General features: G+C 51.4%; 96 protein-coding genes and 1 tRNA gene (2 of these 97 cut by a window edge). 49 read left to right on the forward strand and 48 right to left on the reverse strand.

Annotated elements, in window-relative coordinates; all coding sequences use genetic code 11:
• Together SH449x_RS08225 and SH449x_RS08230 are read left to right on the forward strand one after the other, a co-directional pair.
• Nucleotides 1-1,249, forward strand: partial view of an outer membrane protein assembly factor BamB family protein gene (locus SH449x_RS08225; RefSeq protein ID WP_482380854.1) — the 3' end only. The gene continues 2,060 nt to the left of window position 1, outside the view; only the last 1,249 of its 3,309 coding nucleotides appear in the window; its start codon lies off the left edge, out of view; its stop codon occupies nucleotides 1,247-1,249.
• 133 nt (nucleotides 1,250-1,382) lie between these two features.
• A complete protein-coding gene (locus tag SH449x_RS08230; RefSeq protein ID WP_482380855.1) occupies nucleotides 1,383-2,732 on the forward strand; it encodes an outer membrane protein assembly factor BamB family protein in 1,350 nt (449 codons plus the stop codon).
• 29 nt (nucleotides 2,733-2,761) lie between these two features.
• Here the strand turns inward: SH449x_RS08230 and fliM are convergent, their stop codons facing one another.
• The 6 genes from fliM to SH449x_RS08260 all read right to left on the reverse strand — a co-directional run bounded on the left by fliM (nucleotide 2,762) and on the right by SH449x_RS08260 (nucleotide 14,348).
• Entirely contained in the window at nucleotides 2,762-3,772 is a 1,011-nt protein-coding gene (gene fliM / locus SH449x_RS08235) for a flagellar motor switch protein FliM (protein WP_482380856.1), read from the reverse strand.
• A 32-nt stretch (nucleotides 3,773-3,804) separates the two neighbouring features.
• The gene (locus SH449x_RS08240; RefSeq protein WP_482380857.1) at nucleotides 3,805-5,097 is read right to left on the reverse strand and encodes a glutamate-5-semialdehyde dehydrogenase; all 1,293 of its coding nucleotides are present in this window, start codon (nucleotides 5,095-5,097) and stop codon (nucleotides 3,805-3,807) included.
• A gap of 32 nt (nucleotides 5,098-5,129) precedes the next feature.
• Nucleotides 5,130-6,158 carry an ROK family protein gene (locus tag SH449x_RS08245; protein WP_482380858.1) on the reverse strand — a complete coding sequence of 343 codons (1,029 nt, stop codon included), beginning with the start codon at nucleotides 6,156-6,158 and terminating at the stop codon, nucleotides 5,130-5,132.
• A gap of 203 nt (nucleotides 6,159-6,361) precedes the next feature.
• Nucleotides 6,362-8,863 (reverse strand): ribonuclease R family protein, encoded by a 2,502-nt coding sequence (locus SH449x_RS08250; RefSeq protein ID WP_482380859.1) that lies wholly within the window; start codon nucleotides 8,861-8,863, stop codon nucleotides 6,362-6,364.
• A 60-nt stretch (nucleotides 8,864-8,923) separates the two neighbouring features.
• Nucleotides 8,924-12,265 (reverse strand): PSD1 and planctomycete cytochrome C domain-containing protein, encoded by a 3,342-nt coding sequence (locus SH449x_RS08255; RefSeq protein WP_482380860.1) that lies wholly within the window; start codon nucleotides 12,263-12,265, stop codon nucleotides 8,924-8,926.
• Between the two features lie 685 nt (nucleotides 12,266-12,950).
• Nucleotides 12,951-14,348, reverse strand: a complete 1,398-nt coding sequence (locus tag SH449x_RS08260; RefSeq protein WP_482380861.1) for a TlpA family protein disulfide reductase — start codon at nucleotides 14,346-14,348, stop codon at nucleotides 12,951-12,953.
• Between the two features lie 371 nt (nucleotides 14,349-14,719).
• Between SH449x_RS08260 and SH449x_RS08265 the strand changes: the two genes are divergently transcribed.
• From SH449x_RS08265 to SH449x_RS08285, 5 genes are all read left to right on the forward strand, one after another.
• A complete protein-coding gene (locus SH449x_RS08265) occupies nucleotides 14,720-15,304 on the forward strand; it encodes a sigma-70 family RNA polymerase sigma factor (protein ID WP_482380862.1) in 585 nt (194 codons plus the stop codon).
• A gap of 2 nt (nucleotides 15,305-15,306) precedes the next feature.
• Nucleotides 15,307-17,478: a serine/threonine protein kinase gene (locus tag SH449x_RS08270; protein WP_482380863.1), complete on the forward strand. Its 2,172-nt coding sequence runs from the start codon at nucleotides 15,307-15,309 to the stop codon at nucleotides 17,476-17,478.
• 325 nt (nucleotides 17,479-17,803) lie between these two features.
• Nucleotides 17,804-19,975: a family 43 glycosylhydrolase gene (locus SH449x_RS08275; RefSeq protein WP_482380864.1), complete on the forward strand. Its 2,172-nt coding sequence runs from the start codon at nucleotides 17,804-17,806 to the stop codon at nucleotides 19,973-19,975.
• A gap of 28 nt (nucleotides 19,976-20,003) precedes the next feature.
• Nucleotides 20,004-20,192, forward strand: coding sequence for a DUF1553 domain-containing protein (locus SH449x_RS08280; protein ID WP_482380865.1), 189 nt, complete (start codon nucleotides 20,004-20,006; stop codon nucleotides 20,190-20,192).
• Between the two features lie 34 nt (nucleotides 20,193-20,226).
• Entirely contained in the window at nucleotides 20,227-21,672 is a 1,446-nt protein-coding gene (locus tag SH449x_RS08285) for a DUF1501 domain-containing protein (RefSeq protein WP_482380866.1), read from the forward strand.
• Nucleotides 21,673-21,743: 71 nt separating this feature from the next.
• Here SH449x_RS08285 and SH449x_RS08290 read toward each other — a convergent pair whose 3' ends face one another.
• Complete coding sequence (locus SH449x_RS08290; RefSeq protein WP_482380867.1) at nucleotides 21,744-22,352, reverse strand: RNA polymerase sigma factor; 609 nt, start codon at nucleotides 22,350-22,352, stop codon at nucleotides 21,744-21,746.
• A gap of 43 nt (nucleotides 22,353-22,395) precedes the next feature.
• On the opposite strand from SH449x_RS08290, the gene SH449x_RS08295 reads away from it, so the two are divergent.
• Nucleotides 22,396-23,127 (forward strand): hypothetical protein, encoded by a 732-nt coding sequence (locus SH449x_RS08295; protein ID WP_482380868.1) that lies wholly within the window; start codon nucleotides 22,396-22,398, stop codon nucleotides 23,125-23,127.
• Between the two features lie 41 nt (nucleotides 23,128-23,168).
• Here the strand turns inward: SH449x_RS08295 and SH449x_RS08300 are convergent, their stop codons facing one another.
• The 7 genes from SH449x_RS08300 to SH449x_RS08330 all read right to left on the reverse strand — a co-directional run bounded on the left by SH449x_RS08300 (nucleotide 23,169) and on the right by SH449x_RS08330 (nucleotide 31,485).
• Entirely contained in the window at nucleotides 23,169-27,356 is a 4,188-nt protein-coding gene (locus SH449x_RS08300; RefSeq protein ID WP_482380869.1) for a protein kinase domain-containing protein, read from the reverse strand.
• Between the two features lie 296 nt (nucleotides 27,357-27,652).
• A complete protein-coding gene (locus SH449x_RS08305) occupies nucleotides 27,653-27,823 on the reverse strand; it encodes a hypothetical protein (RefSeq protein WP_482380870.1) in 171 nt (56 codons plus the stop codon).
• A 94-nt stretch (nucleotides 27,824-27,917) separates the two neighbouring features.
• A complete protein-coding gene (locus SH449x_RS08310; protein WP_482380871.1) occupies nucleotides 27,918-29,063 on the reverse strand; it encodes a UvrD-helicase domain-containing protein in 1,146 nt (381 codons plus the stop codon).
• Between the two features lie 199 nt (nucleotides 29,064-29,262).
• On the reverse strand, nucleotides 29,263-29,424 hold the full coding sequence (locus SH449x_RS08315) for a hypothetical protein (RefSeq protein ID WP_482380872.1): 162 nt from the start codon (nucleotides 29,422-29,424) through the stop codon (nucleotides 29,263-29,265).
• 134 nt (nucleotides 29,425-29,558) lie between these two features.
• Nucleotides 29,559-29,828: a hypothetical protein gene (locus tag SH449x_RS08320; RefSeq protein ID WP_482380873.1), complete on the reverse strand. Its 270-nt coding sequence runs from the start codon at nucleotides 29,826-29,828 to the stop codon at nucleotides 29,559-29,561.
• 226 nt (nucleotides 29,829-30,054) lie between these two features.
• A complete protein-coding gene (locus SH449x_RS08325; RefSeq protein ID WP_482380874.1) occupies nucleotides 30,055-31,014 on the reverse strand; it encodes a restriction endonuclease in 960 nt (319 codons plus the stop codon).
• Nucleotides 31,015-31,164: 150 nt separating this feature from the next.
• Nucleotides 31,165-31,485 (reverse strand): helix-turn-helix domain-containing protein, encoded by a 321-nt coding sequence (locus tag SH449x_RS08330; RefSeq protein WP_482380875.1) that lies wholly within the window; start codon nucleotides 31,483-31,485, stop codon nucleotides 31,165-31,167.
• Between the two features lie 147 nt (nucleotides 31,486-31,632).
• On the opposite strand from SH449x_RS08330, the gene SH449x_RS08335 reads away from it, so the two are divergent.
• The 6 genes from SH449x_RS08335 (at nucleotide 31,633) to SH449x_RS08360 (ending at nucleotide 36,990) form a co-directional block, all read left to right on the forward strand.
• The gene (locus SH449x_RS08335; protein WP_482380876.1) at nucleotides 31,633-32,820 is read left to right on the forward strand and encodes a DNA cytosine methyltransferase; all 1,188 of its coding nucleotides are present in this window, start codon (nucleotides 31,633-31,635) and stop codon (nucleotides 32,818-32,820) included.
• Nucleotides 32,813-33,526: an Eco29kI family restriction endonuclease gene (locus tag SH449x_RS08340; protein ID WP_482380877.1), complete on the forward strand. Its 714-nt coding sequence runs from the start codon at nucleotides 32,813-32,815 to the stop codon at nucleotides 33,524-33,526. The genes SH449x_RS08335 and SH449x_RS08340 overlap by 8 nt, the downstream gene beginning before the upstream one ends.
• 57 nt (nucleotides 33,527-33,583) lie before the next feature.
• Nucleotides 33,584-34,627, forward strand: a complete 1,044-nt coding sequence (locus tag SH449x_RS08345) for a DNA cytosine methyltransferase (protein ID WP_482380878.1) — start codon at nucleotides 33,584-33,586, stop codon at nucleotides 34,625-34,627.
• A gap of 1 nt (nucleotide 34,628) precedes the next feature.
• Entirely contained in the window at nucleotides 34,629-35,726 is a 1,098-nt protein-coding gene (locus tag SH449x_RS08350; RefSeq protein ID WP_482380879.1) for a DUF262 domain-containing protein, read from the forward strand.
• Nucleotides 35,723-36,385, forward strand: a complete 663-nt coding sequence (locus SH449x_RS08355) for an MAE_28990/MAE_18760 family HEPN-like nuclease (RefSeq protein ID WP_482380880.1) — start codon at nucleotides 35,723-35,725, stop codon at nucleotides 36,383-36,385. Before SH449x_RS08350 ends, SH449x_RS08355 begins: the two co-directional genes overlap by 4 nt.
• Before the next feature lie 215 nt (nucleotides 36,386-36,600).
• The gene (locus SH449x_RS08360) at nucleotides 36,601-36,990 is read left to right on the forward strand and encodes a hypothetical protein (protein WP_482380881.1); all 390 of its coding nucleotides are present in this window, start codon (nucleotides 36,601-36,603) and stop codon (nucleotides 36,988-36,990) included.
• A 109-nt stretch (nucleotides 36,991-37,099) separates the two neighbouring features.
• Here SH449x_RS08360 and SH449x_RS08365 read toward each other — a convergent pair whose 3' ends face one another.
• The 3 genes from SH449x_RS08365 to SH449x_RS08375 form a co-directional block, all read right to left on the reverse strand.
• Entirely contained in the window at nucleotides 37,100-37,372 is a 273-nt protein-coding gene (locus SH449x_RS08365) for a DUF5615 family PIN-like protein (protein WP_482380882.1), read from the reverse strand.
• Nucleotides 37,373-37,464: 92 nt separating this feature from the next.
• The gene (locus SH449x_RS08370; RefSeq protein WP_482380883.1) at nucleotides 37,465-37,701 is read right to left on the reverse strand and encodes a DUF433 domain-containing protein; all 237 of its coding nucleotides are present in this window, start codon (nucleotides 37,699-37,701) and stop codon (nucleotides 37,465-37,467) included.
• Nucleotides 37,702-38,061: 360 nt separating this feature from the next.
• Nucleotides 38,062-38,307 (reverse strand): hypothetical protein, encoded by a 246-nt coding sequence (locus SH449x_RS08375; RefSeq protein WP_482380884.1) that lies wholly within the window; start codon nucleotides 38,305-38,307, stop codon nucleotides 38,062-38,064.
• A gap of 296 nt (nucleotides 38,308-38,603) precedes the next feature.
• Between SH449x_RS08375 and SH449x_RS08380 the strand changes: the two genes are divergently transcribed.
• On the forward strand, nucleotides 38,604-39,653 hold the full coding sequence (locus tag SH449x_RS08380; RefSeq protein WP_482380885.1) for an alpha/beta hydrolase family protein: 1,050 nt from the start codon (nucleotides 38,604-38,606) through the stop codon (nucleotides 39,651-39,653).
• A gap of 346 nt (nucleotides 39,654-39,999) precedes the next feature.
• Here SH449x_RS08380 and SH449x_RS08385 read toward each other — a convergent pair whose 3' ends face one another.
• Both SH449x_RS08385 and SH449x_RS08390 read right to left on the reverse strand, forming a co-directional pair.
• On the reverse strand, nucleotides 40,000-40,605 hold the full coding sequence (locus tag SH449x_RS08385) for an ATP-dependent Clp protease proteolytic subunit (RefSeq protein WP_482380886.1): 606 nt from the start codon (nucleotides 40,603-40,605) through the stop codon (nucleotides 40,000-40,002).
• Nucleotides 40,606-40,641: 36 nt separating this feature from the next.
• Nucleotides 40,642-41,253 (reverse strand): ClpP family protease, encoded by a 612-nt coding sequence (locus SH449x_RS08390; RefSeq protein ID WP_482381815.1) that lies wholly within the window; start codon nucleotides 41,251-41,253, stop codon nucleotides 40,642-40,644.
• A 357-nt stretch (nucleotides 41,254-41,610) separates the two neighbouring features.
• Here SH449x_RS08390 and SH449x_RS08395 point away from each other — a divergent pair, with 357 nt between their 5' ends.
• A complete protein-coding gene (locus SH449x_RS08395) occupies nucleotides 41,611-43,431 on the forward strand; it encodes a phospho-sugar mutase (protein ID WP_482380887.1) in 1,821 nt (606 codons plus the stop codon).
• Nucleotides 43,432-43,581: 150 nt separating this feature from the next.
• Nucleotides 43,582-44,766, forward strand: a complete 1,185-nt coding sequence (locus SH449x_RS08400; protein ID WP_482380888.1) for a 3-dehydroquinate synthase — start codon at nucleotides 43,582-43,584, stop codon at nucleotides 44,764-44,766.
• On the opposite strand, the gene SH449x_RS08405 is transcribed toward SH449x_RS08400, so the two are convergent.
• On the reverse strand, nucleotides 44,741-45,664 hold the full coding sequence (locus SH449x_RS08405; protein ID WP_482380889.1) for a sigma-70 family RNA polymerase sigma factor: 924 nt from the start codon (nucleotides 45,662-45,664) through the stop codon (nucleotides 44,741-44,743). The genes SH449x_RS08400 and SH449x_RS08405 overlap by 26 nt on opposite strands.
• 278 nt (nucleotides 45,665-45,942) lie before the next feature.
• On the opposite strand from SH449x_RS08405, the gene bioB reads away from it, so the two are divergent.
• The 3 genes from bioB (at nucleotide 45,943) to SH449x_RS08420 (ending at nucleotide 50,994) form a co-directional block, all read left to right on the forward strand.
• The gene (bioB, locus tag SH449x_RS08410) at nucleotides 45,943-46,983 is read left to right on the forward strand and encodes a biotin synthase BioB (RefSeq protein ID WP_482380890.1); all 1,041 of its coding nucleotides are present in this window, start codon (nucleotides 45,943-45,945) and stop codon (nucleotides 46,981-46,983) included.
• A gap of 202 nt (nucleotides 46,984-47,185) precedes the next feature.
• Nucleotides 47,186-49,270 carry a glycogen debranching protein GlgX gene (glgX, locus tag SH449x_RS08415; protein ID WP_482380891.1) on the forward strand — a complete coding sequence of 695 codons (2,085 nt, stop codon included), beginning with the start codon at nucleotides 47,186-47,188 and terminating at the stop codon, nucleotides 49,268-49,270.
• A 641-nt stretch (nucleotides 49,271-49,911) separates the two neighbouring features.
• The gene (locus SH449x_RS08420; RefSeq protein ID WP_482380892.1) at nucleotides 49,912-50,994 is read left to right on the forward strand and encodes a DUF1573 domain-containing protein; all 1,083 of its coding nucleotides are present in this window, start codon (nucleotides 49,912-49,914) and stop codon (nucleotides 50,992-50,994) included.
• A 302-nt stretch (nucleotides 50,995-51,296) separates the two neighbouring features.
• Here SH449x_RS08420 and SH449x_RS08425 read toward each other — a convergent pair whose 3' ends face one another.
• Nucleotides 51,297-52,277, reverse strand: coding sequence for a PP2C family protein-serine/threonine phosphatase (locus SH449x_RS08425; RefSeq protein ID WP_482380893.1), 981 nt, complete (start codon nucleotides 52,275-52,277; stop codon nucleotides 51,297-51,299).
• Between the two features lie 112 nt (nucleotides 52,278-52,389).
• Nucleotides 52,390-53,328 carry a lysophospholipid acyltransferase family protein gene (locus SH449x_RS08430; protein WP_482380894.1) on the reverse strand — a complete coding sequence of 313 codons (939 nt, stop codon included), beginning with the start codon at nucleotides 53,326-53,328 and terminating at the stop codon, nucleotides 52,390-52,392.
• A 72-nt stretch (nucleotides 53,329-53,400) separates the two neighbouring features.
• Between SH449x_RS08430 and SH449x_RS08435 the strand changes: the two genes are divergently transcribed.
• The 3 genes from SH449x_RS08435 to SH449x_RS08445 all read left to right on the forward strand — a co-directional run bounded on the left by SH449x_RS08435 (nucleotide 53,401) and on the right by SH449x_RS08445 (nucleotide 58,139).
• Nucleotides 53,401-53,658: a hypothetical protein gene (locus SH449x_RS08435; RefSeq protein WP_482380895.1), complete on the forward strand. Its 258-nt coding sequence runs from the start codon at nucleotides 53,401-53,403 to the stop codon at nucleotides 53,656-53,658.
• Nucleotides 53,659-53,771: 113 nt separating this feature from the next.
• A complete protein-coding gene (locus SH449x_RS08440; RefSeq protein WP_482380896.1) occupies nucleotides 53,772-56,627 on the forward strand; it encodes a PSD1 and planctomycete cytochrome C domain-containing protein in 2,856 nt (951 codons plus the stop codon).
• A gap of 18 nt (nucleotides 56,628-56,645) precedes the next feature.
• Nucleotides 56,646-58,139: a DUF1501 domain-containing protein gene (locus SH449x_RS08445; RefSeq protein WP_482381816.1), complete on the forward strand. Its 1,494-nt coding sequence runs from the start codon at nucleotides 56,646-56,648 to the stop codon at nucleotides 58,137-58,139.
• A 383-nt stretch (nucleotides 58,140-58,522) separates the two neighbouring features.
• Here the strand turns inward: SH449x_RS08445 and fae are convergent, their stop codons facing one another.
• A complete protein-coding gene (gene fae, locus SH449x_RS08450; protein WP_482380897.1) occupies nucleotides 58,523-59,020 on the reverse strand; it encodes a formaldehyde-activating enzyme in 498 nt (165 codons plus the stop codon).
• A gap of 408 nt (nucleotides 59,021-59,428) precedes the next feature.
• Between fae and SH449x_RS08455 the strand changes: the two genes are divergently transcribed.
• From SH449x_RS08455 to SH449x_RS08465, 3 genes are all read left to right on the forward strand, one after another.
• Nucleotides 59,429-60,385, forward strand: a complete 957-nt coding sequence (locus SH449x_RS08455; protein ID WP_482380898.1) for a hypothetical protein — start codon at nucleotides 59,429-59,431, stop codon at nucleotides 60,383-60,385.
• A gap of 357 nt (nucleotides 60,386-60,742) precedes the next feature.
• Nucleotides 60,743-61,678: a hypothetical protein gene (locus SH449x_RS08460; RefSeq protein ID WP_482380899.1), complete on the forward strand. Its 936-nt coding sequence runs from the start codon at nucleotides 60,743-60,745 to the stop codon at nucleotides 61,676-61,678.
• Nucleotides 61,679-61,723: 45 nt separating this feature from the next.
• Nucleotides 61,724-62,299 (forward strand): methylated-DNA--[protein]-cysteine S-methyltransferase, encoded by a 576-nt coding sequence (locus tag SH449x_RS08465; protein WP_482380900.1) that lies wholly within the window; start codon nucleotides 61,724-61,726, stop codon nucleotides 62,297-62,299.
• On the opposite strand, the gene SH449x_RS08470 is transcribed toward SH449x_RS08465, so the two are convergent.
• Together SH449x_RS08470 and SH449x_RS08475 are read right to left on the reverse strand one after the other, a co-directional pair.
• Complete coding sequence (locus tag SH449x_RS08470) at nucleotides 62,276-63,214, reverse strand: proline racemase family protein (protein ID WP_482380901.1); 939 nt, start codon at nucleotides 63,212-63,214, stop codon at nucleotides 62,276-62,278. The two genes, SH449x_RS08465 and SH449x_RS08470, sit on opposite strands and share 24 nt — an antisense overlap.
• A 15-nt stretch (nucleotides 63,215-63,229) precedes the next feature.
• On the reverse strand, nucleotides 63,230-64,555 hold the full coding sequence (locus SH449x_RS08475; protein WP_482380902.1) for a metal ABC transporter permease: 1,326 nt from the start codon (nucleotides 64,553-64,555) through the stop codon (nucleotides 63,230-63,232).
• 51 nt (nucleotides 64,556-64,606) lie between these two features.
• Here SH449x_RS08475 and SH449x_RS08480 point away from each other — a divergent pair, with 51 nt between their 5' ends.
• The gene (locus SH449x_RS08480) at nucleotides 64,607-66,169 is read left to right on the forward strand and encodes a GMC family oxidoreductase (protein WP_482380903.1); all 1,563 of its coding nucleotides are present in this window, start codon (nucleotides 64,607-64,609) and stop codon (nucleotides 66,167-66,169) included.
• A 47-nt stretch (nucleotides 66,170-66,216) separates the two neighbouring features.
• Here the strand turns inward: SH449x_RS08480 and SH449x_RS08485 are convergent, their stop codons facing one another.
• The 5 genes from SH449x_RS08485 to SH449x_RS08505 form a co-directional block, all read right to left on the reverse strand.
• Nucleotides 66,217-66,639, reverse strand: a complete 423-nt coding sequence (locus SH449x_RS08485) for a hypothetical protein (RefSeq protein WP_482380904.1) — start codon at nucleotides 66,637-66,639, stop codon at nucleotides 66,217-66,219.
• Nucleotides 66,640-66,716: 77 nt separating this feature from the next.
• The gene (locus SH449x_RS08490; protein ID WP_482380905.1) at nucleotides 66,717-67,004 is read right to left on the reverse strand and encodes a hypothetical protein; all 288 of its coding nucleotides are present in this window, start codon (nucleotides 67,002-67,004) and stop codon (nucleotides 66,717-66,719) included.
• Between the two features lie 114 nt (nucleotides 67,005-67,118).
• A complete protein-coding gene (locus tag SH449x_RS08495) occupies nucleotides 67,119-67,661 on the reverse strand; it encodes a signal peptidase II (RefSeq protein ID WP_482380906.1) in 543 nt (180 codons plus the stop codon).
• A gap of 91 nt (nucleotides 67,662-67,752) precedes the next feature.
• Nucleotides 67,753-70,032 carry an SH3 domain-containing protein gene (locus SH449x_RS08500; RefSeq protein ID WP_482380907.1) on the reverse strand — a complete coding sequence of 760 codons (2,280 nt, stop codon included), beginning with the start codon at nucleotides 70,030-70,032 and terminating at the stop codon, nucleotides 67,753-67,755.
• Between the two features lie 49 nt (nucleotides 70,033-70,081).
• A complete protein-coding gene (locus SH449x_RS08505; RefSeq protein ID WP_482380908.1) occupies nucleotides 70,082-71,101 on the reverse strand; it encodes a HEAT repeat domain-containing protein in 1,020 nt (339 codons plus the stop codon).
• Between the two features lie 737 nt (nucleotides 71,102-71,838).
• Here SH449x_RS08505 and SH449x_RS08510 point away from each other — a divergent pair.
• The 19 genes from SH449x_RS08510 to SH449x_RS08600 all read left to right on the forward strand — a co-directional run bounded on the left by SH449x_RS08510 (nucleotide 71,839) and on the right by SH449x_RS08600 (nucleotide 91,530).
• Nucleotides 71,839-73,602 carry an ATP-dependent nuclease gene (locus SH449x_RS08510; RefSeq protein WP_482380909.1) on the forward strand — a complete coding sequence of 588 codons (1,764 nt, stop codon included), beginning with the start codon at nucleotides 71,839-71,841 and terminating at the stop codon, nucleotides 73,600-73,602.
• A gap of 192 nt (nucleotides 73,603-73,794) precedes the next feature.
• The gene (locus tag SH449x_RS08515; RefSeq protein ID WP_482380910.1) at nucleotides 73,795-73,992 is read left to right on the forward strand and encodes a MerR family transcriptional regulator; all 198 of its coding nucleotides are present in this window, start codon (nucleotides 73,795-73,797) and stop codon (nucleotides 73,990-73,992) included.
• Nucleotides 73,993-74,024: 32 nt separating this feature from the next.
• Nucleotides 74,025-76,361, forward strand: coding sequence for a type I restriction-modification system subunit M (locus tag SH449x_RS08520; protein WP_482380911.1), 2,337 nt, complete (start codon nucleotides 74,025-74,027; stop codon nucleotides 76,359-76,361).
• Nucleotides 76,358-76,603, forward strand: coding sequence for a hypothetical protein (locus tag SH449x_RS08525; protein ID WP_482380912.1), 246 nt, complete (start codon nucleotides 76,358-76,360; stop codon nucleotides 76,601-76,603). Before SH449x_RS08520 ends, SH449x_RS08525 begins: the two co-directional genes overlap by 4 nt.
• A complete protein-coding gene (locus SH449x_RS08530; RefSeq protein ID WP_482380913.1) occupies nucleotides 76,600-77,988 on the forward strand; it encodes a restriction endonuclease subunit S in 1,389 nt (462 codons plus the stop codon). The genes SH449x_RS08525 and SH449x_RS08530 overlap by 4 nt, the downstream gene beginning before the upstream one ends.
• A complete protein-coding gene (locus SH449x_RS08535) occupies nucleotides 77,985-78,593 on the forward strand; it encodes a hypothetical protein (RefSeq protein WP_482380914.1) in 609 nt (202 codons plus the stop codon). The genes SH449x_RS08530 and SH449x_RS08535 overlap by 4 nt, the downstream gene beginning before the upstream one ends.
• Nucleotides 78,594-78,599: 6 nt before the next feature.
• The gene (locus tag SH449x_RS08540) at nucleotides 78,600-81,578 is read left to right on the forward strand and encodes a type I restriction endonuclease subunit R (protein ID WP_482380915.1); all 2,979 of its coding nucleotides are present in this window, start codon (nucleotides 78,600-78,602) and stop codon (nucleotides 81,576-81,578) included.
• 558 nt (nucleotides 81,579-82,136) lie between these two features.
• On the forward strand, nucleotides 82,137-82,961 hold the full coding sequence (locus tag SH449x_RS08545) for a hypothetical protein (RefSeq protein WP_482380916.1): 825 nt from the start codon (nucleotides 82,137-82,139) through the stop codon (nucleotides 82,959-82,961).
• An 89-nt stretch (nucleotides 82,962-83,050) separates the two neighbouring features.
• Complete coding sequence (locus tag SH449x_RS08550; RefSeq protein WP_482380917.1) at nucleotides 83,051-83,221, forward strand: hypothetical protein; 171 nt, start codon at nucleotides 83,051-83,053, stop codon at nucleotides 83,219-83,221.
• Complete coding sequence (locus SH449x_RS08555; protein WP_482380918.1) at nucleotides 83,196-83,408, forward strand: helix-turn-helix domain-containing protein; 213 nt, start codon at nucleotides 83,196-83,198, stop codon at nucleotides 83,406-83,408. The genes SH449x_RS08550 and SH449x_RS08555 overlap by 26 nt, the downstream gene beginning before the upstream one ends.
• Nucleotides 83,405-83,761: a hypothetical protein gene (locus SH449x_RS08560; RefSeq protein ID WP_482380919.1), complete on the forward strand. Its 357-nt coding sequence runs from the start codon at nucleotides 83,405-83,407 to the stop codon at nucleotides 83,759-83,761. Before SH449x_RS08555 ends, SH449x_RS08560 begins: the two co-directional genes overlap by 4 nt.
• Nucleotides 83,761-84,636 carry a hypothetical protein gene (locus SH449x_RS08565; RefSeq protein ID WP_482380920.1) on the forward strand — a complete coding sequence of 292 codons (876 nt, stop codon included), beginning with the start codon at nucleotides 83,761-83,763 and terminating at the stop codon, nucleotides 84,634-84,636. Before SH449x_RS08560 ends, SH449x_RS08565 begins: the two co-directional genes overlap by 1 nt.
• Complete coding sequence (locus SH449x_RS08570; RefSeq protein ID WP_482380921.1) at nucleotides 84,626-85,492, forward strand: ATP-binding protein; 867 nt, start codon at nucleotides 84,626-84,628, stop codon at nucleotides 85,490-85,492. The genes SH449x_RS08565 and SH449x_RS08570 overlap by 11 nt, the downstream gene beginning before the upstream one ends.
• Nucleotides 85,489-86,892: a replicative DNA helicase gene (locus SH449x_RS08575; protein ID WP_482380922.1), complete on the forward strand. Its 1,404-nt coding sequence runs from the start codon at nucleotides 85,489-85,491 to the stop codon at nucleotides 86,890-86,892. The genes SH449x_RS08570 and SH449x_RS08575 overlap by 4 nt, the downstream gene beginning before the upstream one ends.
• 185 nt (nucleotides 86,893-87,077) lie before the next feature.
• Entirely contained in the window at nucleotides 87,078-87,668 is a 591-nt protein-coding gene (locus tag SH449x_RS08580; protein ID WP_482380923.1) for a hypothetical protein, read from the forward strand.
• 139 nt (nucleotides 87,669-87,807) lie between these two features.
• Entirely contained in the window at nucleotides 87,808-88,488 is a 681-nt protein-coding gene (locus tag SH449x_RS08585) for a recombinase family protein (RefSeq protein WP_482380924.1), read from the forward strand.
• A 93-nt stretch (nucleotides 88,489-88,581) separates the two neighbouring features.
• Nucleotides 88,582-88,803 (forward strand): helix-turn-helix domain-containing protein, encoded by a 222-nt coding sequence (locus SH449x_RS08590; RefSeq protein ID WP_482380925.1) that lies wholly within the window; start codon nucleotides 88,582-88,584, stop codon nucleotides 88,801-88,803.
• Between the two features lie 187 nt (nucleotides 88,804-88,990).
• Complete coding sequence (locus tag SH449x_RS08595) at nucleotides 88,991-89,935, forward strand: hypothetical protein (RefSeq protein ID WP_482380926.1); 945 nt, start codon at nucleotides 88,991-88,993, stop codon at nucleotides 89,933-89,935.
• 35 nt (nucleotides 89,936-89,970) lie between these two features.
• Nucleotides 89,971-91,530, forward strand: a complete 1,560-nt coding sequence (locus SH449x_RS08600) for a tyrosine-type recombinase/integrase (protein ID WP_482380927.1) — start codon at nucleotides 89,971-89,973, stop codon at nucleotides 91,528-91,530.
• A gap of 251 nt (nucleotides 91,531-91,781) precedes the next feature.
• Here SH449x_RS08600 and SH449x_RS08605 read toward each other — a convergent pair whose 3' ends face one another.
• Both SH449x_RS08605 and SH449x_RS08610 read right to left on the reverse strand, forming a co-directional pair.
• Nucleotides 91,782-91,988: a hypothetical protein gene (locus SH449x_RS08605; RefSeq protein ID WP_482380928.1), complete on the reverse strand. Its 207-nt coding sequence runs from the start codon at nucleotides 91,986-91,988 to the stop codon at nucleotides 91,782-91,784.
• A gap of 95 nt (nucleotides 91,989-92,083) precedes the next feature.
• The gene (locus SH449x_RS08610; RefSeq protein ID WP_482380929.1) at nucleotides 92,084-94,927 is read right to left on the reverse strand and encodes a hypothetical protein; all 2,844 of its coding nucleotides are present in this window, start codon (nucleotides 94,925-94,927) and stop codon (nucleotides 92,084-92,086) included.
• Between the two features lie 74 nt (nucleotides 94,928-95,001).
• Between SH449x_RS08610 and SH449x_RS08615 the strand changes: the two genes are divergently transcribed.
• Nucleotides 95,002-95,886, forward strand: a complete 885-nt coding sequence (locus SH449x_RS08615; protein ID WP_482380930.1) for a hypothetical protein — start codon at nucleotides 95,002-95,004, stop codon at nucleotides 95,884-95,886.
• 24 nt (nucleotides 95,887-95,910) lie between these two features.
• Here SH449x_RS08615 and SH449x_RS08620 read toward each other — a convergent pair whose 3' ends face one another.
• From SH449x_RS08620 to SH449x_RS08675, 12 genes are all read right to left on the reverse strand, one after another.
• Nucleotides 95,911-96,417, reverse strand: a complete 507-nt coding sequence (locus SH449x_RS08620; protein ID WP_482380931.1) for a hypothetical protein — start codon at nucleotides 96,415-96,417, stop codon at nucleotides 95,911-95,913.
• 139 nt (nucleotides 96,418-96,556) lie between these two features.
• Nucleotides 96,557-96,844, reverse strand: coding sequence for a hypothetical protein (locus SH449x_RS08625; RefSeq protein ID WP_482380932.1), 288 nt, complete (start codon nucleotides 96,842-96,844; stop codon nucleotides 96,557-96,559).
• Between the two features lie 232 nt (nucleotides 96,845-97,076).
• Nucleotides 97,077-97,676 carry a hypothetical protein gene (locus SH449x_RS08630; RefSeq protein ID WP_482380933.1) on the reverse strand — a complete coding sequence of 200 codons (600 nt, stop codon included), beginning with the start codon at nucleotides 97,674-97,676 and terminating at the stop codon, nucleotides 97,077-97,079.
• A 96-nt stretch (nucleotides 97,677-97,772) separates the two neighbouring features.
• Nucleotides 97,773-98,003 (reverse strand): hypothetical protein, encoded by a 231-nt coding sequence (locus SH449x_RS08635; RefSeq protein ID WP_482380934.1) that lies wholly within the window; start codon nucleotides 98,001-98,003, stop codon nucleotides 97,773-97,775.
• Nucleotides 97,987-98,643: a hypothetical protein gene (locus SH449x_RS08640; RefSeq protein ID WP_482380935.1), complete on the reverse strand. Its 657-nt coding sequence runs from the start codon at nucleotides 98,641-98,643 to the stop codon at nucleotides 97,987-97,989. Before SH449x_RS08640 ends, SH449x_RS08635 begins: the two co-directional genes overlap by 17 nt.
• Nucleotides 98,644-99,189: 546 nt before the next feature.
• Nucleotides 99,190-99,903 carry a hypothetical protein gene (locus SH449x_RS08645; protein WP_482380936.1) on the reverse strand — a complete coding sequence of 238 codons (714 nt, stop codon included), beginning with the start codon at nucleotides 99,901-99,903 and terminating at the stop codon, nucleotides 99,190-99,192.
• Nucleotides 99,904-100,015: 112 nt separating this feature from the next.
• Nucleotides 100,016-100,324: a hypothetical protein gene (locus SH449x_RS08650; protein ID WP_482380937.1), complete on the reverse strand. Its 309-nt coding sequence runs from the start codon at nucleotides 100,322-100,324 to the stop codon at nucleotides 100,016-100,018.
• A 183-nt stretch (nucleotides 100,325-100,507) separates the two neighbouring features.
• Nucleotides 100,508-101,047, reverse strand: coding sequence for an RNA polymerase sigma factor (locus SH449x_RS08655; protein ID WP_482380938.1), 540 nt, complete (start codon nucleotides 101,045-101,047; stop codon nucleotides 100,508-100,510).
• Nucleotides 101,037-101,486, reverse strand: a complete 450-nt coding sequence (locus SH449x_RS08660; RefSeq protein WP_482380939.1) for a hypothetical protein — start codon at nucleotides 101,484-101,486, stop codon at nucleotides 101,037-101,039. The genes SH449x_RS08655 and SH449x_RS08660 overlap by 11 nt, the downstream gene beginning before the upstream one ends.
• A 145-nt stretch (nucleotides 101,487-101,631) precedes the next feature.
• Nucleotides 101,632-102,867 (reverse strand): tyrosine-type recombinase/integrase, encoded by a 1,236-nt coding sequence (locus SH449x_RS08665; RefSeq protein WP_482380940.1) that lies wholly within the window; start codon nucleotides 102,865-102,867, stop codon nucleotides 101,632-101,634.
• Nucleotides 102,864-104,087, reverse strand: a complete 1,224-nt coding sequence (locus SH449x_RS08670; RefSeq protein WP_482380941.1) for a tyrosine-type recombinase/integrase — start codon at nucleotides 104,085-104,087, stop codon at nucleotides 102,864-102,866. Before SH449x_RS08670 ends, SH449x_RS08665 begins: the two co-directional genes overlap by 4 nt.
• A gap of 121 nt (nucleotides 104,088-104,208) precedes the next feature.
• Nucleotides 104,209-104,282: transfer RNA gene (locus tag SH449x_RS08675), tRNA-Arg, on the reverse strand.
• A 392-nt stretch (nucleotides 104,283-104,674) separates the two neighbouring features.
• Between SH449x_RS08675 and SH449x_RS08680 the strand changes: the two genes are divergently transcribed.
• On the forward strand, nucleotides 104,675-105,604 hold the full coding sequence (locus SH449x_RS08680; protein ID WP_482380942.1) for an OmpA/MotB family protein: 930 nt from the start codon (nucleotides 104,675-104,677) through the stop codon (nucleotides 105,602-105,604).
• Here the strand turns inward: SH449x_RS08680 and SH449x_RS08685 are convergent.
• Entirely contained in the window at nucleotides 105,582-108,227 is a 2,646-nt protein-coding gene (locus SH449x_RS08685) for a ComEC/Rec2 family competence protein (protein WP_482380943.1), read from the reverse strand. The genes SH449x_RS08680 and SH449x_RS08685 overlap by 23 nt on opposite strands.
• A 231-nt stretch (nucleotides 108,228-108,458) precedes the next feature.
• On the opposite strand from SH449x_RS08685, the gene SH449x_RS08690 reads away from it, so the two are divergent.
• Nucleotides 108,459-110,105 carry a sigma-70 family RNA polymerase sigma factor gene (locus SH449x_RS08690; protein WP_482380944.1) on the forward strand — a complete coding sequence of 549 codons (1,647 nt, stop codon included), beginning with the start codon at nucleotides 108,459-108,461 and terminating at the stop codon, nucleotides 110,103-110,105.
• A 515-nt stretch (nucleotides 110,106-110,620) separates the two neighbouring features.
• Here the strand turns inward: SH449x_RS08690 and SH449x_RS08695 are convergent.
• The 3 genes from SH449x_RS08695 to trhO form a co-directional block, all read right to left on the reverse strand.
• A complete protein-coding gene (locus SH449x_RS08695) occupies nucleotides 110,621-111,385 on the reverse strand; it encodes a DUF4405 domain-containing protein (protein ID WP_482380945.1) in 765 nt (254 codons plus the stop codon).
• Between the two features lie 663 nt (nucleotides 111,386-112,048).
• Nucleotides 112,049-113,608, reverse strand: a complete 1,560-nt coding sequence (locus SH449x_RS08700) for a hypothetical protein (protein ID WP_482380946.1) — start codon at nucleotides 113,606-113,608, stop codon at nucleotides 112,049-112,051.
• A 562-nt stretch (nucleotides 113,609-114,170) separates the two neighbouring features.
• On the reverse strand, nucleotides 114,171-115,343 hold the 3' portion of the coding sequence (gene trhO, locus SH449x_RS08705) for an oxygen-dependent tRNA uridine(34) hydroxylase TrhO (RefSeq protein WP_482380947.1). Its footprint extends 654 nt past the window's final position; only the last 1,173 of its 1,827 coding nucleotides appear in the window; its start codon lies off the right edge, out of view; it ends in the stop codon at nucleotides 114,171-114,173.

Below are 115,343 nucleotides of genomic sequence, written 5' to 3' on the forward strand. Positions count from 1 at the left end.
TGGTACCCAACGATGGAAGCTGGAGTTGCCGCCAGGCAGTATGAGATATGTGATGCCATTTGATGCCGGTTATTCTTGTTTGACCGATGACGGAGCGACTTTCTACACGGCGACACCTGATGAGATTTGGTGCATCGATTCGTTTCGTGGAGAGATCCATAGCCGGATTCGTTGGAACGATTTGCGATACCCTGAAGCCAAAGACAAAACGCGGTCTGCTGAAGAATCTGATGGGCTTCGTTGGGGTTATCTCGCCGAATGGTCAGGGCGGCTTTTTGCATCGCGAATGAAACCAACCGCTGCCCGCCTAGCTATCGATGAACCGTCTGAAGCCCGTCGAAAGTACTCCGATCAAGACTACCGGTCCGAACGACCACTTGTGTGCAGCCGATGGTTCGGTTGCTTGAGTCCTGACGGTGGCTACCACTGGAGTCGCGAAAAGGGGTTGGTGATCCATAGCACCATCGCCCTGCAATCCACCGCCCTGCAATCCACCGCGGTCGACACCCAAATAGTTAGTCCAGCGGGCCATGTTCTGTTTGTGGAGGCGAGAGGGGCCGCAGCCATGGCCCACGCGACCGACAGAGTCCCAATGTCGGTTCTCATGCAAGATGCCTATGTCGTTTGTCTGGACATGAGCAATGGAAAGTTGTTGTGGGAAGAGCCATTGAACTGGCAAGAAGCCAAAAACATTATCTATCTGCTGGTCGCTGATGATCGTGTCATCTTGGTCGGTTCCTCGAGCGACGAGAAACTAGATGTCGCAAAATATGGAGTGCGAGTACTACGTCTGACCGATGGTTCGCTCGATTGGGAGTCGAGCCATACTCATGTTCGCCAAGGCCTATATCATGGGGAGCAAGTTCATCATCCCGTTGTATTGCAGCAAACAAACGGTGAACGCTGGTTGGTGGTCGAACCATTTATTTACGACTTGGCGTCGGGAGAGAGGCGTGTTCCATCGGGAGCCCCCATGGACTGGTCGCTGGTTCGTCCCGGACATAGCTGCGGTAGCTTGAGCGGTTGCGGGTCGAGTCTTTTTTTTCGTGCTACCAATCCTACCGTTCTGAATCTACAGACTGGGGCAGGGGGCAAATTCACAGCTCTCGCTCCGAGTCGTCCTGGCTGCTGGATCAACATGATTCCTTCGGGTGGGCGGCTGCTGATTCCCGAGGCAAGTGCTAGTTGCGTATGCAATTTCCCGCTTCAGACATCGATGGCATTCGTGCCGTTTGGAGGAGACGAATAGTAGGAATAGCACGAGTTGTTTGGCCTTGCTCTAGGCTGGTGAAGGAACGTGAGTGGGCGACCTGGTATAATATTGTGCCATGCGTGCTCTCTTCGTGCACTCCTTATGATGCCAGATAATGGAAAGGTCAGTGATGTTAAAACATATTCTTCGCTTCGGCTGCTGCTTAACGGTGTTAGCTTTGCCGCAGATGACTCGAGCCGACTTCCCTCAGTTCCGTGGGACGGGTGGTTCGGCGAAAGGTGCACTAGCTAACGCTCCCCTGGAATGGTCGGACTCAACGAATCTCGCGTGGAAGGTGCCTGTACCCGGCACGGGCTGGTCGCAGCCAATTATCGTAGGTGATAGCCTCTTCGTCACTTCAGCGGTTTCCGACCAAGATCTTAAGCCTAAGAACTTTTCTGGCGGAGCACGCATGCCGCAAAGCATGGGACTGGGAGGCTTGACCCCAGCTCCGAAAACAAATATCGCCTGGCAAGTGCACTCGTACGAGCCCCAGTCAGGTGAGAAGCGATGGAGCACAACCGTCTGCGAGGGGCAGCCTAAGTATCCCGTTCATCCCTCGAACACCTATGCGACCGAGACCCCAGTGGGTAATTCCAAAGGAATCGTCGCCTTCTTTGGAGCTACCGGTATTGCAGCCGGTTTGTCACCCGATGGCGAGATGCGCTGGAAGCAGGAGCTCGGCGTGTTTCCGACCAACAATGGTTTCGGCACCGGCAGTTCGCTTGCTATCCACGATGATCTCGTTTTCATCCAACACTTCACGGAGGGGAGTGCATTCGTTGTCGCCTTGCATGTTGAGACTGGCGAAAAGAAGTGGTCTCACCAGCGCGAACGCAAGGGGAGTTCGTGGGCCTCTCCGATCGTTTGGAGTAACCAGCAGAGAACAGAGCTCGTTATTTCCGGTGGTGAACTGATCGAATCTTTAGATCCGAAAACTGGCGAGATTCTATGGCGGGTTGCCAACGTCAAAGCCCCGACGGCATGTTCGATCGCGTCGGACGAGAGTCGTATCTACTTTGGTGGCTCCGATCCGATGTCAAAAGGCCCGCTGTTCGCACTTCGTGCAGGAACTGCAGGCGATCTGTCCCCCAAGAAAAAGAACGAAGCCTTCGAGGGTTGTGATTGGGTAGAGAAGAAAGCCGCACCAGGGATGGCCTCCCCATTGTCGACAGGGACGTTCGTCTTTGTGAACGACAACAACATTCTTCGAGTCTATGAGGCTGCTACGGGCAACAAGGTTAACGAACGGAGAATAGACGGTTTTGGGTCTATCGCTGCGAGTCCTATTTTGCTCAACGACAAGATTCTCTATCTGGATGAGCAAGGCAACGGAATCTTGATCAAGGCAGACGCTTCTTGCGAAACGATTGGTAGAGGGAAGTTGGATGACACCTTTTGGGCGACTCCGGCAATCGATAACGAATCTATCTACTTCCGAGGCATCGAATATCTATATTGCATCCGAAAAACCCCGTAGATCGCCTCCGAATAGAAGCAACACGAGCGCTAAGGTTTATCGATAACAGCTTGGATTTGTATGGCTTTTCGGCCTTTGTAAGCGCCGGCTGACGCGAGGAACTTAACGCGATCCGAGATTTCAATTTCAAGCGGTTCGCGAGTATCTTTCTCGGTTGTTATGATGTCACCAATTTCTAAATCGAACAAATCTGCCGTTTTGATCGTGGATCTGGCCAGGGTGACTATCACTTCCGCATTAGAGCCATCTAGCCTATCGGTTATCTGCTGGACGGAATTCTCCGACGTTCTTGCTGAGGCGTAACCAACCCAACTGTTGCTGGTCAGCTTGCTGTTTACCCGCTCGATTGTATTGAAGGGGATACACAAATTGATCATGCCTCGAACTTGTCCAATCGACAGCTCGAAACTGACCATCACAACCACTTCGTTTGGTGGCACGATCTGCACGAGTTGCGGATTGCTTTCCACCCGTTCCACTTCGATTTTTAGGTCAACAATGTTGGTCCAAGCGGAATGGAGCTCTCTGATAAAGACATTGGTGATGCGGCTTGCTAAACGCAACTCAATGTCTGATAGTGGCCGCTTAAGCGTGGAATCATTTGATGCTCCACCACCCAAAAGCCGATCGATAATGGGAAACAATAACCCAGGACTGATGTCCAGCACCCAGTTGCCCTCAAGCGGCATGGGCTTGAGAAGGTTAAAGCAAGTGGGAATGGTCAAACTATAGACGAACTCGCTATAGGTCAACTGATCGACACTGATCAACCTGACTTCCACCATCGTTCTCAGGACCGCTGAAAGGGATGCTCCAAGATTCCGAGAGAAGCCATCGTGCAAGGATTGCAATGCTCGCATCTGCTCTTTACCGACCCGCTCAGGCCGTTTGAAATCATACGCTAGGATGCGAACTTTTGGAGCCGCCGGTTTCTTAGCCTCTGGCTTCTTTGCTTCCGGGGGGGGCGGCGCGGCACCGCCAGCATCGAGAGACTTTAGTAGGTCTTCGACATCGTTCCGGCTCAATACGTCATCTGACATTCGGGTATCCCTCCCCTATTCACGAATTTAACCTAGGACCGAATCTGGCCGTTACCTGACACAACATACTTGTACGTCGTTAACTCTTTCAAACCGCACGGGCCTCTCGCATGAAACTTGTCGGTACTGATTCCTATCTCAGCTCCCAGGCCAAGTTGTCCGCCATCATTAAAACGGGTGGATGCATTTACCATGACCGCCGAGGAGTCGATCTCCAAAAGGAACTTCTGCGAAGCCTCTTGATTCCGCGTGATAATCGATTCGGTGTGCTTGGAACTGTAGCAGTTGATATGCTCGATCGCTTCGTCCAAGCTGTCGACAACTCGCACGCTCATGATGGGGCCTAAGTACTCTTTGCTCCAATCCTCTTCGGATGCACGGACCGCATTGCTGAGCAACCCACACGCGCGATCATCGGCTCTATACTCGATGTTGTACGGTTTCAACTGTTGCTCTAATCTGGGTAGAAACTGGGCTGCAATCCCTTGGTGTACCACCAAAGATTCCATTGCATTACAGACCCCCATTCTCTGACACTTGGCGTTTTCAACAATTCTTAAAGCCATGTCTAAATCGGCGTCCGCATCGATGTACACATGACAATTTCCATCATAATGCTTCAGGACTGGCATAGTGGCTTCTGAGACCACGCGTCGAATGAGCCCTTCGCCTCCACGAGGTATCACCAAATCGATCTGATCCGCGAGCTGCAATAAATGCCCCACCGCACTTCGATCGTTCGTCTCGATCAGCTGCAAAGCATCAACCGGAATCCCCGTGTCCAACGCGGCGTTTCGCAGTATCTCAACCAAGGCCCGCGAGCTGTGCATCGCTTCTTTGCCACCTCGCAGTATGATGGCGTTACCACTTTTCACAGCAATTGCAGCAGCATCGGCGGTTACGTTCGGTCTGGATTCGTAAATGAAAAAGATCACCCCCAGTGGCACTCGAACTTTTCTAATGCGAATCCCATTGGGGCGAGTGGATTCCTCCAGTATTTCGTTGACCGGATCGGAAAGATTGGCAACCTCCTCCAGTCCATTTGCAATCTGAGAAATGCGGTCCGTCGTTAGGAGCAAGCGATCTTTCTGCGCTTCGGTTAACTCCAGGCTTTCCGCTTGTTCGATGTCTAGTTGATTTGCCCGTAAAATGCGATCCGTCTTCAATCTGATTTGTTTCGCCGACTCTAAAAGCCAGTTGTTCTTTATGTCCGTTGATATGGAAACCAGAAGACGTGACGCGATCTTGGCACGCTTTGCAACGTCGTGACAGTAACCGACAATATCAGCGTCTAGATTTGATGATGACATGGACAACTTGTGCAAAATAGGAAACTCACCGCCGGGAGTATCTCTATTTAGCTCGGCAGGGTCAATCCGGAATCTGTAACGCTAGCATTGGCAATCTGATCTCCCTCTCCGGATTGCTTGAGACTCCCCCACAATGCAGCTCCCATCGCACCAGCATCATCGCCGAGCTTGGCCATCTTGATCTCAAACATACCGCTGTAGCATTGCAAGATATTCTTTTTGGCGGTCTTGGTGACTTCCTCCATGTAAATTTCCTGCAAGGCCTCGACCAAGCCACCTCCTAGAACGATGACTTCCGGGCAGAGCATGTGGATGACGTTGACCACGCTGTATCCAACTGTTTGGGCTGCACGCCGAATGATGTTCTCGACCGCTTTGTCTCCCTCGCGAATTGATTCAGCCAGTACCTTGCTCCGAATCTTTGATAGATCCGTTCCGACCTGTTTGAACAAGTAGGGTGCCTCGCCGCGATAAGCCAACTTGGCGCACTCGGCTGCGATCGCCAATCGGCTCGCTTCGCTTTCGAGTGTTCCAGTCATATCGACTCCGCTGTTTCGATTCGATGATGCGACCCTAGTATGACCGATCTCCATAACCGAAGAGCGTTTGCTCCGGAGGATCTTTCCCTCGTACACGAAGCCACCACCAATTCCGGTCCCAGGGAAAATCCCTACCACGCTTTGAGCTCCCTGTCCGGCACCGAGTGAGTATTCTCCGTACACCCCGGCATCGACATCGTTCAAAACCGAGACAGGTCGCTTGAGCTTTTCCTCGAGCATGGCGGACAATGGCACATTCTTCCAACCCAAATTCACGGCGACGTTGACGACCCCTTTATCCATGTTCACGGGGCCAGGACAGCCCACACCGAGCGTTGCCATCTGATCAACGCTCAACCCAGCCTCTTCGAAAGTCTCTCGCACCAATTCGTGAATGCGATCCACGATAGCAGTCGGTCCGTCATTCCCCTTGGTCTTTTTCCGTTTGCGAGACACGATGCGGTTCTCGCGATCTAGCACCACGCACAACATTTTGGTGCCACCAAGATCGAAACCGCAAAGATATGGATTTTGCATTGAAAGCTACAGAAAAGCGGAATGAGTTTACCGTGTGCCTCAAAACTTGCCGGGAGACTTACAGGCTCGCGGTCGAAAGAACACACGACGATTATAGCTCAAACTCACACTAGTCAAAACGCCCCTACATAATGGCTACAGAAGCGTCTTGCTCGTCCAAAATAGGCTTTCACAAGGCGAAAGCCATGCAAGCTGTCCTCGCGTTAACGATCTCGTTTTCTCTTCTTTTGCTTGGGTTTCTTGTCAAAAGGCTTTTGTCCCCTCGAGCCTCTCGCACGATCCGATCTCTTACCAACACTAGTCAAAGGTACGGATCGGGTGATCTTTTCTAGTTCAAAAAGAAGCTGACGCTGCACCATGTCAATCGATTTAATCCGAACAATCACTTCATCCCCAAGGCGATAGTGATTGCCGCTCCTAAAGCCCTCTAGCGAATGGGTGTCTCTCGAAAATCGATATCGATCCGGTGGTAAATCCTCTGTCCTTATAAAACCGTCGACCGGAATCTCTGTCGCCCGAACAGTCAAGCCAACCGACTTGACGCCAGCAACCACGCCGCTCAAAAGCTCTCCTCGCTTCTTGGACAGAAAGTGCAGTAGCTTGACCTTGATCAATTCCCGCTCAGCCGCCTCTGCATTCTGCTCCATCGCGCTGCAGTGCTCACCAAGCCGCTCCAGAACCTGCTCGTCTTCCTTGGCTGGCTCGCCAGTAATCAGCTTCTGAACGATTCGGTGCACCACCAAATCGGGATAGCGACGAATCGGACTCGTGAAGTGACAGTAGTGCGACATGTTCAGCGCGTAGTGGCGTTCATGCGATGCTTGATAGACCGCTTTAGACATGCTTTTGAGAATCGCATAGTTGACAGCATACTCGGTTGATAAGCCACGTACGCTGTTGACCACGCGTTGTATCTCAAAACGACTCTCTAGATCCTCAGACTCGATTCCCAACGAGTTTACAAATTGATTGAGTTGCCGCAGCTTCAATCGATTTGGGGGGGCGTGAGCACGCCTTAGAAAAGGTAGCTCTAGCTCATCTAACCAAGATGCAACGGCCTCGTTAGCGGCCAGCATGAACTCCTCGATCACTTGATGGCTCTCGGTATGATGAACCAAATGAGCTCCCTTTACCTTGCCGGATTTATCGAGATCGATTTTGACCTCCGGTAAAACCAGCTCCAAGGCCCCCTGCTCGTTCCTGCGTCGCCTTAGCATCATGGCTAGCTCATGCATGCGCTCGACCACCAAGTAAACCTCGGGGGAGAGTTTCTCGCGCCACTCTTCGCGATTCGCCAAGAAGTGATCGATCTGCTCATAGTTAAAACGATAGTGATTGCGTATGACACTGTTAAAGACACGCTTGTAAAGAAGCACACCTTCCGGACTGAACTCCATAAAAACGGTCTTCGCCAAGCGGTTCTTATCAGGCTGCAACGAAGCGAGATGATTGCTGATGATCTCCGGGATCATCGGGATCACGCGATCAGGCAAATAGACACTGGTCGCTCGCCGTTGAGCCTCGATATCTAGTGCGCTTCCTACCGGAACGAAGTGCGATACGTCGGCGATGTGGACCTGCAGCTCCCAGTTCCCCTTTTCGTTCTTCGTAAGCGAGATGGCATCGTCAAAGTCACGCGCATCGAATGGGTCAATCGTTACCGTCGTCGTACCGGTCAAATCAACACGCCCCTCGGGAATGACGGTATCATCGAACAAGTCGGCTTGTGCTCGCGCGACCTCGATGGCATTCTCAGGAAACTCCTCGGGAAGTCCGAATTGGTACATCACCGCCGACGTGTCAACAGCCGGATTCTTATTGCTTCCGAGCACCTTCATGATGACGGCTTCGCCCGGCTGAAAGAAGTCGGGAAAACGGACTAGTTCGACGATGATCTTGTCGTTCTCTTCGACGGGCAAACCACGCACATCACCGATCTTGACGGGGTGGCCTAGATTGGCACCGTCCAGCCACACGACTGCTTGCGATTCGATGTACTTGAACGTACCTGCAAACTCGCGTCGACCGCGCGCGACGATCTCCACAACCTTCCCCACTGTGCGATCATGGGTTCGTTCGGTAACCCGTACTTTGACGGTATCACCATCCATGGCATTCTTGGTGAATCGGGGAGGGATAAAAACTTCGTCTTCCGATTCCTTGCCCGCGATTTTAGGCAGCTTGACAAACCCAAACTGTCGAGTGGGGGCGATTCGAAATACTCCGACCAATTCTTTAGATCGTTTCCCCCCCTTAGAGCTTGACTCTTCATCGCCGGATTCGTCTTCAGCTAAATCATGCTCACCGTAAGAGTCGTCAGCAGTTTCCTCGTCGACCGTTTCGAGATCGTCATGGAGTTCGTCATCGATTTCAGGCTCGTTGGTGATTTCAGGCTCGTTAGCCGGGCCGGTAAGCAGACCTCTGCCCTCAGACGGCTCTCTATGGTCTGGCTGCGGCTTGGGCCGAGGAGCACGGACGACAGGTTTGGCGGAGGGAGCGGCTGGGGAGTCGGGCCGTAAAACCAAATGATTGGAACCGAAGACGAGTCTCCCTTCGCGGACCAATTTCTTGATCGCTCGCCTTAGCTCGCGATAAGCGTCATCGGTCAACTTAAGGCTTTTATGAAGCCCCTTTGGCTTCATCGGTCGATATCCCTCCGCGTAAACGATACGGAGGATTTGTTCAGCAATAGTTTCAGAATTCATCAATCTAGGATAACTCAAACCCTTGCAAATGGCTAGCGCGGCGATGAATTCCAGGTTGATCTAGTTGCGATTTACGAACTCATCCAAATTGAAAACCAAGTTCGACACCAGGCAAAGGGTTGCAACCTCCTGCGCCTTCAGGGTCGGGTCTGCGGGACTTTCTCCCACCTTTAGCAACCTCCGTGCATCTTCAAGAGACTCCTGAAATCGCTCTCGAAAGGCATCATAGGCGGATTGCAACCGGTCTAGCTCGCTTTCCGTGGGCTCCCTGGAAAGTGCGGTCCTAACAATGACCTGCAACCGATCTCGATCCGACGCCAAGTCTTGCCGGACAATGCTTTCGGCTAAGTGTCTGGCAGCTTCTACGTATTGAATGTCGTTCATAAGCTGCAACGCTTGCAAGGGCGTGTTGCTGCGTTCCCGACGACTACAAAACTGTTCGCGGTTCGGTGCATCAAAATTGCTCAGGAACGGAGGAGGAGCGGTCCGCTTGAAGAATGCGTAGATGCTGCGCCGGTAGATGCTGGCCCCATGATCCTGGACGTAGTAACGAGTGTTCGAGTCACCATATCCAACAGGCTCCCAAATTCCAGGGGGCTGGTATCCTTTGAAACCGACCCCTCCAAACTCCCGATTGAGCAGCCCTGCTGATGCCAAGACATTGTCTCGAATTTGCTCTGCATCCAATCGAATCCTAGGACCACGAGCAAGGTAGCGATTTTCCGGATCGATTGTTCCATCCTGTTCGTTTACTACGGCCGAACGCTGAAAGGCTCGAGTCATGACCAGTTTCTTCATCAGCTTCTTCATGTCCCATCCTCTAGCCATAAACTCAGCCGCTAATGCGTCCAGCAATTCAGGATGCGTGGGGGGCGTCCCCTGCGTGCCAAAGTCATCGCTCGTTTGAACCAGACCAGTTCCATAGACTTGTTGCCAGAGTCGATTGACGGCAACTCGGGCGGTTAACGGATTCTCTGCCGAGACCAACCACTTGGCTAAATCCAATCGAGATGGGCGGGAATTCGGATCATCTCTTTTTAGAGAGGGCAAAAAGGCTGGAGTGTTCGGCTCTACCGCCTCACCTTTTTGGTCGTACTGCCCCCTGGTCATGATGTGCGCCTGCCGGGGCGTCGCTTCGTCACGATAGACGAGTGTGCCGGGAATCTGACTTTCCAGGTCAGCGATCGCGATCCGAATTCTTTCCCATTCGGCGCGTGCTTGTCTTAACTCTTCGGAAACATCATCTCCGATGTAAGCATAGTAGTAGGCCGCTACGGCCGACTCCGTCTGTGCTTTCGATGCGGCATCTGCCTCATCGTTTTTGTTTGGTCCGTCTTTAATGGCTTTCCCGGTCAAGCCATCCGCTAGCGGTAGCGACCGTCCGGATTGCTTTTTCCACCAGGTGATCCATGAAGGTTCGGTGGTGGTTTGCTCGAAGCTTCCTGTGCACACAAAGCCATCCCAGTCGCAAACGCCACCGAACAAACCAAACTGGAGTTCCTGCAATGAGGAGCCTGCCGGCAAGTCGGCCATCGAAACAGTTAGTTGTGTCCAAACGCCGGGCTTAGGGACTGGCCCGAGAATGGTCTTCTCATTTCCACCGACCGATCGCCCGTTTTCAACGGAGTTAGCCCATACTCGGCGAACTGCTTTGTTGTCGGCCTTTACTTGGACGTAAATGCTAACTGGCGTTTCGTATCTATCGGGCCTCACCCAGAAGCTCAGCGAGCCGTTCTTGGGCAACTCATTGGTTAGCCACCCACCGGACAGAAATTGTTCAAACTTGTCTCCAAACGATTGGCGAATGAATCGTTGGCCCATGGGAGCATCTCCTGAGCTAACCCAAGTTTCCGCGTTGCGAGACGTGTTTCTCGCGCTAACGCTTAGGGGCATCAAGTCGTTCAACCAAACTTCTGAACGCCAAACGTGACTAGTGGCCGGGCCTTCTGAGATCTCAGTTGCAGTAGAGCTTTCCGAGGTAGCAGGTCGTGCGATCTGCAAATCAGAGCGACGCACGGGATTCCCAGCGATTGCCAGCAAGGCTGCTCGCAACTGCGATTCTTTGGCTTTGAGCTCTTCTAGTTTTTGTTGTTGCTCTGGAGTAGCGAGCTTCAAGAAAGGTTGCGTGTCGTGAATGTTGCCATCCATTGCCGGGTCGGCAGCGCTGTAGAAAAAGGAATAGAGTGAGTAGAACTCTTTCGTCGAGAGTGGGTCATATTTATGATCGTGACATACGGCGCATCCACCTGTTAGGCCAAGCCAGGCTTGTACGGTGGTACTAGTTCGATCGACAGCGTAACGGTAGAGAAATTCTTCATTGATTGCTCCACCCTCGCTGGTTGTGACGTTGCAACGATTAAAGCCTGTCGCAACCAGTTGTTTCTTTGTGGGAGAGGGAAGCAAATCTCCTGCCAATTGTTCGATCGTAAATTGATCGTAAGGCAAATTTTCGTTGAAGGCATCGATCACCCAGTCGCGGTAAGCCCACATCGTTCGCTCATTATCCAAATGCAGACCGTGCGTGTCCCCATATCTAGCCACGTCGAGCCAATGCTTGGCCATCTCCTCACCGTAATGAGGGTTGCTTAAAAGTTCATCGACCAATTTTTCATACTGCTCATCCGACGGATCGCTAACGAAACGATTCACTTGTTCTGGTGTTGGTGGCAAACCTGTTAGAGTTAAGGCGGCCCGACGAATCAAGGTTACTGGATCGGCTTTAGGCGTCGTCGTTAAGCCGACGTTCGCAATCTCTCGATCAAGCAGTTGGTCGATCGAGACATCGCCCGTCGTTGGTTGTACAGGTTCAAAGGACCAATGGTTTTCGTACTCAGCACCTTGTTCGATCCACAGCTTGATCAGCTCCTTCTCGTTTTCAGTCAGTTGACGATTGGATTGTGGAGGTGGCATCACCGAGTCGGGATCCTCAGACAGAATCCTGGCCCAGGCCATGCTGCGGTCCAAGTCCCCTGGCACAACGGGAGCGAGCCCATCTTCTCGAACCTCATGAGCACCCTCTACGGTATCGAGGCGCAGTCCAGCCTCGCGAGTTTTCTCGTCAAAGCCGTGGCATCGAAAACATGCCTGGCTCAAAATGGGTCGAATATCGCGGTTGAAACGTACCTTGTCCGATCCCGTTTCGTCGTTCCCGTTTGAGCCGGTCGGATCTGCTGCGAGTATCGTAGATTGAAGCAAGAGCGACGTGATCAACAAGGCTATGGTGGGGTGCATTCGCATAAGTGAGAGTCTGGTGGGTGGCAGGGAGGAGGCGAGCAAAATCGTGCCAAGGACACGACCTTCATTGTAAACGCAATATCGGCTAGGTGTACTGGACCAGTTGGAAGATTCACTTAAGACTCTTACCCGCAGCAGCACCAAAAAAGGCAGAATGATGTATGGCAAAATGATCTCAGGAATCTAGAGTGTTAATGTGCGTGCGTCCGTTCACGATCATCCCCGCGCTGAGCACCCCCTGCCCACCCGCCCTGTCATCATTCTGCCTTTGTACCGTGTTCAGCTCCTACGCAACTTCGAGTCGAGGGCCGAATTGGAGAGGGGCGACCGCACCGCATCGCATAACGGCTCCGACCGATTAGCCCTTCCTAAAGCCCCCTCCCCTCGTGATCGTTCCTCCACTCGACCCTCCCGAATTTTTCGGGAGGGTGAATAAGAAGGCAACTCACGCTTGAGGACGGCTGGTTCACAAGCCAAGAATACGCGTCGATCAGTAAGCTCGAAATTGGTGAGACGATAACCTGTTCACAACTGGAGTGTTCGTGCACTCGTGTGAGCAGCTTTGAGCTATCGATGGTCGGACTACCACTTCGGGAGAATTAGGTGCGTCGCATAGATCGTGAACGCCTTCATTCCGTCGTTTGCGTCGGTGGGGCAATGAATAATGGGCTAGCACCGTTCTTTGCGTTCGAGGTGCCTGAAGCCATCCCCCCGCGCCTACTCGACCATGCTCTAACGTTCGCGCTGACTAGTCGAGATTCATTGCACGTGGATGCTTTCTCTTTCTGATGTGTCTAGCAAATCGGCGCTAAAGATTCCTTCAAAGAGACTTGTGCAGCGTTGATATCAGGCATTATTGGACAACAGTGTCGATCACCGCTTCGATGTTGTGACCGTGAACTCCGACTGCTCGAACGATCCCGGCCTCATCAACGACAATACTCCCGAAACCGTAGTCGCCAAGAGCCAGCGCACCCTCAAAGCCTCCCGGGATCATCACCTGGGGCCAAGTTCCACCACCATAGGTTTCGAACAACTTCGGAGCTTGACTGTCATAGTACTGCAAATTTTCATCAACGGTGAGCAAGACAACTTGCAACTTCTCCGCTGTATGCTTATCCATAGCCTTTTGTAAGTTTGGAAATCCTTCGTAGCAGTTATGACAGGAAACGGCCCAAATATCCAACACAGTAACTTTCCCAAGGATTGACTTATTCGAGATGCTTGCCCCGTCCACGGTGGTGTACTCAAAGTCCGGACATCGAAAGCCGATCAAAGATCCTTTCAGTGGCATATCCAACTGCTGTAGAGTAAGAGTCATCTTGTCTGTATCGATATCCTTAATCCGATACATCGTGTCGCGAATGCGAATTGGTCGATTCGCACCGCATGCTTCCCAGTCAGCGAGTTCTCCGTCTCCATTCTGATCCACGGAAACGTAAGTGGCGGTATTATTGACGATCGTCCCGTCGGAACCTGTATTCGACAGCGAGTATTTTCGCGTCTTGGGCAAGTAAATTGCTACGCTGCGGTTTGGCCCTGAAGAGAAAGTCCCTTTCCAAACCATCTTCTCTGTTGGTCTGCCAAAAACGAGTATCGAAACAATATTTCCCAATTGAGGTCGAGTGCGGGTCAGTTCGCATTTTTCGAGAGTCAACACGATTGGGTCACCCAGGAACCTCTCTGGCGATGTCGCATCTGGTGCATTTTGCGTGGGGGCTTTTGACTGCGCAATTCCCAAATCAAACGGAATGGTTTGAGGTGGTAAGCATTTGGTATCATCGCATGCCTGGAATCGGACGCTCCCGGATCCACCATAATCAGCGTTTGTTGAGGTGACGCAGAACTTTCGAGTCCAAGAAAATTCACCATCCATCAGCAACTGTGTCCCGGCAGCCAGTGTCAACTTACTAGGCTCCACGCTGCACTCGAACTCTCGTTCGATGGGCTCCAGACCAGTCGGTACAAATTCGATTTCTGTCGGGAATCCAACCGAATCCTGAAGCACTGTCGTCGCCCCAATGTGCCAGCCTTTATTTATACTAACTCGAAATTCCAGAGTCACTTCTTCACCGACCGATGCATTTGCGGGGGATAGCGAGACGATAAAGCTCGCGACGGAGTGAGGCGGTTGAAGATGTTTTTCCAATGATTTCTTTAACGAATGAACGGAGTCCTGTGCTTGCGAAATCCGATGGCACAAACCTCCGAGCGCTACGACCATCAATAGGTAAATCGATATTCGCCACATGTTTTTGCTTTGTATGGTGTATCCTGGGAACGATTGCGTTCGCGAATTGGGTCGGTAAAAAATCTCGACATTGCGGTCGTTGACCGCGCTGGGGCCTTGATCGTAAGGCTGAATACGAGAAGATGCGCAAAACCATCTAGTAATCCCTCAACTAAGAACAATGATTCGGACCATTTTTCGAAAAGTAACTTCACCTCGCCCCCCTGGTCCACTCCCTTTTTACCTTTACTTTTTACCTTTACAGAATCATGCAAAGTCAACGTCCTAGATTATACTACGAACAGGTAGAGAATTCTGGCTTTGACAGTTTGCCGATGGATCTACCGATTCAGTCTCGCTTTACTTAGATTTCCTGTTGCCTCGGCTTGCTAGTGAAAATCCCGATAACTGAATATCTTGAGGCGGTCCGCAGCGGTGAACCGGGCGCGAATCAGGCTCTTTTGGAGCTGGTTTATGATTCACTTCGCCGAATCGCCGTCAGCCGGATGGGGCGAGAATTCAGACGAGAGGAGTTCCAACCAACAGAGCTGGTGCATGAGGCATGGATAAGGCTTGGTGCCAACGAAGTAACGGGGTGGGAGAATCGATTTCATTTTTTCTCGGCTGCGGCGGAGGCGATGCGCCGAACGCTCATTGACAATGCGAGGCGAAGACAATCTCGAAAGCGTGGGGGACGCAATGCCAAGCGGCAGAAACTTAGCGATGATGACTTGGTAGTATTGCCGCTTGCGGACGAGTTGCTCGATCTGGACGAGGCGCTTTCGGCATTGGAGGTATCTTATCCCATTCACGTTCGGGTTGTAAAACTGAAGTTTTTTGCAGGGTTGACAATGAACGAGATTGCTGAGGTTACGAATGTTTCAGTAGCTACTGTGGAACGGTACTGGGCATTTTCTCGAGCGTGGTTGCAACAGCGTATGAGCGGCGAACAAAGTGATCAAGGACTCCGGGATTAGCCATGTCTGACGACGAAATCTTTGGTGCAGCGCTCGATCTTGAAACCGAAGCACAGCAGCAGGCAATGGTCGAGTCTTTTTGCGGAAGCGACAAAGAGCAGTTACAACGCATAATGGGACTACTAAAAACCCATCATCAGTTGAGTTCAAAAACCGGCATAGATAGTCTGTCGATCTTGGACCAGCAGAGTGCGGTTTTTCGTGCATTCTCCGAGACCGAAGAACTTTTGCCAGGCAAACAAGTTGGAAAGTACGTGCTGAAAAAATTGATCGGTGAGGGAGCAACCAGCCTTGTCTTCCAGGCTCAAGAGTTGTCACCGATAGATCGCGATGTCGCTCTGAAAATACTGAAGCCTGGAATGGACTCCCGTCGCATATTGGCTCGATTCAGCCTCGAACACGAGGTTATTCAGCGTCTCGAGCATGCCGGTATCACGCGAGTCTTTGATATGGGTGTTCAACAAAATGGACGTCCATTCTTTGCTATGGAACTGGTTCCCAATCCTCTTACCATCACCGACTATGCTGAACGCTTTGCCCTGGATCTGCGCAGTCGCGTGGAGTTAATGATTGCAACCTGTGAAATCGTTCAGCATGCTCACCAGCGAGGTGTGATCCATCGCGATTTGAAACCCTCCAATATTCTCATCGAGGGAGTCCGTCAATCATCGCCAGCCCCCCGCATCATCGATTTTGGAATCGCTAAAGTCCTCCATGTCGAAGATGGATCATCCGAGAGCATCACAATAATCGGTGATCGATTTGGAACGCCAGCCTATATGAGTCCAGAGCAAGCTTTGATGCCTGCCAATGGTGTGGATATCCGCAGCGATGTTTATTCACTGGGGGTTGTACTGTTTGAATTGCTCACAGGCCGTACGCCTCGCGGCCATTCCGGCAACGCCGATAGTCAGTTGTCCTGGACGAGCGAAGCATATTGGGAGTACGAGGTTCCTTTGCCATCCGTGCTGCGCAAACAGCACATGAAACCATCGAGAAACTCACCCCCAAACGCTCAATTGCAATCAGGACGTTCCGACGGCACTTCCTGCAAAGCGATTGGTGGGTCTGAGCGGGAACTCGATCTAGTTGTGCTCAAATCGATCGCGAGAGATAGGCATCATCGCTATCAGACTGTTTCTGATCTACAACGTGATTTACAACGTTACTTGAGCGGTGAGCCGATCGAGGCTGCGGGAGGGAGTCTAGTCTATCGGGTCAAGAAATTGGTGTATCATAATCGAGCACTAACGGCCGCAATTGTGGTTACGCTGACTACGATCGTAGCGACAGCCATCCTTACCACATCTTATGCATTTCGGGCACATAGCGCAGAGCAACAGGTCCGGCAACAGCTCAAAAAGACCCTTGACACTCAACGCGAGTTAATGATTCAGCGCGACCGTGAAGAAGAAGCCAAACGACAGTCTCAATCTCTACTGCGGGTATTTCAGGTACAAACAGCGACAGATCGAGCCTTTGGTCGGTTCTTGAAAGAGATGATCGATTCGGTGCAGCGAGGGGAACTCGAGGCTCAGTTGTCGTCCGATTCTATATCGATCGATTCGCAAATTTTAACCCAACCGCACCAACGACTGATCATAAGCGGTGACTGGAGTTGGGCATCTCGCAGGCTATCCACCGAGATCGTCAATACCTCTTTTCACTTGGCCAGTCGCGAAGCAGCAAAGGCGTTGTCGCACGAAAATCATAGCTCAACGAAGCCCAGGCAGCATCATCCTCGGCGAGATGATGCACCGGAGTCCTACGGAAAAAACTCGCAAGAAAGTGAGTCCCTGCGGGGGATGCTTCTCGACGAGTTAAGAGTGATCCTTCCTGAGAACGATCCTTTCATAGCCGAGGTATTGGACAACAGCGGGCTGCATGCTCTGGACATGAAACAGTTCAAAGACGCGAAACGATTTCTGACGGAATCGGTATACATTTGGCGGCAAAGCGAGAAATATCTTGAGAACTTGACACAATCCCAACTATTTTTAGCGGAAGCTCAATTGCACAGCAGTGAGTTCCGCCAGGCTGAAGTCACGCTCAATGAAGCTCTGATGACACTCCAGCGACTTCCTGCTGGTAGTAAGGATGCCCCTTCCCTCCGCAACTTCCACGATCGGCTGCAAGCGGAGTTGGCCGGCAAAAGGAACCAGCAACAAGAGTGAACGCTAACCGAAAAAAGTTTGGAATCGCTCAAAGTTAGTGAGGGAGTGTACGGGCTTTTTACGCATTTTGAATGAGTTCGACTTCATAAGTCGAATGATTTACTGAATGAGAACGATGTTTCACGAGAGTTTCGTGGATTCACAAAGTCATCCCCGGGCGTTTTGCAGTTGATCGCGACGATGTGGCCTTGGTTGGTTCGTCGCATCCACCCGAACCGAGTCTGCGGTGTGAACTCACTACCCTGTGATTATCACAAAAGTATTGGTCAGGCTGTGCATTGCAACGCGGTATAGTAAAGAAGTGATTGTTAGATTGCGGGAAAGTATGAAGATCAGTTTTCGTTGGGGCTTTGGTCACCAGTTATTTTGGTTGGTGCTGTTCTTGTTATGCGAATGTTCCCGCGTAAAGGGTCAGAATTTTGATGCTCCTGGCGCATTCAATCCGATTGTGCCAGGCTACTTCGCCGACCCCACCATTAAGAAATTCGGCGATCATTACTATCTTTACTCTACTACGGATGGAAATGGCGGTGGTCGGGCTCCATCGCAAGTTTGGGTTTCCCGAGACTTTCATAATTGGACCCTTGTGCCGATGAATTGGCCTACTGCTGAACAATTTTATTGGGCGCCGGATGTCGTTGAACGCGATGGTCAGTACTATCTTTACTACAGCCAGCCTTGCGTTATTTATGCAGCCGTCGGCGACTCCCCCGTCGGGCCGTGGAGGCCCTTGAACGACAAAGAAGGCGAGATCATTCCAAATCATCTTGTTGACAAAGTGATCACGCTCGATGCGCAAACCTTTGAGGATAAAGATGGCAGTACCTATGTCTATTGGGGAACATGGGGGATCTATCCCGACCATGGGTGTGGGGTAGCCAAACTAGGGAAAGATATGCAATCGATTCTCAACCCAAAGAAGATTCCTAATACGCAAATCAAAGACTTTTTTGAAGCCCCATTTCTTTTTGAACGCAACGGCACCTATTACCTCACGTATTCCTCGGGGAGTTGCCATGATTCGACGTATCGCGTGCAATATGCAACCAGCGATAGACCCGACGGCGATTTCACGATGGGAAAAAACAACCCAGTGCTTTCAACAAATGGCGATGGAACTATCGATGGACCTGGCCATCACTCATTATTGAAAAATGGTGATGAGTATCTGATTGTCTATCACCGTCACGACATTCCAAGAACACCCAATGGACTCTTGCGTCAGTTATGTGCAGACCGAATGACTTTTGATAACGAAGGTAGTATCGAACAAGTTGTTCCCACGCATTCAGGAATCGGACCGCTGTCGGCAAATGTTGAGACGTCAGTGAATTTGGCTTTTACCCGTCCTGTTAAGACTCATTCGCACTACGTCGATGATCTTCGCAAGCACGAGTACAAGCCCGAGTATGCCGTTGATGACAATAACGGAACACTGTGGCGACCTGCTGACAACAAGATGGGGCATTCGTTAACGATCGATTTAGAAAGTAGTCAAACGGTACGGCGTATCGTAACGCAATTCGAATATGCTACTTGGTACTATCAGTACTTGCTCGAAACCTCGATCGATGGAGTGGAATGGCAAGTATTCGCAGACAAACGAGAGAATCAACGTTGGGGTAGTCCCATGATCGATCGAAACGAACATCAAGCTCGATTCGTACGCCTCACTATTACAGGGGTCGAGAAACCCGGTATTTTTGGTGCGGTATGGAATATTAAAGTCTTCGCTGAGGATCGAGTTGACCCGCTGGAAACGTTGGCCTCCGAAGGCTTTAGCAGCTTTATGGGCAGCCAAGCGTCTAGTCTTAATAGAGTCCCCTACCAGACCCGATACGATAGCAAGACGGAAGCTCTGATTCATATCGATGCAGCAGACTTAGAATTAGGTAGCCAAATAAAGATAATCGATAACCAAGGTTCATTGTCAGGGCAATTTGTAGCCTTGGGGCAACCACCCACAGTGGCGGAAATCGCAGGTCGCAAAGGGATTAAGTTCAACGGAAAAGAGGTTCTAAAAGCTTCGTTTCTGACACCTAGTCAATGGTCGGGAAATAGCAGCTACACGATCGAGATGGTTGTATTGAACCCGGAAATTGATGAAGCCGAAGCGATTCTCAGTTGGTGCGGACGTGGAGGGCCCGACGGTATGACGGGGCAAGTCGGTTATGGCTCACACCCCACATGGGGCGCTGTTGGGCACTGGGGATTCGCGGATATGGGGTTTCGCAATGGTCCGCCTAGAGCAAATCAATGGCACCACATTGCAATCGTATTTGACGGTATTTTAGAGCGGGTTTATGTAAATGGCGAATTGAACAATCAATCAGCAAAGATGCTGCTGATGCACAAAGGCCGCGACATTTTTGTTGGCGCCTCGGAGCCTGGTATCGAACACTTCAGTGGCTATCTCAGTCTGCTTAAGGTCTACAATGCGGCACGATCGTCAGATATAATTCAGTCCAACGCACGGAAGTTGGCCTTAGAGCCTTGACCGGAATCAAATTTCACCAAGTTTCTTATTGTCCGAGAAGAGTCGCTCGGTTCAGTCGCTCGATGCCTTTGTTTATCGAGCGACACCTCCTCCCTCATTGAGCGTTTTCGATGCACCTGAAGGACTGAGTAATTGCACAAGAAGGGCGAGGAGCAATACACCGCTCCAAGCCTTAACTTTGCTAAACGACGCAGGCTTTTACGAGTTTGCAGCATGACCCGAGAGTAGTTACGGAACGAGGATCGAAACAGATGATGAATAACCAAGATGACCTCGTAAGCATGTCGCGCAGGTACTTGTTCCGTCAATGCGGAATAGGTGTAGGCGCTATGGCTCTCGGTACCTTACTCGGCAAAGATGGACTCGCCAGCGAGCTCACCAATAACGCCATGTCTCCCAAGCCACCCCATTTTCCTGCCAAGGCGAAGAGTATCATTTTTTTATTCATGGCGGGTGGACCGTCGCAACTGGAGATGCTCGACTACAAGCCCAAACTCTACGATCTCAACGACCAGCCGATCCCACAAAGCTACATTGAGGGAAAGCGTTTTGCGTTTATGGATAGCAGCCACCGCATCAATCTGCTGGCCCCTAAACGCCAGTTCTTTCAGTACGGTGACAATGGCACTTGGGTAAGCGATCTGCTTCCGTACACAGCCAAAATCGTGGATGACATCACGATTGTAAAAACCTGCAAGACAGATTTGTTCAATCATGCACCTGCCAAGCTCTTCATGAATTGCGGAACGGGTCTATTCGGTCGACCCAGCATGGGTGCCTGGGTCACCTACGGACTGGGCAGCGAGTGCCAAGATCTGCCCGGATTCGTTGTTCTGCAAAGCGGACCGCGAGGTCCCCGAGGTGGTTCGGTTCTATGGGGTAGTGGCATGCTCCCCACCAGTTATCAAGGAGTCCCGCTGCGGAATCAGGGAGATCCGATACTGAATCTTTCGAATCCCAGCGGAATCGATCCCGTGATGCAAAGACGCGTGGTGGATTCGATCAAGGAGCTCAATGCCAAACGATTTTCTCAAACCGGCGATCCTGAGATAGCGACTCGAATCAACGCCTACGAAATGGCATTCCAAATGCAGACGAGTGCACCGGAGTTGATGGAGACCGAGTCCGAGTCACAGGAGACACTCGATTTGTACGGGATCAAGGACCCGAAAGAGACCACATTTGCGAGAAACTGCCTACTGGCGAGGCGGCTTGTGGAGCGAGGTGTCCGATTCATACAGTTGTATCATACGAATTGGGATCATCACGGCGGCCCCACGGCGAACTTGGAAAAGCACCTTCCCGAAGTTTCACGAGACATCGATCAAGCGTCAGCCGCATTGGTTTTAGACTTAAAGCGACGTGGCATGCTGGAGGACACGATCGTCGTTTGGGGAGGGGAGTTCGGGCGCACCCCGATGGGTGAGGTGCGTGAGTCGACTGGACGCAACCATCACATCGACGCCTTCACGATGTGGTTTGCTGGTGGTGGTTTCAAAAGCGGTTGTGTCTATGGTGAGACGGACGAGCTAGGTTTTGCTCCGATTGAGAACCCGTGTCACGTCCGAGATATCCACGCCACGTTATTGCATCAGTTGGGCCTGGACCATCATCGTCTTTCCGTAAAGTTTCAAGGGCTCGATGTCAAGCTAACTGGAGTGGAGAAGGCCCATGTGCTGAAGGATATTCTCGCATAGGGGGCAACGGATTTCACCCTGTCTGTTACTCTCTTTGTACAAATTCCAGGTTCGCTACGATTTTTGCTCACTCAGGAGTCAAATTCGATCGAATCCAAAAGCTCTCGAAGCCTCTTTCTTATTCGGCTTTTGCTAAGGTACACGGTATTTTTGGTAGTGCCGAGCTCCATAGCTGTTTCTGCTACTGACTTTCCCTCCACGGCCACGTGCCAGAATGCTCGCCAGGCTGATTCCGGAAATTCCATCTGGGCTTGAAGGAAAATTTTCAAGACACGTTCGTCGGAGATGTGCTCCAAGCCAACTTGACTTGTATCGTCTTCCACGATTTGAATCACTTCACTCCGTGATGGCACTTTTCTCAACAAGTCCGAAGCAGCAGCCCCTGGTTGCTTCAGCCTAAAAAAATCAGCGATCCTCCGTTGCGCGATCCGCCTAACCCATCCCCCAAAAGCCCCCTCATCCTTTTTTTCGAAGCTGTGAAGACTCCCAAGCATTGAGACGAAGATGTTCTGCGTCACGTCAGCGGCGGCGTGGGCTTCTATACCCGACTCCAAGCACCAGCCGTAGATTTGCATGAAGTATTGGCTTACAATTCCCTTCCAAGCTGGGTTGTCGAAGCTTTTCAGCTGCTGGAGAGTAGTCGTACCAGGATCTTGCGGAGTTTCGAACACATGGTTCATACTATCTGAATAATCTTCTATCCATGAAATGACCAGGCAGTAAATGAAACGCGTTCCCCGAACTATAACTGCTAGATCCAATGACATCAAGCAGTTATCGCGTGGGAGCGGTTCCACGCTTGCTGGAAGACCTTTCGATCTCGACCTCTTCTCGTCCTGGCGATTTAGGGTGCCACCGATTGGGAAGCCATGGGCTGCCCAGATGGTTTTAGTCGCTATCGTCCGGTTCGCATTCGTTGCATTGCTATCAGTCTGTATTGCGGACAAAATGGAGGCACAGCAAGAGTTCATCGACAACTATGATATGAACGGCGACTACGCTCGATACGTTTATTCCGCATCTAAAATTCGAGTCTGGAATCAAGCACAGAATGGTTACGAAGTCCGTTCATGGGGCCCCAGATCCGACAACGAACCGGGAATCCTGATACTGCGTTACCAATTTGACCGCCCGATTATGAGTGCCACTGTCAGATTTAATCTTTTACTGCATAGACCGGAAAGTACCGGTAAAGTTGAGGTATCCCACGACAACAAAACCTACACTTTACTGACAGAAACAGAACAAAGACCAGCAGAGTCCGCCAATCACCAATCCACCCTGTTTGTCTTAACCCCCACCGTGCGAGGTGAGCGACAAGTCTTCTTGCGAATCACACTAACAGGTAAGCAGCTAAACAGCTCCATCATGGGAACCGATTTTTTGAGGACCTCACCGGGGATTCCTAAGTTTAATAGCCCTCTTGTTTACGAGTTCCGAGCGATAACGGAATAAGAATCGAACTATCTTCAAAGGATGCTGATGACATGAGAAACTTAATGCTCATCCCTGTCCCACCAGAGCCACTCCGCTAAGTCCCTATCTCGAGCAGGAAGCCTCATGGTCCGATCACTTGGAAAGATGAAACGTCCTGGGTCGCTGGGTGTGTGAGTCTTATCATCCAAAACATGACTCAGTATATCCCGGAAAGCGGAGTAAGGATCGGGAGATTCCCGAGGCAGATGCTCTACAATCGATCTTACTCGTTCCCAATCCTTCGCCTTCACGCAAACCGTAGCCCATCGAACCCAGATTCGATTTTGGGGTTCAATACGCTCTTTCAAAATCATGAGAAACTTTTGAAGGTTCTCGAGACGTTCAGCAGGCTCTAAGGGTTCTCGTCCATATAGAACACGATCCATCATGGCGAAAACGGTTTCCCAATCCATCAGAGAGTCGGAAATCACTTTGCCAAAGAGAGACTTGATTCTGGGATCTATCATCGAGAATTGTTCGGTACTAGCAGCCAAAGATAGCTCCATCGCATCAATGAATCCCGCCTCGATTGCAGCCAGGCAAATATGGTACCACGCTGTGGAGTACGCATCATAGTACATAGGGAGCAAGGGGTCCTTTGGGATATTGAGAATTTCGTTCCTGTGAAGCTCCCACCATTCAATAAGCGATAACGCTCGATCGATGTCTTTCAATTGAAAACATGCGATTACCGCCATAGATAGCGTGTGATCATCGATTTCTTTGCGAGACTGTAAGGATTCCACGAACTCAAGAGCTTCCATTAGGCGATCGGCTTTTAAGAGCGATTGACAAAGCAATTTTCGGAATCTAACGTCGTTCGGATCGCGCTTCACTGACTGCTCGAACAAGAAAGCGCTTCTCTTAAACTCACCGAGATTAAAGATCATTTCGCCCAGGTAGTACCAATTTTCACCCACCTCAGGCGCCTGCTTAACCCCGTTTTCCATTGTGGATTTTGCTTCATCCACTTTGCCGACTCTCCGTAATCGTTCGCCTAGTCTCCCGTAGCGTTTGAAGCCATTAGGATCGACTTCGTAAGCCTGCTGGTACATCACGAGTGACTTTTGATGCCAGATTTCGAAGAACTCATCTCCCAGCCTGCTGTAATGGGCACCCAATTTTCGCTGCACGAGTCCTGGATCATTGAAATAGCCATTGTTTTTTAAATTACGTTGAATCTCCGTGAACCATGCGTTCTGTGCGTCCAATGGGAGCCTGGCAACCATGCGCAAAAACAATTCCGCCATCCAGGTATCAGCCGGCGATTGCCGATATGCAATCGAAGCGGTCGAAATAGCCGTATCAAGATCGGAGCTGGAAGTCATCGATTTGATCTCAGCCAAAGTCATTTGAACCCGTGGTGCAAGAAGGTACCCCGTGGGGACTCTTTGGACGAGACTTTCCGCTATACCTACCGCATCTTCGAGTTCCGGAATACGATTTGCATAGAAAAATCGATATTTACCCAGAGTTGTAAGCTGTCTGAATTCCGGGTGACCGTTATCGACTCGAATCCTTACAAATGGATACTTGACCGTACGAAGCGGCTTGAAAAAGAAATACGAACTGGCGACCGGTTGATCCGGCTGGTGAGTTACCGACCAGAACGTACCACTTTTATTATCGATGAAATTGGTTATCTCTCTGCCTGGAATGATAGGATGCCCCGAGACAGCACGCGTAATCTCGAGTTCCGTAAACTCCTCTCCATCGAACGATTGTCTCGCAGCAATCAGTTCATCGAGAAGACATTTATTTTCGTCCGTAGGCAGTTGCCGATAGGTCTCACCTGGGCCTATCTCAGATTCGAAATCATGGAAAGTATCCAGCCTGATAGCCAACAAGTCCTCCTTGCCAATATTCGCCATCACGTCAAAAGCCATAACCGAACCTTCCCTGCCTCTACGGGCTATATTCTTGTCGTTTGCCTGAACGGACTCGACCAAGATCCATTCGATACTTGTCCGTAGCAATTCCGCATTGTAGTCTGGTCCGTTATCGACCAAGCCTTTCGCCAATGCTTGACGTGTCGATATAGACAGTTCATCAACGCGAGGGTCCTGCGCCCACTTCATCATCCCAGGAACATCACGCTGAAAAATAGCCTGCCAAACTTCCTGGGCAAACGGCTTCTTCTCCAAATCAAAATCTAGCCGAATACGATCAAGCTCCATTTGGATGAGACTCAGCACGGCCTCTGTTTCGGGGGACGAGTTTGAAAGCTGGAGATGGTAACGACAGAGGTGATCAAACCGCATCAATCCCACCTCCATTTCGTCCCTTACCCATGGTGGTAACGATTGCCACTCCCATGCATCCATTTCCTTTTCTGTTGATCGATTCCAAATCCTTTCCTCGAACAGCCTCTCATAGGCTTTCAGTTGGTATCCTACCGATCGATTGCGGTCGAATTTAGAAACGGTACCATCCATCAGCCTTTCCGGATCGTAGACTCCTGCGAATGGATTGTATTCCCAGTAAATCCGATCTAACTCCAAAATCAGCCCTCTCGCATGGTGCAAGTGCTCGATGCGTTGCAAGGTATCATCGATCGAATATTTCATATCCAGATCGATTTCCAGTTGAGAGATAGCCAGTTCGAGCTCCACTTTTAACTCGGCCAATCGTGTGAAGTCCGTGCTGGGTGGCATAACGCTTGCTTCCCAAATCGTTCCCACGAGGCTAATCGCGGGGGCTCGAAATTGTTCTAGAGCAAGCCGATTCTGTGACAGCCGGAGCGATTCTCGATTCTTCAGCAAAACACCACCAACGACTAGACTGACGACTAGCCCCAACGAAACGAGACTAGCCAAAAGAATCATGCGTTGATTCCTTTTCTCAGCTGCATGGGTCCGCTTCGCTTCTTCCCATCTCGCCTTAGCCGCTGCGTTTTCACGCTCCGCCAAGCGAACTCGCTCTTTACCCGATGCGATAATTTCTTCTAATCGACTGGAAAGAACCCCGGCACTGGCGGGGCGATTCTCCGGGCTCGGAGACAGACAATCCTTTACGAGCGACTGAAATTCGGACTCGATGGGCGAGGCCTTGATACGAACAAACGCTTCCTGTAGATCGCCCTGAATCGCCATCCTTATCGATTCCGCCTTGTCGTTCGCAGGGTAGGGGGGCAAGCCTGTTGCAATCTCACATAAAATTGCACCTAAAGAAAAAACATCGGAGCGACAATCGACCTTAACGTTTTCACCAGCAGCCTGTTCCGGAGGCATATATGCCACGGTGCCGAGCACACTTCCTTGTTCGGTCAGAGCCTCATATTCGGAGGATACGATTTGATCCGTCTCAGTACTGGTGCTCAATCCATGTCGTATGGTCTGAATCACCGAAAAAAAATTTTGATCAAGCGATTGGCCCTGTGATGAATCAGAACTAGCCGAATCTGGCTCTGTAGACGAGTCCACAGCCTGGATGCTTGGGGAAATACGTGTCGCAACCACGTTTGATACGGCGTTTAGATCGGTAGCCACATTTTCAACGCCAACCTGCTTCGAGTTTTGATGATGCACCTTGGCTAACCCCCAGTCCATGACGTGAACTTCGCCAAATCGTCCGACCATCACATTGGAGGGTTTCAAATCTCTATGGATGACATTCTTAGAGTGGGCAAATGCAACCGCTTGGCAAATCAGGCTAAAAATCCCGATCCAATGATCGAGTCGCTCCGTAAGTGAAGATCTTTGCCTTAGCAAGTTCGCAAGCGTTTCACCTTTGACGAGCTTCATCGTAAAGAATAGGTGGCCGCTTTCTAGTTTGCCAATATCGTAAATGGGTACTATGGCCGGGTGTTGAAGTTGGCCGGAGATTTGAGCTTCTTCGATAAATCGATCCGTATAGGAAGAGTCGAAGAGGCGATTCGGCGAAATGACTTTCATAGCAACGTCCCGTTGGAGCCGTTTATCACGAACGCGAAAAACAAGTCCCATTCCACCGCGGCCAATTTCCTCAAAGACCTCGTAGCGAGAATCGGCAACACGCTCCAGGCTCCTCAGAATCGTCGCTTGCTCGTAAACAGCCGAAGTCCCCTTTGCCGGACTGTGATTATCCAAAGCCTGGCGATCCAATGACTCGCGAGGCGAAAGTCGGCCATCGGGATGATTCGTACGATCAGTCGACAAGTCAGATGCGAACCGTTCTTTTGGAGGCGACAGATCGTCGCGACCGATTGGACCATCGTCTGGAGAAGGCATAGAGTTTTGAAGCAGAAAATTCGAGTGCTGAATCATTCTCGCTGGTGACGCATCGCTCTCGCGCGCAGATTCCCTAGAGTCTAACTATATCCGGGTGCGATCGCCAGAACGGACACTTGAAAGATTGAACACCGCGGCGTCAAGCGAATTAGCGGAGAGCCAAAATCAGAGCGGAACGAACATTACGGCTTCACCAAGAAACCGACCAAGTCGAATCGCTGAAATTTCTAAAAAACTTTTCGGAATCTGAGAAAAACTGCCCCTAACCCACGATAGTTGAATAGATAGGAACGGTTTCACCGTGTGCTAAGACTTGAGGTTGCGATGGAAAATTGTGAATTGCAACGTTGTTCCGCGACTTGGCCGAATAGTTCCGCCCGCACGCCTCCTCGCAGATCAAACGCTTCGTTAACGATTCGCCCACACGCCAGAAGACCATCAGCCTGGAGAACAAATATTTTGAACATTTTCGTGAATTCAATCGACGACGGATCCAGTGGGTCTTTTCGCACTTGGAGCCCAACTGGCGTACGTGTCGAGCAACGTTTCGATTAAGAATGGTTATCGAATAGCCTCAACAATTTGGATGGCTCGACAGGCGGTTGAGTCTGCCAGCGTGGAATAGACCATCGCCATGGTCTTGGCTCCTCGCCGAGACAGAGCGTCACGAAGTCGCTCGAACACGCCCCAGACTTGCTTTCGGTCTGCATCGCGGAGACGAGTCTTTCGGCCAAGCCTTTTGAAATCGCGGTACTCCGCCCAGTTGGTCAGATCCCAACCATCGACAACATCGTTCCACTCGTCGAGTAAGAACTGGGGGGAGAGTGAAACGCGCTCTCCCTCGTCGACGATCGACTTGAGTAAGTCGAGCAGTTCCTCATTGTCGATCAGTTTAAGTTGGCCAGCATCAGCGGCAAGCAGATGCGTGGCAATCTCATCCACGGATGCGACGACAAGCGTTGGCAAAGCTCCGGGCTCAGGCAAATGTGGTGACAATCGCTCATTACCAACCAGCAGTTTCACCTTCTGCCGCAGCGACTTTGGTAACTCTGACGAAAAAGTCGTCAGCAGCACGTGACCTTGGTTTGACTTCAGCGATTCGGCAGCTCGATGAATCGCAACGACTGTCTTTCCGGTACCAGCGCTACCCGAGACACGGGCTGGCCCATTGAACCGTCGGTCGACAAAGCCTCGTTGCGCCGGATGCAGGAACACAATCCATTTTTCCCAGGGAGCGTCCAGGGCCGCAGCCGATTCATCCGCATTGTCCAAAACACGAAATCGGCGCTGAGCATCGGGGTGGCTGAATGGATCGGCGTCTTCGGCTGCTACCGTGCGCGGTTCCGGTCTCCCGCCGGTGGCCAACACGAGCAACGCTTCGGCGGCCTCGCTGGGGAGACGGTCTGCTATCGAAAGCAACGAATCCTCATCCGCAGTTAAGCAATCATCAACCCATTCGTCCGGCACTCCGTAAGTCAACAAGTCCTCGCGGACGAAACCCGCCAAGCAAACCGGCTTCGGTTGTGGTGCAGCTTTGACATAGGTCGACACTTCAATTTCGCGGACGGTCTCACGAATCTCGACGAGCTGCGCCGCGCCCGTGCGAGGATGCGTTTCGAGCCGACGTTTTTCCGCCCATTGATAAGCCTTGTCGTGGTGATCGACGTAGCACAATAACAGGCTCGCATCCGTCTTATGGACAATCACGCGAAGATCACGTCCAGCGCGGACCGACCAGAAGTTTTTGTCTCTGAAGCGTTCAATGCGATAAATTGCAATCCTGGATTTGCAGGATTCGCTTGCAAATCAAACGCAGTCGGTTTGCCGGTTTATTGATCATCAGCAGCCAGTCGCGTGAGACAATCGGTGAATGTGTCGGAGATACGGAATTGCATTATGGCCGAACTTATTGAAAGATGCTTTCGACGTCGATGCGCTTGGCAACCGACTTTTCAAGCTGTCGCAGATGATGGTCAATCAACTGCTTTCGCGCGGCGTCCGCACCGACCGAAATGCGAATCTGTTCTTCGGCACTTCCCTCGTCCGTTGTTAGGTAACGTGCTCTCAACGACGCGTCGTAAAGCGGCCTCGATGAGGTGCAAACCACTGTAGCACGCTGCGGTCACACTCCAAGCAATGGAACGTTCCTCCTCTAGCAGAAAGATGGCGAGCTCTCGGTTTTCTCTCGCTGTTGCAAGATGGCTATTCTTGTTCGGCAATGAGGCGGTGCTGAATGATCTGTCCAGAAGGAAGAAAAGATTTTAGCACGGCATCGCCCACCTTGGGAACCAGCAGCGTACTGAACGGAATCAAGCCAAATAGATGCTCGTTTGCGACCTCAAGATCCAAATCCGTAAGCTGGTCTTCAAAGGTAAAATCGAATGCCACAGCCCGTTGAACGATCACCAGCGTCACAAGGCGGAAATAAACCGAATAGCTTTTCTGACCAGCAATCCTTCCGAAATCCGGCAATCCTGCAAATATGCTGTGTCCCCTAAGACTGCTTTGCTAAGACTGCTTGACCCGCGCTCAACGCGAGAATTGACGAGTTGAGCAGGCAGTTGAACCAGATCGAACTTGAATTGCTGGAGCCATAATCGCATCGCGCGATCGCGGTTCTCAGATCTTTGATAATTTGGTTGACTCATGCATTGAGCCGTCGGGCGTCGCGAGCCCGACGGCTCCACAATCATGGCTGCTATTCGATTGGAAACTGCGGGAAAGGGTTTTTGTCGATTACAGTAGACTGCATCTTTCGTTTCAGAAAATTCAGCAAGTCTGACCGTTTCTCTAGAATTAGAACGATCTCCTGCAAGGTACAGAGTGTAACGACGCGATCCCTAAGAGCGTCTCTACATGTAGCAATCGCAGGAGCGGTATACTCGGAGGCTGAGATAATTAATGCGCTCGTCTCCGCTCGTCCAAACACTCTTACCAAATGCTCGGAAATTTCAGGCACGCCAATTGGAACCGCCCACCACTTCATCTCGACAAAGCATAAGCGCCCTTCAAGTTCAATCACGCCATCCACTTGCTCAACGATTCCTTCCCCCCTCTCTCCACGAAGCTGGAAGTCGCTTCTAACGAGAATGCCGTAAGCTTCAAACAGCCGATTAAGCACACCTTCTAACTTCTTACCCCGCGATTGACGATTCGTTTCTGGGAACAAAGCAAATAGATCATTGCGAAGGGATTCAACCCTACTTTCAAAGTCCTGCCTTATTCGCAATGCCTCATCTTGTTTACGCTGATGTGCTCGACGTTCAGATTCTCGCTCTTCATTGAGTCGTGTAAAAGAATCTTTCACTTTAACGAGTTGACGGATCTGGGACACAAGCCCCTGTGCTTTTAGCCGGTCGTTCTCCCAGCATGTTGTAAAGTCCTCAAATTCGACGACTCGTCGCAACACCTCTCGTCGCTCTCGAAGCCCACTTTCACCTCGTTGGTTGAGATCTATCAAAATCCGTCTCGCGATTTCATATTTGTTGATTTCGTCCGGTGAATTTACTACGAGCAATGAAACTTCATCCACGAGCTTTCCGTGAACACCCGCGCCTTTGAAGAAAAGGACAGTTGACTTCTTTGACTTCACCAGTCGCGGGATCGTATCAACAAGTAGCTCCAACAACTCCGGCGGATAATGAAATTCGATATTCATCTTTGCATAGCTCCTAATTCAACCTGCGATAACCCTACTCGACATGCGTTAACGCAACAGGGCCACGAATTTGAGATGAATACCTTCAGAGCCACTGCATCCATCAAGATCTACCTATATCGCAAACGTCCACTCTGAACTGCAAACCAATCAATCCAAGCAAGCAAGAATCCGATCCAGCTTCTTGTCCGACAACTCAGCCAAGCGTCGGAACGCATCAGGACGCGCGATGACTCGTCGACGAATTGGCTCTGGAACTTTTTCGGCAAGCAACAGTAGCTCCTCTTCGTCTCCCCCAAGTTCCACTGCCAGCAAATGGAGCAATCTTTCAGATGGGCTATGCCCATCCTCTAGCTTGTGGTTCTCGATCTTCGAAAGGTACGTAAACCCAACATCCACACGAGAAGCTAATTCACGCAGCGAGAGCCGCTTTGCTTTTCGAAGCTCCCGCAATCGCTGTCCAAGAGTCATTTTGTTCGCCACTTGTTCGCAGTGCCAAAAGACAGTAAATTGTTGCACTTGCTAGTCAACATAACACAGGAACGACGAGCCCGCTAGAGTCCGAGACGACTGGTTGGTGGTCGCTACAACGATCAACGCACGGAAGAAGGTACGGAAATGAAGTCGATCGAATTGTTCGCCGGTGCTGGCGGCCTCGCGCTTGCAACGGCAAACGCAGGCTTTCACCACCACGCTGTGTATGAGTGGAATAGAAACGCTTGTGCCACGTTGCGGCGGAACCAATCTGATGGCCTTAAACAACTCACAGGCGCGGAAATCGTTGAAGGTGATGTTAGCGATGTGTGTTTTAGCGAACTTGCAGGTAAAGTAGACGTTGTCTCTGGGGGCCCGCCGTGTCAACCTTTCTCTATTGGTGGCAAGCATGTCGGGATGGATGACAGTCGAAACATGTTCCCACACGCAATACGTGCGGTTCGTGAGATAGCTCCTCGCGCGTTTATTTTTGAGAACGTTAAGGGGTTGTTGCGCGAGAGCTTTTCGAACTATTACCAGTACATCATCCATCAACTCTCTTTCCCAGAAATTGTTGCCAAGGGAGATGAAGAGTGGACCGACCATCTTGCGAGGCTAGAGCGTGCCTCAACGAGCCGACGTAAAACTGGACTCACCTACAACGTGATCTATCAATTGATGAATGCGGCGGATTTTGGTGTTCCGCAACACCGACACCGCGTACTCATTGTTGGAATTCGCTCCGATCTCGAATTTGATTTTTGCTTTCCGCAGCAAACGCATGAACAAGATGCGCTTCTGTACGATAAATGGATTTCAGGCGACTATTGGGATCGACACAAAATTGCCAAGAACAAGCGTCCACAAGTACCAAGTGAAATTAGAGGACGTGTTGAACGTCTTAGGTGCTTGTTTCCTGGGATGCTATTGGAGCCTTGGCGCACCGTAAGAGATGCCATTTCCGACCTCCCCGAGATTGCGCCGGGCGAGTCATGCACAAAGTTCGCTAATCATTTCTTGAATCCAGGTGCCCGTTCATATCCCGGACATACTGGCAGTCCCTTCGACGAACCGGCAAAAGCTCTGAAAGCTGGCGACCACGGCGTCCCTGGCGGCGAGAATACACTACGATTTGATGATGGTACTGTCCGTTACTTTAGCGTGCGCGAGTGTGCTCGCCTCCAGACATTTCCCGATGACTGGACTTTTGAGGGATCTTGGACAGAGTCGATGCGTCAACTTGGCAATGCAGTGCCCGTAAAGATGTGCGAAATAGTTGCCAGCCAACTTGCAAGTCTGCTGAGCAAGAAGAAGGCATACGCAAATGGCTAAGAAGGCAACTCGAAGTCGGCAAATACCCTTTGACCGCGAGAAGCATGTTTACAAAAACGATGCATTTGTTGAGCTGATCAAAGATGCGGTTCGCTTCTTTAATGGCACCCCAGTTCACCCGCTCCCGCCTTTGGAACGCTTTGTTGGTACGGGAATTTATGCAATCTACTACACCGGGGAAGCAGACCCCTATCGCAAGTATGCTAAGTTGAACCGACTCGCGTACGACTACCCGATTTACGTTGGCAAAGCCGTGCCGAAGGGTTGGCGTCAATCTCGCGCTTCGCACAATGTCGAAGTCAAATCATCCGAGCTTCACGGGCGGCTTCGCCAGCACGCAAGCAGCATCAGCCGTGTCGGTGATTTATCGTTGGACGACTTTTGGTGCCGATTCATGATTTTTGAAGGTGCCAGTTCAGATATGATTGGAACTTTGGAAGCGGCCGTAATCAAATGGAAGAAGCCATTGTGGAATAGCTATCTCGACGGCTTCGGCAACCACGATCCTGGCAAGGGGCGCTATGAACAAGCAAAGTCGGAATGGGATGTCGTTCATCCGGGTCGGCTTTGGGCTGACAAGTGCAAGGGCAAGACTCGCAGTAAGGAAACAATTCTTTCTGGCATTAAAGATTTTCTGGATAAGTTGGGAGGTTCAACTGACATTGGTGCAGACCCCGCCGGCGGCAACGCGTTCAACGATTTGTAACGCACTTTGAGAGCAACCATGAAATCAACCAAGAGAAAAATCACTTCGAGAAAAGGAATGACGCAATGTAACGTCGTTGACTTGTTTTGCGGCGTAGGAGGCTTGACGCATGGCTTGCGGTCGGCAGGATTGAAAATAGTTGCTGGGATCGATTTTGATGAGGACTGCGAGTTTGCATTCACTCACAACAACGACGATGCTAAGTTCTTTTGCCGAGATGTCGCTTCCCTATCGCCATCATTTGTTCAGGATCTCTACCCCGATACTGGGTATCGAGTTCTTTCTGGGTGTGCGCCTTGCCAACCGTTTTCGCGATATGGTCGCGGCGCAATGAATCGCCGCAGCAAGTGGTCGCTTCTATTGAATTTCGGAGCGCTAGTAGAATCGATTCTCCCTGATCTTGTAACGATCGAAAATGTCCCCGAGCTCCAGGCTCACAATGTGTTTAAAGACTTCTTGGACATACTTGACGGTTGCGGTTATCAAACAACCTATGCCGTGCTCTATGGACCAGACTTTGGTGTACCTCAGTCACGTAGACGTTTGGTCTTGATTAGCAGTAGGCATGGAGCGCCGCATCTCCCACAACCAACTCATGTCCCCGAGACGTACCCGACCGTTAGAGATGCTATTGGGATGCTTCCGCCAATCGAGTCCGGCTGCAAGGATGGCCGCGATAATCTTCATCGCGCATGTACATTGAGCAACAAGAATCTGAAGCGAATTCGAGCATCGGTTCCTGGGGGAAGTTGGAGAGATTGGCCCAAGTCACTTAGATCAAACTGCCACAAATCGCAATCTGGAGCGACATATCCATCTGTCTATGGACGAATGGAATGGGATAAGCCAGCCCCAACGATCACGACTCAGTTTTTTGGATACGGCAATGGTAGATTTGGGCATCCCGAGCAAGACCGGGCACTTTCGTTGCGTGAGGGAGCGATACTTCAGTCTTTCCCGAGCAACTACAGCTTTCATCCTCCAAGCAAATACTTCTCATCACAAAAACTTGGTCAGCTAATTGGAAACGCGGTTCCTGTTCGACTAGGCCAAGCGATCGGTTCTGCAATTCTAGAGCATCTCAAGGCAATGAAATCATAAGATGGCTAAAATAAACAGTGAAAAGCGAAAGATAACTGAAGCAGACAAAAAGCTTGCCGAGGAGCAAATCGTCCAGCATCATCGGACTGTTGATTACGACACCCGCGAATATCCAGTCGAAGTAATCGTCGCTAAATACCTTGAAGGGCTCGACGATGATTCCAACGAGATCTTTGTTCCGGACTATCAGAGAGATCATACGTGGGAACCGCGACGACAATCTCGCTTTATCGAGTCTGTCTTAATTGGGCTCCCAATTCCATACTTGTTTGTTGCTGATATCGCGGAGCGCGAAGGTAGGTTGGAAATTGTCGACGGTTCCCAGCGTATTCGAACGCTGGCTGACTTTCTCACGAACGATCTGGTATTAGAGCAACTAGATAAGCTCACGCATCTTAACGGATTTCGATTTAAGGATCTTCCGCAGAGTCGCCAACGACGATTCAAGCGCCATACGCTTAGGTTAATCGAGTTAACCGAAAAGGCGAACGAAGAAATTCGTAGAGACCTCTTTGAAAGGATTAACACGGGAAGCCAAGAACTCAATGACATGGAGAAGCGTTGGGGAGCAAAAGACGGAAACTTCTTGCGTTTTGTCCGACGATGCTCTGAGAACGAGTTGTTCCACAAATTAGCGCCACTTTCAGACGCGGCTGTAAAGAGACGAGAGCGTCAAGAGTTTGTACTGAGATTCTTCGCATACCTAGATCGGTATGAGCAGTTTGACCGTAAGGTAAATGACTTTCTCAATGGCTATCTCGACGATATGGAGAAGACATTCAATGATGACGTGGAACAAAAGCTGAAAGCAGACTGGGAATCAATGCTCTACTTCATTGATAAGAACAGTACGTCTGGATTTTCAAAAAAATCTGGGCACCTTAGAACTCCCCGAGTTCGATTCGAGACGCTTTCAGTTGGTACTGCACTAGCGCTTGCAAAGAAGCCAGATTTGCAAGTGAGTGGAATGGACTGGATTAATGATGAGTCGGATGAGTTCCACAAAATGGCTACATCGGGGTCAAGTAATTCGAAGCCGAAGATCAAAAAGCGACTGGAGTATGTTCGGGATCGCTTGCTCAAGGAGTCGCTAAAGTGAAGGCTGATTTCCAAGCTAGAAAGCGCGAGATTAGTCGCTACATCAGGTTTGTCGACAAGATCTCTAGAGAGAAGCTCGCAATTGTCGACGCAGTATCAAAGGAAACTGTTTACGACCCAGCAGACCAAAGTGAGCTAATTAAGACTCTTAAAGCAAATGCATTCTTGCTATTGTACAATTTGCTTGAGTCCACTCTGAAAAATTCGATTGAAGCGATCTTCGACGAACTGCAGGGAAAGGGAGTAGACTTCGATAGTTGTCGCGATGAATTACGGCATGTGGTGCTGGGCAATCTCAAGCGTCGGAACATCGACGACATTGTTCCCGATATAAGCCGTATCGCTACTGACTTGATTTCGGCAACATTCAAGAAGGATATGCTCTTCTCAGGCAATGTCGATGGGCGACTTGTTCGAAATACGGCAAAGGAGTATGGCTTTCATGCACCACGCCGTAGATCAGACGAGCTACTCGTTGTGAAGTCAAATCGGAACGATCTTGCGCACGGTAACAAGACTTTCTCTGAAGTCGGGCGAGAGTACGACATGCGGCGAATTAAACGCATCACAAACGAAGTTTTCGAATACCTAAACGAGCTGATCGACAATGTTGACACATATTTGGAGAACGAACACTACTTGCATGCAAAGAAGCCATGATCTTCGGAGGGCAATATACGATCACAGGGCCTTCGAATCATCAGTCATTTTATGAGTTTTGCCGCTCCCTCCTGAGTCGCCTCACAGGCTCCTTATTTTTCTCGAAATCTGCCATGAATCGGCTGGATGCGGTTTCCCTTCAGAGGTAACTGTGTGACCAACGTTGGCAACGTCGCCAACACGAAACGCAGATCTCAAAACAAGGGAACACGAACATGGCTACCAAGACCGCCACCAAAACCAACCGTAACGCCAAAGCCGCCAGCAAGGCCACCACAACCAAAGCGGCCAAGAAGAACGCCACGGTCGCCAAGCCAGCCGCCAAGGAATCGAAACCAGCGGATAAGAAGATGAGCCAGATCGAAGCTGCGTCCAGCGGTGATCTACCGCAAGCTGAGCTTTTGCACCCAGAGCGGCAGTGGAAGTCGCTATCTGGAACGCATCCTGACGGTGTCGGAAACATGCCATCTGCAACATCGCAATGCTTACGAATATCTGATCGAAGCGATGCGGGCAAAATTCTGCGATCGTGCCGCGCCATCGTTGTTGCCCAACTCGCCCGCCACCACGGCGTCCGCTGCCTAATTCCTCACACCGGGGCGTGAACAGTTACAGGGAAAGGAGACTCGTTTTCTGCAAGCCCAAGCGCAGACCGCAGTGACGCCACCCGGGGCAAGGGAATTCTCGATTGCAGTGACCTCTAGATCATTCATCTTAATCCACCTCCCCTTCCCGGATGCGCAAACCGTTCTCCTGAAGAATCCAAAGATTGCCGTCAAGCGGTTCGGTCGATAGCAGTGGGATGAGCTGTTGTAGCAATTGCAATACAGCCGACTTCGCTTGCGTGCGAGGCCGCAGGACAACAATGCCGTGATGCTCACCCGGTGGGTACGTGCGAATATCGGCGAAGTCCAGATCGAGTGTCACTAAGGCACGTTGTTCGAGTTTGCAAACCGACGCAACTTGGGCGTCCGCCTCCCCAACCATTCGTTAGTCGTGAATGGTCAACGCGTCATGTCCCGCTTCATTCAAAACCGTTGCGGCTTCGACCGGCATGTTCTCGTCGATCTTGAATTGCATCAAGCAGCTCCCGGCGCGAGCGGTACAACCCGCTCTCTCGCTAACTCGGCTGCGTAGGCGATCGATACTGCGATATCCTCACTCGCTAACGAGGGGTAGCTTGCAAGGATTTCGTCTCGTGATGTTCCGGACGCGAGGTTATCTAAAATGACCGAGACCATAACACGGGTGCCTTTGATGCATGCCTTGCCATGGCAAACGCTTGGATCAACGGTAATGCGATCTCGCCAAGTCATATTAATATCTCCATTATTTTTAACCTTTAAACGAGTCCGCAAATTCCGCATCACCAAGTGAACCAACGCGGAGAGACTAAAGGTCCCTTGTGACACATTTGGTCATGCACTCGACGGACAGTTGAATTTTCTGGCAAAACGTTTCAAGTCAATTGACAGTCTGAGGCCACGATTGACATGGACGCCTCACTTGCCATAGTTCGCTATTGTAGCGAACTCGACGGCTCTATGGGGGCAGGTTCCATCGTCTCGAAAACCGACCGAAATCTGCCATGAATCGGCTGGATGCGGTTTCCCTTCGGATGGTAACTGCGTGACCAACGTTGGCAACGCCGCCAACGCGAAATGCAGATCTCAAAACTAGGGAACACGAACATGGCTGCCAAGACCGCCACCAAAACCAACTAAAAGGGTGCAAATCTGTGCCAGCCACGTTCTTTGTGTTCCATGCTCATGCAAGCGGACCTTGATGATCTCGGCTCGGGATCGCTTTGTCTTTTCATGGCTGGCGACTGCCAGACCATTCCTGTAACTTTCCGCGACATACGATGCCGACGCGATCTTCTTTTTGCATACGCATGGCCCAGGAAGTGCGTTGTGTCTCATCCCGTCTGATTCCGTGAGCTTTTGACTGACTGGGGAATGGTGTTCTTCTACCGAGATTTGGTTCCTAAGGAACCGAAGAGTCCCGATGGGGACAGCAATGTCGGTGGGGCGACGACTAACGGGCTAGCACTGACTGCTGATACCTTTGTTTTCGACTAGGCCTCTGATGGATACAATCAGGGGCGACTGAATTCATTACAGGAAATAGTTTTTTTGGTTCAGGCCAAGGCTCAAATCTTGGGCAAGTGATTCCAGGATGAATTCAGTATCCTCCATTTCACGTTGCGGGTTTTACAATGGCAGTCCGTTACTTCATTCGATCAACTGTCACGGTTGCTGCTTTAGGAATCGCATCGTTTGTGGCGACTCCGTTTCTCTATGCTCAGTCCACTCCTCCCTTGTTGCCTTCGATGAAAGCTGAGGATTGGCCAAATCATCGAGCTGCAATTCTGGAGGGCATGCAGCAAGTCATGGGGAAACTACCATCGCGTGATTCTCTTCCCGCTGTGGCGATGCAAGTCGTTTCTCAAGTCGATTCGGAGCCCAACATCCTTCTACAAACTCTCCGTTTTGAATCGGAACCAGACGTTTGGGTCCCAGCCTATCTTTTCATTCCCAAGGAACCATCCGAGCAGCCTCGCCCGGCGGTTCTATGTCTCCATCAGACCATACCCATCGGTAAAGGGGAGCCTGCTGGTCTAGGAGGCAGCCCTAATCTCCACTACGCGATCGAGTTGGCTCGCCGCGGCTTCATTGCGTTGGCGCCAGACTACCCTTCGTTCGGCGATTATCACTATGACTTCGCGAGCAATCCAAAATGGAAAAGTGGTTCGCTCAAAGCGATTTGGGATAACATGCGGGCGATCGACATGCTCGTCGCGAGATCAGACGTTGATGCTACTAAGATCGGTTGCATCGGTCACTCATTGGGTGGCCATAATACGATCTTCACGTCGGTGTTCGACGAACGCATCCAAGTTGCCGTATCGAGTTGCGGGTTCACTAGGTTTCATAAATACTATGGTGGCAAGCTCAAGGGGTGGACGAGCGATCGATACATGCCTCGTATCGCGACGGAATACGCTTTGGATCCTGACCGCGTGCCCTTTGATTTTCCTCAACTGATCGCCGCGATCGCTCCGCGAGCTTTCTTTAGCAACTCGCCGCAGCACGACGCCAATTTCGACTGCGATGGAGTGCGAGAATCCATCGACGCAGCCCGCCCCGTCTTCGAAGTCCTAGGAGCATCTGATAACCTGCGAGTCATCTATCCCGACTGCGGACATGATTTTCCGCCAGAGACTCGCGAAGCGGCTTATCGATTCCTGGAAGATCGCTTGCGATGACTTTTAAACTCAATTTCAAAAGTTGCGTCGTTCGAAAGTTACGATGTGGGATTCAGCCGGGTAAAAAAGACATCTCTCGCTGAACGCTACCAGCTCGTGCCAAGCCCTCGTGCCAAGGCTCCGCCTTGGTACAAACTGCCTTGGAGGCTCTGCCTCATTTATGACGCTGTTAAGACATCTATCAATCGCCCGAAGAATCAGGCAGAGCCTGAAAGACATTGGGTTACCAGGCGGAGCCCGGTAACCAGTAGGACCAGGCGGAGCCCAGTAACCAGTCGTAGGTGTTACGCGACAGGTCGGGTAAAAAAAACGTTTTTCACCGTCAGTCGCGAGTCTGGGATATCTTTTAGCTGACAGGCTTAACAGGGGATGGCATGGCATCGACGACTTTGTCGATCAATCCATACTGGACCGCTTCTTCCGGATCCATGAATCGATCGCGATCAGTATCTTTTTCTATTTGATCGAGATTCTGACCGCAATGCTTGATGAGAATCTCGTTGAGACGTCTTTTCGTTCTCTGAAACTCTTTCAGGTGAATCGAGATGTCTTCCGCAGTTCCCTGCATTCCCGCTAAAGGTTGGTGGATCATAATGCGGGAGTTGGGAAGCGAGAATCTCTTATTCTTGGCCCCGGCGGCCAGGAGCACAGCTCCCATCGATGCCGCTTGTCCGATGCAGTAAGTCGCGACATCGCACGAGACGAATTGCATGGTGTCGTAGATGGCAAGCCCCGCGCTGACGCTACCACCAGGGCTGTTGATGTACAGATGGATGTCTGCTTCGGGGTTATCCGATTGCAAGAAAAGCATTTGTGCGACCAAAGCATTGGCAATCTCGTCGTCGACCTGCGTGCCCAAGAAGATGATGCGGTCTTTGAGCAATCGGCTGTAAATGTCGTAAGCACGCTCCTCGCGCCCCGACTTTTCAATGACATATGGAATTAGCGGCATAAAATCGAACTCCGTTGGATCTACGTGAAAGGGAGATTAGCTTTTGTCTTCTTCGTCGTCGGCAACCGTCTTGGTTAGCAACTGATCCACGAGTCCATACTCTTTGGCTTCGTTGGCGGTTAGGAAGAAATCGCGATCGGTGTCTTTAGCGATTTGCTCAACGGTCTTTCCTGTGTGCTTGGCCAGGATTTCGTTGAGTTGGGTTCGCATTCTGAGAATCTCGCGAGCCTGGATCTCGATGTCGGAGATCTGGCCTCTGACACCGCCGTGAGGTTGGTGAACCATCACGGTGCTATTGGGGAGGCAGTATCGCTTGCCAGGGGAACCACCTGCCAAGAGAACTGCTCCGCCACTGGCAGCTTGCCCGACGCAGTAGGTCGCTACGGGACAAGAAAGCATCTGCATCGTGTCGTAAATCGCCAGAGTCGAGACCACCTCGCCCCCAGGGGAATTGATGTAAAAGTGGATGTCTTTTCGACGATTTTCACTTTGTAGGTACAACAACTTCATCACGACATCGTTCGCGTTGCCGGTGTAGATCTCCCCCTGTAGGAAAACGATTCGGTTTTCCAAAAGGAGATCGCCCAACGTCATTTGACGCTGCCGCTGGTAGCTTTGGTAAGCATGAGAATCGAAAACTGGCGGCATAAGTGGAAAGTTACTCAACTGCTCTTTCCTTATTGAATGAGTAAAACAAACCGAGTCCTGTGTACATCTTTTCGATATCGCATCTTTTGACAAGGGTACACCGAAGGAAAGTTGGACTTATCAGGTAAACCGCATGCTACGTGCAAGCGTTCGTATTGACCCGGCTTTCCCGCTCTACAGATCGGTTATAAAGTCGTCCCCCATTATGGCGGACCGGATGAATTCGGCGTAAACTACCCCGATCCTGACCGATTTTTCCATTTGCGTCAGGCTAAGCTTCCAAATTCCCCAGGCTTTGCACTCGGGATGGGGCATGCGATCGATTAAGTCTCCCTACTAGTACCTCGAGGATTACCGATGACCCTCTCTGTTTCCCAAGCAATTGAGTCCCTAGCAGCAGCCCGCCAAGCTGGTCAGATCACCGACGGCGCCCTGGAGAACTTGAAATGCTGGCTAACGGAAGATCGATATGAGGGGTACCGATCGTCTGTGATCGAGCACGTGGAGGCGGGAAAGTGGCAAGCGTTGGATGATGCCTTCTGGACCATTATTCCGTTCGGAACCGGTGGTCGACGGGGGCGTATGTACCCGATTGGATCCAATGCGATCAACGATCGAACGATCGGGGAAAGTGCCCAGGGGTTGGCGGACTACATCAAAAGTCAGCCGGAAATTGCGGCTCCTCTTTCCTGTGCCATAGCTTATGACACTCGCAACAATTCCCGCCATTTCGCCGAGCTCTGCGCCTCGATTATGGTGGCAAACGGTTTTCAGGTCTATTTTTTGGACGATTACCGAGCGACTCCCCAACTTTCGTTTGCGGTTCGCCACAAGCAATGTAGCTGCGGCATCATGGTAACGGCGTCCCACAATCCCCCGAGCGATAATGCGGTCAAGGTGTACTGGTCGACGGGAGCGCAAATTCTCCCACCGCACGACTCGGCCATCATCGACCGCGTGATGAATGTTCAGCAGATTCACACAGTTACGTTCCCAGAGGCCGTCGCGGGAGGCAAGGTCACGATCGTAACCGAGGAGATCGATCGAGCGTTTTTGGCGGAAGCAGTCAAGTTTGCTTGGCCGGGTAGTCGCGAGGTCCGAGTCATGTATTCCCCTCTGCATGGTGTGGGAGGATATGCTGTACTGCCGCTTCTGGAGGCTGCTGGATTCAAGGATGTGGTGGTCTTCGGACCGCATGCAGAACCCAACGGTAATTTCCCGAATGTTCCCGGTCACGTCAGTAACCCTGAGAACAGCGCCGTATTTGATGCCATGATTGCCCAAGCCAAGGAGGACGGTACCGACATCATTTTGGCGACCGATCCCGATTGCGATCGCCTCGGCTGTGCCGCCCCACTGTCCCTGACGGATCGCAGTCAATGGGGGACGCTTAACGGCAATCAGATCGGTGCCTTGCTAACCGACTACGTATTAAGCAAGATGAAGGCAGCGGGCAAGCTGACGGAGAAGTCGTATGTTATCAAGACGCTCGTCACCACCGAGCTCACGCGACGGATATCCGAATCGTATGGGGTGCGTTGCGAGGGGAACATCCATGTTGGTTTCAAGTGGATAGCTGGACTGATGGATTCGCTCGGGCCGGACGACTTTGTATTTGGCACCGAGGAGTCGCATGGTTATTTGATTGGCCAGTATGTACGGGACAAAGACGGTGCAGCAGCTTGTTTACTCATGGCTCAGTTGGCGGCAGACCTTAAAGCAGCCGGCTTGACGGTCCATCAGCGATTGGAGCAGCTATTGGTCGAGCATGGATGTTACCTCGAGGATTTGATCAATGTGCAGATGGAGGGGAGCGAGGGGATGGCCAACATGAAGAAACTCATGCAATCCCTGCGCGACACGCCTCCCGCGACCATGGGCGGTCTGAAAGTCGTCGCAGTCCGGGACTATGGAAATTTGACCATACGCGATTCCACGGGGGCCACCAAGCCACTCGATGCACCAAAGAGCAATATGTTGATCATGGACCTAGCATTACCGGGGAGTGACACTCCTTCGGGCAATGCCATCGCTGTTCGTCCTTCGGGGACGGAGCCCAAGGTCAAGTTTTATCTGTTTGGTTACGAGCCAGTCACAACCGATCTGGCCACCGCCAAGCAGACCGTGTTATCGCGATTAGCCAGCATGAAAGAGGACGCCAAGAAGCTGAATAAGTAAACCGCCTTTCCGGCTGTTTTGTACCTCTTATCGTCATGTTGGCCTGCCGTTTCCAAGCTAGACAACTATCGCTTCTGGTTTGGACGGAGATTATGATACACAGAGCTTAGAATCCGCCACCCATTCCCTCCCGGAAAGAGTCCTACCTCAATGTCCTCCATACCGTGGTCCATCGCCCAAGACTCCCTGAACGTCAACTTTTCTATTCCGCAAACCATGCGGCTAAGGTTTACTTCTGAATGTTTCGGTGTGGATTGGGATCAGGTGCTGTCGCTGTTCGCGAGTGATTCCGAGAAAGCGAGAGTGCAGTTCTGGATTGACGAGGGAGTGGTCGTTGCCAATCCGAATATTCAAAGTGAGTTGGAACGCAGGCTGTTAGCCTCGACGGATCGTCTCGAGTTGACCTCGTCGTTGCAGTTTGTAGCCGGAGGTGAGCAGGTCAAGAATGATGACGCGACCATCGATCGCATCTTTCGCCAAATCGATCATGATGGCTTGGATCGTCGGAGTTACGTCTGCGTTATAGGTGGTGGGGCTCTGTTAGACGGCGTTGGTTATGCGGCAGGAATTGCCCACCGTGGCATCAGGCTTGTTCGATTCCCGACCACTACGTTGGCACAAGCGGATTCGGGCGTTGGCGTTAAGAACGCGATCAACGCTTACGGGAAGAAAAACTGGAAAGGAACCTTTGCCGTGCCATGGGCCGTCGTCAACGACCAGTCACTCATCCGTCATCTTCCTCAAAGAGATTTCGTCGCCGGCTTTTCTGAAGCGGTGAAGGTCTCGTTGCTGAAGAGTCCCGGTGCGTTTCGCTTTCTTTGCGAGCATGCGAAGGAGATTGCGAATCGCGAGTGGGATGCCGTCATGACGGCGATTCGATCGAGTGTGCTGATGCATTTACATCATATTACTCATGGGGGTGACCCGTTCGAGGTCCAGGAGGCGCGACCGTTGGACTTTGGCCATTGGTCTGCTCACAAATTAGAACACCTAACTCAGTTTCGACTCAGGCATGGCGAAGCAGTTTCCATCGGTGTTGCGATCGACGTAGTTTATTCGCATCTCGTTCATGGGTTAGAGCGGATGGATATGCTGGCCACCTTGACGGCTCTAGAAGAGTTGGGGCTGCCTATCTTCGATGAGGCTGTAGAATCCGGTGCGATTTTTGATGGGCTCGAAGAGTTTCGGCAGCATTTGGGGGGGCGTTTGACGCTGACTATGTTGCGTGGAGTCGGGAACAGCATTAATGTTCATGAGATCGACCGGATGGCTATGTTGAAAGCCATCCGGTTCTTGCAAGATCGGGCAACTAGGCCAAGCCAAGCCGCTCTTTAGGATCTTTCAATGCGTGTTGTAACCGATTTAAAGCTTCGGTTTCGATCTGCCGGACTCGTTCGCGGGTCAAGCCAAGCTCGGCACCGATCTCTTTGAGGGTATGGGGCGGGGTATCCCCCAAACCAAATCGCATTTTGAGAACGGTCGCCTCTCGTGCATCGAGGGTCGAGAGCAACTCCAACGCTGTCTTCATCACATCGTGATCAAGCAGTTCTTCGTCTGGGCTCTTGAGTCGTTCGTCCATCACCATCTCGCCGAGTGACCAGCCTGACTCGGATTGATCGCTTTGGGGAGTTGCGTTGTGGATCTGAATCGCTTTCTTGATGATGGGAAGCTTTTTCTTGGGAAGCCCAAGAACGCGGGCCACTTCTTCTTGAGTTGGCATGCGTCCGAGTTCTTCGCTTAATCGCGCCGTTGCTCTCCGCCACTTGCTAAGCAGTTCCACCATGTAAGCGGGGATGCGAATGGTTTTCGCAGAGTTGATTAGCGCTCGCTTGATCGACTGTTTGATCCAGTAGCTCGCATAAGTGCTGAAACGGGTGCCCATATCGGGGTCAAAGCCCTCCACAGCGCGGAGCAATCCCAGGTTGCCTTCTTCGATCAAGTCTTGTAGGGCGAGCCCTTTGCCAACGTAACTGCGAGAGATGTTGACGACGAGTCGGAGGTTCGCTCGAACCATTCGGTCCCTGGCTGCGGCATCACCGCTGGCAATTTGCCGTGCCAGCATTTGCTCTTCCTCGGCGGAAAGGAGCTTGGTTTCGTTGATCTCGCGCAGATAGGTTTCCAGCGGAGATTGAGGTTGCGCACCATCCTTGGGACTGCGACGACGAGTGATCGATAGCAGATCCTCATCCTGTGGTTCCTCCACGTCGCTCAAATACGGTCCAGAATGTGCCATTGATACTCCACCTTCCAAGGGTTTCTGACTTTCGAGATGCCGCTCGCAGGTCGAGCCGAGAACATATCGCAATCGAGGGAATCGACCCAGAAATGCTCGCATATTCAAAGAAATTGCTCCCGGTCAGCGTGTAGCGATTATTCTCGACGCGCAAAGCCTTTGCCGACAACGCTTTCCGCCGTACAATCCGCATGGCCGCTAAAACGCGACTAAGGGAAGGTGCTCCAATCCGGACGCCCCATTTCAACCGCATTACCCGACTAAGCAAACTCGAAACGATGATATCTCCGACGTTAGACCTGACCACCTCCAGCCGCTGGACTCAACTGGCAGACGCCGTATTAGCAGACGAGGCGATCAGCCGGGAACAAGCCTTAGCGATTCTCGAGTCCAGTGATGACGAGTTGCTGGAGGTCGTATCTGCCAGCTTTCGCATTCGGCAACGGTACTTTGGCAAGACGGTGCAGCTATACTTCTTGATGAACGCCAAGAGTGGATTGTGTCCTGAGGATTGCCACTATTGCAGCCAATCCAAAATCTCGGATGCCGAGATACCTAAATACAACATATTAAGCAGAGATAAGCTGCTGGACGGCGCACGACTCGCAGCGGAACGCCAGAGCAAGACCTATTGTATCGTAATCAGTGGTCGAGCGCCCAATGAACGGGAGATGAAGGCGGTCGAAACGATCGTGCCCGAGATCAAGAAGGCATACGGTCTTAATATATGTGCCTGCTTGGGACTGCTGAATGAGGAGCAGGCCTTACGGCTCAAAGCCGCTGGTGTCGATAAAGTAAATCATAACTTGAACACCAGCCGTGAGCACTACGCTGAGATTTGCACCACGCATACTTTTGACGATCGGGTCGAGACATTACGAAACGTTAGGAAGGCAGGCATGGAGCTTTGCAGTGGCGGCATCATCGGGATGGGGGAAAAGCTGGGTGACATTGTCGAAATGGCTTTTTCCTTTAGAGAGCTCTCGGTTGAGTCGATCCCACTCAATTTTCTACATGCCATTGATGGAACTCCGCTTGAGCAGAAGGAGTATTTAAATCCGCGAGATTGCATACGAGCGCTCTGTATGATGCGATTTGTTAATCCGAAGAGCGAGTTGCGGATTGCTGGTGGGCGTGAAAGGCACCTGCGATCGTTGCAACCATTAGGCTTGTTTGTTGCAAACAGTATCTTTGTCGGAGATTACTTAACTACTAAGGGGCAAGCTCCGGATGAAGACTATCAGATGATTCGAGATCTCGGTTTCGAGATAACCGGCAGTTGCATGGCGCCAGACCCGTCGGCGGGCGGTTGTTCGTAGTCATTCGTAAAAGTTTAGCCAGAGGTTGATGCCGGGCGCAATCGGAAGCGTTTCGCCACGTAAACCTCGAGTCACCACCTAGTCCAAATTTTGGCTAGTTTGGTAAAGAAAGATTTTAGATTTCCAGTTTGGAGTGCTAAGGTTGCGGGCTCAACTCAACAGAACGCATCCGATCTAAACTGGAAAGGACACATACAAAGTTATGCTCATGCGGCACCCGCTTCCTGACTTGCAATTTAGTTACCGCCTGCCGTACGGTGCTAACGTCCACGAACGTGGCGTACAGTTCACCATTTTCAGTCGTTCGGCAACGGCGATGCGACTACTGCTTTACAAGCATGTAGACGATCGAGAGCCAAGTGAGACGATCGAGTTTGATCGTAGCACAGACCGCTGGGGAGATGTCTGGAGCATTTTTGTTCCGGGACTGAAGGCTGGTCAACTGTATCACCTCCAAGCCAATGGCCCGTTTGACCCTGAGTCGGGGCAATGGTTCGATGGCAACGCTCGCTTGGTCGATCCGTACGCAAAGGCTCTGGCAGGCTGTTTCCAAAAAACAACCGATGGGGTCATACGCCCTCCCAAGTGCGTCGTGGTCGACGATTCGTTCGATTGGGATGGTGACAGGCATATTCGCCGTTCCCTGAGTGATTCCGTGATCTATGAGATGCATGTTCGCGGCTTCACCAAGAATAAGAACTCGGGGGTTGATCACCCTGGAACTTATTTGGGAGTGATTGAAAAGATTCCTTATCTGAAATCGCTCGGGGTTACCGCTGTGGAGCTGATGCCCATCCACGAGTTCCCGATTTTCGACGTGCATGGAAATGTACCTGAGAGACCAAATTACTGGGGTTACGATCCCATGAATTTCTTCTCTCCCCATCGCGGATATTCCCATTCCAAAGAACCCGGGGCACAGGTCAATGAATTCAAGCAGATGGTCAAAGCTCTCCATCAGGCGGGAATCGAAGTCATCTTGGACGTCGTTTTCAATCATACCTGTGAGGGGAATGAACGAGGCCCGGTCCTTTCCTTCAAAGGGCTTGAGAATCAGGTTTACTATATTCTCAACTCGGGTGGAGCGCATTACAGCAATTACTCCGGTTGCGGTAACACGTTCAACGGCAACCACCCCGTCTGTCGTGAGTTAATATTCCACTGCTTGCGACATTGGGTCCACAACTACCACATCGATGGATTCCGATTTGATTTGGCCAGCATCCTGTCTCGCGATCGATACGGTAATTTGATGCCAAATCCTCCTTTGGTCGATTTGATCGCAGAGGACCCGATGCTCGCCGATACAAAGATCATCGCTGAGGCGTGGGATGCCGCTGGTGCGTACCAAGTCGGTTCCTTTGGCGATCTTCGTTGGGCGGAGTGGAATGGTCGGTACCGTGATGACGTTCGTCGCTACTGGCGAGGTGACGGAGGCATGGTGGGTGCGATGGCCACTCGACTGAGCGGTTCGTCCGATTTGTACGAGCACGCAGGCCGCGCCCCGTACTGCTCGATTAACTTTGTGACGTCCCACGATGGGTTCACAATGAACGACATGACCTCTTACAAGGACAAGCATAACGAGGCAAACGGCGAAGGAAATCGCGATGGGGATAACAACAACCACAGCGATAACTATGGCGTTGAGGGGCCGACCAAGAAGAAGGCGGTAGAAAGTATCCGAGTACGACAGATCAAAAATATGTTGTCGACTCTCATGCTAAGCCAGGGGGTCCCCATGTTGCTGATGGGGGACGAGGTTCGCCGCACTCAAAAGGGTAACAATAACGCCTACTGCCAGGACAATGAGATTTCCTGGTTCAACTGGGAAAACGTAGATCAACACAAAGACATCCTGCGATTCACTCGGGCCTTGATCGACTTCCGAAAGATGCAGCCATCGTTGAGGCGAGAAAGCTTCTTGACAGGAAGACCGCAGGATCAACGCGGTATTCCGGATGTGAGTTGGTTCGAATCAACAGGCAAGCCAATTTATTGGGATGCCCCGGACGGAACTCTGGTCTGTTGGTTAGGTAAGCCTGGTGCCTCCGAAGACCCACAGGGGCTTGGACGCGATATTTTGATTATGCTTAATGGAACTCCAGAGACAAAAACGTTTACCATGCCAGCCGCGACGCGTGGAATTCGCTGGAGGGTCTTTATGGATACTGCCAAGGACTCACCCAAGGACATCTATCCTAACTATGACGGTCCTCTCGCTCCAGCGAGTCGGCAGGTAGAAATGGTCTACCGGTCGGCGATGGTCTGGGTAGGTGAGGGCTAGCAACCCGCTTGAGAATTTTTTAGTCGAAGTTTTGAACGGACGCAAAGGAAAAAGGCCGGTGCACGAAGCACTGGCCTTTTTTTGTACACTTCTTGCTGATCGGCACTGTAAACGGGGCCTCACCCTCCCAGCGAAGCGACCGGGAGGGTCGGCGATCGAGCCTTAAGTGAGATTGCCGGGGAGGGTGACGTCGGTGGCAATCAGCGGAAGTGTCTTAGTTCTGTTGGTAAGCACCCCGACGCAAGACGCAAGCACATTGAAAGCTAACTGTAAAGAAACTTGCGAAACCAAATGTCCAAGTAGTCTCGTAAGTTTTTGAACTAGTCTTTTTCTCCGGGATGTCGCGACTTGGAAAACTATCACGCTTTGGGCAAAAACTCTTAACGTTTCGTCAATGCACGGTAGCTTTAGGGAATTGCAGCGAGATCTTCGAATTAGGTTTCGGAATCAGAGGAAAACGATCAGATAACCGATATTGCGAAGATCCCTTTTCGTGCCGGCCCGCTCCAAGCATCCTTGCTAAATCCAAGCTCCGAGTCGCTCCAGCTTTCCTCGGTGCTATAGTTCTTAGATGGACTGGATGTTAATTCCAAGGATGAGAGTCGGCGTCAATTTCCCAATCGTCCCTTCGGAGAGCCTCCATGCGTTTCCTGTGTTTTTCAGCCCCGATTCTATCATTGGCCATGACGGCTACCGCAGCGATTGTGGCGATGCCAACGATGACTGGTACCGCTTCGGCCCAAACGTCTCGTCTATTTGAAAAGACCTCACACGATTTTGGTTCGGTTGCCAAGGCAGCTAAAACGGAGTTTCGTTTTTACTTTGAGAATCCGTATGACCAGCCGATGCATGTCCGAAGCGTGAGGACGTCGTGCGGTTGCACGACTCCTATTCTGGAAACTCAGGTTGTTCCTCCTAAGGGCAAAGGCAGTATCCTAGCAAAGTTCAACACGCACTCTCATGTGGGCCAAAAAGGGGCTACTCTCACAGTCACGGTAGATCGCCCCTTTTTCGCGGAGTACCAACTCCAAGTTAAAGGCTATATCCGAACGGACGTCGTTTTTAATCCAGGCGAGGCTACCTTTGGAAACGTTCAGCAAGGCAGTCCGAAGGGTATACAAGTCAGTCTGGACTACGCTGGTAGGCCCGACTGGAAGATCCTAGGTCTGACCACGAGCAACGATTTTCTTTCGGCTGTGGCCAGTGAGTCGTCCCGCAATGGTGGACGCATTCAATATCAGATCGACCTAACTATGGGTGAAGATGCTCCCGCTGGTGTTTTCGAGAGTGAACTGATCGTGTCAACAAACGACCGCAATTTGACTCGAGTTCCTCTTCGGGTGACTGCCAACATCGTTCCAGGGGTAACCGCAGTTCCGAGCACCGTGTCGTTGGGTGATATTCTTGTCGCGGAGCCCGTTCGGCAATTAGTTGTGCTCAAAAGTCAAAACCCCTTTGTGGTCAAGGGGGTGGAGAGCAACATCTTCGATATTGAGATCGAGCTAGGATCAGAGCCTCGAACTTTGCATCCACTCCAGTTGCGTCTCATACCTAAAACCGGCGAGTTGGGCACAGAAACTCAAGGCACCATAAAGTTCATGACAGACTCAGCTGAGAGACCTGAAATCGAAATCGGTGCAGTTTATCGCACCAAGGCGCCTGCTCCCCATATCGAAAAACCAGTGGCGACCTCGGACGATAGCATCGAGGAAAACGACTTCTAGACACGACTTACAGGTTTCGGCTACTAATCAACCTTAATAACCCGGGATCTACGGCTCCACTGACCTTGCGTCAGTGGACCGATGACTAACAGGCTAGCACCGCGGCAACGTCCCCCCGTTTTTCGCCCCCCTTTGAGATTGCCTCAATGGAGCGTATGGCTCGTTGGCTGGAGAACGCGCCGACACCGCGAAATCTTCATTTTTCAAACTTCAACCAAAACCCGAGTTGGTATCAACATTACTCGAACAATTAGGTGAAGGGTTACAGTAGATCCCCCACCATACAACCGCTGGCAACAATTTCATTCGTCCAGGGTCAGATCGTCGGCACCGGCTTGGCCAGTTATGGCTTCCGTGGTATCGATGTCACCCGCAGCGAGGACGATTTCTGACATCAGCTTTTGTTCAGTTGGAATCTCGGAAAAGGTTCTCATGGTCTTTGGCTCGGTTGAATCTTGAAAATCTGCTACCAATACCGTTACGTTATCCGTGCCTCCTCCATCCAGGGCTAATTGCACCAGCACCTGGGCAGTCATCTCAGGATTCTTCCTACCGCAAAGCTCTCGGGCGATGCGGTCGTCAGAAACATGTTTGTTCAGACCATCGCTGCACAACATCAACCGATCACCAGATTCGAGTCTCAAGTGATAGAAATCGGGGACGACCTCGGGAGCTCCCGCCCCGAGGGCGTTCACAAGAACGTTAGACCATGGTGATCGCTCTTGTTCCTCGGGCTTGAGCTCGCCATTCAACAGCATCTGTTGTGCGACGGTATGGTCTCTGGTTAGTAATCGCAGCTCTTGGTTGCGAGACAGATAGCAACGAGTATCCCCTGCATGAACAACGTGCAGATGGGGCCAAGCAACGCACGCTAACGTCAGGGTTGTCCCCATATCCTTGAGGTCGGGCGAGGTTTCAGCTAGAAGCTGTAACTCTCGGTGCGCTTGTATTAGTGTCACCCCCAAGACGTTTTTGAACGACTGCTCATCGTTTGATGTGATGGATTCCAGCCAAGCTAGTTTGTTGAGAATGGAATTCAGGAAGTATTCGATCGCCAATTTACTGGCCTCCTTTCCCCCCAAATGCCCCCCCATCCCGTCGGCCACAAGTAGAAGTGTGGCAAATGGATTTCCCACAAGGCGGGTCCCGTCAGCGACGGGCAAGCCCGATGCTTTGACACTTAACGCTCGGGACAATTCGGCAATGATGAATTGATCCTGATTTTCTTCACGAACATTGCCACGATTCGTTATCCCCGCACTGTTTACTGAGACTACATTCATGGCGTTCCTTTAAAATAATGACAGTTGTTAGGACTTATCGATCAGGATAAGAGTCTTGGTACCGATTGGGACTTGTGGAGCAGATTAGTTTAGTCACTTCCAAAATCCCACTCTAGGTTGCAACCCAGTCCTTGCCAGCTACTTCGACCGATTCGCTCTCAATCTGAGCGAGCGACATGGCCTGCCTTATCGTACTGGTGATCCAGTCGCAGGTTTCGGTCCGGCTGAGTTTATTGGATTTTCCTTCGTCAAGGAGTTGTTCGTCACGAGCTAGGTTGCTCGGAGCATTGCAAGGGCAACCAACGATAACCTTAACATGGGCTGCTCGAAAAAGTGCACTGTAAACCTGATTGCCAGACGGTGCACCCACGATCCAAATGGGAATCAAAGGGACTCCGGCCCTTGCAGCCACCATGGCAGCTCCAGGTCGAATCGATAGCATGGGTGCAGCCGTTCGATTGATTCGTCCCTCTGGAAACATCCCGACCAAGCCTCCCTCAGACGCGAGCCGAATCGCTCGTTTGGTTGAAGCATTATCGAATCCGCCCCGATTGGTGGGAATTGCCTGATAGGACCTCAGTAGCGGCCCGAACAAAAAATGCTTGAAATACTCACCAGCGACCATCCAATGAACGCGGCCCCCTGCTGCTAACTGTACAAAAAATGGATCGACCGAAGCTCGGTGGTTTGCGATGAGCACCGCGCCACCCACGATTCTGTCACGTAGCATTCGCTCATTGCTCGGATCGCCCCACGCGGGATCCCAGCTTATCTCGACTCTCCACAAAACTCGGCATAAAACGTAAACCGGAGCGTAAATGATCCGCTCCACGACGGAGTAACGTCCTTTTCTTGTCAGCAAGTACGCAAACACACCGAGGTACGCGATACCTGCCGCAGCCAAAAATGCAACAGCCGAGCCGTCTGCCATAACCGTTCCTGTAACGAACCCTTGGTAATAAAGTAACCCGACCGTGAGAAAAATCAGCACGAACGTTATAAGCGGTACCCATGCTTTCGAGAAGACGCCACCAACCACAAGATTACACATTGCTCGACAAAATGATGACGTACTGTTCCATGAAGTCAAAACCTACGATTCCGATTCTCTGGCGAGTAATGTATGTCTTCTATTCAACAGAATACCACTTCAGGCTTAACCTTTGGCAATGCACCCTTCGTTGACCGGAGACAAGCTCGCTCGGAATCCAGCAATGGGCAAGAGCGCCGCCAGTTTGGGAATTCTTATAACGGGTTGTCCGAAGCGGGCAGGGAGCTGGCCGAAGCGATTGATTCCTACAAGGTCCAGAATCGCCGACGTTATGTCACCACCGATGAGCTTTTGAGCGTGATTTATAGCCTCGGATACGCCAAAGGGTAAAAGGGCTAAGTCGCCCCACACTTACCCGGGGAGCGAGGTTACAATACGGGGACCTTCCTGAGTCTATTCACACCACGGACTCTGTTTTCCTCACCGTATTGGGCCACAAAAAAATGTTGACTCGGCCTCGCGCTGACAATCCATTAATATTTCCCCAGAACTCATGGATTCCCTTTCCCAGATCCGCTCGCGTTTTTGCGTTAGTCGGGACAGTAGCGGTCTTGCATTGCCTCTGTTCATGGGGCTCCAGCCAGATTCTGGCCCAATCGGTTACCGTCGATCGAAAGATCGATTTCGAGCGCGATGTTCAGCCTCTCTTTGTTCAGTATTGCACGGAATGCCATGGCAAGGAGAATCAGACTTCAGATCTGCGGCTAGATCTGCGGAGCACGATTCTCGCTGGTGGCAGCAGCGGTACGATGATCATCCCGAATCGTAGCATCGACAGTCGCCTGATTGACGTTGTCTCCCATACGGATCCCGAGTTGGAAATGCCACCCGATGGCAGCAGGATACCACCGGACGCGATCGAAATTCTCCGCCAATGGATTGATCAGGGGGCACTAGGTCCCGACGACGAGCGATTGGCTGAAAGACCTCTCCCCTGGAGCTTTACCCCCATTGCTAAGCCGACATCTCCGATGGGAGAACATGCGGTCGACAAACTACTGGAGCGTGCCCTCAGCGAACATCAGTTGACTTTCTCTCCTCCGGAATCGAAATCAAGATTCATTCGCAGATTGTTTCTCGTCGCACTCGGTGTTCCACCATCACAAGAGGATGTGCAACAGTTCGTCGAGGACTTGGATCCTTATGCAGTGGAACATCTAGTGGATAGGGTTCTCGCCGATCCTCGCTACGGTGAACGTATGGCGAGACACTGGTTCGACGTCATTCGATTCGCCGAGTCTCATGGTTTTGAAACCAACCGAGTTCGCTACAACGCATGGCCATACCGCGACTATGTGATTCAAGCTTTCAACGACGACAAGCCTTACGATCAATTCATCTCGGAGCAAATCGCTGGTGATGCGTTGGGGGTGGATCACGCGACCGGGTTTCTTGTAGCAGGCACGTACGACCTCGTGAAAAGTCCTGACATCAGCCTGACGCTTATGCAGAGGCAAGATGAGCTAACCGATTTGGTGAACACCATCGGCACCTCGTTTCTGGGATTAACAACAGGCTGCGCCCGGTGCCATGATCACAAGTTCGACCCGATAAGTCAAAAGGATTTTTATGCCCTTCAAGCTCTGGTGGCGGGCGTGCAGTTTGGGGAAAGGACGATTACCAAGCCAACCACATCGCCCGAAGAACGACAGCTTGCAGAATGGAAAGAACAAGATAGGGCCCTTTCCGAGCAATTGACCCAACTGATTCAAAAAAGCAAGGCCCGCAGCGGTAGCGGTGACCTGCGCCCTGCGGTCAGTTCGACCCGAAATGTGGAAGAATTTCCAGCGATCCAAACGGAGCGAGTCCGCTTCAAAATCCTAGCCAGCCAGAATGCAGAACCGTGCATTGATGAGTGGGAGATTTACGATGAACTGGGCCAAAACGTCGCCTTGGCGAGCAGTGGAAGCGTCGCAACCGTATCAAGCACCTTGCCAGGCTATGCTATCCACAAGCAGGAACATATTAATGACGGCAGGCATGGCAACGAATTTAGTTGGATATCGAACGAAGTGAACGGTGGTGTCGTCGAGATTCAATTTTCCGAGCCTCGTTCGATCGTCAGTATGGTCTGGGGACGCGATCAGTCTGGTCGCTTTGGAGATAGAGTCATAACCGAGTACATTATCGAGGCGCGAGCTGGCAGCACGGAATGGTTCACCATTGCTTCGAGTCGTGACCGAGCGCCTCGCTCCTCCGCAGAACCACAACTCGAGGCCCTAACGGATGAGGAGCGAGCGGAGTATCGAGCGTTGGAGGTGAGGCAAAGATCTCTTCGCAAAAACATCGAGAACGTAACGAGCGGAGAAAACTTCTGGCTCGGTAGCTTCGCGCAACCCGAACCGACCCACCGCTTGCATCGAGGCGATCCGATGCAAAAGCGAGAGTCAGTGGTTCCAGGGGGCATATCCAAATTGAACGGCTTTGAGTTACCGGAGGATACCTCTGAACAATCTCGAAGAAAGGAATTAGCCAGGTGGATCATCGATCCCAACAATCCTCTTACTGCCCGTGTGATAGTAAACCGCTTATGGCACTACACCTTCGGAACCGGATTGGTCGATACTCCAAGCGACTTTGGCATAAATGGCGGCATTCCATCGCACCCCGAATTGCTAGACTTTTTGGCATCAGAGCTAATCGACCGCCAGTGGTCATTGAAGAGCATTCATCGCATGTTATTTCTATCCCGAGCCTTTCAGCAATCTTCCAAGCCACAGGAATTGGGGATGCAACTAGATGCCCAGTCGAGGTTGTTATGGCGATTTCCACCGAGGCGATTGGAAGCAGAAGCCATCCGAGATAGCTTGCTTACTGCAACAGGAAACCTCAATCCTAAGATGGGAGGCCCAGGCTTTTTTCTTCAACGTGTCGAGCAAGATAACGTTTACCGTTACTTTCCCAAAGAAGAGTTTTTGCCCGAAGATTTCCGTCGAATGGTCTATCTTACTCGAGTCCGGCAGGAGCAAGACAGTGTCTTCGGTGCATTTGATTGTCCAAGCGGCGATCAGGTTGTTCCTCGCAGGGGGCAATCGACGACACCATTGCAGTCTCTCAATTTATTTAATAGCCCTTTCGTTCTGATGCAATCAGAGGCGTTGGCAGCAAGGCTGGAGCGAGAGGCGACCAACCACGGGGGCTCGCCAGAGGAAAAGATTTCCCTAGCCTTCGAGCTGCTTTTTAACCGCAAGCCCGATGCCTGGGAATTAGAAACCTCTCTCCGTTTCGTCGAAGAGAATGGGCTGCTTTCTTTTTGTCGTGCATTGTGCAATGCCAATGAATTTCTATACGTGTTCTAACGAGAGAGGCTCGCCATGATGTCTTCGCAAAAGGTTGATCCGTTGGCTCTAACACGCCGAACGGTGCTGCATCAAGGACTCGGAAGTCTTGGAGGTATGGCGCTTTGGCAATTGCTTTGCCGTGATAGTATCGCTTTGGCGAGCGATGGACGCGGGCCCATCAGGCCTGTCATTGACTCTAGTCATCCGTCTCGGGCGAGAAAGCCGCATTTTGAACCCAAAGCCAAACAGGTCCTTATGATTTTTTGTGCAGGGGCTTGCAGTCAGCTCGACACATTTGATTACAAGCCAGAGTTGATTGCACAGCATGACAAGCCGATGCCAGGGTCTGAGAAGCTGATTACGTTTCAAGGCGGACAGGGGACGTTGCAAAAGAGTCCGTGGGAATTCACCCCACGCGGGCAGTCGGGAAAAATGATCTCGAGCTTATTGCCGCAACTGGGGGATTTGGCTGATGACCTGTGCTTCATCCATTCGATGACAGGCAAAACGAATACACATGGACCGGGTGAAAACTTTATGAATACCGGATTCACGCTGGATGGGTTTCCGAGCATGGGGGCTTGGGCCACGTACGCTCTCGGCAGTGAGAATGATGATCTGCCGAGTTTCGTTGCGATTCCTGATCCTCGTGGGATACCTCAATCAGGGCCCAATTGTTGGAATCCAGGGTTCCTGCCTGCGGCGTTTCAGGGAACAGCGTTTAATGCGACCTCTCCCGTTCAGAATCTCGCACGACCTGCGCGATTCGCCGAAGACACGGATAGAGCAACTCGCGAATTTTTAGCGGAGCTCAATCGTCACCAACAGCGCAACTTCCCTGGCGACAGCGAACTGGCAGCTCGAATCTCGAGTTATGAACTAGCAGCACGTATGCAGCTGTCCGTTCCGCAGATCAGTGACCTTTCGACCGAAACCGCAGAGACGCTAGAGGAGTATGGAGCGAATAGCCGAGGAACCCCTAACCTCGGGATCAAAGCCGCCTATGCAAAGAATTGTATTTTAGCGCGCAGGTTGATTGAGAGTGGCGTTCGGTTCGTCCAGTTGTTCAACGGTGCCTACCAAGTTGGCGGAGAGGGGACGAGCAACTGGGATGGCCACAAGATACTTCGGGATCAGTATGCGCTGCATGGCGAGGTATTCGATCAGCCCACTGCCGCCTTGCTTCGCGATCTAAAGCGACGAGGCTTACTGGAGCATACCCTAGTCGTTTGGTGCACCGAATTCGGTCGAATGCCGACTTTTCAAGCCGGCGCCCAGGGGCGGGACCACAATCCCGAGGGGTTCACCGTCTGGATGGCGGGAGCTGGCGTCAAGGCGCCCTACACCTACGGAGCGACGGATGAGTTTGGATATCGTGCGGTCGAGAACGTGAGCACCGTTTACGATTTCCATGCTACGATTTTACATTTGCTCGGTTTAGACCATGAGCGGCTTTCGTATTACCACAACGGGATCGAAAGGCGGCTCACCGATGTCCACGGCCACGTTCTTCGAGACCTTATTGCCTAACCGGCTAGCAAGCGGTATTGCCTAACCGGCTAGCAAGCGGTATTGCCTAACCGGCTAGCAAACGGTATTGCCTAACCGGCTAGCAAACGGTGCCCTCAATGCCCCCGCCTCACCGGAGAGTTTACTCGGAGGGAGCGAAGGAAGTTTGAAATGTGAAGGGGAAAGTTGAAAGATGAAGACTTCGCGGCGTCGACGGTTCCTCCAGCCAGCGAGTCATACGCTCCATTGAGGCAAGCTCAATGGGAGCGAAAAACGCGGCGAGCGTTGTCGCGGCGCTAGCTGATTAGTCATCGGTCCACTGACACTAGGTCAGTGGAGCCGTATCGTTAACGGTTGAAGACGAGGAATCGAGGATTTCAAGGGCCTCAAAGAGCTTTGGCCAATTAGAATCCAGCGAACGGGTGGGAAACGGAATCCTTTTGCGCGACCATTTGCTGAGCTGTTGGGAGCCCCTTCATAGCGTTAGCAATCGCATCCTTGGTCGCTTCGTAGTTGAACTCGTAGATCTTCTTGTCGTCGTTAGCAGCTGGGTGAATGAACACACCGCAAACGATGACCAAGCTCTCTGCTTGATCGGCTGGAATCACTCCAGCGGCGACACTGTCCGCGACTGCTTTAGCAACGGCGTATTGTGCAGGTCCGAACATTTGGACCGCTTGCTTCATTCCCTTGATGGTCACCTTGGTAATCATAACCGTGCTGGGCTTAACAGCAACGTTCGGCGAGAGAACTGCCAAGAGATTGGTGTGACCAGCGCTCTGGTTGGCCAAAGCGTTCGCGAACGCGACACCTACTGGGCCTTCTTTGCTGCCGATCATCAAGTCGATGTGGGCGATCTCATTGCCTTCGCCGACCAGTGCTTCTCCGATGTACATGGACATAGTGGGGATCCTACTTTGTGGGGGGGAACTATCTGAACTTCGCATAAACGTCGCGATTGTGAACACGAAAAGGTATCAAACTGCAACTTTTCTGCAATCACAGCCAGCCCCCCAATCACCCGGTAAATGGCATCTTTTGATCCCAAAATTGGAAATCTCCCCCCGATTCTTTCCCCAAAACAGTGGAATTTCCGCCCCGACTAGGTACCCTGGATAGAGTTCGCATTGTCGTGAGGTATTTGGCACAATAGTTGCGACGTCAATATCGTGCTGCAGAGAAAGCAGCATCCGATGGACCTTCAGGGAAATCGGATAGCCGATGTTATCTGGGGATGTATTCCAGGTCGATCGGCCTTGGCTGACTGCCTTACCCGTTCCGCGAAACAGAAATCCCATTAGGACTCGATTATGAAGCGAAGCATCACTCATCTGTTAACCCTAGTCTTTTCCGTTTCCACCGCTGCTGCGGGCTATTGTCAAGACTCGAAAGAGACTCAGCCAGAAGGCAAGCCGGTTGCCACGAAACCGTCGAAAGGCAAGGAAAAGGCGAAGACTGTACGCAGCGTAGAAATGTTCCAAGCCATGGAAGATGGTCTGGTGACGGTCGAGTACATTGGCAAGAGCTCCAAAGAAGCCAACATTATCTTCAAGAACCAAACCGGCGATTCGCTCGACATCCAACTTCCCGCCACCTTCGGTGCTGTACCCGTTCTTGCCCAAATGGGTGGCATGGGCATGGGAGGCATGGGTATGGGTGGAATGGGAGGAATGGGCGGTGGAATGGGAGGAATGGGTGGTGGCATGGGAGGAATGGGTGGCCAAGGTATGGGGGGCGGCTTTGGAGGAATGGGCGGCGGCATGGGTGGAATGGGCGGTATGGGTGGAATGGGCGGCGGCATGGGCGGCATGGGCATGGGAGGGATGATGCGTGTGGAGCCAGACCGACCAAAGAAAGTCAATGTCCCAATGCTTTGCCTAGAACATGGAAAAGATGACCCGACACCTAAGATGAAATATAAAATCGTTCGATTGAACGAAGTAAATCCCTCCCCCGTTGTGGAGCAAATCTGCTTGGCCCTGGCCAACCGTCAAGTCGACCAGAAAGTGGCTCAGGCGGCAGCATGGCACGTTGCCAACGAACTGAGCTGGCCGGAATTGCTCAACAAAGCTCGCTCGGTCAATCACTTCGGAGGTGTGGAACTTTTCTTTAACCCACTCGAAGTCCAAGGTGCGGTCCGCTTGGTAAGCTACGCCAACGCTGCAGCGATCAAAATGGAAGAGGAAAATGCTGATCGATATCACTCTCCCGGTCAGACCGGTGAGTATGTCTCGGTGGGTGAGCAGTCCTCGAGTGATGATCGCTAACCACAGGAAGATTCTTGCTTCTTGAAATCTATACAGAGCCATCCAATTTGGGGTGGCTTTTTTCGTATCCGTTCACGGCTTTGTGGCAATATTAGATTTGGGGATAACTGGGGTGCGGCGAATCGGATCGGCGGAGCGATCCGCGACATTGTCGCTGACCGCTCCGTCGGTCTGTTCATCTCAAACGATGTTTCCCGTGTCTTTTCGTCCCGAACCCTTCGTCGTTAGCGACAATACTTGCTAAACTTTCGTAACGGTGAGCTCGATCCTTAGTCCATGCTCTAATGGGGCGATTAGAATGCAATAAGGAAGAATTCGTTCGCTCCCTCCTACCTCGATGTGCACCTCCTGATTCTTATGGAACAACAGATCTTAATCCAGCAAATTGTAATACCATTCGTTCTCTCATTTCTGGGCAGTTGGCTTATTGTGTCGGCTCCCAAAGGAGACGACTGGGAGCCCCCGTTTTTCTGGCAGAGCTTCTCCAGGCTTCTACCAGGTGCATTATTTCTGAGCGTGGGAATTTGGGCCGCAGATCTAGCGCGACGAGGGATTCTAGACCAGCCTCAGGAGTGGTTGAATTGGTCCAATAGTTACCGTTGGGAGTATCTGGTGTTCCTAGTGCCCATCGGATTCGGAGCAATCGCTTTGCTCCGTTCTCTTGTTTCTGCACCGAGCAAGTATTCGCAACTGACATGGCCCGTGAGTATCTTCCTAGCGGTACTCTTTATGGCGTTGTGTTTATCGGATCAAGCTCGCGGGAACTACTGGACCTGGAATGTCCTTTTCGTATGGATGGTGGTCGGGGTGGTAGCCATCACCGCAAACCTAGCATCCATGGACAACATGGTAGCATCTGGCTGCTCCCGATGGGCTCTGTTGATCCTGGCTGGTCAAATGGGGTGCATTTCTGCCTACGCAGCCCAAAGCTACCTGAGCCTGAGCCTTTGGATAACCAGCTCGGCTGCCATTGTCTTCGGGGCAACCTGCTGTTCCGTCTTCAGGCCAGCCAAGAGCGAGGCGTTTGGGTTATGGCACCTCAGCCTGCTCATGATTCCTTTCGTCGCCGCAGCCGTTCCAACCTTGTTCATCGCTGATCGTTTTTCGATGGATCGATTACCGCAATGGCTCATCGGCCTAGTGATGTTCCTACCGACGATGGTATGGTTCTTCGATATCGTGTACACACGGGAATGCCGACAGTGGGTTCGGATCTTTTGGGCGTTCGTTATCTGTGCATCACTTTTGGCGACCATCATATGGATCACGAAACCATTCGAATCCGATTGGTAGTGGATCATTGATCAATCCGGTGACTGGCAAAGGAGTTTGTCGAAAATGCCAATGGAAAAGGATTTGCCCGCCGCTGTGAAACGACAAGCTTGGCAGTGGATGGAATCTCCGATCGGTCCCTTGTTGCTTAGAAGCCACGGAGACAAGGTGACCGGGGTGTTCCTGAACCAACAACAGTACTTTCCCAACGACGCTCCACAAACCAATTTACTCTCAAGACAATCGGCAGTCCCAGACGTGCTTTGCCAATTGGAGACCCAATTGACCGAGTACTTTGCAGGTTGCAGGACAGAATTTCAGATCGAGATGAACCTCCTCGGAACCCCGTTCCAGCGTTCGGTATGGCTAGAATTGTTGAAGGTCCCCTTTGGCAAGACCGCATCCTACGCCCAAATAGCGACGCAAATCGGCAAACCGCGGGCGACCCGCGCTGTGGGGGCCGCCATTGGCAGAAACCCGTTGTCAATCGTGTTGCCTTGTCACCGGATCATTGGCAAGTCGGGTGGTTTGACCGGTTACGCTGGAGGCTTGGATAAAAAACGCTGGTTGTTGAGTTGGGAGCAAGCAGGCGGATCGAAACCAGCGATTCAGCAAGCCCTAGCCTTCTGCGATTCCCCATAGAAATGGATCTTCTTCTCTCAAGATCACTTTTGTCTCCGCATTCACGTACGCGCGCCCAACGATGGTAGGCGAAATCTCTCCTTTTGTTTTGTCCAACCAGCGAAAGCGGCCGACGAACGGAATCCCCAATATTCCTTCTTGCACCCAATCGGTCCCCTCCTCCAGTTCTCCCGAAGCTGCCAGGCAAGCGAGCTTGGCACTCGTTCCTGTACCGCACGGAGAACGGTCGTACATCGCCCCAGGGCAAAGCACAAAGTTACGAGAGTTTGATCCCGCGTGCAGCGGCTTGCCAAATAGCTCGGCATGATCCACGCGTGGTTCGTACTCATGCGAGGCTACCACCAACTCGTGCGTTAACTTCAGTAGCTCGGACTTGTCCGGTTTAGGATGGTTCATCAACTCTGACTTGGCTAAGCAGAACCAATTCCCACCATAAGCAATGTCGGCCTGGATGACGCCGTAGTTTTTCGTGGTGAGCGGAACCGAGGCGTGAGTCCTGTAGCTCGGGACATTCTCGATCTCGACCCGCCCATCTTCTAAAAGATGTGTCGTCACAACTCCCGCTACCGTTTCGAATTTCCAGTAGCCGGGAGTGAGTCTTCCGAGGTGTCGCAGCGTTTCTACGACTCCGATCATGCCATGCCCACACATGCCGAGATATCCGACGTTGTTAAAGAAAATCACCCCGGCAGTGCATTCCGGATCGTTGGGGGGTACCAAATGGGCACCCACCATAACCTCCGATCCGCGCGGCTCGTTGACCAGTGCACGACGATATCCGTCGAATCGCTCTTTGGCCTCAACCAATCGTTCCTGTACCGTTTGCCCCGTCCAATGAGGTCCGTTTTCCACAACGACTCGGGTTGGCTCGCCAGCCGTGTGGGAATCAATCGCCAAAAAGGAATCCATTTGCATTTAGGAAACAACTGATTAGTTAGAGTTGGTTGCAGAAATAGGATGAACGCTTTCAGGAAGCTCAATCGCTTGACCTTGAGCCAAAAACTCTCGTTCCAGCTCGGCTAGCATATCGTCGTCCAAGTCGTGTTCCAAGGCGTCTGCTCCGCGGTCAAGTGCAGCAGGTGAAAGAACCGCTAAATTGGAGAAATAAACTTCTAACAAACGATGTCGCCGAACCGACTTTAAAGACTCTTGAATGCCACTCGCAGTCAGAATCAAATCTCCCGCAAGGTTTCGCGTCACCCACCCCCGTTTCTCCAACCTGCGAACAACGGTCTGTAAACGAGTCTTCTCCCAAGTCCTCATTTGTTTCAGAGAGGCCAAGTCTACAGGAGCGGATCGATTCTGCCCGTGCTGCTGCGGCGGGCTGCCACGCGTTTCGAGGAGTTCATAAACCGACCTGAGTACGTGCTCAATATCACTGGTGGCTCGACGTCTTCTCGCTGTCCAAAATCGCCATGCGATACCCTTTTCCAGCCCTAGAAAGAGGCTGAAAACGAAGCAAATTGTTGCGACCAGAACGATACAAGGACCAGTTGGCAGGCGTTCGCCATACAAACTGACCAGCGTTCCCGCCATACCTGATATGCCGCCGATCAACGCGCTGATACCGATAGTTGGATTGAGCCGGTTGGTCCAAAACCTTGCAGCAACGGGAGGGGTCACCATCAATGCAACCACTAATATCACCCCCACGACCGAAGCTCCCACGATGACCACCACCAATACCGCGCCCAGCAACATGGCATCGATCCGTCCTGCTGGCCACCCCGCCGCCGACGTGAATAAAGGATCAAAGCAGAGAATCTGCAACTCCTTTCTCGTTAGCCAAACCAAACCGGTTACAAACAAGGAAGCGGCAATAATCATCTGAAGATCGGACTGAATGATGGAAGCCGATTTGCCGAGGACATAGGTTTCTAACCCCGCTCCCATCTGGTCCGGAATCTGCTGAATGACGCTAAAAAGCACCATCCCCATCCCAAAAAAAACACTTAAGACGATTCCCAAAATCGCATCTGGCTTAAGCTTGGTTAATCTACCCAGAAGCGAAACAGCGAAAACACTCGAAGCTCCCGAAAGACTCGCCCCCAGCAATAACCCGAGCAAACTGCGGCCATTCCCACCCCACACGATCTGCACCAGAAATGATGCCGCAAGGCCAGGAAGAGCCGCATGGCAGATGGTGTCTGCGATCAGAGATTTTCGCCGCAACAAAAGATACACTCCTACCACGCCGGCAATTATGCCCAAAAGGGTAGAGCTGATCATGACAAGTCGCGTGTTATAGTCGAACATGACACCAATATACGCCAAAGCTTTCCCATTCGTCTATTTCATTCTGTCACGATGCAACGAAAAGCAGGCTCTGCCGACTCCATCAGCACTTCGGCTTTTGACTACATCATCGTGGGAGCTGGTTCCGCTGGCTGTGTTCTTGCGACCGAGCTTTCCCGCGGACAATCTGGTACCGTTCTGCTCATCGAGGCTGGCTCTAAAGCCGGGCACTATCAAAGTCGCCGTCCGGTGCTCTACCCCCACCTCTTTGATAGCCCAGATCTTTCTTACCGGGATCGATCTGCCCCCCAAGTCAAACTGGGCGGACGATCGATTCTCCTCCCCTCCGGGAAAGGACTAGGAGGCTCGTCGTTGATCAACGCCACGATTGTCGTTCGTCCCGGCGATGAGGATCTCCGTCATTGGCATCAGCTTCTGGGGGACTCTTGGGATCCCGAACGAACCAACGATTTGCTTGACGAACTTTTGGAATCCTTAAAAACACATATCGACCATAAACCAACCCTGCACCCTTTGTCGCGTCAGATCCTAGATCGATGCTCCCAGGCTCCTATACCCGAGTCCTTATTCCCCTACGCACGATTGGTTCGGCATGGAAGACGGGAATCGATCTGGCGTGCTCTAGGCGAATTCCGTAACTCTGCATCGATCTCCATGCTGCGAGGTGCGAAAGTAAACTCTGTGCAATTCTCTGGTTCTCGGGCAGTGGGAGTCGAGGTATCAGCGTCAAACGGGTCGAGCTCCGAAGCAATTCGAGCGAACAAGGCTGTGGTCCTATGCGCAGGTGCACTAAAAACCCCGACCATCCTTATGAAGAGCGGAATCGGTCCCAAGTCTGCAATCCTGCCTCATCGCAATTTAATCGTCGACTCTCCTTGGGTAGGAAAACAACTATGTGATCACTTGGTTTTCCCTATAACCTACTCAACATCCGAAGAATCGTTACCCAGTCGATTTTGTGCCGATGAGAATCGTACGTGGCTGCGTTCAGGCGAGGGACCCCTCGCATCGAACATCGCTGAGCTCGGTGCATTCCTTTGGGCCGACGAACAAGGAGCCTATTCCTTGGAACCGGCCAAAAGCAATGCTCCTCCCAGCGTGCAGTGGCACATCACGCCAACTCACTATCTAGAATATCCGACCAAGCATCCGAGCACTAACGCGATGAGCATCGGCGTGACCATGTTGCATCCGAAAAGTCGAGGTGAAATACGATGGGAAAAAGACGGCTCCTTCACGATCGATCCGATGTATCTGATCGTAGAGTCTGATTTATCGGAGTTCGTTGCAGCGACCCAGTGGACTAGGCAATGGGTCCAGGCAGGTCCATTACAATCAATGATCAATGATGAGCTCTTACCAGGGTCCAAACGCCAGGACGATCGATCGGTGCAGGCAATGGTTCAAAGGCTCGCAACAACCATTTACCACTACATCGGCACAGCCGCTATCGGTGCAGATTCCGCATCGGTTTGCAATGCAAACTTCGAGGTCCGAGGCTGCGAGCGGCTGTATGTGTGCGACGCCTCCAGCCTCCCCACACAACCCTCAGGCAATCCACAACTCGCCGTAATGCTGCTCGCCAAGATGCTGCCTCGCACAATCGCAACCTAAACCAAATTGAGAAACTCCCGGGTATTTGTCGTTACAGAACTTCCTGATCAGTTCGATCGAGAGGCCTCTACAATCTGAAAGAAATTAGCACCATCAAACTCAGTCACACGACCGGAAATGATCCAAATCACCCCAGGATCATCATTCTTCTGAGCGGTCAGGATTCGTTGCAACCAGAGATTCTCTAAACAAACCATCGTCCGCTTTGTCTGTTCGTCGAACAAGTTGATACGACCACTAGCGGCCCTCCGAACTTGAACCCTCAAGTTGCTTAGCTCCGTTCCCTCTCGGATCACATTATCTGTTCGGCTCGAACTACCCTCGTTTAACTTCGCGCCACCGAGCGCCTCTTTGCCCTCGTCAGCGTGGGCCCGTCCTCGCGAGGCAGATTCGTTGTTCCAATTAGCAAGAACGACAATCGTTAACGCGACCGCCAGCAACCAAAATGCAGGTGTTTTAAATAGTTTCACAAAAGCACTTATCGCCTGGTCACTCGACAGAGACCACGAGGGGGAGGAATCCATTACTCACTGAATGGCGGAACATTCTATTGCCTCTTAGGTAACGCCAAGGCGTGTAGCGACATGACACCGCCCACCGTAAGAAGCACAAACCCAAGCCAATTGGGTGGTTGAAAACTCTTCTTCGGTGATGCCACTTCTACATAGGCGTTGGTCAGGGCGTTGTTGTTGGCAATCTTGGAGTTTTGAGCGAAGCGGTGCAAAGCCTTCGTGCTACTTTCGTTAAGTACAAAGGTCTCTACAGATCGGAACTGAAGCCCTAACAAAAACAGGACAATTCCGAACATGAAGTATCGATTGCGATCTAGATTCATCACAGCACCTCGGCGGAAGAAACAACTCCGGTATCATCGGTGTGGCCGAGTAAGGACGTTAAAGATATTACCCAGTTTCCAATATTTCAACTTGGGGAGTTTGGGCCGAATACTCTATTCTGTTTGTGAGGAGACTGGCATTTTAGCATTAGAGTTATCTTCGCGAGGTTCCGTTACCAAGAACGAATAGATAGCCAACATGATGGCACCCGTTACCAACAAACTGTCGGCAATATTGAAATTGGGCCATGTGTACTCGCCGTACGTGAACAAGATCCAGTCGCGCACTCCCCCCTTATAATTCTTCGGTAGATCGGGAATCCCGAGTCGGTCGTAAAGATTGCCGAATATACCACCCATAACCAACCCCATCGCAATGGTAAGCCAAAGCGACTTGCTGGCCTTTAGCACAAATAGCCAGTAAACAATTCCGATTGCAGCTACGATGGATAGAATGGAAAACAGCCAACCAAACCCCTGCCCCAGTCCAAACAAAGCCCCCATATTCACAGCGGTTTGAAAGCCAACATAAGGCTCTATTAACCAATGAGGTGGCGACTCCCCTGGGTTGCCAAGCCAGCCAAAAATCGCTTGTTTTGTCCACAAGTCGATGGAGCAACCAGCGATGGCTAGGCTCAAGAAAAGAAGGAGTCTCATAGGATGTGCTATCGAGTGGTATTTAGGTTCAATCGTTACAGCGTTGTCAGCGTTATCCTACCGCAATTTGGATAGATGGAAAACCGCGTCATTAGCGTAATCGCACGACTCGCTCTGCAACGATTTGTTTCGCAGCTAAGTTTGGTATGTAGCCTCGTACTCCTTGAATCATAACCGGTTGCTGTAAATATCGACGTAAATTCAATGATGCCGTAGAACGCACGTACGTTATCACATTTCCAGCGTCGTCCGTTAAGGCAAAGTCAGGCTGCCCGGGGGCCGTGGCGTGAACCTGAACCAGCCATCCCGAGGCGTCACCGGCGCCTAACTCCGACGGTTGTGGGTAGTTGGGCGGTTGGGAATAATTCGGTGGCGAGACCGCTGCCCCCATACCCCCAGACGCTTGCACCACTGGCGATAGGCCGTTAAATGTCCCTGGTTGTCTCGGATTGAAGCCGGAGGATACGCTGTGCATCGACTCGCGGCTGTCAAGGTCGCGGCTGTTAAGATCGCGGTTGCCCCTCTGCGCCGACTGCAAAGACTTGATTCGCAAGTCATCAAACCGATCGATCCGGTCGAGCAGTAGCCTGGCTTCACCCCGAACAACAGCCGAATCGCCATACTCGATCCAATCCATGCAGCGAGCTCTCAGACGCCCGAGGTCCCATGTTTCAGTCGGTTGCGAGACGACTCGAGACAACTCCAGCAACGAGCGCTGCACCTCTGGCGAAGTGAACTTAGCGTCCTCCCACGGTTCTTCATACTTATCCCTCGGAGCGTAGGAGGCTTGAGCGATGTCCCGGGGCTCGAAACTTGGCGACTGAACAGCATGCCAGCCATCGGAATTTCTTTCGCGATAATCGGAATCGTATGGTCCACGACCACTACCGATCCCTCTCGAACCAGCGTTCGCCTCATAGTTGTTTGGTGGGTTGTACAAGGCCGGCTGACCACCGAACAAAGGCTGGTTGGAAGCCAGCAAGCGTTCCATGATCGGAAGCTGGCCATCTAGCGGTCGGTAATCGTCTTCGAAGCTGGCCCCCACTCGATCATCATAGTAGTCCCGGTCATCAGGTTCATTGGTCGACGATGGTCTGTAAGGTCGATTTCTTTGCCCTGGTCTCGGGAGTCGATCCAAACGGTTCGAACCGTACTGATTTGGCATACTCCGCGAGGAAGGCTGCTGATGAAAGTCATGCATACTTCGGCGCATTTCCGTGTTTACCGGGGCTCGCTCCGCCTCTATGACGCTAAAGCCAACCAAGCCGAGAATGCTCCTCAGTGGCTTAGCTTTGAGAGGACCACGAGGGTCGCTTTGAAGGCTGTCCCAATGTTGTAAGGAATCGATCTGGTGTTGAGCTTGTTGTCTTCTCTGGGCACGGCGCATCTCTTCTGGCGTCATGGCCTCCTCGATCAAGAAGGATTCATCCGCGAACTGTTCTCCCCCTAAGATAATTGCTTCGTCCGTCGCAACTCCTTGGGGTACCTGCCCCATGAACTCGGATTGTTCTCGCTTGATCTCTTGGTTGATCCTAGCAACAACCTCAGATTCATCGCTCCACACGATTTTGCCCTCAGGTGGGTTGTCTACAACTTGGGTCGCTGCCGCTCGAGACACACCAGAACCAATCGGGGGCGACGCCGAAGATTGAGAGAAGTTAGCCAACGCGATTTGTCCCGGCTTCTCGTCTGCGTCCGGCCGCGAGTTTGGCATGCTCGATGCTGGCATTTGATCGGTCAACGCCGAGGAACGAATCCACCGAAATTCACCTTGCGGGGGACTGATGCGATACCAGAGCTGTTTCGTCCCATCCTCGCCAATCTGATGCTCTTCTCCGAGAATCTGCACCTGCTGCGACTTGTAAAGGGCTGTTTGCCACATGAGTTGCTTGATGCTGGCTGCGTCCGAACCAACCCACGCAGGAGTTTCCTCGTCGGATATCTCTGCGACCTTACCTCCCGGTAACAAGTACGCATGTTTGGCCAAGATCCAGTTATAGCTGTTCTCAGGGGGGCGGATGCCTGACCATCCATCCGTCGTTTCTAGATAGACCTCGACTCGCGAGCGTGCAGAGAGATCGCCTGTTGCATAATAACGCTCCGAAGGTCCCGATCTTACAATCGCTTTCGTTCCCAACACGTAACGAACACGTGGCTCGGTATAGCTCTTTTGGATCTCCGGGGGGGGGGAATGGTCTGGAGAATTCTTATCCGTCACAGGTGTTGGAGATGGTATAGGAGTGGGCATTGCCAAGCATTCCGCCCCGATACCACCGGAGCCCAAACAACTCAGCCATATGGCAACCATCAATTGGGAGCGACGTCGTGATCGATTGTGATATCGTGATCGATTTTGATGTTGGGTGTCCATATCGGGAATCCTCGCCCTATTTTGACCAGGAAAGCCTGGCTACCATCGACTATCTAGTGGTGCGTGAGTTAGACGCAACGGTTTGTTCAATAAGCTGTCTTAAATTACTATCCGGTTCTCGTGTTGCGAGCGTGCGAAGATGCTGCAATACATCTCGATCTTGCAAAGAACCCAAGATCGCGATGGCTCGCTTCCTCACCGACCTACTGCTCGATTGAGCCATCCAGTAAAGTAAAGGGGCAGGACTAACCTCGCTAAAACGGGCGAGATGATCGAGCAGTTCTAATTGCCCCCCCTCGTCGCCTCGCGCGAACTGAATGGCTATGTCTAAGAGGGAGTCCGGTAGCCCCCGTTGCGAAAGTTCATCGTAAACCAAGCGAACTCGCCGCTCTTGAGTACTCCCCAATAGTGGCAGCAACCTCTCCAGTGGTAATTGCTTCAGATCGTCAAACGAAGTGGCTTCCGAATGGGAAACGACCGTTGCGATTGCAGACTGTTCCACAGGCACCACGATCGGCGGCTTGGACTGCGAACGCTTGACTTCACTCGGGTTATCGGAAAGACGCCCTCGAACCGTTGAGTTGGCTAGTGTCTGCGATTCCGTTTTTGCTGTCGGTGGGGGCAAGATGGACAGCTCATTTCCCCCGTTGGAAGCTGTTGGCACGGGAAAGGCGTTTAAGCCAGGAAGCGAGTTTGCAAAAGTGTTAGAGACAGTCTGGTCAGAGAGACGAGATGCGGCGGCGAGCGAGGGGGAACTAAACTCCGAGACCTGTGAAGCTGGCACAGTCAGTTGGCTTTGTCCTGGATCCATGGCGTTCAAGGAGACTACCATTGCGAGGGTTTCGTTCGCAGGGTTGGTGTCGAGGTCGAGAATTGCGATTCCGTGTTCTCGCAACCATTTCTGAGAGAGTGGCGACCATAGACCGGCGACGGCTCCCACGACCACGAACAGTGTTGTTACTCCAAGCACCGTTCCCAGGCTTGCGGATCCGTGTTGTTTATTCGGGAGCCGAAGTCGCGGATCTGCGCGTTTGCCGGATAGCCATTCGACATCCAGCAATGCAGTCACAGGTTCAGTTCGAGACTTCTTTGGCATACAGAAACGAGAAGGAAACGCGTTAACCGATCATTTTCACAAAAATCTGTAGATAGGCTAAAGTTCGTTCTCATTTCAATACCAAATACATCAATCACCAATTCCATCCATAACATGGCAGGGCAGGGCAAGGTGTTGTGCTAGCGATCTTCTGTCTAGGACCTAAGCCCCCCCTTTAAATCATTCCAACATCCAAATTTTCCCAGAGTCAAAGCAACATGCAGTCAAAGCAACATGCAAAAATTGGCTCGCCTAGCATCTCCGAGTATTCCATCCGACCGACATCCAAAATCGTCAGATCCACGGCGGGGACATTAGAGTTGCCGTCGAAGAGCGTTTTACCAAGGAAATCACTTGGGAAGCCAAGGCAAACATTGAAGAAAAAACCAGCAGGGCCAGAAGGGCTCGAACCTTCGACCTACGGATTAGAAATCAGGTGTCAACCAATGAAAAACAAGGGTCCAAGGGTGTAGTGGCACCATATTGGCACAGTGACCCCCGTTTAGAGGCGATCGCCAAGGCGTGGCCGGGACTCGATGAAGCGGCGAAAAATCTGATCTCGGAGATGATCGAAAGATTCGTCCGTGCCGACTAGAACTTTTGAAGAAAGGCGAGCAGCTCATCGGCCAACGTCCAATTGGCGAGCCATACGATCTTGGATTACTATGGAGATTTAGTCTCAGATCCAGATTTCCCGCTAAGTTTCTCATATGCTCGTTAAATCGCTCAAATGCAAAGGCTTCTCCTGCTTCACAAAAGAATGGGGAGGTTTCGATCAGTTCAAGCCAATAAGTGTAATTGTTGGTCGGAACAACTCAGGCAAGTCTAGACTGATCGATTTAGTCGAAAAGCTAGCAAGCACGAACTTGCAAAAGCTAGGTCATGACATTTCTTGCTCGGGTGAACTGACCGAGCAACTACTTGAGCGTCTATTTGCAAAGGACAAATGCGGCGGCAAATTCGGACCAAATTACGTCGAGTTTTACAGACAGCATAGCCACTGGAACTGCTACGGGGAGTCTAATGTAGGTAGTCATGTTAGCTGGAAAAAGTCGAATGGAGTTGTGACAGTCGGAAACGGCTTCCAATTGAAATTTAAAGGAAGTAATGCGACAGGTTCAACCTTCGATGCGAACGCGATCGAGGCAATTCGCAATGGACTTGAAACAAAATACGTTGAATCGCCCTTCTTCGGAAGAACATTTCGACGAATCTTTGCAGATCGCGATATTCGCCCAGAATTGGAGTCACCCGGACTAGATTTGTCGTTCGATGGCTCAGGGGCGACGAATCTTATTCGTCGGTTCATCAACAGCACCGCGCTTGACGAAACTATTATTCAAGAGGAACTCTTGACCGGGCTTGCTCAGATTTTTCAAAGCGATGGCAATTTCTCTGGAATCGAAATTCGCCAACACGACGAGGAAGAATCAGGAGCACTAAAGAACTTTTGGGAAGTGTTTTTTCGAGAACCTTCTAAAGGACTTATCTCATTGAGCGATTCTGGAAGCGGATTAAAGACAGTCATCTTAGTGCTACTCAATCTGATTGCGATGCCCGCCGCATTAGACAAGCCGAAAGATAGTTTTATCTTCGCGTTTGAAGAACTAGAGAACAATTTACACCCCGCACTTCTTCGGCGGCTATTTCGTTACCTTGCCGATTATGTAGACCAGCACAAGTGCATGATTTTTCTGACCACTCATTCAAGCGTCGCCTTAGACTTTTTTGCAACCAAGGACAATTCTCAAATCATCAGCGTAGAACACGATGGCACGTCAGCAAAAACGACAACCCTAACCGTTCATTTCGATCGCGTCTCAATGGTTTCAAAACTTGGAGCTCGCCCCTCAGATCTTCTACAGGCCAATGGAATCGTCTGGCTGGAGGGGCCGTCTGATCGCATTTACATCAACCGATTCATCGAGCTTTTCTCAGATGGTGAATTGATGGAGGGACGTGATTATCAATGTGCATACTACGGCGGTTCGATACTCGCCAAAAGCGAATTCGCCGCACCTGAATCATCAGAACCGTCACTGAACAATTTGCTCCGAATCAACAACAACATTGCAGTGATTTGTGACGGCGATCGAACAGCGAGCAAAGGCGAAAAGTCGGAATTGAAAGAGCGAGTGACGCGAATTCGTGATGAAGTCCAGGCAATCCCCAACTCTTTTATCTGGATAACTGAAGCAAAGGAGCTTGAAAATTACGTGCCAGGCCAGGTATGGGGATGTGTTTACGAAGTTTCAAACATTCCTGATCCGGCAAAACATGACTCGTTCCCGTCTACCAAGCTTACTGAAAGGAATTTTGTAACCTCCAAGCTCAAACGCAAGTCGTTCGACAAATGTGATTTCGCCGCCAAGGCAGTTTTCTACCTTACTAAAGAAAATCTTGCGCCTCGATTTGAACTTGCAGAAAAAATGACCGAACTGGTAAAGACGATTCGATCTTGGTCGATGGATTGAGTCTTGCCAGACCGAACGAGTGAGTTGCGCCGAGAACATCTCAGTAGTGCGGCATGCAACCTGCCACTTTTGAGATGCGTTCATGCGGCAGAAAATCACAAGCTCGATGATCTATCTTGGTTCCCAACCAGTGTAGGGTTTGTTAAACTGCCTCATCACCGACACTGTGATTTTCAAAACGTGACACATATCATGACCAAATTATCCGAATACATGCAGACTGCCGAGGCGGCCGAGTACGTAGGCGTCCACCACAATACCATTCGCAAATGGGCGGATCGGGGTGAACTCCCCATGCACCGAAATCCAGTGAACGGCTATCGCCTTTTCAAACGAACCGACTTGGACAGGCTACTCAAGCAAGCCTCCAAACCCGTTAAGCCTAGATAATCTTCTTTCCGCTCACGAAGCCACACCTGTCGATGGATCAAGCCGTACACAACAAAATAATCTCCTTTATCTGGGGTATCGCGGACGATGTCCTGCGCGATCTTTTCGTGCGAGGCAAATATCGCGACGTCATTCTCCCCATGTTCGTTATCCGTCGACTCGATGCCGTGCTGGAACCAACCAAGCCTGCTGTGCTCGACACCAAAAAGATGCTTGACGATGCTGGGATCACGGAACAACGCGCCGCGCTGTGCGGGGCCTCCGGAGAAGCGTTCTACAACACATCCAAATTTACTCTCCGTGACTTGCGTGCCCGCTCTAATCAACAACAATTGCGAGCCGACTTCGAAGACTATCTCGATGGCTTTTCAAGCAACGTCCAGGACATCCTCACCAACTTCGAATTCCGCAACATCATTCCGAGACTCTCGAAAGCCGACGCGCTCGGGACTCTGATTGCCAAATTCCTTGATCCCGAAATCAACCTTAGCCCCACCCCCGTACTCAACGGCGATGGCACCGTTAAACATCCCGCAATGGATAACCATTCCATGGGGACTGTCTTCGAAGAGCTAGTACGCAAATTTAACGAAGAGAACAACGAAGAAGCCGGTGAACACTGGACGCCCCGCGATGGTGTCCGATTAATGACGAACCTGGTCTTTCTACCCATCATCGATCAAATCAAGCCCGGGACTTATCTGCTGTTCGACGATGCTTGCGGCACCGGAGGTATCTTGACCGTAGGAGAAGACACTCTGCAAGAGATCGCCGAAAAGCGAGGACTGAAGGTGAGCATCCGCCTGTATGGCCAGGAAATCAACCCGGAAACCTACGCCATCTGCAAAGCGGATATGCTGCTTAAGGGTGAAGGCGAAAACGCGGAACACATTGTCGGTGGCGCAGAATGGTCGACGCTTTCGCATGATGCGTTTCCAAGCCAAGTATTTGACTTCATGTTCGCTAACCCGCCGTATGGCAAAAGCTGGAAGAAGGACTTGGATGCGCTGGGTGGCAAGGATGGACTGCGGGACCCACGATTCAAGGTGACCCACCAAGGTGAGGAACTTAATCTAGTAACCCGTTCTAGCGATGGCCAATTGTTGTTCCTGGCCAACAAAGTTGCCAAGATGAACGACAAGACCGACCTCGGAAGTCGTATCGCTGAGGTTCACAATGGCTCATCGTTGTTCACCGGAGACGCGGGGCAAGGCGAAAGCAACATCCGTCGTTGGATCATCGAAAGTGATTGGCTGGAGGCTATTGTCGCTCTGCCACTCAACATGTTCTACAACACCGGCATTGCAACGTACATCTGGGTTCTTTCCAACCGTAAGCCCAAGCACCGCAAAGGTAAGGTCCAACTCATCGATGCGACGCAATGGTTCAAGCCACTGCGCAAGAACCTTGGCAAGAAGAACTGCGAGTTATCCCCCGAAGACATTCAACGCATTTGCGACACCTTCCTCAAATTCGAGGAGACGGAACAATCGAAAATCTTCGACAACGAGGCGTTTGGATACCGAAAAATCGTGGTCGAACGCCCTCTCCGTTTGCATAGCCAGATCACGACCAAAGCCATGGAATCGCTCCGTTTCGCGTCCGGTGATGAAGAGATTCGAAGCGAACTCTACGATCAATTCGGCGACGATCTGTATTCTGATTTCGCAAAGATTCGAGAGTCGTTGGAAAAAGTGCTCAACGAATGGGGATCCGGTGACGGTGATGAGGAGGAAGAAGACGGGGACGATGCACCCGCTAAAAAAGGGCTTCCTGAGAAAAAGAAGAAGAAACTACTCGATCCCAAGACTTGGGAACGGGATGGACGCTTAGCGGATTCCGCCGCCGTATTAAAGAAGGAACTTGGCGATGGCCTTTTCGAGGACCATAACGACTTTCGAAGCAAAGTCGACGCCGCTGTGAAGAAGTTAAAGTTGAAACTCTCAGCACCTGAACTGAAGATCTTTTACAAAGCGGTCAGTTGGCGCGACGAGTCCGCTCCGCCCGTAATCGCCAAGGTCCACAAGCCGGGCAAAACTTCCGTCAATCCAATGTATGGCTTCTACGCAAGTCCGGGCGGCGATAAGAAAGTGATCTACGAATACGAATCGGATCCGGAGTTGAGAGATACGGAACAAGTCCCACTGCAAGAAGACGTGGAGACCTTTATGCAGCGTGAGGTGTTACCTTACACCCCCGACGCCTGGATCGATGCGTCGGCAACCAAGATCGGCTATGAAATCAGCTTCACTCGTCACTTCTACAAGCCCCAGCCACTTCGTTCGCTGGAAGAGATCCGCGCCGACATCCTGGCACTAGAGCAAGAAACCGATGGCATGTTAGCCGAGATCGTTGGAGGGTTGCAATGAACCGTCCAATAATAATGGTACTAGCCCTCAATCCATCCACTGCCCTATTCAAGGCTGGCTATAACATAGAAAATATCCATGCCGTTATTATAGGCAGCCTATCACAAGCCAAGTACGGCGTAGGCAAGTTTGTATCCAACAACATTCTGCAAGAAATAACCGGTCAGACACGCAATCGCAAGTTTATGTATCAAAGCTATATTGAACTGTTCCGTGACGAGGCGCAGGAGGTGCAAGAGTGATTGACGGTCTGAAACCGTACGCAGAGTACAAAGAATCTGGGTTGCCGTGGGTAGGGAAAATACCGGCTCATTGGGACGCTATTCCTAATCGTGGATTGGTGAGGAAGCGTAAGGTGCTCGTTGGTAAGAATCATGTAAAGTACCAACTACTCTCGCTAACAAAGCAGGGTGTTATCGTCAGAGATATTTCGACTGGAAAAGGTAAGTTTTCATCCGACATGGGGACCTCACAAGAGGTTCGGATTGGTGATTTTGTATTTTGCTTGTTCGATGTACCTGAAACTCCTCGGGCAGTTGGATTGTCGCATCATAACGGCATGATAACCGGTGCCTACACCGTGCTGGAATACTTGGTGGCTGGTAACCCCGCCTACTTTGAGAAGTTCTATCTTGCCATGGATGATCGTAAACTTCTTAGTCCGTTGTATTCAGGGCTTAGGCACACAATTCCAATCGAACGATTTTTAGGAGCAAAGACGCCGCAACCTCCTCCCGACGAGCAGGCTGCTATCGTACGTTTTTTGGATTATGCGAACGGGAAGATCGAGCGGGCGATTCGGGCGAAGCGGAAGCTGATCGGGCTACTCAATGAGCAGAAACAAGCCATCATCCACCGCGCCGTCACCCGCGGCCTCGACCCCAACGTCAAACTCAAACCCTCCGGCATCCCCTGGCTCGGTGATGTACCTGAACATTGGTCGCTTAAGCGATTTAAGTACCTTGCCACCATCAATAGTGGCCAAGTTGATCCTCGTAAGGCCAAATATCGCAATCTCACGTTGATTGCGCCGAACCACATTCGTAGCGGTACGGGACAATTGATCAATCTGGAAACTGCAAGCGAGCAAGGAGCGGACAGCGGTAAATACCTTGTGTCTAGGGGGCAGATCATATACAGCAAGATCCGTCCGAATTTACGCAAAGCGACGATTGCACCATGCGATTGCTTGTGCAGTGCGGATATGTATCCAATAAGTGCGAAGAAGGAAGAAATATCGCCTGACTATCTTTTATTTTTGCTGCTCTCCCAACCGTTCACAAAATTTGCGGTCGATAGTTCGATGCGTGTCGCGATGCCAAAGGTAAACCGCGAAGCTCTTGCAAATTGTTACCTATGGTTTCCCAATCTCGACGAACAATCGAAGATTCTTGAATTCATTGCTCACAAGCTAGTACCCTTCGAGATCGCTATCGTCCGTACTGAACATGAAATCATCCTCCTTCGCGAGTACCGAACGTCACTGACTGCTGATGTGGTGACAGGTAAGCTCGATGTCCGTAAAATAACCGAGCAACTTCCTGAACAAATAGATGAGCCGCACCACACCGATGATTCTCTTGGTGAATCAATCGACGACGAGCTACTTGAGGAGATCGAGGCATGACCAATGACCTTGCTACTGGCGAGACCGAACTGCCCAAACCGCAATCGCAAAAGATTTTGACACTCGAACAGGCTGCGATGATTTCACTGATGCGGCAATACCTTGCGGCTTGCATGGATCCGTTTGTCTCGCTGTTGGAGGTTCACAAACTGATGTACCTAGTTACGGCGTGCGGGGAGCCAATCGACAAGCTTAACTTCCAAAAAGGACCTTATGGCCCCTACTCGGAAAACCTTCGGCACGTTCTAAACGCGATCGAGGGCTATTTTACCCGAGGTTTTGGAGACGGCGCTGATGCGCCCGAAAAGCCTATCGAATTGCTTCAGGAAGGAATTCAACAAGCCGAGAGAGTTTTGAAAGATAATGAAGAGACCAAACGCCGAGTCAATCGGGTTGCAGATTTGATCGCGGGCTTTGAGACGCCGTACGGCATGGAATTGCTGTCGACCGTTCATTGGGTTTGCCATCATGAGGGGGCAAAAAGTGCGGCCCAAGCGAAAAAACAAGTCGAGCAATGGAGTGAACGAAAGAAAAACCTATTCCCTCAGCGGCATGTGGAATTAGCCTGGAATGTTCTTCAACAACACTATCTATTGCCAAACTAATGCACCATGAACGACGAACACCGCCCTGACACACCAACCGTTCATGAAAAGTCTCCTGCGTATTTCTCGCTCCGTCCCACCGATCTGTCCGAAGCGGGTTTGGAGAGAATCATCGTCCGGGACATGCGAGAGCGTGGTTGGTATGCAGGTAACAGTTCCGATTACGATCGAGGTTACTGTGTGGATTTGGCCCAACTGACCGCCTTTGTTTTGGCGACACAGCCCAAACTGGTGGAAGCCTTTGACTTATCCCAAGACAGCCCCACGCGACGCCAGTTTCTGGCGCGTTTGGATAAAGAGATTGCAACGCGGGGTGTCATCGATGTACTGCGGCGAGGGATCAAGCATGGACCGCATGATCTGACGCTGTTTTATGCATCACCCTCACCGGATAATCCCAAAGCAGTCGAGTTATATGCCCAGAACCGATTTAGTGTGACTCAACAGTTGCGTTACAGTCGCGATGAGACTCGACGAGCACTCGATCTGGGCCTTTTTATCAATGGTCTGCCTGTCGCAACCTTTGAACTCAAGAACAGTCTCACCAAGCAAACGGTAGCCGACGCCATTGAGCAGTACAAACTGGATCGAGATCCCAAAGAACCGCTCTTTCGCTTTGGCAGATGTGTCGTCCACTTCGCCGTCGATGACAGCGAAGTCATGATGTGTACGGAGTTAAAAGGCAAGGCATCGTGGTTCTTGCCATTCAATCAGGGGTACAACGATGGCGCAGGTAATCCACCAAACCCGAATGGGCTCAAGACTGCTTACCTTTGGCAGCAGATACTTACACCGAGCGGGCTTACCAACATTCTCGAAAACTACGCCCAGATCATCGAGGAAAAGAACCTCAAGACGGGCAAGAAAAAGCTAAAGCAAGTTTTCCCCCGCTTTCATCAACTCGAGGTCGTGCGAAACCTTCTGGCCGATGTCGCGTCCGTGGGGGCAGGCAAACGCTATTTGATTCAACACTCGGCAGGCAGCGGCAAGTCGAATTCGATCGCTTGGTTAGCGCACCAACTGATCAAGGTACGCAAAGACGAACGAGACGTTTTCGATTCCATCATCATCGTTACCGATCGTCGAATCCTGGACCAACAAATTCAGGCCACCATCAAACAGTTTGCTCAAGTAGGGGCGACCGTCGGTCATGCGGATCGGTCGGGTGATCTGCGAAAGTTCATCGAGAGTGGGAAGAAGATTATCATCACCACGGTGCAGAAGTTCCCCTTTATTCTCGATGAGATTGGAGACCAGCATCGCGGACGTACCTTTGCGATCGTTATCGACGAAGCACACTCCAGCCAAGGTGGTAAAACCTCATCGGCCTTGAGCGAGGCATTAGGCGATCCTGAAGACGAGATCAACGACGCTTTGCAAAAGCGAATGGAGGCTCGCAAGATGCTCCGTAATGCCAGTTACTTTGCATTCACTGCGACACCAAAGAACAAGACCTTGGAAATGTTCGGTATCGAGCAACCACCAGACACCGAAGGCAAAGTGAAGTTCAAGCCTTTTCACAATTACTCGATGAAGCAAGCGATCGAGGAACGTTTTATTCTCGATGTCCTGAAATGCTACACTCCCGTCGACAGTTATTACAAGCTCGTCAAAACGGTAGAGGGAGATCCGGAGTTCGACACGAAAAGGGCCCGTAGCAAGCTGCGTAAGTACGTGGAAAGCCACGATCACGCGATTCGCCTCAAGGCGGAAATCATGATCGATCATTTCCACGAGCAGGTTCTTGCGCTGAATAAGATCGGCGGCAAAGCGAGGGCGATGGTCGTATGTAGCGGGATCGAACGAGCGATTCAGTATTTTCATGCAATTCGCAGCTATTTACAGGAACGCAAGAGTCCGTACCAAGCGATCGTAGCGTTTTCCGGTGAACCGGAGTATCAAGGAGAAAAGGTCACGGAGTCATCGTTAAATGGTTTTCCAGCCAACGAGATTGCCGATCGCATTCAAGAGGATCCGTATAGGTTTCTAGTGTGCGCCGACAAGTTCCAAACGGGTTACGATGAACCGTTGCTTCATACCATGTACGTGGACAAACCACTCTCGGGTATCAAGGCAGTGCAAACCCTTTCTCGGCTCAATCGAGCCCATCCGCAGAAGCACGATGTATTCGTGCTCGATTTCATGAACAACTCGGAAACGATCACGGCTGCTTTCTCGGATTACTATCGCACAACAATATTGAGCGACAAAACCGACCCAAACAAACTGCATGATTTGAAAGACGCCCTCGATGCACATCAGGTCTATTCCGAGGATCAGGTGGCTCGGTTTACGACGCTATACCTGGATGGAGCGGGTCGTGAACAACTAGATCCTATTCTCGATACCTGCGTTGCCACATACATAGAGCGTCTCGACGAAGATGGGCAAGTGGACTTCAAGGGCAAGGCCAAAGCGTTTACGAGGAACTACAGCTTCCTGGCTTCCATTTTACCGTACACGAATGCTGCCTGGGAGAAACTGTCCATCCTGTTGAATTTCCTCATTCCAAAGCTGCCTGCACCAAAGGAAGAGGATCTGTCCAAGGGGATTCTCGAATCGATCGACATGGACAGCTATCGGGTTGAAAAAAAGGCAGCCATGAAAGTGGTGTTACAGGATGAGAATGCCGAGATCGAACCGTTACCTGGGGGAGGTGGCGGAAGGAAGGTCGAGCCGGAACTGGATCGACTCAGCAACATCTTAAAGTCCTTCAACGAGCAGTTCGGCACATTGTTTACCGATGCCGACCGGATTATGAAACGCATTCATGAGGACATTGCCCCGAAAGTGGCTGCTGACGAATCCTATCGAAATGCGAAACAGAACACGCCGAATACCGCTCGCATCGAGTTGGTCGCCGCCTTGATGCGAGTCATAGGCCCGCTCCTCAAAGACGACACGGAGTTCTACAAGCAATTCGTGCAGAATGAGTCCTTCAGAGGTTTTGTCACGGATCGGGTTTATGAACTGACGAATAGTTGAGCCAGTGCCGATGAAAGGCGAACAGAATGAACATCGCAAAAGTGGGTTCTGGGTGTCTTTTGATACAGAGTGATCCTGGCGGATCGTCAAGCAGAAGTGTGTAAAATGCGAAAGTTATTCGGTCGCATGGCGTTGAGTCGAGGACCACATCACAAAACAGGTACATTTGGATCTGCCCTGATCGCTAACTTTTTATAAATAGATATTGCCAATTCGTGACATTGTCACGGATTGATTACCGTTCGATGAAGAGACGCAAAACCGATTGGCCGACATGGTGGAATGAACTTTCGTTGCCGACTTACCCCCATGGTCACGCTTCGAGATTCGCTGCTAGACTTGCGCAGCAGCGTTCCGGTGGCAGATGAGGTGTATTCGGCAGTTAAATCGCCTAAAGGGGCTTTTTGGATGTTTTGGTTGATTGCCGGTTTCTTTGAAAAGCGATGCGCGTAAAAATGACATTGGGCAGGTGAGTAGCTATCGCCGCTGATTGGTCCTCTAGCTGAGCCTATGCAGCTAGTTGGACCAGTCGGCCCACTTAAACCATAGGTGTCTAGAATGAATGATCGTATGCTGTGTCCAGTGAAGGTCTGGGAACTGTATCGCAACGCTTTGGCCGTAAAGCGTACTGACGAAGAAACTGCTCGGGACTCACTGTTTGGCCTACCCGGGGATTTGATACCACAGGGGTGGAACCGCGTTAAAGACGATCTGACTCATAGATTTTCGCGATCGGCAAAGACCATTGACGAGATTCTAGGTATCCTTCGGGAGTGGGAAGAGTCTGCGATTAGGATCATCAAGGAACACCTAGAGATTCATCCGGTGTTGGATTTGAGTCAATGGGCGTATGACGAAAATGCGTCGCCTATTCGCTACGAACTTGTGTCAAAAGGCACACCGTTTCCAACGCTTAGCGCAGAGGATGCCAAATTTTATGAGACATACATCAAGCAGAAAACCGGCCTCACTGACGATTGCAGTGATTGGCGTCGCTACTGGCTAGAAGATTGTGGAATCGAGAGCGATCAGACCAGGTCGCATGTATTTCGCAATCTGGAGCTAAGCGAGGCGATGGGATTGCTGGGTCTATCGCACGCAAAGGCAGATGTGCATCCTCCTGCAATGCCAACATGCGCACTGAATCGGGTCCCAGCTAAGATGTTACGCGCGATTTGGAAACTAGTTGACTGGTCAAGTGAAAAATGGCGTGCCGACATTGTTGCGATCGCGATGGAGGTTTGGGCGGATGGCGAAAAAGCAGAGAATTCCACCTTTCGATATACGCTAAACAAACTTCAAGATGAGCTAATCGAATCAGGGGACAGGGACTGGTTGTTTGATCTAAAAAGCCCCTGGGTTTACGTAAGCCGCATCCGATAAAAAAGATGAGATGTTGGGTATGTTGGTTTTAACCAACCGATTCCCAGGCACTGAGTTGTTAACCTTTCGTTTTTCCACGGGAGGTATCTATGTCTACAACTATAAATTTGCCAGATCCTTCGAAGCTGCGAGAAAGGATCATCGAATGCGCCAGAGAATTAGCCCTGCTCAAATCTATCGAAAAGGCGCTCGCTAAAGCGAGAAGTCAGGGGATATCCACGAGGGAGGATTGCGATGACAGCGAGCCCAAGACCACCTAGGCCCAAGCAAGAGCCAAAGCCAATCGCCTGCACGACCAGCGACATGGCAAAGATCCTGGGCATTTCTGATCGATCAGCTTGGACGCTTATAAACACGGGACAGGTGCGGTCGTTCCGCGTTGGTCGCTCGATTCGAGTCTTATACGAAGCAATCGAAGAATTCGCCCAACAAGGAGGAACCAAGTGAGCGTGAAAACAGAGAGCGTCGGTGCCAGCCGACGCCCCCCATGCAAAGACCCTGACATAGGATCATCTCATCCTATCCGCCTAACGCCGTCTAGTCCACCTATTTCGGAGGGGCGTTTGCGGATCATGGCGCAGCTACCATTGCATCTAACGTGCGGCGTGAAACTATGGGCATCAGATCATAACGATCATCGGCCAGCCGATCCCCAGTGCGATTGTTACACGTGCATGCACCTGACATTTCTCGCCGATCAACGTCGAGGGGAGATAGCGGCGGCACTGCTCGACGACACCGAGCGACGTCGGCTCGAGGTACTACGTGAACTACGCGAAGCCTGCGGGGAGGTGATGTGATGCACTCACAGTCATTGCCATATCCACCGCGCGAAGCCTTTTACGCTCATAGGTTTACTCGCCTGCTTTTCAAGAGTTGCGCAGCCCAGGCAATCGGCCAAGATGCTGTTCTGCTGGTAATCCATATCGCTCACACAGAGGATGCGGCGAGATATCAAGGGCCAGTTCGATTCTGGAACAGTCAGCTAAACGAGGTGCTAGGGTTCCGCTCGCCAAAAAGTCTGAATAATGCCCGATCGAAAGCAGTTCAGGCAGGTTGGCTTGTTTACTCGCGAAAGAACGACAGGTCCGATGGATTGTACTTTACGACCATCCCAAAACACGTTCTGGCATTTGATGATGAGCCAATAGAACCTGTTCCCGTTTCTGCTCCAAGTACGGAAAGCATTCCGTTATCTGTTCCAAGTACGGAACAGGAAGCGGAACAGGAAAGTTACGCATTGCGGAACAGGAAAGTTACGGGAAACGACCCACCTCCTAACCCTGTCCCTAATCCTAATCCTAATCCTATAGATGATGATGCGTCCGACTTATCGATTTGGGTTGATTGGTGGAATGGACTAGCCAAGAAGGGGATGGTGCATGCTGGCGTTAAAAAGACATCGACCTTGGAGAAGAAATTCAAAGCGGCGATGAAGAACGATGAGCTGCGGGATTTGCTCAACAGGGAGGAAATCGAAAAGCAGATTCGGCAATCGGAGTTTGTGCGCAAATCGTGGTTCACGCTTGCCAAACTTCTAGGTTCGAAAAACAAGTCTGGAGATCTCATTCTGGAGTGTCTCCTAAACGGGGCGTACGCGGAACAATTCGGCTCGCAGGTTAATTTAAGTTCGGGCGTTAAGTATTCAGGAACAGAGGTGAACCATGTCTTGTAAGCATGTCGAGTTGAAATTCAGGGATCTGCTTCAAGCATTGAGAGAAGACAAAGACCTTGGAACCCGAGAGTTTAGAAATTACTGGATTGGGCGAAGTGACGATGCTTTGCGATACTATCGTCATTTTCTCGCTAAGCGAGGCATTAGGTACTATGACTCGACTCTTGACAATTACAGTTGCAACACTGCTGAACAAAAAGGAGTCTTGGACAAGTTGAGACAATATGCAGACGAAGCCGACGACAACTTTCAAAAGGGTAAGAATGTTGTGTTGTTTGGTCCGCGTGGATCTGGAAAAGATCATCTTGCGGTTGGCTTGGTCAGAGAGCTTTTCGCCATCACTGGCGTTAGGGTGCTTTGGTATCAAGGCGTTGATTTGCTACGAGAATTTGATTTGCGAGACCGAGGGCGATCTGAATCGAGGCCGCACGAGAAAGAGATTCCTCTGTTGTATATCTCCGATCTTCTGCCACCGAGCGGAACCCTTTCCGAAAGACAGCAATGCAATGTTTTTCGGATGCTTGATCATCGATATTCGTGCATGTTGCCAACTATTGTGACATTAAATGTGGCTGACGCAAAGGACGCAGAATCGAGACTAGGAGCACAAATCCTAGATCGATTGAGAGATGGTGCCCTGACGTTGAATACAAACTGGGAAACCTATCGTTCGTCAGGTCGAAGTATTGAAGTTTCGATCGAGAAGCGTAAAGAGTTTGATGAGTTATCCAAGAAGCACAAGAATCCTCCTGACACGAGGATCTATCAGTTTTATCGCGACTTTGACCATCTTTACGGTCGCCGAATCATCCCAGAGTCACACGCAGTGTCAGAACTGACGGAGGTTCCAAAATGAGCGGCTTCAGTTTGGAAATTTTACCGGGCGAGGGAAACAGCATGAGCATCCCAGCCGATGTCAACGCGGACATTCTTCCCGGCGGAACTCTCGCTCTTTGCCAAAGTGCGGAGAGGCAGCTAATTGGTTGCTTGCTCCATCGGCCGGACTTCATGCACGAAGTTTCAGGACTTGTCTCCGGCGATTCGTTTTTCGATCAAAGTTATGGCGTTTTGTTCCGAGCACTCGAAGAGACCGTAAGGCGTGGCATTCAGTGCGATCCGTGGACCATCGCGAGGCTCGTGTTCGCGGAGCACACTCGAGCCAGCCTGGAGCAAATCACCGCGATCATAGCGGGTATAAAACATGACAACCAAAGCCCTGCCCACGTGAGATACTATGCTGAGGAGGTCGCGAGCTGGTCGGCATTCCGAGCGATCCGATCGACAGGGTTTCGGTTGCTATCTCAGACCGCCGATTGCACAGAAGCAACAAACCCCAAAGACTTGCTAGCGGAGGCTGCCAAAACAATTCAGGCCGCATCGGTGGTGAATGCCTCGGAAGCTTTGGATCTTGGGGAGGTCGTATCTGCTGCGCTAGAACGAATCGACCAAGCGATGGAGAGTCAGACAAGTTCAGGACTGCCAACAGGACTGATTGAAATCGATTCACGGTGGGGTGGGCTTTACGACGGCGAACTAACGATCTTAGCAGCTCGGCCCAGCATTGGAAAAAGTGCACTGGGGCTTAGTATCGCATTGAACCTAGCCGAACAGGGCAAATCCGTTTTCTTTGCCAGCCTGGAAATGACGCGTGAGCAAATCGGTTACAGAATCCTTTCGAGACAGACGGGTATTTCTTGCGATCGCCAGCGAATGGGCTCGGTCATCTCCGTCGCAGAGAGAAACCAATTGGAAATCGCTCGAAATCAAGTGCGAACATGGCCACTAAGGGTTTGGTGCTCAAGTGGAGTGACCGTTTCCGAGATTGAAAGCAGGGCTCGACTTCACGCGACCAAGATAGGCTTGGATTGCATCATCATCGATTACATGGGCTCGGGAAAGATCCGACCCGTTCGACGGCACCAAACGACCAACGATCAAATTAGCGAAGTCGTTGGGGACTTAGCGACCATGACTAAGCGAATAGGAAAACCAGTGCTCACCCTTTGCCAACTGAACCGAGCGGGCGAAGGGACGGAACCCGGATTGCAGAACCTGAGAGATTCAGGAGCCATCGAGCAGGACTCAGATAACTGTTGGTTCCTCCATCGCGAGAGAGGCAAGGCCGAAACGTCTTTCATTGTCGCTAAATGTCGTAACGGCGAGGTTGGGCGAGCAGAATTAATGTTCAACGGTGACAGGGCGACGTTTTACGATCCGGCACCCGCCTACGCAAACTTCACTGGAGATTTCTCATGAGAAAATGCCCCCAAGCGAGTCGCGATCATCATCCACGTTCCCGAGTTCGAGCCACAAGCAGCGGATGGGATTCGAAGGCTAAGAAAGCTACTAAAAATCCTGATTCGGGGTTATGGCTTGAGGGCGGAATCAATCGAACCTCTACCAGATACAGATAGCCCGATACACGAAAAGGAATCTCGAGAATGAGCGATCAGCAAAAAACAAGGCGAGACAGCCGACACAGAGAAAAGTTGTGCCGACTCACAAGGGCAAGGCAGGAGCGACTCGAAAAGGTTGCCGACTTGTATTTGCGAGGAAAATCATTTCGAACGATTGGCGAGCTTGTCGGAGTTTCGTTAGCTCAGGTTCAGCGTGACTTAGCTCTTTGCAAAATCGAATGGGCGAGATCAACGGCAACTGGGATTCAGAACTTAGCATCGAAAGAGTTTGCTCGCCTAGATCGGATCGAAGCTGAAGCTTGGCGAGGCTGGGAGCGATCGCAAGCAAAGATCGTAGAACGAGCACGAGAAGTCACTAAAAGCGAGAGCGGCCATACGACGAAAAATCTCAAGCGCAGCAAGCAGGGAACTGGAGATCCCGCGTTCCTCCAAATTGCATTGGGATGCGTCAACCAACGGATTCGGTTGATGGACCTTGTTAAAAAGTCGGATGGCGGATCGCCTGATGATGTTGTGATCGATGCGGTGGAAGTCATTGTCCGTAATCGCGAGGAAGCCCAAGCAATGCTTGAGTTCGAGCAATTCAGAAACATCGTGCAGAAGCGAAAGGACTAGGGATGCTTGTACGTAACCGAGCAGTTACCGACAAACAATTCAAGGGAAAAGAATCTTTTTTGTCATGGCCGGCATTGTCAGCGGGTAACTAAAGTGTACAGTTGGTTACCAATAGGTAATTAGTAAAACAGGAGCCAATATGAAATCTGCATTAGCCTACATTCGAGTTAGCACCGATGATCAAGTATCGGAAGGCGTTTCGCTCGACGCACAAGAAGCCAAGATCAAGGCTTGGTGCCTACTGAACGATTACAACCTCACAGAAATATTCGTCGATGCTGGCCTCTCCGGTGGCAGGGCGGATAACCGACCGGGATTACAATCAGCGTTGCAAGCCGCATGCAAAACGGGCGCAGCATTGGTGGTTTACAGTCTTAGCCGTTTGGCACGATCGACCAAGGATACAATCGCGATCGGCGAGCAGCTTGATAAAGCCGGGGGAGATTTAATTTCTCTTTGCGAGAAACTCGACACCTCGTCAGCGTCGGGAAAGATGATCTTTCGATTACTGGCAGTGATGGCAGAGTTCGAGCGAGATCAGATTGCAGAGCGAACTAGAATGGCCCTCGGGCACAAGAAATCCCTGGGTGAACGAGTTGGCACCGTACCATTTGGTTATGATCTCGATTCAGACGGCGTGACCTTGCTTCCCAACGAGTTGGAGCAAAACACCATCTGGATCATCAAGGAATTGCGAGCTCGTGGGCTATCACTGCGAGCGATCGCTGCGGAGTTACAGAATCAAGGCCGCCCAACAAAGAAAGGCAATACGAAGTGGAATCACACGAGCGTGCAGAGCATCCTCGAGAGAGTGGCCTAGAGGATCTTAGTACGGAGGAGTTACTAGAGCGTCTTCGTGAAATGAACCAACAACCGCCCGTTCCTGGCAAGCAAACATTGAAGGAGTATCTGAGTGAAGAAATCGCAAAAGAAGATCGACGAAACACTTGCGGACACGATTCGGAATGCGATCAACGCGAGTGAGCTTACGCTTTATCGAATCGCAAAGGATTCTGGCGTATCCGTTCCGTCGATAACCAGATTCGTAAACGAAGAGCGTACGATATCGCTCGAGACAGCAGACAAGCTTTGTAAGTGCCTTGGATTGGAACTTGTAGAGCGGGTTGAAGAATAGTTTTGGCAATGGCCCCCAGTGATAATGAAGCCCCCCTGTAGCCGTAGCACTAACACTCTGCATGATTGCAGATAATCGGTCGAGTAGGAGCATCGAACTTTAACTTACCGGCCATGCGTTCGGGAGCGTGCGCGAGGCCTTTCATGGAAGCAAGGAAGCCTAACAACCCTTTAAAAGGATCTAAATCATGCCGAAAGATACGAAATCGAACCGTAGTTCAATTATCCCACTCGCTATTGCCTCATCGGTTATAGTTCTTTTCTTGTCTCTTGCCGGTGTCGCTCTAACATCGGTGATTTATCCAGATTGGTTTGAGGGCCTTCGCTTATCGCTTGCATCTAAGCTAGCCCAAGCGGATGTGAATCAAGCTATGACGAATGCCGAACAGTTGCCTGAGGTGCAATCCGAGCTTGCAGCGGCAGTTGAGCGATTAGAAGCCCAATCAAGATTGCTTGAACAGTCGCAAGCGCAGATTCAGCAACAAAGCGATCAGATATTGAATCTTGAGTCGAGAATCGAGGAACTAAACATTTTGCTTAAAGAGCTTCAGTCAAGAAACGCTGATCCTCCTAGTCCCGAAGCTGAACCAGAGAAGGAAAAGAAAGAGCCGTTGCAGTACGCATTCGAGAACGTTTACGGCTCGATTGCAAAAGCCCTTTCATCAGGCATTAAAGAGATCAACGAACAGACAACCACCTTGGACAAGAATCAAGCAATTGAAAGACAGAAAAGGAGACTTTTTGAAATCTGCGAGCAATTTGACGCGCAGAAGATTCGAATGGATTGTGTCGTTCAAGACAAAGAATTGTTCAGGAATGGCTTGATCCTACTGTCACTAACTCCGAAGGAAAAGGAAAGTTTGAGGGAGAAATCAATTCTTGTTGAACATCGGTTGAAGGTTGTCGTTGATGCAGCCCAAGGAGAGAGAATCAAGTATCTCGATTCCCTCGTCTTAGACGCGACGATCTCGATTTTGTTCGATTTCAAAGATGTTGGCCCCCAGAAAAATCCTGCTAATGCAACGAGGCTTTTTATCGTAAACGTTAGAGCGTTTGAACGTGCTTGGGACCCTGGTTCATATACGGGTTACGGCCATCTTTTTGAGCTTAAGAATGTCAAGATACTTGATTAGTCCACCCTGCACCCGATCACCAGAAAGATTGTCGAATGAAGGTTTACAAAAAGAAGGGTAGCAAGTGTTACTACTTCAACTACCACGACGAAAGTGGATGTAGGCGATTCAAGAGCACTGGAACCACAGACAAGCGAGCTGCTGAAGCCATCGCCGCAAAGCATAAGACCGATGCGGCACTTCGTAAGCATTCGATCATCGATACGAAAGCGGAGGCAGTCCAGGAGTCGCTTGCTTCGAAAATTGATAGCCACATTGACGAATACGAAAAGTCGATGCGGGCTAAAAGTATCACAGTAAAGCACGTTGAATCGTCACGTAACATTTTAGATCGATTGGTAGCATCGTCGGGCATCCAGTCACTTGGCGAATTCAACGAGTCCGTTGTTCACGATTTCATAGAAAATCTTGGCAATGCGGGACGATCCAAAAGGACGATTGAATCGAACTTGCAGGCAATTAAAGCATTCAGCAAGTGGCTTGTGAAGTCCATGCGTCTTCCTACCGATCCGTTGGTTTCCGTTGAGAAGCCAAAATCCTCAGTCGATAAAGTCCTTGTCCGACGCGCTCTTAGCCACGATGAATGGATTTTGTTAGATGACTACGTTCGATCATCGCCGACAAGTTACGGCATGACTGGGCGAGAGCGTGCCCTGTTGTACGCGACAGCAGTCCAAACCGGACTTCGGGCAAACGAGCTCCGTTCAGTCCTGAGAGCCAGTTTAAATCTATCTGGAAAGCAACCATCCATTCTCGTGAAGGCGAAGAATACGAAAAACCAAAAGATTGCCCGGCAATACATCCAACCCGAGTTGGCATCTGAACTTGTGAACCTGACGGCAAAAAAACTTGCTGGTGCGGTGGTGTTCCCTATGCCAAGCAAGTTCGACTTGGCCGACATGCTCCGAAAAGACATTCAGGGAGCCCGGGCGAACTGGCTTTCCACCTTCACAGATCCTCAGCAGCGGATCGAAGCAGAAGCCAGCGATTTCCTCCAGGTCCGGAACAGCCTCGAGCAGGTGGTAGATTTCCATTCTCTGAGGCACACGACAGCAACTTGGCTCATTGAGGCTGGGGCCGATCCCAAGACCGTACAGAGCGTAATGAGGCATTCTGTCATCACACTTACCATGGATACCTACGGGCACCTATTCCCCGGTCAGGAGGCTCAGGCAGTCGCCATGATCCGGCATCGGTTTAGGGAGCCATTGCAGGCTACCGGGACCGAACCCACTGGCACCATATTGGCACAGTTGGCACGCGATTTAGTGCCCGTTCGTGCGACTCAGTGCGAGAACGAAGCGGTGGTTAGCGTTACCAACGAAGAGCGTTTTGCCAAGGAAATCACTGGGGAAACCAAGGAAAACATTGAAGAAACCATCAGCAGGGCCAGAAGGGCTCGAACCTTCGACCTACGGATTAGAAAAACGGACCTTGAATCAAGCTTTTTCCAGTGTTTTTCCAGGTCAAAACCACTTTTCGACCCGGTTTTCCCGGTCTCACGTTTATACACGTTTTCCCAAGGGTTTCAAGCTTTTTCCCGTTTTGTTCCCGATTATCTGGGAACTTTCCCGGATACTTTTTTTGCCTGCTAAACGGGTATCCCGTCAAAGCTCTGAATCGGCCCTACTGACACTACCGGAAGACTCAACGGGTCACAGTAACGAAGCCACTGCGCGGGCATAAAAAAACCCCCAACTACTGCCGGGGGCTAATGCGTCGTGGTACCGATCTAAACGCATGTCACGGTTACTAGGCCGCCGCGCCGGCACTGCGAGTAATCTACTCTGCTGATTCGGGCTCGGTCAATCCGGCTGCTGTGAGGGTGTATCAATTGGTACATCCTCTATTCGCCCGACTCGGGTAACTGACTCCAACCAGTGGACTCCGTAACCTCCGGTTTAGGCATCTCTCGCTGAATGTTCCGCGCCATCGACTCGGAAATACCAAGACGTTTGGCTACGATAACCGGCGTGAGTCCTTTTTTAAATAGCTGCTGGGCTCTCTCGATGGTCTGCTGACTGACCTTACGCCCCATTCGCCCGTTGTGCATTGCCACCTCCTACCCTCGGAATAAAACACCAAGGGTAGGAATAGGTTAGCAAGCCTCAACTATGGGCTGGATTGGCATAAATGCGCATCCTCAAATCAACCACGCTTAGCCGCTGCCCAATCCTTGCTTCGCTGGGTACTGATCTCCATCTTCACGTCTTGGAGTTCAATTCGGAGTTTACGCTCCACGGATTCTGACATTTCGGTGATTGCCCGTTCCACTTCCGGTAGGATCGCATCCACAACTCTGTCAGTATCGGCTTCCACTTTCATGGAAACATCGAACGACGCTTGAAGCTGAGCTTCCAACTGTTGTCTCGTAGACTCAAGCTGCTTTCTGGTCATGTCCATTGAACTGCCGAAAGTGGTATCGAACCCTAACCGCTTGGCATCCGATGCAACTGACTCATCGACAAATCGCGAAGTCTCATCGGTTCCAACGCGGCTGAGTAGGTCACGCTCCATCTTGGACAATGAAGCCCCGCCACCTGCTTGGGCTTTACCTAACGCTCGAGTCGCCATGTCCCGTTCGATTGCGTCCATATCGACGAAGGAACGCATTGCCGATTTACGCCGACCCTCAAGAGCATCTAGTTTTGCGCCTTGCTGGTCAATGCCGGCCATAATGGTTGATTGGATCTCCCGTTCGATTGCAAGCCGGTCTGTACCATAAGCCCTGGCTAACTGGGCTTGCTTCTCGAGACTTCGGACAACCTCATTCTGGTAGTGTTGAGCCTCTTTCATTGCCGCTGCTAGGTCTTCTTCTGACGTTCCGGCGAACGATAACGCCCTGTCTAACTCCTGCTTGGCCTTGCTATACTCTTGAACAGCCAAGGAATAGGTTGCCGCTTCGCCTCCCAACATTTCTTGGTTTTCATTTGGTCTGGATCTCATCCTCATCGAACTGGCCGATAGCTGACCTAGCATCGCCGATCCCAAGATGCCCTCATCCGTCTCGGTACGAAGTCGCATCCGATCTCGTAAGGCTTCGCGCTCGAAATCGCGATCTCCGGCCCCATCTTGGAAGCTGAACCGCTCGGTGGTCAATGCCGACTGCCGCCGAATCGAATCGGATGAATCCGCGTAACGCATCCGGGCTAACTGCCGCTGCGTTTCCGCTTCTGCTCTCGCTGTGGCCCGGTCTGCTTCGTTGTTGATCCGGTTTCTATCAAGTGATAACTGGCCTCGGTCCACTCCCGCTTGCGAAGCTGCAAGCCCCGCAATGTCTCCCATCAAGTGTAACGGTGGAACGGCTGCGCGTAGAACGTCACCGCCCGGAATCATGGAAAACACTCGGTCATTCACATCGGAAAGACCGCGAGCGAATCGACTCATCGGGGAATCCAACCGTTCGAATTGGCCCGTCAACCTTGCTAGGTATGCACCCAACCGCATCGTCATTGCTTGCATCGAACTGTCGGAAGTGGTCGCCGTACCAGTTTGATGTTGATAGACGGCTGTACCTGCCGCTGCCGCAACTGCAAGTGGAGTAACCCTACCTGCCATCGAAGCGATACCACGAAGTCCGGTCATGCCGGCAAGGTTACCAAGCATAGATCCGGCTCCACCGGCTGCACTGGCCCCGGCTGCGGCTCCGGCTGCAACTCGAGATGCTGCCAACCGACCATTGGCCGCCGCTGCTGTGTTGGCTGCCGCTGCCTCTTGAACTAAGCTGGCATGATAAGCCTTGAGTCTGGCCAACTGCGCTGTCTCCAACGCTGCTTGCGTCGTCTGGGCTCGGGATAAAAGCTGTTGGGCTTCCCTGGCCTTCTTGAGTCCGTCGCTTAGATCGGTATATGCCTTAATCCCGCCCTTAACTACATCGAACGTCCCTTGTATCACGACAAGGGAACGAAGCATCTTTTCGGCATTTTCTTCCGACACTAGGCCGATGGTAGCGAGTCCCTTTGCGACCTGCGCCGCGTTTAGCCCCGCTTCAACGAACTTCTTACCGGCGTCGGCTGTCGCCTTATCCGCCGCATCGCGGTATCGCTGGAGATGCCCTTCCCCGATCCTGAGATTGGCTGCGATTTGATCCATAGTGGAACCGTTTTTGGCGATATAGCCATCAAGGTCTTTCGCCATAGCTGCGTAGGCTTCGGAATGGGCTACCATTGAACCGGCGTATGCCTCTTTCAAAACTGTGGCCTGTGCCGCTGCGCTGGTCGCAAGCTCCGAAACTGACTTGTTTAACTGCTCGACAATCTCATCGACCGTGGATTCCGAATCTACCTCTAGCTGGCTGAATACGTGTTGCATCCCTTTGGATAGGGTTGTTGTGTCGAAGGAGTTGACCTTCGCCTGTACGGAATCGATTGCGTCTTCCGCTACTTGTGCCTGTTGAACGACTGCATCCGGAACCGCGCTCGCTACTCCCTCCCCCATCGGTCTGACTGAATCCGGAACCGATGAACGCCCCCGCATCGCTGCGGCTGAACTCTCGGAAAGCTTCTCCATCGAAGTGGAGAACGAAGTCACGATACCAGTAAGCTGTTGCTCCCATTGTTGGGTGATGACTTGCCCCGTATTGGCCGAAAGAGACTCGATCTCAGTGAAGAAACCTTTAACCGACTTGCTCAAACCTGACGTGTCAAGATTGCTCAATCGGTCCTGAACTTTGCTGATCGATGCGTCAAAGGCTGCGACCTGGGCAATCACGGAATCGGGTACGCCGCCTCGGATTCCGGATCCCATTGGCTGTACGGAGTCCGGTACTGCTGAACGCATCGAACCTGATGAACTGTTAAGCCGGTCCAGGTTACTCGATAGGGAATCGACTAGGCCCGAGACCCTGCTGGCTGTCCTGCCGATGGAATCAACGCCCGCTGTCATCCTGGCTTGTGCCGCTTCTACGCTGGATGCAAGGCTCTGTAAGGCTGACTTGGATTCCGGGTGATCCATTACCCCGATTCGGAACATTACGTCGGTATCTTCTGACATTGTTTTTTGCCCTGTAACTATTGGTAATCGAACATTGATGCTCACAATGTCCCAAGAATGAAGGAAGGCAACAAATGCAAGATCTTTTTGACGATCCATCTACCATCGGCGTACCGAAAAAACGGACCAAGAAAACCAAGGCTACCGCTGCGGAACGGGCTGTCTATGATCCGAATTTAGATAGGGAATTATCCCGAACGGAACTAACCAAGATATGGGCGGAACATGCTGCCGGGTACACTCCCATACAAATCGCCCTGGCCCATAAGCTGCCGCTCAAAAGGACCGAGTACGCTATAGGACTGGATTACCATTGGTATGTCCGAATGCTGGAACGGCTCGATCTCATATCGCAATACGGGAAAGATCAATTCGACTACATCGGCTGCGAGATGAATAATCTCGATCGCGATGATCTGCCCGAAACGGTCTGTGGAATTCCCCGTGAAGATGCCTCAAAAATCTGGGCATTGCAATACCTCCAACCCCGGCCTAGTGATCTCCTCAATGCTGATTGGTCTGATCCGGAAGTGGAAAGGCAACAACGCGAGCATGCGGAGAAACGAAAGGCATTTTCGTATTGGAAGCGCAAGCTGAATTGCTCTGATGACATTGCCGAATTGGTCCGTAGGGTAGTTTCGAATGAACCATTTCCTGAACTGGGTGGCAAGTATAGTCACGCGATCGAGCGGGATGAATCAATCTTCGACTCCCTTTTTGGTGAAGATGAACCGGAAATAGGCTCGGAAATAGATGATTACCTGCCCCAAGATCTGATCGACTCGTGCAACAAGAGCATAGCCGCATGGCTCGAAACTAAGTCTCTGGCCTTCGCCGATGCTGTCAGACGCAAGCTATGGAAGTACTACGCCCACGTCGAAACGAAACGTGGCAAGGATGCTATGTACGCTCTACGGACTCAACGTAGACGCGATGCCATGCGCGACGATGACGACTAGTCCAAATGCGGCGTGAATGTCATCTTACGGACTGGGCTGTCGTCTGTGACGCTCTGCCGCCTTATCCAACAGATTCTCGTACTGGTCCCGCTCCTCGTGGGTCATCGCATCCAACAAAGTCTTGCTTTCTTGGTCGAGCGGCCTGTCAAGGAAATCGGTGAAAGGATTACCCGAACTCTGCGTCCTGTCGCTGATACGAATGAAGAATTCTACCTCGTCCTCCGTCCGGCAAGCATCAAGCAAAGCTCGGTACTCCGGACTCGCGTAGTCGCTGCCGTTAACCTGGGAAACGGGCTGTGTAACAACCTCGCGATGCTCGACCGAGTGCAATTTGGGAAGCACAAAGCTGAACAGCCAAGTCCTGGCTTGATGATCCCCGGCCTTAGCATCCTCAACGGCTTTTTTGAAGATCTTTTTCGCTGCCGATTCGTCGAGTACCTCGCGCAGGATCTGAGAGTAAGACTTCTTTACCTTACCTTTTTTGGCCTGATTGCCTGGTAGAAACTTTCCTTTGTTGTCTCGATCGCTCATCCCGTTTTCCTCCGTTTTTCGCCCGTAATATCGGCCAAAGTTGACACTACCGAACGGGCTGTACAGAATCAAACTACCTCGGCTCGGGGCTGGGAGTTGGGCGGCTGGGTTTTTCGTTCCCTGGCCGCCTTTTTTTTCGCTACGCGTCCAACGTCGCGAACAAACTGCGCGATAGATGCTGCTTAATCCTGGTGGCGAACGCACTGCATCTGTTGTGCGAGGTCACAACCTCAACACGGATAGTGGCTGCCCGCTGGTATGTCATCTCCTCGGCTGTGGCTAGTCGGTCCAGTAGCCGCCTGACCTCATCGCAGAGCGGATGCTCCCGCCGGATGATCTCAATCGCTGTATCGATCGATCTAGCATGCGCTGACTGCATAACTGAGTAGCTGATACCGGCTAGGCCATCGCCTCTCAACATCGCCATAGCGGATTCCTCCGCCTCTTTGTAGGACTGCCATAAGGCTGCAAGCTGGTCTGCTTCCTCATTGGTCTTTTGGACCGCATCGGCAAGTTCTGGATCTGCCGGGCATGGGCAATCGGTACACCTGAAAATTTAACTCTAGTCTAGCCATCTTTGGTCCTGTCTGGTCCTGGAAATAGGCGCTAAAGCGCCCAAAAGTTGAATTGTTGAACTGCCGGTATTGGCGCTGAAGCGCCTATTCGATCTCGGCTTTCCTAGCTCGAACTAGGTCGCGAAGCTCCTGGAGTCTTGCCGCTGCGGAAAGCATTTTTTGGTCGAACTCATGGCGAACTGCATCGCGTAGTTCGTCTAGAACCGACTGGCTAACGTAGTCGATTTGGGACTTACCTATCGTCTCTGATGCTAGCTGTTGCATACGCTTGGCTCGTTGACGAAAACGGGCAGCAACACCGGCTACGCCAACACCAAGGGTTTTACGCTGCCGCGTCAACGCAAGGAAAGTCTTCAACTCGGATTCGAGCTGCTCAAACACGTTCTCAGCATTAGTCGAAGACTGCAACACGGCAAAGGATGCTCGAATCTCATCCTCAAGGTCATCTGGAACTGGCATGTATGGCGCGACTTTCCGGCCCTGTATATCCGGGTTCTCCGCCGTGGCAAAGTAGGTTCGCTCAACAGCTTGTTGCGCGTCGGCAATCTTTTCCAATATGGGCATCAACGCTGTTAGCGTCTGCTCATCCAAGTCGTCCATTCCGTCTGCGAAGTCATTGGCCGCTATCGTCAAGCACCCCCATAGGTATCGCAAAACATCGTCCCGGTTTGTTTTTTTGCTCATTTTCCCTGCCTTTTTTTGAAAAAACTATCGTCTGAAATAGGCGCTAAAGCGCCCGAACTGGGCATGTAATCAAAGTGCAATTTTGCACCTTGGCTACTACTGGTCATCTAGCAAGCTGATACCAGCATCGTCTCCGATGGATTCCAAGATCCGCCTACGGGCTCCTACGGATACGTGGTCGATCGACAGCAAGCCCCTTTCATCCTCAATGCGTCGAATGTCTCCCGCTGTCTTAACATTCGCTCGCTGCAAAGCGTGTAAATGCGACTTCCACAACGCTAGGCTCTCGATCGGGGTATCGTCGCTTACCTTAGTTGGATTGCGCATCCTGCATCCTCCTATGGACAGCTAAAGCTAGATCGCGGTGGTACTTACAGATAAATGCCGCTTGCTCCTCAACGCCGGGAATCCGCTTGAAGAATTTCTCAATGGCGCGTTTGGCGTCGGATATGATCTTCACTTCGATGGAGTCGCATCCTGGAACGTCATCCTGCGGCAAATCGGACAGTCTCGGTTGAATGTCGTATTGATTGCGAAGTACCGGCTTGTGATCGACAGCTAAGCGGACCGCTGCATTCTTGATATCTCGCGCTGTCGGTCCCATAGGCCTGCCAGTGTCGGCAGCAACAACGACGTCCCGAATGTCGGCGTTTGGGATGCTCTCCAGGGCGTTGATTGCCGCAAGACTGGCTAGCCGGGACTTAACTTCCGGTGCATGCTTCTGGACCCTGTCCATATTAACCTTGCCCCGCTGAAGTCGGTCAAGGTTGTTCCGATCGATGCCCAACTCTTTCAAGCAGAACTCTGAAAACGTCGAGTACGCTTCGCGATATAGCTTTTTGGCATGAATTACTTCGATCGCTTCCAGCACCTCCCGGAAGGCTTCCCTGCGTGCACGAACGAAGTTGACTAGTCGGTTGTACTCGTCTCGTTCCGCCTGGGTTAGTTCAACAAAAGCTGTGCTCATTTGGATATCCTCATGCCGGTAGTTTTTCTGCTGGGCTCACGGACAACAAATCGGGAATCTGAACCCCTGTGAATGCCGGGAATGGCTAATAGGCTCTCTAACCGCTTCGCTCCCGCCTGAGTGCGATATGTCGGCCTCTCCCAGTTGAACTCCGTTTGGCGCAAGTCTGGCCCCTTGCTGGTCCGTTTTGTCTTCATCCGTCCCTCCGTTTTGTTTGTGCTTCCGTTTCCGGTATTCGCGCGCGACATATAAGCCGCTCGCTCTCGTGTCTCTCTCCATCCCATTGATGCTTTCTCTCATTGGGTCTCTTGGATCTCTTGCTTCTCTTGGATTTGGTTTTCTTCTTGGTTTTTTTCTTCTCTTAGATTCGAGAGAATCCAATTGCGTTAACGCGACCGCGTTCCTCTTTCTAAATCCTTTTTTTCAATACTGTTTATCAATACTCTTTATATGTAGGTAAAAATGTCAGGGGTCATAAGTAAAAATGTCAGGGGTCATCGGTAAGAATGTCATGGGGTATCAGTAAGAATGTCATCGGTAAAAATGTCATGGCATAAGGTCCAGAGAATTGCGGATATCATCCCACTCGGGATGCGACCCGTAGGGCAGCATGTAACGACGTGATTGACCGTGTACGGTGATCTTCTTTTTTTCTTCCAACGATTGCTTAGCTCGAAACAACTGTCTCTCATGCATGCCTGTTAGAGACTTCCATTTCGCACCTCCCACGCTTAGGTAAGCAGCATGCCCCAAGCAGGAAATTGAGTGCCCCAAGTCTTTGTCTTCGCTGCTCATCAGCTTCCACGTGCTCGAAAGGACGATCCCCATCAAGACTTGCTCTGCGAACGTATCCAGTAATTCAATCATCCCGAGCGGGATGACAATGCTAGGACCGTCTGACACTGGAGCAATTCGGAATTCCGTTGATTTCTTGCCTGTTGGACGATGCAACAAGAGCTTTAGCTCTACCAATGTTTTCCAGTGATTCTGGATTGTCTTTGGGCACAATCCCGTTAGTAGGCATAGCCGTTCGACACCGGCAAAATATCGTTCTGAGTTCCGAACAATGAACCGCATTGCGGCTAGAGTTACGGCTGCGTGCTTGGCTTTCCGAACATCCTCAAGAGGAACCAAAAGAAACGGAAATTTGTCCGCAAAATCAGGTTGCGATGCCACAATTAACCAGTTCATCGGCGTGCTGGTAAACAGATTGGGCTTTCGCTTTGATTGACCCGATTGCTGACGTTCTGTATGATGCATTCGTTGTTCTCTGGAATGAATGACGCGCTATTAGTGGTTGCGGCTAACGACCGCGACCACACGAAAATTAGGCCACCCGCTTGCTTCCGGGTGGCCTTTTTTATTGGCTGGCTTAGATGCCCTCTGCGGCCAAGAACGACTCCGCCGAATTCTTAGCTCTCTCCAACTGCTTGGTGGTTGGCCCTCGTTCGATTGCCGGCATGGGCTCAATCTGGCACTCGCGAAACTCAATTAGCCACTCTCGCGTAGTGCACGTCCGCCCACCTAAGAGGACGGTACGCAATGTCTTACGCTTGCCGTTTACCATGATGCCTAGGTTCTTCCATCTGCTAATCGTCGCGTCGGATACCGTCGCGCCGTAGATGTCCTGATACCATTCGGCGACTGGTCGATACTCTTTTTTCACAACTGTAAAACTCATGCTTTCTCCCATTAGAAAAACGTCCTAATCCTGCAAGATCTCTCACGCACTTGCATGCCCACGCGAATCATGGCATAAACGAAAACGAATTTCAAATTGGCGGAAAACATGAAAAAACCCTGGACTTTTGACCATCCAGGGTTTCCGGTTTGGGCGCTTTAGCGCCTGTTTTGGGTCTCGACCTTAAGCGCTAAAGCGCCTGACCGCTTCCTCCTTCACCGCGTAGTGCACCGCTTCCCGATGCTTCTCAATCGCTGTTTGAACCTGCCGCTTACCGATTCCGAGTCGCTTCGCGATTTCGGCCTGAGAACAGCCATCGATCGCTAGTTTGACCTCCTCGACCGTACCAACACGATCCGCAACGCCGAGTAGGATCTCCGATGCTTCCAGAGCTTCTGCTGTCCGGTAGTCCACCTCGACTTCGGGAACCTGATCCAACATGTCTGGACGGGATGCCGCTTTCCTGTTTCGGTCGAGACACGTCCTCAAAGCAACCTTGGTCACCCACTGGACGAACTGACCGCCCGTTTCAGCATTGCATTTTGAGAGATGCCGATACACCTTGATAGCGACCTCTTGCCCGATATCCTCCACGTCTCTACGATCCCGTAGTTCCTTATGACCTATCGACCAAGCGAGCCGGGTAGCATGCCCCATTAAGCAGTTGATCGCTGCTACATCGCCCCTCTGGGCTGCTACCAGAGTCTCGTTGCTAATAAACACGGCTCACCTCCTTTTCGACTTGATACAGAAGGCATTCCTCTAAGTCCTGGTCATCGGAAAATGAAACGAAGCCCAATTCCTTGGCCATCTCGTAGACGGGCAAGCTGTCGCAAAACAAGTCGATGCTTGTCCCCCCCGCCCGAATCGCTTCACTAAGCCCATAGCCCAACGCAATCGATTCCAGACGATGCCTTCGCACCTCCGGTACACACCATACCGCTAGGCTCCCTTCGTCCCATATCAACACGACAACCGGATCGTCCCGGAAGCTGCCAATCTCGACATTCGCACCATCAGCAACATGTTGTTCAACCGAGTTGATCGCCGCCACCAAGTTCACCGGCGGCATTTCATCGTGTTGAGCGCTCTTCAAGATTATGGCCGCGCAAGCCAACAGTCCGATCTTGTCTCGCCTTTCAATTTTTTTCCACAAAAGCATGATATTTCCTGGGTTTTAATAGATAGTTGTTTGCACAAATAGGCGCTAAAGCGCCATTTAGCGCCCGCCTTTTAGGGCGCTTTAGCGCCCGTTCCGAGACTGAGTTTTGGGAGATAAATCTCCCAAATGATCCGCATTGATGCGGTTACTTTTGCATAGATTTCAGGAGCGCAGCCCGTAGCGTTTCCGCGTCTGCTGTCTCTAGCAGTGCTTTCAGTAGCCCATCGTTTGCCGATGCCGCTGGAGTCTGCGTTGTCGATGCTGACTCGACCGGCTTAGGCTCCTCTTTGGGTTCCGGCTTCTTGCCTGATCCGATCGCTGGTAGCGTGTTCGACGCGTCCTTTGCTTCGCCCGAGTCCAGGCAAGTGTAGATCCCGATAGTTAGCTCCGGCTTGCTGTGTCGCATCAACCTTTGGGCAAGAGATACGTGCACGCCGGCGCGAGCCAACATCGTCCCAAATGAGTACCTCAGTGCATGAATGTCGATCTGCCTACCCTCGTTATCGACCCGGGGGATTCCCGCCACCTCAATGTCACGGTAAAACCGCTTGACCCCCTTGCCGGGTATCATAAATAGCTTGTCATCCGGACCTAGCTTGTTCTCCTCGATCCACGCTTTCAGGTCTCTGGCAAGCTCTCCAGGTACGGGTAGCACATCGCTATTCGAGTTTTTCGAATATCGAGAATCCAACGTCATCTTCTCATCGTCGAGAGACAACCTACCGACCTTGAGAGTCCTGAGTTCTGACCACCTGAGCCCCGTTAATGCGAGTGTCCTATAGACCAACGCCCACTTCTCACCGTCACGCCTGAGCCTTTCCGTTGTACGCTTAGCATTGCGGTACTTAGTCGCCGTCTCCGCTAGCTGTCCCACGTTCTGAAGAGTGATCGGATTCGCTTGCCAATAATCGGTGTGCCGACTTCCGATCATTCGGGATTTACAATACTCGGCTAGCGGTCTGACCTTTGCCACGTAGATGAGTTTTTCGAGCTCATCGGCTGTCATCGCGCGACGTAGCTTTCTCCTGTCACTTTTGAACTTCTTAGGTCTCGGAGCGTTTTCCACCGGGTTTTCCCCGATGAACTTCATCGCCACGGCCCAACGAAAAAACCCACCACAATAGACCCATTGCAGCTTGCGACCATTGGCCGAAACCTTAGGCCGGTCCTTACCTTCCTCATTGCGGCCAAAATCCACAAACCATTTGACCACCGCACTTTCCGTGATTTCGTCGAACCGCGAAACCTCAAGTTCGCGAATCAATCGCTTTACCCGGTAACGCATATCGTTCACCGTACTGGGCTTAAGCCCTTCCGCGACCTTGTAGGCGATGTAATCTTCAACAGCCAAATCCAATTCCGTCATTGATCCGATACTCATTTTGCTAGTCTCCTCAATGCTTCGATCGCTGATTCCTTATCTCTTTGTGCATAGATCTGGGTAGTATCCAGTTCACTATGGCCTAGCAAAACGCTGGCCGCCTCAATACCGAGTTCCTTCCGAATCTTGGTCGCGAAAGTGTGCCGCAACTGATTGGGGCTCCACGTATGGTCCTTCCGCCACTGGGCGATATCCGCCTTCTTTCGCATCCCCTTGGGGACCGGCCATGCTGCTTGGCATGCTCGATAGACCGCCTTGCCGTAGCTTTGCGTCGTGTAGGACTCACCGGGTACGCGCTGTGGCTTCGCCTTTCGATTCGTGCCGGGACGATTGCCGCAACTTAGAGGAGTCACTCGTTTTGCTGATCGCTCCTCGATGACTTCCTTCTTGGAGTCCTTCGGAGAAAAACAATACGCATCGGCTGCCCGTAACAGATACCTTGATAGGATCTCCTGAGCTTTCTTCGGGACATAGATTGTCCGCTTTTTACCTCGCCACGCGTTCTTGTGGTTGTGTAGGTTGATCTCCCATACATCGGGATTCGTCCTATCCACCATGCCCGGCTGGATGCTGCACACCTCCCCTGGCCGACAACCCGTTTCCCGTTGGAACCGGACCATATCCGCGACCACTCGCGAGAGATGCGGTAGCGTTTGCTCTACCATCTCGATCGCGACCGGCTGGACCTCATCCATCTCCCTTAGATTCGTCTTGTCCTTCTTGAGTGGTGCGACCATGCCGACTGCATCGGCAACCGCTGGCGGTAGTTTTCCCTCGCCGACTGCCCACCTGAGCATTCGAACAATTCGCTCCGCCAACTTGTTGACATAGACCCGGCTCCTATCGCCTTCATTGGCAATAGTCCCCCTAACCGCCTTGAACGATACAGGCCCAAACTCAACCGCTGGAGTCGGCCCGTACAATCGCTTCATCACTGCCAATGCCGGCTTGATGCGGTGATACTCGCTTCGCGTCCCGATCCCGTAATACTGCTTTGCGTACTTCACATAGTCGGCGATTAGCTCGACCACGGTATACTGCTCCACGGGAATCCCGAACGACCGGGAGTTATCCTGAGCCCCCCATTCTGCAATCAGACGGGCATACTCCCGCTTCGACCGGGGGGAACCATACTCCCCTAATAAATAGTCCTTACCGTTGATCGTCACCCTTGCTTGGCCTGACGAATGACGCCGGTAGGATGGTACTCTCTCTCCCATCACTAAACCTCATAATAGAAATGAATCCGGGAACCTTCCCGATTCAGAGGTTTAGTTTTTTCTCATCCGACATTCAAACTAGCATCGACTCTACCGCAAAAAACGCTGGTAAACCGATGAATAGGGCCAGAAGGGCTCGAACCTTCGACCTACGGATTAGAAATCCGTTGCTCTATCCAACTGAGCTATGACCCCGTAAACCAAAAAACCTAGTAAAAACCAGGCTTACAATCACCTTTACCAAGGCTTCAGGTTTGGAAAACATCTCCTGCGACACCTGTCAGGACAACCTTTGGAGGTGCCTGTATCAGTCATTGCGACGAAACGATATCCGATTGACAGACACCATTGCCCCCCAAAAAGCCTCGACTAGCGAATTCTACCCTAAATCCTGCGATTTAATCAACGGGTAAGCAACAGAATGAGCAAGGGCTCTGAGTCGACCAAAGTGCCCAATGACCGCCAGTTTTCCGCATAACAATGGCGAGACCCTGAAAATGATGTAACGCGTCCAGAAACATTCGCGGGTCCGTGAGAACGATTTCACGAGCTTCTATTGCAACCTCAGCTTCTAGTTGCTATTGCAAATGTCTATGAGCAAGGAACTGCGCGAATCCCCCAACCATGAGCAATCTGGCCCTCCAAGGCAACTGTCTGCTCGCACGCCTGTTCTATATCGTTTGCTAGCAATTTTGCTCGTGATTCTCGCGGTGACGGGCTGCAATCGAAGCAATCCTTACCTTACCGCCACTCCTTCGGGCTTCGGCGGACTAGCTGGTTCGCCCGCTCCGGGCCAAGACATAGCGGCCCAAATGGCGGAACTGGAACGCCGGGCTCGGCTGCTCGATGAGAACAACCGCCAATTGACCACGCAGCTAGCCCAATCTCAACAGCAAATGCAACTGTACAAAGAGCGAGGCGAGCTTATGCAACGCCAGCTGGCTGAGGTTACCAATCAACTGCAAGGTTCCAAGATCGCCCAGTCCCAAACCAGCCAACAAGCAAGAAGCCTCGCCGAACGAATCGAAAGCATGGAATCTGCTCAGCGTCGCCGAGGCGGTGCCAAGCTGACGGCCAACACCAGCAGTCGGTTACCAAGCTCAGGAGTCCGAGAGCTTGGCTTTAGTGTCGAAGATGACAACGGCGTCATACGAGTTCGTGTGCCAGCAGACCAACTCTTTCAATCAGGCACGGCCCAGCTCACGCCTTCAGCATCGACAGCATTGGATCGAATTGCACAGGTGATTGCTCGGGACTATCCGCAGCAGAGAATCGCCATCGAGGGGCACACCGATAACTCCCAACTCTATGGCGGCACATACACCACCAGCCACCAACTAGCAGCCGCTCAGTCCAACGCTGTGATGGAGCAACTAACCAAAAGAAATCATTTGCCCTCTACTCAACTTTTTACACTCGCACACGGGAACAACTATCCGATCGCGGACAACAACTCTCCCACAGGGCGTTCTGCGAATCGTAGGATCGAGTTTGTTATTTATCCAGAGACGTGGTAGTCATCCAACGACCTTCTTGCCAAGTCTGGAGCGTGAGGCGACCATCTCGGGCGATGATCGCTCGCAACGCATGATCTCGTGATGTAAGCAATATCTCACGCTCGTCCCCCGCGAAATACTCGAGAGCACGCTTTGTATTGATCCGATCGGAACAACTGATCAGAATCACCTTCGGATTGCACCAGTCAACAAGCAAATTGGCCTTGGCGTTCAGTGAGCCGTGGTGCGGTGCCATGATCAAATCCATCGGTATCGGTGGAGATTCGACGACCTTTTGAACACCAGGTGGCTCTAGATCTCCCGGTAACAGAATGCGTCTGCCTGCGTACTCAAATAGCAGGCACAAGCTCGAAGCATTGTCCGACACCCCCGTCAGGCTCTCCGGCGGATGCAGAACGTGGACAGCCCAATCCGGCCGTTCTTCCTTATCTCCTTGCTGCCAAATTTCAGCGGGGATCCTTCGTGCTGAAACTGCGGACAACAATCCACCCAGCGACTCGGAGGGGTGAGACAGAACCTGCGGGGTGGTCGCAAAGGCTTTGATCGAGAAGCGTTTCAACAATCCTTTCATACCGTTGTAATGATCCGAGTCAGCATGGGATAGAATCATTCGATCGATGGTTGCGTGCTTTTCGTACCAGAGTGCATCGGCGATGCGTCTATAGCTTCGTTCATGATCACCGAGTCGTCCAGCGTCGTAGAGCCACAACTCTCCGTCCGGAGTTTCGATCCATGCGTTGGTCCCGTGCCCTACGTCGATAAAGGTGACGATCAGTTCCAGGTCAGACGAGAACAGCCGGTGCAGTGATTTGCTAACCGGGTTGTAAGCAATTCCAATTCCCAGCCAGAAAAGAAGCACATAAAGAAGCCCGCTTCGAGAAAAGGCACGACGTCTTCCCGAGTAGATCATCAAAATCAAAGCGATGGAATAAAATCCATATACCCATACCACTGGTGGTGACGGGCCCCAAAAATGTCCAAACGGGATCGACTCGCCGACATCCACTAATTGCTTGACGAACCACAGTGGCAATCCGCACATGAACCCCAGAACATTGCCTACCAAAGGAATCCATCCGACAACGATCATGGCTAGTCCGGAGACCAAAGCGATCATGATAGGAATCCAAAGTAGCAGATTGAGAAGGACGCTAACCGGGCTCATCACATGAAAGCCATTCCACACGATTGGCAAGGTGATCATCCAAACCCAGAAACTCGTTCGCAAGGCGGAAAAGATCCAATCCAGCACGGCGCGATATATACGCATGCCTCTTCCTTCACGTGCCTTGATCAAACTCATCAAGGCGGTCTGCCGCTTCGTTAAGTTCTCCGAGGAGAGAATCAGCACCGCCACCGCTATAAAAGAAAGCTGAGGACCGACATCGAACAGGATACCAGGCTGGTATACCATCAGGATCAGGGCCGTCGTCGCTAGATTGTTCAAGCTCGAAAACTGCCACCCTAAAAGCTTAGCAAAATAGGCCAAGCTCAACATGATGGCTGCACGCATCACCGGCGGTTTCGCACCACACAGCAAGGCATACCCCCAAACGATCAAACAGACGATGGCAAGTAGTCGCTTGTTCGGGAATCTTGCGAGTGCCCCCAGAAACAGCAAGGCCGACGCGATCATCTCAATGTGCAAGCCCGAAATGGCCAACATGTGAATGGTTCCCGTCGCGAGCAGCTCTTCCTGCAACGCCCACGATGCCATATCGCGTTGACCAAGAATCAATGCACATGCCAAGTGGGACATTCCGAATGGTACGTTGGCTTCCATCGAATCGATCGCAACGTTGCGTAGCTTGCTCAGCCAGCGATCGAGCCGAAAGCGGTTGGGAGTTTCCCAGCGTTTCATTTTTTCAGGAGAATCGATTCGCAGTTGAAAGTCGTAACCTCGGGAGGTAAAGAACTCGGTCGGATCTCGTTGCCCCGGATTCGTCGCAACGCTCGGTAATTTCCAACGACCGTAGACTTCGACCCGATCGCCGGGCAACCATTCGATTCGTCCAAGAACGGAAAAGGGAACCAGGAACTCAGCCGGCTGCCACGACTGCTTTTCACGGATCTGCTCAACTCGAATCACCGACGTCGACATCCACGTCTGCCCATCGACTGTCTGAAGGGGATCAGCAGATGGTGGCATACTCGAACCCGTCGATTTCGTCGACATGGACGGGCGTAGCGAGACGGACTGTTCAATCGTCCCACGCAAAGCGATCGGTTCCCAAGCGAGTCCCGATGACTCCCGGCGAGCAAGATCCCATCTCTGTTGAATTCTCGCTTTGTTGTCATCCGCAAGTCGACGAGTTCCGTTCTGCACGAAAACGAATAAAGCTGCCACAGCCATGCAGAGGGTGGCGACCTTCCAAACGGGACCGATCGTTCGTTTCCGCAAGCAGATGGAACCAAGCCAGTAAGCGAGCAACAGTGCCGTTAAGACCAACAGTCCATTTGATAAAGCCGTTCCGAGTCGAGGCTCCATCGCCACGAAAGTCGCGGTAATACCAAACAAACCAACCATTGGGTACCGTTCGATGGCAGCTTGTGTTCGACGACGGCATAGTCTGGCGAGTCGCAATCGGAAAAAATGTAGGTTGTGGCGGTTGAGCGTTGGCATCACGTTGATTTTTTGCAACAAAAAATGTGGTTAAAAAACAACTTTTTCGGAGTCTTGAAACGGAAGAAATTTTGACTATGGCCCGCAAACCCTGGTTTTTTCCAGGCCTACGAGTCTCCCACCGATTTTTGAGCCGTTTCTGGCATGTTCCCTGCAATTGTAGGTAAGCATCAGACGGAACCTTGAGGCTCTGTCGAATGTCAAAGTCACCTACCTTGCGGAGATGCCGAAATGACCCGACGAAACCAACCACGAACAAACCGCCGTAGTCGAAATTCGGGATACACCCATCGTAACGAAGACCGAGACTTCGGTGGTTCCTTTGACGCGATTTATGGAGACGAAATTCTTGAGGAAGAAGAGGAAGAGGATGTGGACGGCGACGATTACGGCGTAGACATCGACGAGGAACTGCTCGACGAAGAAATGTCCCTCTGGGACGACTCCGATGGCGAAGTCGTCGATGCCACCGAAGATCCGGTTCGCATGTACCTGATGCAAATGGGTGAAATTCCTCTTTTGACCCGCCAACAAGAAGTGTCAGCGGCCAAGCAAATTGAGGTCACCCGTTACGATTATCGACTATGGATGCTCGCAACCGATTTTATGCTCCAAGGTGCTACGAAGCTCCTCGAGCAAGTTCGCGACGGCAAGCTTCGATTGGATCGCACCATCGAGGTCAGCGTGACCAACGCCACCGAGAAGGTTGCCATCATGCGACGAATCGGTCCCAATATTAAGACACTCCGCCACCTGCTTCTCCGCAATTACGGTGACTACTACCTAGCTATCGATAAATCGAAGCCGATGGAAGATCGACGCAACGCTTGGAAGCGATTGGTCTGCCGCCGCAACAAAGCGGTCCGATTGGTCGAGGAGATGAATCTTCGAACCAACCGATTGGAGCCGATGTTCAACAAGCTGATCGCAATCCAAAACCAAATGGTTACATTGAAGGCACGGATCGAAGAAGCCAAAGTCCATGGACATTCGGACGGCGACTCTGTCGAAAAACTTACCGCCGAAGTTCGCTACCTGATGAGAATCACCTACGAGACACCCGCAACTCTGACTCGTCGTGTTCATCGAGTGATCGCCAACCGCGTCAAGTACGATGCTGCCAAGCGAGACTTGTCCGCTGGTAACCTGCGACTGGTCGTTTCCATTGCGAAGAAGTATCGCAACCGAGGCCTGAGCTTCTTGGACCTGATCCAAGAGGGTAACACTGGTCTGATGCGAGCCGTTGACAAGTTCGAGTACGAGCGAGGCTTTAAGTTCTCGACCTACGCAACTTGGTGGATTCGTCAAGCGATCACCCGTGCTATCGCTGACCAAAGCCGTACGATTCGAGTTCCTGTTCACATGATTGATACCATGAGCAAGGTTCGTCAAATAACTCGTGACTTGATTCAAGAGCTAGGTCGTGAGCCAAGCGTGGAAGAGACTGCAGCGCGAGCTGGTCTCAGTGTGGATGATGCTCGCGTGGTGATCAAGATGGCTCGTCAACCATTGTCCCTGGATCAACCTGTCGGTGATCATGACGATAGTTTCTTCGGTGAGTTTCTTGAAGATCATCGCAACGATGACCCCTTGTATGAGACCAACCAAGAAACCCTTAAGCAACAAATTCACGAAGCGATGCAAACCTTGAACTATCGCGAGCGAGAAATCCTCAAGCTCCGATACGGCTTGGCTGACGGATATGCTTACACCCTCGAAGAAGTTGGTAAGATTTTCCAAGTGACCCGAGAACGCGTTCGTCAAATTGAGAGCAAGGCAGTTAAGAAGCTGCAACATCCTCAACGAAGCAAGTCCCTGTCCAGCTTCGTGGATGGTGTCGACGTCCCGGCTTACCTCGAAACAAGCTTGGGAGAATAGTCCCTGGCTACTAACCAATCACGGAATTGTTATGGCAATAACGATTCCTGCATCACTTCCCGAAGCTCGACCTCGACATTCCGACCTAGCGGTTTCTGCTAGGGCGTAAACGGACTGACGATGGTCCATTGTTCATCACTCAGATCGGTTAGGTAAGCGGCTCGTGTCATAGCGACGTCCTTGTCGGATAAAGTTGCAAAATCCCCCACGTTGCGCGGGTTCGCAGCACAGGAACAATCCAATCCCGCGACTCCAGATTCAGCTCCACCTGTTAAACCGGCACGGTGACCAGACGCAATTGCTTGGAGTATCCCTTCCGCATCCTTTCAACCAAAAAAAAATTTCGGGACAGAACTAGATAGGCTCTCCATTAAAGAGGGGGATGGTCACAGGCGATTTAGTCTACCTCTAACCATTCCTACGGAATCGAGATCTGCAAACACTCAATGCAGAAAAAATTTGGACAAATAATCGACACTCCTTACCGATTCGCAGTGTAACTTAACGGTCAACCGTCAACGGTCAACGATCTTTTGGGGCCACTTGGCACCGGCGTCGATCCACCCCTGCAGGACGTCAGCCTGTCGGTCTGATAACTTATGAGCAGCGGCCATGCGCATGTTGGGTCGCTGGCCTCGAACAATTGCGATCAATGGACTTTCTGCGCTCTTGCCGGGTATTACCAACGCGGGCCCCCCGTCCTGGCCAAAAAAATCTTCGCGCCGATCGATTCGGAAATCACCGTACCCCCGGCTCGGGCCGTGACATCGAACGCACGAAGCCTCCAAGATCGGATGGACATCCCTCCAGAAATCGATCCCGGCACTAGTCACCTCCGCCCCGAGCGTTTCCCTTTTCGATTCCGTGGCGGTTGTTTCTCCCGAGGGGGCTGTCGAGTAGGGAGGATCGCTTCTGTCGCGGACAGAAATCTCGGCGATCCAGGCAAACAGTGCGAGGGTCATGATCACCACCACCGCAGTGATGGCTCCACTGCGAACGTGTTGGCTCTGGGGATTCCTCGCCAAACCGAATCGCTGTCCGACGGTGGCGGCTACCCAATGCCAGTGGAGAGCCAGGTGCACCACTAGGACGGCGAGCAACCCAACACTCATCCAAAAGTGGAATCGCCCCCATTCATGACGGGTCAAACCCCACAGGTACAGCGACTTGTTCGCTCCTGGCGGCAATGGAAAGTAGAGGATGTACCCGGTCGCGACCACACCAAGGAAAAAGGCTGCGGCCAGGAGATCAATGGTCAAGTTGACGGTGGTTCGTTTCAAGTGTCGTTTTCGAATGAAATAGCATTCCCGGATGGTCTAAGCCGCTTGCCGACACCAAAACCGACACGGCTGGCGAACAGCTCGACCGGGATGATCGAGCGAAAGCGGGTGATTTCCTTCAAGCCAGGCTTGAACGATGGACCACTTAGCGTCCACTCCTTGGTCCCTGCATGTGGTTCCTACAGGTCACCTGTCCTGAAGCGTAGTATCTACACCTCAAGCTTGCATTGTACAGTTCAAGATTGCGGTGACAACGATCCACTCATCGATTCAGATGTAGTCAGGAACCGCTCTCCGTTGAGCTCGCTTAGCGTGAGCGCGACTGATCAGCACAAGGCCTTCGAATTCTACTTCTTCATGATAATGTGATAATGCGAAACCCTTTCTAGACGATTCAGCCTTCTCCCAGCCCGGGATATCGATAATCCGGATCGGCACCTAGAGAACGCTTCATCAAATGGGGCCTAGGTCGCGTTTCGATCGTTCAGAGCGTTATCACGCCCTTCGCCCAGCAGAGTAACCTGCTGGGCGACTAAGGGGGATATTGCCAGAGTGGCTAGGGTAGAGAAATTCGAAAAGACGGAGGTGTGAAACCTCCGTCGGCTTAGCGTGACATGATCTTCCAAACCTATATCGTTTACTGATGCGTAAACAGCAATTGATTTAGATTTGCTTCCACTTGACCATGAAGCGTTGCGTACCTTCAGCAGTTAGTAGTTCCTCATCATCACTAGGGTCTAAGTCGATCGTTGTGTCTGTGACAGACCCGCGTACGTATAACGAATTGCTTGTGTCAACGAACAAACTGCTAACGGATGAACTCCCTTCCTCATGGTCGAATACCACCGACCAAGCGTAAGCTCCTACGGGAGTGTATTTAAGAACGAACCCGCTGGAGGTATTTACCATATGATCCCCCCCCGCAACTCCAGGTGTGAAATCGACAACCGTTGGAACAAAACCTGATACCGTATTTCCGGTGCTTATGAATCCTCCGATATAGATGCTTCCATCCGGCCCCACGGTTACGTCCGACTCTCGGAAATTAACGTTGGAACTAGGCAAGGAAATACTCCTCGCCCAAGCTAGGCTGCCGTTGGTGTTCAGCTTGGTTACAAATCGTCGGTCGGTTACAGGTAAGTCGAAAACTTTAGAGCTAGGATCAAAGTCAACTCTGCCTTCATACCACCCGGACACGACGATGTTGCCGTTGGGATCAATATCGACGTAATGAATGTCCGACGTTCCGACCGTCCCGTTCGCAGACATTCCATTAAAGGTAGTAACCCAGGAAAGGGCTCCAGCATTGGTTAGCTTGAGGACTAGGCCGCTTTCGCTTCCTGTCGAAGTAACGATTCGCTTCTTGGAACTCGGGTCGACATCCAAGGAACCCGAGAAAGTCGTAGCCAGAATCACGCTTCCAGTAGAATCGATCTCGAGACCTCCTCTCACTCCTGTGAAATTGTTCGTGGCAAACTGATGCCTAAATTGCATGACTCCGTTGGCACTTCTCTTTTCGATCGTTTGCGATAACTGTGTTGTATTATTGCTGCTGCTGACGCGAGCGAACACGGACCCATTTGTATCCGTCACGAGATCGTAAACAGTTTCTTGAGCAGTAGTAGCGGGCCCGACAACGCTAGCCCACAATGCATTTCCGTTAGGACTATATGCGGCAATGAAGGCATCCGAACTCCCGGCTGAACGCAACTGCCGCCCCGCAATCAACGCGTTTTGATCAGAGGTTGAAACGAAGTCGCCTCCTACGAAGACATTCCCCTTGCTATCCACGATGAGGTCCCTGGTCCTTCCACCCTTCAGTTCCCGGACCCATTCGAAACCGCCATCCTTGTTGTATTTGACGACGTAATAGCGGCTGTTGATGGTTAGGCCACTGTCGATCGTACTAACGTCATTAACCAGGATATCAGCTCCGTTTGCCCCCCGATCGACAGTAGGATCAAAGTCGACTCTACCTTGAAAGGGGCCGGTTCGATAAACGTTTCCCAATCTATCGATGTGAAAACCGGATATCCCCGTGTCGGTACTCAATTCGACGGAGGCGAATTCGACCGGCGGGAAACTGGCATCAAATGTGATTCGGTTTTCGAGGTTCTCCACCCGAAGAGGTCGGCTTCGTAGCCGACGGGACTGCAAGTCTCGTTTGCTCGACCTGGACGCTTTGGAAGCTGGAGAAAGTCGACGGATCAAATTTCGGAGCATGGGAATCTTTCCTTATGAACTTTGCTATTAATTGCTGCAAGCTTTGGGACAGGGACCACGACACGACGCGTGCGCGGCCTTCACCATAAAAGGTCCAAGCGTCCCGGAGTTGTGACCGAAATTTTTCTAAAAATCTGCACATGGACATAGCATTAGTGATTTTGCTACAAATCAGAGCCTTGGTTGCTTGGACCTGAGCGAGAGGCCCGCTGCCATTTGCGATCGCAGTATGGATTTGAGGGCATGCCATTTCCCGTACTCGACCGATACCTCCGAAATACTGATCGAGGCATCGGGTGGCATGCATGGTGCGGTAGCATACGTTCCCTAATGCTCCTGGCTTGGGAACCGTCATTTTTTCAGAACTGATGGATTCGCTGGAATCGCGGAGCAAATCCTAATGAATCGAACGTATGTTCTTTCAGAAATAGCCAGCCAAGATAGTATCGGATTCAGGGGACCACTTCACTACTGTCCTCTGCACAGGTAATGCGTAGATTTCAATCTAAACCTCAACTTTTACTTAAACTATTTGTTTAGCAACACCAGATTGTGTGAAGGTTTACCCTGGCTCAACCCCGAAGAGATTTGAAGGTTGCGCAACCCAGTTGACGATGTCCTGTGTTCGAGGATGTCGTAGCGACATCTTCCAACAGTGTAGGCCAATCGGTACTTTTGCGAGCTCTTGGTCAGGCAATTCCCTGCTCTCACCACCAGCTAAATAGAGTGGGTCGTTCACGACGGGATGCCCCAGATAAGCAGTGTGGAGACGGATCTGATGGGTTCGTCCCGTCAGCGGCGTGGCCTCCAGAATCGTACAAGCCTCTTGTCGTTTCCAAACCCGAAACTCCGTCTTGGACACCGCCCCTTCCGTATCGATTTTACGACCACCATTGGGCAAACTTTCTTGGCTGATCGCCTCCTCGCAAACCATGGAATCCCAAGGAACAACTCCTTCCACAGCGACTAGGTAGGTCTTGCTAACCTTGCCTTCGGAAAATTGCGTTTGAATCTTGAGGGAGTCTTGGTGCCGTCGTGCAAGTATAGTCAAGCCGGTCGTGTTCGCGTCCAGTCGATGACATGGCCTCAATATCTCCGGTGCGTAGGCTTGTTCGAGAATAGCGATCAACGTATTCTTGTTGAATCGGCCCGAGGGATGGACCGGGAGTGGTGCACCTTTGTTTACAACAATGACCGCCTCGTCTTCGTAGATCAACTCGATTTCGGATGAAACCTCAGGCTCTGTCGTGTTGGGCATCAATTGCAGAAATCGGTCCCCCTCTTTCGTAATATGCTGCGGATCGACGGGTGCTAGTTCTCGACGTGGATCTTGGATTAAGCCCGCGTGAATCGCAGATTCCCAAGCTTCGCGGCCGTAACCGGGAATGGCACCGTCGAGGGCATCCAAAAGTGGCAGTCCTGCAAATCGACGAGGAATCGAGACCCAACGCTTGTTCTCGTAAGGAATGGTTCCCAGCTGCTGTTTTGCGATTTTAAGGATGACATCTTGGCGTTGTCGTCGCGAGATGTCTGGATCTTGGTAGCAATAAGGACAAGACTTTGCCACAACATACTTGGGAGATTTGACATCTTCCTCAGTTAAAGAATGTCGGCAAGCAAAACATTCGGCGTAGCCGGACGGCTTCAAGCCGGCGTTGACGGCAACTCGCTGATCAAACACAAAGCAATCGCCGTCGTAATGTGCCTGTTCGCACTCTTCAAAGTACTTGAGAAT

The sequence above is a fragment of the Brakhagea baltica genome (assembly GCF_052161605.1).
Classification (GTDB): domain Bacteria; phylum Planctomycetota; class Planctomycetia; order Pirellulales; family Pirellulaceae; genus JBKCUI01.

Coding starts and splice junctions, on each gene's coding strand:
- SH449x_RS08245 (WP_482380858.1), bottom strand. CDS start 6,158: ATGCAAAATCCATATCTTTGCGGTTTCGATCTTGGTGGCACCAAAATG.
- SH449x_RS08680 (WP_482380942.1), top strand. CDS start 104,675: ATGTCTATGAGCAAGGAACTGCGCGAATCCCCCAACCATGAGCAATCT.
- SH449x_RS08690 (WP_482380944.1), top strand. CDS start 108,459: ATGACCCGACGAAACCAACCACGAACAAACCGCCGTAGTCGAAATTCG.
- SH449x_RS08350 (WP_482380879.1), top strand. CDS start 34,629: ATGGCTAAAATAAACAGTGAAAAGCGAAAGATAACTGAAGCAGACAAA.
- SH449x_RS08600 (WP_482380927.1), top strand. CDS start 89,971: ATGAAGGTTTACAAAAAGAAGGGTAGCAAGTGTTACTACTTCAACTAC.
- SH449x_RS08665 (WP_482380940.1), bottom strand. CDS start 102,867: ATGAGTATCGGATCAATGACGGAATTGGATTTGGCTGTTGAAGATTAC.
- SH449x_RS08385 (WP_482380886.1), bottom strand. CDS start 40,605: ATGCCGCTAATTCCATATGTCATTGAAAAGTCGGGGCGCGAGGAGCGT.
- glgX (WP_482380891.1), top strand. CDS start 47,186: ATGCTCATGCGGCACCCGCTTCCTGACTTGCAATTTAGTTACCGCCTG.
- bioB (WP_482380890.1), top strand. CDS start 45,943: ATGATATCTCCGACGTTAGACCTGACCACCTCCAGCCGCTGGACTCAA.
- SH449x_RS08535 (WP_482380914.1), top strand. CDS start 77,985: ATGACCAATGACCTTGCTACTGGCGAGACCGAACTGCCCAAACCGCAA.
- SH449x_RS08345 (WP_482380878.1), top strand. CDS start 33,584: ATGACGCAATGTAACGTCGTTGACTTGTTTTGCGGCGTAGGAGGCTTG.
- SH449x_RS08620 (WP_482380931.1), bottom strand. CDS start 96,417: ATGAGCGATCGAGACAACAAAGGAAAGTTTCTACCAGGCAATCAGGCC.
- SH449x_RS08390 (WP_482381815.1), bottom strand. CDS start 41,253: ATGCCGCCAGTTTTCGATTCTCATGCTTACCAAAGCTACCAGCGGCAG.
- SH449x_RS08275 (WP_482380864.1), top strand. CDS start 17,804: ATGAAGATCAGTTTTCGTTGGGGCTTTGGTCACCAGTTATTTTGGTTG.
- SH449x_RS08425 (WP_482380893.1), bottom strand. CDS start 52,277: ATGAATGTAGTCTCAGTAAACAGTGCGGGGATAACGAATCGTGGCAAT.
- SH449x_RS08660 (WP_482380939.1), bottom strand. CDS start 101,486: ATGCTTTTGTGGAAAAAAATTGAAAGGCGAGACAAGATCGGACTGTTG.
- SH449x_RS08270 (WP_482380863.1), top strand. CDS start 15,307: ATGTCTGACGACGAAATCTTTGGTGCAGCGCTCGATCTTGAAACCGAA.
- SH449x_RS08290 (WP_482380867.1), bottom strand. CDS start 22,352: ATGAACCATGTGTTCGAAACTCCGCAAGATCCTGGTACGACTACTCTC.
- SH449x_RS08325 (WP_482380874.1), bottom strand. CDS start 31,014: ATGAATATCGAATTTCATTATCCGCCGGAGTTGTTGGAGCTACTTGTT.
- SH449x_RS08480 (WP_482380903.1), top strand. CDS start 64,607: ATGCAACGAAAAGCAGGCTCTGCCGACTCCATCAGCACTTCGGCTTTT.
- SH449x_RS08305 (WP_482380870.1), bottom strand. CDS start 27,823: ATGTTCAAAATATTTGTTCTCCAGGCTGATGGTCTTCTGGCGTGTGGG.
- fliM (WP_482380856.1), bottom strand. CDS start 3,772: ATGTCAGATGACGTATTGAGCCGGAACGATGTCGAAGACCTACTAAAG.
- SH449x_RS08360 (WP_482380881.1), top strand. CDS start 36,601: ATGGCTACCAAGACCGCCACCAAAACCAACCGTAACGCCAAAGCCGCC.
- SH449x_RS08630 (WP_482380933.1), bottom strand. CDS start 97,676: ATGAGCAAAAAAACAAACCGGGACGATGTTTTGCGATACCTATGGGGG.
- SH449x_RS08440 (WP_482380896.1), top strand. CDS start 53,772: ATGTTGACTCGGCCTCGCGCTGACAATCCATTAATATTTCCCCAGAAC.
- SH449x_RS08645 (WP_482380936.1), bottom strand. CDS start 99,903: ATGCATCATACAGAACGTCAGCAATCGGGTCAATCAAAGCGAAAGCCC.
- SH449x_RS08370 (WP_482380883.1), bottom strand. CDS start 37,701: ATGACTTGGCGAGATCGCATTACCGTTGATCCAAGCGTTTGCCATGGC.
- SH449x_RS08540 (WP_482380915.1), top strand. CDS start 78,600: ATGAACGACGAACACCGCCCTGACACACCAACCGTTCATGAAAAGTCT.
- SH449x_RS08465 (WP_482380900.1), top strand. CDS start 61,724: ATGCCAATGGAAAAGGATTTGCCCGCCGCTGTGAAACGACAAGCTTGG.
- SH449x_RS08470 (WP_482380901.1), bottom strand. CDS start 63,214: ATGCAAATGGATTCCTTTTTGGCGATTGATTCCCACACGGCTGGCGAG.
- SH449x_RS08515 (WP_482380910.1), top strand. CDS start 73,795: ATGACCAAATTATCCGAATACATGCAGACTGCCGAGGCGGCCGAGTAC.
- SH449x_RS08285 (WP_482380866.1), top strand. CDS start 20,227: ATGATGAATAACCAAGATGACCTCGTAAGCATGTCGCGCAGGTACTTG.
- SH449x_RS08395 (WP_482380887.1), top strand. CDS start 41,611: ATGACCCTCTCTGTTTCCCAAGCAATTGAGTCCCTAGCAGCAGCCCGC.
- SH449x_RS08435 (WP_482380895.1), top strand. CDS start 53,401: ATGTCTTCTATTCAACAGAATACCACTTCAGGCTTAACCTTTGGCAAT.
- SH449x_RS08650 (WP_482380937.1), bottom strand. CDS start 100,324: ATGAGTTTTACAGTTGTGAAAAAAGAGTATCGACCAGTCGCCGAATGG.
- SH449x_RS08585 (WP_482380924.1), top strand. CDS start 87,808: ATGAAATCTGCATTAGCCTACATTCGAGTTAGCACCGATGATCAAGTA.
- SH449x_RS08610 (WP_482380929.1), bottom strand. CDS start 94,927: ATGTCAGAAGATACCGACGTAATGTTCCGAATCGGGGTAATGGATCAC.
- SH449x_RS08635 (WP_482380934.1), bottom strand. CDS start 98,003: ATGCGCAATCCAACTAAGGTAAGCGACGATACCCCGATCGAGAGCCTA.
- SH449x_RS08335 (WP_482380876.1), top strand. CDS start 31,633: ATGAAGTCGATCGAATTGTTCGCCGGTGCTGGCGGCCTCGCGCTTGCA.
- SH449x_RS08605 (WP_482380928.1), bottom strand. CDS start 91,988: ATGCACAACGGGCGAATGGGGCGTAAGGTCAGTCAGCAGACCATCGAG.
- SH449x_RS08500 (WP_482380907.1), bottom strand. CDS start 70,032: ATGGACACCCAACATCAAAATCGATCACGATATCACAATCGATCACGA.
- SH449x_RS08700 (WP_482380946.1), bottom strand. CDS start 113,608: ATGCTCCGAAATTTGATCCGTCGACTTTCTCCAGCTTCCAAAGCGTCC.
- SH449x_RS08430 (WP_482380894.1), bottom strand. CDS start 53,328: ATGTGTAATCTTGTGGTTGGTGGCGTCTTCTCGAAAGCATGGGTACCG.
- SH449x_RS08380 (WP_482380885.1), top strand. CDS start 38,604: ATGGCAGTCCGTTACTTCATTCGATCAACTGTCACGGTTGCTGCTTTA.
- SH449x_RS08260 (WP_482380861.1), bottom strand. CDS start 14,348: ATGTGGCGAATATCGATTTACCTATTGATGGTCGTAGCGCTCGGAGGT.
- SH449x_RS08685 (WP_482380943.1), bottom strand. CDS start 108,227: ATGCCAACGCTCAACCGCCACAACCTACATTTTTTCCGATTGCGACTC.
- SH449x_RS08545 (WP_482380916.1), top strand. CDS start 82,137: ATGAATGATCGTATGCTGTGTCCAGTGAAGGTCTGGGAACTGTATCGC.
- SH449x_RS08460 (WP_482380899.1), top strand. CDS start 60,743: ATGGAACAACAGATCTTAATCCAGCAAATTGTAATACCATTCGTTCTC.
- SH449x_RS08625 (WP_482380932.1), bottom strand. CDS start 96,844: ATGGCGATGTTGAGAGGCGATGGCCTAGCCGGTATCAGCTACTCAGTT.
- SH449x_RS08250 (WP_482380859.1), bottom strand. CDS start 8,863: ATGAATTCTGAAACTATTGCTGAACAAATCCTCCGTATCGTTTACGCG.
- SH449x_RS08455 (WP_482380898.1), top strand. CDS start 59,429: ATGAAGCGAAGCATCACTCATCTGTTAACCCTAGTCTTTTCCGTTTCC.
- SH449x_RS08295 (WP_482380868.1), top strand. CDS start 22,396: ATGAAACGCGTTCCCCGAACTATAACTGCTAGATCCAATGACATCAAG.
- SH449x_RS08340 (WP_482380877.1), top strand. CDS start 32,813: ATGGCTAAGAAGGCAACTCGAAGTCGGCAAATACCCTTTGACCGCGAG.
- SH449x_RS08230 (WP_482380855.1), top strand. CDS start 1,383: ATGTTAAAACATATTCTTCGCTTCGGCTGCTGCTTAACGGTGTTAGCT.
- SH449x_RS08510 (WP_482380909.1), top strand. CDS start 71,839: ATGCTCGTTAAATCGCTCAAATGCAAAGGCTTCTCCTGCTTCACAAAA.
- SH449x_RS08670 (WP_482380941.1), bottom strand. CDS start 104,087: ATGGGAGAGAGAGTACCATCCTACCGGCGTCATTCGTCAGGCCAAGCA.
- SH449x_RS08490 (WP_482380905.1), bottom strand. CDS start 67,004: ATGAATCTAGATCGCAATCGATACTTCATGTTCGGAATTGTCCTGTTT.
- SH449x_RS08595 (WP_482380926.1), top strand. CDS start 88,991: ATGCCGAAAGATACGAAATCGAACCGTAGTTCAATTATCCCACTCGCT.
- SH449x_RS08550 (WP_482380917.1), top strand. CDS start 83,051: ATGTCTACAACTATAAATTTGCCAGATCCTTCGAAGCTGCGAGAAAGG.
- SH449x_RS08375 (WP_482380884.1), bottom strand. CDS start 38,307: ATGAGACACAACGCACTTCCTGGGCCATGCGTATGCAAAAAGAAGATC.
- SH449x_RS08575 (WP_482380922.1), top strand. CDS start 85,489: ATGAGCGGCTTCAGTTTGGAAATTTTACCGGGCGAGGGAAACAGCATG.
- fae (WP_482380897.1), bottom strand. CDS start 59,020: ATGTCCATGTACATCGGAGAAGCACTGGTCGGCGAAGGCAATGAGATC.
- SH449x_RS08565 (WP_482380920.1), top strand. CDS start 83,761: ATGCACTCACAGTCATTGCCATATCCACCGCGCGAAGCCTTTTACGCT.
- SH449x_RS08405 (WP_482380889.1), bottom strand. CDS start 45,664: ATGGCACATTCTGGACCGTATTTGAGCGACGTGGAGGAACCACAGGAT.
- SH449x_RS08445 (WP_482381816.1), top strand. CDS start 56,646: ATGTCTTCGCAAAAGGTTGATCCGTTGGCTCTAACACGCCGAACGGTG.
- SH449x_RS08580 (WP_482380923.1), top strand. CDS start 87,078: ATGAGCGATCAGCAAAAAACAAGGCGAGACAGCCGACACAGAGAAAAG.
- SH449x_RS08300 (WP_482380869.1), bottom strand. CDS start 27,356: ATGCCTTCTCCAGACGATGGTCCAATCGGTCGCGACGATCTGTCGCCT.
- SH449x_RS08570 (WP_482380921.1), top strand. CDS start 84,626: ATGTCTTGTAAGCATGTCGAGTTGAAATTCAGGGATCTGCTTCAAGCA.
- SH449x_RS08400 (WP_482380888.1), top strand. CDS start 43,582: ATGTCCTCCATACCGTGGTCCATCGCCCAAGACTCCCTGAACGTCAAC.
- SH449x_RS08525 (WP_482380912.1), top strand. CDS start 76,358: ATGAACCGTCCAATAATAATGGTACTAGCCCTCAATCCATCCACTGCC.
- SH449x_RS08495 (WP_482380906.1), bottom strand. CDS start 67,661: ATGAGACTCCTTCTTTTCTTGAGCCTAGCCATCGCTGGTTGCTCCATC.
- SH449x_RS08520 (WP_482380911.1), top strand. CDS start 74,025: ATGGATCAAGCCGTACACAACAAAATAATCTCCTTTATCTGGGGTATC.
- SH449x_RS08475 (WP_482380902.1), bottom strand. CDS start 64,555: ATGTTCGACTATAACACGCGACTTGTCATGATCAGCTCTACCCTTTTG.
- SH449x_RS08640 (WP_482380935.1), bottom strand. CDS start 98,643: ATGAGCACAGCTTTTGTTGAACTAACCCAGGCGGAACGAGACGAGTAC.
- SH449x_RS08615 (WP_482380930.1), top strand. CDS start 95,002: ATGCAAGATCTTTTTGACGATCCATCTACCATCGGCGTACCGAAAAAA.
- SH449x_RS08555 (WP_482380918.1), top strand. CDS start 83,196: ATGACAGCGAGCCCAAGACCACCTAGGCCCAAGCAAGAGCCAAAGCCA.
- SH449x_RS08420 (WP_482380892.1), top strand. CDS start 49,912: ATGCGTTTCCTGTGTTTTTCAGCCCCGATTCTATCATTGGCCATGACG.
- SH449x_RS08365 (WP_482380882.1), bottom strand. CDS start 37,372: ATGGTTGGGGAGGCGGACGCCCAAGTTGCGTCGGTTTGCAAACTCGAA.
- SH449x_RS08330 (WP_482380875.1), bottom strand. CDS start 31,485: ATGACTCTTGGACAGCGATTGCGGGAGCTTCGAAAAGCAAAGCGGCTC.